The organism is Pseudomonas sp. TE3895 (assembly GCF_056278855.1).
Window position 1 is genome coordinate 4957830 of the sequence record NZ_JBWBQE010000001.1, and the last position, 115343, is coordinate 5073172.

The 115343-nt window shown below is 61.8% G+C and carries 98 protein-coding genes, 6 tRNA genes, 3 rRNA genes and 7 pseudogenes (2 of these 114 cut by a window edge); 43 read left to right on the forward strand and 71 right to left on the reverse strand.

Annotated features, from left to right (window positions below; translation table 11 throughout):
* From ACZ889_RS22445 to greB (ACZ889_RS22455), 3 genes and pseudogenes are all read left to right on the forward strand, one after another.
* A protein-coding gene (locus ACZ889_RS22445; RefSeq protein ID WP_308141684.1) for a LysR substrate-binding domain-containing protein crosses the window boundary here: on the forward strand, positions 1–389 show its 3' portion. It extends 277 nt beyond the left edge of the window; the window shows 389 of its 666 coding nt (coding positions 278–666); the start codon falls outside the window, past its left edge; it ends in the stop codon at positions 387–389.
* A 437-nt stretch (positions 390–826) separates the two neighbouring features.
* Positions 827–994 (forward strand): annotated as a pseudogene (gmtX, locus tag ACZ889_RS22450) (gamma-mobile-trio protein GmtX); the annotation flags it as partial.
* Between the two features lie 29 nt (positions 995–1023).
* Complete coding sequence (gene greB / locus ACZ889_RS22455; RefSeq protein WP_180689577.1) at positions 1024–1527, forward strand: transcription elongation factor GreB; 504 nt, start codon at positions 1024–1026, stop codon at positions 1525–1527.
* Positions 1528–1676: 149 nt separating this feature from the next.
* Here greB (ACZ889_RS22455) and greB (ACZ889_RS22460) read toward each other — a convergent pair.
* From greB (ACZ889_RS22460) to ACZ889_RS22475, 4 genes and pseudogenes are all read right to left on the reverse strand, one after another.
* Positions 1677–1823: pseudogene (greB, locus tag ACZ889_RS22460) on the reverse strand (transcription elongation factor GreB); the annotation flags it as partial.
* Positions 1824–1834: 11 nt separating this feature from the next.
* The gene (locus ACZ889_RS22465) at positions 1835–2143 is read right to left on the reverse strand and encodes a hypothetical protein (protein WP_003250272.1); all 309 of its coding nucleotides are present in this window, start codon (positions 2141–2143) and stop codon (positions 1835–1837) included.
* A 248-nt stretch (positions 2144–2391) separates the two neighbouring features.
* The gene (locus ACZ889_RS22470; protein WP_014861840.1) at positions 2392–2829 is read right to left on the reverse strand and encodes a DoxX family protein; all 438 of its coding nucleotides are present in this window, start codon (positions 2827–2829) and stop codon (positions 2392–2394) included.
* 111 nt (positions 2830–2940) lie between these two features.
* Complete coding sequence (locus tag ACZ889_RS22475) at positions 2941–4347, reverse strand: MltF family protein (protein ID WP_476257825.1); 1407 nt, start codon at positions 4345–4347, stop codon at positions 2941–2943.
* A 157-nt stretch (positions 4348–4504) separates the two neighbouring features.
* Between ACZ889_RS22475 and ACZ889_RS22480 the strand changes: the two genes are divergently transcribed.
* The 3 genes from ACZ889_RS22480 to ACZ889_RS22490 all read left to right on the forward strand — a co-directional run bounded on the left by ACZ889_RS22480 (position 4505) and on the right by ACZ889_RS22490 (position 7351).
* Complete coding sequence (locus tag ACZ889_RS22480; RefSeq protein ID WP_180689575.1) at positions 4505–5302, forward strand: TatD family hydrolase; 798 nt, start codon at positions 4505–4507, stop codon at positions 5300–5302.
* Between the two features lie 126 nt (positions 5303–5428).
* On the forward strand, positions 5429–6907 hold the full coding sequence (locus ACZ889_RS22485) for a methyl-accepting chemotaxis protein (protein WP_180689574.1): 1479 nt from the start codon (positions 5429–5431) through the stop codon (positions 6905–6907).
* Positions 6908–6982: 75 nt separating this feature from the next.
* The gene (locus ACZ889_RS22490; protein WP_180689573.1) at positions 6983–7351 is read left to right on the forward strand and encodes an Mpo1-like protein; all 369 of its coding nucleotides are present in this window, start codon (positions 6983–6985) and stop codon (positions 7349–7351) included.
* 41 nt (positions 7352–7392) lie between these two features.
* Here ACZ889_RS22490 and ACZ889_RS22495 read toward each other — a convergent pair whose 3' ends face one another.
* From ACZ889_RS22495 to ACZ889_RS22505, 3 genes are all read right to left on the reverse strand, one after another.
* Positions 7393–8190, reverse strand: coding sequence for an acyl-CoA thioesterase (locus ACZ889_RS22495; protein ID WP_180689572.1), 798 nt, complete (start codon positions 8188–8190; stop codon positions 7393–7395).
* Positions 8191–8267: 77 nt separating this feature from the next.
* Positions 8268–9047: a CHAD domain-containing protein gene (locus tag ACZ889_RS22500; protein WP_180689571.1), complete on the reverse strand. Its 780-nt coding sequence runs from the start codon at positions 9045–9047 to the stop codon at positions 8268–8270.
* A 14-nt stretch (positions 9048–9061) separates the two neighbouring features.
* Positions 9062–9340, reverse strand: a complete 279-nt coding sequence (locus ACZ889_RS22505) for a lipoprotein (protein ID WP_003250254.1) — start codon at positions 9338–9340, stop codon at positions 9062–9064.
* A 177-nt stretch (positions 9341–9517) separates the two neighbouring features.
* Here ACZ889_RS22505 and ACZ889_RS22510 point away from each other — a divergent pair, with 177 nt between their 5' ends.
* A complete protein-coding gene (locus ACZ889_RS22510; RefSeq protein WP_003250250.1) occupies positions 9518–10558 on the forward strand; it encodes a patatin-like phospholipase family protein in 1041 nt (346 codons plus the stop codon).
* A 116-nt stretch (positions 10559–10674) separates the two neighbouring features.
* On the opposite strand, the gene ACZ889_RS22515 is transcribed toward ACZ889_RS22510, so the two are convergent.
* From ACZ889_RS22515 to ACZ889_RS22565, 11 genes are all read right to left on the reverse strand, one after another.
* On the reverse strand, positions 10675–12546 hold the full coding sequence (locus ACZ889_RS22515; RefSeq protein ID WP_003250248.1) for a SurA N-terminal domain-containing protein: 1872 nt from the start codon (positions 12544–12546) through the stop codon (positions 10675–10677).
* 181 nt (positions 12547–12727) lie between these two features.
* Complete coding sequence (gene hupB, locus ACZ889_RS22520; RefSeq protein ID WP_003250246.1) at positions 12728–13000, reverse strand: nucleoid-associated protein HU-beta; 273 nt, start codon at positions 12998–13000, stop codon at positions 12728–12730.
* A gap of 152 nt (positions 13001–13152) precedes the next feature.
* Entirely contained in the window at positions 13153–15549 is a 2397-nt protein-coding gene (lon, locus tag ACZ889_RS22525) for an endopeptidase La (RefSeq protein WP_180689570.1), read from the reverse strand.
* Positions 15550–15713: 164 nt separating this feature from the next.
* A complete protein-coding gene (gene clpX, locus ACZ889_RS22530) occupies positions 15714–16997 on the reverse strand; it encodes an ATP-dependent Clp protease ATP-binding subunit ClpX (RefSeq protein ID WP_003250242.1) in 1284 nt (427 codons plus the stop codon).
* 108 nt (positions 16998–17105) lie between these two features.
* A complete protein-coding gene (gene clpP / locus ACZ889_RS22535) occupies positions 17106–17747 on the reverse strand; it encodes an ATP-dependent Clp endopeptidase proteolytic subunit ClpP (protein ID WP_003250240.1) in 642 nt (213 codons plus the stop codon).
* 91 nt (positions 17748–17838) lie between these two features.
* Positions 17839–19152 carry a trigger factor gene (tig, locus tag ACZ889_RS22540; RefSeq protein WP_014753846.1) on the reverse strand — a complete coding sequence of 438 codons (1314 nt, stop codon included), beginning with the start codon at positions 19150–19152 and terminating at the stop codon, positions 17839–17841.
* Between the two features lie 249 nt (positions 19153–19401).
* Complete coding sequence (locus tag ACZ889_RS22545) at positions 19402–19701, reverse strand: DUF6388 family protein (RefSeq protein WP_003250236.1); 300 nt, start codon at positions 19699–19701, stop codon at positions 19402–19404.
* Positions 19702–19889: 188 nt separating this feature from the next.
* Positions 19890–19965, reverse strand: a tRNA-His gene (locus tag ACZ889_RS22550).
* 36 nt (positions 19966–20001) lie between these two features.
* A tRNA-Leu gene (locus ACZ889_RS22555) sits at positions 20002–20086 on the reverse strand.
* Between the two features lie 52 nt (positions 20087–20138).
* A tRNA-His gene (locus ACZ889_RS22560) sits at positions 20139–20214 on the reverse strand.
* A gap of 41 nt (positions 20215–20255) precedes the next feature.
* Positions 20256–20332: transfer RNA gene (locus tag ACZ889_RS22565), tRNA-Arg, on the reverse strand.
* Positions 20333–20601: 269 nt separating this feature from the next.
* On the opposite strand from ACZ889_RS22565, the gene folD reads away from it, so the two are divergent.
* On the forward strand, positions 20602–21456 hold the full coding sequence (gene folD, locus ACZ889_RS22570) for a bifunctional methylenetetrahydrofolate dehydrogenase/methenyltetrahydrofolate cyclohydrolase FolD (RefSeq protein ID WP_003250234.1): 855 nt from the start codon (positions 20602–20604) through the stop codon (positions 21454–21456).
* A 142-nt stretch (positions 21457–21598) separates the two neighbouring features.
* Here folD and ACZ889_RS22575 read toward each other — a convergent pair whose 3' ends face one another.
* From ACZ889_RS22575 to ACZ889_RS22600, 6 genes are read right to left on the reverse strand one after another with little or no spacing between them, the layout of a single operon-like run.
* Complete coding sequence (locus tag ACZ889_RS22575) at positions 21599–23338, reverse strand: ABC transporter substrate-binding protein (RefSeq protein ID WP_003250232.1); 1740 nt, start codon at positions 23336–23338, stop codon at positions 21599–21601.
* A gap of 39 nt (positions 23339–23377) precedes the next feature.
* Positions 23378–23650, reverse strand: a complete 273-nt coding sequence (locus tag ACZ889_RS22580; RefSeq protein ID WP_003250230.1) for a DUF2160 domain-containing protein — start codon at positions 23648–23650, stop codon at positions 23378–23380.
* Positions 23651–23662: 12 nt separating this feature from the next.
* Positions 23663–24463 carry a carbohydrate ABC transporter permease gene (locus ACZ889_RS22585; RefSeq protein WP_003250228.1) on the reverse strand — a complete coding sequence of 267 codons (801 nt, stop codon included), beginning with the start codon at positions 24461–24463 and terminating at the stop codon, positions 23663–23665.
* A gap of 3 nt (positions 24464–24466) precedes the next feature.
* Entirely contained in the window at positions 24467–25333 is an 867-nt protein-coding gene (locus ACZ889_RS22590) for a carbohydrate ABC transporter permease (RefSeq protein WP_003250226.1), read from the reverse strand.
* Positions 25330–26427, reverse strand: a complete 1098-nt coding sequence (locus ACZ889_RS22595; protein WP_265978290.1) for an ABC transporter ATP-binding protein — start codon at positions 26425–26427, stop codon at positions 25330–25332. Before ACZ889_RS22595 ends, ACZ889_RS22590 begins: the two co-directional genes overlap by 4 nt.
* The gene (locus ACZ889_RS22600) at positions 26427–27521 is read right to left on the reverse strand and encodes an ABC transporter ATP-binding protein (protein ID WP_129933830.1); all 1095 of its coding nucleotides are present in this window, start codon (positions 27519–27521) and stop codon (positions 26427–26429) included. The genes ACZ889_RS22595 and ACZ889_RS22600 overlap by 1 nt, the downstream gene beginning before the upstream one ends.
* Before the next feature lie 223 nt (positions 27522–27744).
* On the opposite strand from ACZ889_RS22600, the gene ACZ889_RS22605 reads away from it, so the two are divergent.
* Positions 27745–29493: a sigma-54-dependent Fis family transcriptional regulator gene (locus ACZ889_RS22605; protein ID WP_265978284.1), complete on the forward strand. Its 1749-nt coding sequence runs from the start codon at positions 27745–27747 to the stop codon at positions 29491–29493.
* 106 nt (positions 29494–29599) lie between these two features.
* Here the strand turns inward: ACZ889_RS22605 and ACZ889_RS22610 are convergent, their stop codons facing one another.
* The 3 genes and pseudogenes from ACZ889_RS22610 to ACZ889_RS22620 form a co-directional block, all read right to left on the reverse strand.
* The gene (locus tag ACZ889_RS22610; RefSeq protein ID WP_003250219.1) at positions 29600–31288 is read right to left on the reverse strand and encodes a putative bifunctional diguanylate cyclase/phosphodiesterase; all 1689 of its coding nucleotides are present in this window, start codon (positions 31286–31288) and stop codon (positions 29600–29602) included.
* Between the two features lie 13 nt (positions 31289–31301).
* Positions 31302–32177 carry a methyl-accepting chemotaxis protein gene (locus tag ACZ889_RS22615; protein WP_370588368.1) on the reverse strand — a complete coding sequence of 292 codons (876 nt, stop codon included), beginning with the start codon at positions 32175–32177 and terminating at the stop codon, positions 31302–31304.
* Between the two features lie 360 nt (positions 32178–32537).
* Positions 32538–32867, reverse strand: a pseudogene (locus ACZ889_RS22620) (PAS domain-containing protein); the annotation flags it as partial.
* 266 nt (positions 32868–33133) lie between these two features.
* On the opposite strand from ACZ889_RS22620, the gene ACZ889_RS22625 reads away from it, so the two are divergent.
* The 5 genes from ACZ889_RS22625 to ACZ889_RS22645 all read left to right on the forward strand — a co-directional run bounded on the left by ACZ889_RS22625 (position 33134) and on the right by ACZ889_RS22645 (position 37621).
* Positions 33134–33448, forward strand: a complete 315-nt coding sequence (locus ACZ889_RS22625) for a helix-turn-helix domain-containing protein (RefSeq protein ID WP_003250216.1) — start codon at positions 33134–33136, stop codon at positions 33446–33448.
* A gap of 227 nt (positions 33449–33675) precedes the next feature.
* Positions 33676–34986: a C4-dicarboxylate transporter DctA gene (locus tag ACZ889_RS22630; RefSeq protein ID WP_012053078.1), complete on the forward strand. Its 1311-nt coding sequence runs from the start codon at positions 33676–33678 to the stop codon at positions 34984–34986.
* 43 nt (positions 34987–35029) lie between these two features.
* Positions 35030–35728 carry a FadR/GntR family transcriptional regulator gene (locus ACZ889_RS22635; protein ID WP_010953230.1) on the forward strand — a complete coding sequence of 233 codons (699 nt, stop codon included), beginning with the start codon at positions 35030–35032 and terminating at the stop codon, positions 35726–35728.
* A gap of 16 nt (positions 35729–35744) precedes the next feature.
* Positions 35745–36413, forward strand: coding sequence for a GntR family transcriptional regulator (locus ACZ889_RS22640; protein WP_003250210.1), 669 nt, complete (start codon positions 35745–35747; stop codon positions 36411–36413).
* 152 nt (positions 36414–36565) lie between these two features.
* Positions 36566–37621, forward strand: coding sequence for a hypothetical protein (locus tag ACZ889_RS22645; RefSeq protein ID WP_476257826.1), 1056 nt, complete (start codon positions 36566–36568; stop codon positions 37619–37621).
* 39 nt (positions 37622–37660) lie between these two features.
* On the opposite strand, the gene ACZ889_RS22650 is transcribed toward ACZ889_RS22645, so the two are convergent.
* Entirely contained in the window at positions 37661–38089 is a 429-nt protein-coding gene (locus ACZ889_RS22650; protein WP_014861849.1) for a PACE efflux transporter, read from the reverse strand.
* Positions 38090–38189: 100 nt separating this feature from the next.
* On the opposite strand from ACZ889_RS22650, the gene ACZ889_RS22655 reads away from it, so the two are divergent.
* The 3 genes and pseudogenes from ACZ889_RS22655 to mcpA (ACZ889_RS22665) all read left to right on the forward strand — a co-directional run.
* Positions 38190–39068, forward strand: coding sequence for a LysR family transcriptional regulator (locus tag ACZ889_RS22655; protein ID WP_476257827.1), 879 nt, complete (start codon positions 38190–38192; stop codon positions 39066–39068).
* A gap of 142 nt (positions 39069–39210) precedes the next feature.
* Positions 39211–40242: pseudogene (mcpA, locus tag ACZ889_RS22660) on the forward strand (methyl-accepting chemotaxis protein McpA); the annotation flags it as partial.
* Between the two features lie 258 nt (positions 40243–40500).
* Positions 40501–41097, forward strand: a pseudogene (gene mcpA, locus ACZ889_RS22665) (methyl-accepting chemotaxis protein McpA); the annotation flags it as partial.
* 53 nt (positions 41098–41150) lie between these two features.
* Here the strand turns inward: mcpA (ACZ889_RS22665) and ACZ889_RS22670 are convergent.
* The 3 genes from ACZ889_RS22670 to ACZ889_RS22680 all read right to left on the reverse strand — a co-directional run bounded on the left by ACZ889_RS22670 (position 41151) and on the right by ACZ889_RS22680 (position 43854).
* The gene (locus tag ACZ889_RS22670; protein ID WP_012053083.1) at positions 41151–42215 is read right to left on the reverse strand and encodes a YkvI family membrane protein; all 1065 of its coding nucleotides are present in this window, start codon (positions 42213–42215) and stop codon (positions 41151–41153) included.
* Positions 42216–42327: 112 nt separating this feature from the next.
* The gene (locus ACZ889_RS22675) at positions 42328–42705 is read right to left on the reverse strand and encodes a RidA family protein (protein ID WP_003250199.1); all 378 of its coding nucleotides are present in this window, start codon (positions 42703–42705) and stop codon (positions 42328–42330) included.
* A gap of 12 nt (positions 42706–42717) precedes the next feature.
* Positions 42718–43854: an NAD(P)/FAD-dependent oxidoreductase gene (locus ACZ889_RS22680; protein ID WP_180689564.1), complete on the reverse strand. Its 1137-nt coding sequence runs from the start codon at positions 43852–43854 to the stop codon at positions 42718–42720.
* 115 nt (positions 43855–43969) lie between these two features.
* Here ACZ889_RS22680 and ACZ889_RS22685 point away from each other — a divergent pair, with 115 nt between their 5' ends.
* On the forward strand, positions 43970–44563 hold the full coding sequence (locus ACZ889_RS22685) for a helix-turn-helix domain-containing protein (RefSeq protein WP_012053085.1): 594 nt from the start codon (positions 43970–43972) through the stop codon (positions 44561–44563).
* A gap of 125 nt (positions 44564–44688) precedes the next feature.
* The gene (locus ACZ889_RS22690) at positions 44689–45474 is read left to right on the forward strand and encodes a sulfite exporter TauE/SafE family protein (RefSeq protein WP_003250191.1); all 786 of its coding nucleotides are present in this window, start codon (positions 44689–44691) and stop codon (positions 45472–45474) included.
* A 3-nt stretch (positions 45475–45477) separates the two neighbouring features.
* Here ACZ889_RS22690 and ACZ889_RS22695 read toward each other — a convergent pair whose 3' ends face one another.
* The gene (locus tag ACZ889_RS22695; RefSeq protein ID WP_476257828.1) at positions 45478–46017 is read right to left on the reverse strand and encodes a histidine phosphatase family protein; all 540 of its coding nucleotides are present in this window, start codon (positions 46015–46017) and stop codon (positions 45478–45480) included.
* A gap of 126 nt (positions 46018–46143) precedes the next feature.
* Positions 46144–48378, reverse strand: coding sequence for a TonB-dependent siderophore receptor (locus ACZ889_RS22700; RefSeq protein ID WP_476257829.1), 2235 nt, complete (start codon positions 48376–48378; stop codon positions 46144–46146).
* Positions 48379–48819: 441 nt separating this feature from the next.
* Between ACZ889_RS22700 and ACZ889_RS22705 the strand changes: the two genes are divergently transcribed.
* Positions 48820–50019, forward strand: a complete 1200-nt coding sequence (locus ACZ889_RS22705) for an MFS transporter (protein WP_476257830.1) — start codon at positions 48820–48822, stop codon at positions 50017–50019.
* Positions 50020–50242: 223 nt separating this feature from the next.
* Here the strand turns inward: ACZ889_RS22705 and ACZ889_RS22710 are convergent, their stop codons facing one another.
* The 6 genes from ACZ889_RS22710 to ACZ889_RS22735 form a co-directional block, all read right to left on the reverse strand.
* Positions 50243–52051 carry an ABC transporter ATP-binding protein/permease gene (locus tag ACZ889_RS22710; RefSeq protein ID WP_476257831.1) on the reverse strand — a complete coding sequence of 603 codons (1809 nt, stop codon included), beginning with the start codon at positions 52049–52051 and terminating at the stop codon, positions 50243–50245.
* Positions 52052–52423: 372 nt separating this feature from the next.
* Positions 52424–52539: ribosomal RNA gene (rrf, locus tag ACZ889_RS22715) — 5S ribosomal RNA — on the reverse strand.
* A 130-nt stretch (positions 52540–52669) separates the two neighbouring features.
* Positions 52670–55562, reverse strand: a 23S ribosomal RNA gene (locus tag ACZ889_RS22720).
* A gap of 243 nt (positions 55563–55805) precedes the next feature.
* Positions 55806–55881 (reverse strand) — tRNA-Ala (locus tag ACZ889_RS22725).
* Between the two features lie 24 nt (positions 55882–55905).
* Positions 55906–55982, reverse strand: a tRNA-Ile gene (locus ACZ889_RS22730).
* A gap of 85 nt (positions 55983–56067) precedes the next feature.
* Positions 56068–57604, reverse strand: a 16S ribosomal RNA gene (locus ACZ889_RS22735).
* The 16S, 23S and 5S rRNA genes sit together here with 2 tRNA genes alongside, the layout of an rRNA operon.
* Positions 57605–58079: 475 nt before the next feature.
* Between ACZ889_RS22735 and rhtA the strand changes: the two genes are divergently transcribed.
* Both rhtA and ACZ889_RS22745 read left to right on the forward strand, forming a co-directional pair.
* The gene (rhtA, locus tag ACZ889_RS22740) at positions 58080–58967 is read left to right on the forward strand and encodes a threonine/homoserine exporter RhtA (RefSeq protein WP_012053090.1); all 888 of its coding nucleotides are present in this window, start codon (positions 58080–58082) and stop codon (positions 58965–58967) included.
* Positions 58968–59158: 191 nt separating this feature from the next.
* Positions 59159–59440 (forward strand): hypothetical protein, encoded by a 282-nt coding sequence (locus tag ACZ889_RS22745; RefSeq protein WP_108191639.1) that lies wholly within the window; start codon positions 59159–59161, stop codon positions 59438–59440.
* A 38-nt stretch (positions 59441–59478) separates the two neighbouring features.
* Here the strand turns inward: ACZ889_RS22745 and ACZ889_RS22750 are convergent, their stop codons facing one another.
* Entirely contained in the window at positions 59479–61287 is a 1809-nt protein-coding gene (locus tag ACZ889_RS22750; protein ID WP_180689559.1) for an aminopeptidase P family protein, read from the reverse strand.
* A gap of 220 nt (positions 61288–61507) precedes the next feature.
* On the opposite strand from ACZ889_RS22750, the gene ACZ889_RS22755 reads away from it, so the two are divergent.
* Together ACZ889_RS22755 and ACZ889_RS22760 are read left to right on the forward strand one after the other, a co-directional pair.
* Positions 61508–62626: a DUF3182 family protein gene (locus ACZ889_RS22755; protein WP_180689558.1), complete on the forward strand. Its 1119-nt coding sequence runs from the start codon at positions 61508–61510 to the stop codon at positions 62624–62626.
* Positions 62610–63380: an alpha/beta hydrolase family protein gene (locus tag ACZ889_RS22760; RefSeq protein ID WP_180689557.1), complete on the forward strand. Its 771-nt coding sequence runs from the start codon at positions 62610–62612 to the stop codon at positions 63378–63380. The genes ACZ889_RS22755 and ACZ889_RS22760 overlap by 17 nt, the downstream gene beginning before the upstream one ends.
* Here ACZ889_RS22760 and ACZ889_RS22765 read toward each other — a convergent pair.
* Entirely contained in the window at positions 63359–63739 is a 381-nt protein-coding gene (locus ACZ889_RS22765; RefSeq protein WP_476257832.1) for an antibiotic biosynthesis monooxygenase, read from the reverse strand. The two genes, ACZ889_RS22760 and ACZ889_RS22765, sit on opposite strands and share 22 nt — an antisense overlap.
* Before the next feature lie 81 nt (positions 63740–63820).
* Entirely contained in the window at positions 63821–64813 is a 993-nt protein-coding gene (locus ACZ889_RS22770) for a GlxA family transcriptional regulator (protein WP_476257833.1), read from the reverse strand.
* Between the two features lie 82 nt (positions 64814–64895).
* Here ACZ889_RS22770 and ACZ889_RS22775 point away from each other — a divergent pair, with 82 nt between their 5' ends.
* Positions 64896–65444 carry a cysteine hydrolase family protein gene (locus tag ACZ889_RS22775; RefSeq protein ID WP_180689555.1) on the forward strand — a complete coding sequence of 183 codons (549 nt, stop codon included), beginning with the start codon at positions 64896–64898 and terminating at the stop codon, positions 65442–65444.
* Between the two features lie 48 nt (positions 65445–65492).
* On the opposite strand, the gene ACZ889_RS22780 is transcribed toward ACZ889_RS22775, so the two are convergent.
* Positions 65493–66056 carry a helix-turn-helix domain-containing protein gene (locus ACZ889_RS22780; protein WP_180689554.1) on the reverse strand — a complete coding sequence of 188 codons (564 nt, stop codon included), beginning with the start codon at positions 66054–66056 and terminating at the stop codon, positions 65493–65495.
* Between the two features lie 84 nt (positions 66057–66140).
* Between ACZ889_RS22780 and ACZ889_RS22785 the strand changes: the two genes are divergently transcribed.
* The 7 genes from ACZ889_RS22785 to ACZ889_RS22815 all read left to right on the forward strand — a co-directional run bounded on the left by ACZ889_RS22785 (position 66141) and on the right by ACZ889_RS22815 (position 73299).
* On the forward strand, positions 66141–67091 hold the full coding sequence (locus tag ACZ889_RS22785) for a DMT family transporter (RefSeq protein ID WP_003250133.1): 951 nt from the start codon (positions 66141–66143) through the stop codon (positions 67089–67091).
* Between the two features lie 150 nt (positions 67092–67241).
* Positions 67242–70157 (forward strand): monovalent cation/H+ antiporter subunit A, encoded by a 2916-nt coding sequence (locus ACZ889_RS22790; protein WP_180689553.1) that lies wholly within the window; start codon positions 67242–67244, stop codon positions 70155–70157.
* Complete coding sequence (locus ACZ889_RS22795) at positions 70157–70501, forward strand: Na+/H+ antiporter subunit C (protein ID WP_003250128.1); 345 nt, start codon at positions 70157–70159, stop codon at positions 70499–70501. The genes ACZ889_RS22790 and ACZ889_RS22795 overlap by 1 nt, the downstream gene beginning before the upstream one ends.
* A complete protein-coding gene (locus ACZ889_RS22800; protein WP_476257834.1) occupies positions 70498–72177 on the forward strand; it encodes a monovalent cation/H+ antiporter subunit D in 1680 nt (559 codons plus the stop codon). The genes ACZ889_RS22795 and ACZ889_RS22800 overlap by 4 nt, the downstream gene beginning before the upstream one ends.
* Positions 72174–72662, forward strand: coding sequence for a Na+/H+ antiporter subunit E (locus ACZ889_RS22805; RefSeq protein WP_180689551.1), 489 nt, complete (start codon positions 72174–72176; stop codon positions 72660–72662). Before ACZ889_RS22800 ends, ACZ889_RS22805 begins: the two co-directional genes overlap by 4 nt.
* Positions 72659–72937, forward strand: a complete 279-nt coding sequence (locus tag ACZ889_RS22810) for a K+/H+ antiporter subunit F (RefSeq protein ID WP_003250109.1) — start codon at positions 72659–72661, stop codon at positions 72935–72937. Before ACZ889_RS22805 ends, ACZ889_RS22810 begins: the two co-directional genes overlap by 4 nt.
* Entirely contained in the window at positions 72934–73299 is a 366-nt protein-coding gene (locus ACZ889_RS22815; protein WP_003250107.1) for a Na+/H+ antiporter subunit G, read from the forward strand. The genes ACZ889_RS22810 and ACZ889_RS22815 overlap by 4 nt, the downstream gene beginning before the upstream one ends.
* A gap of 12 nt (positions 73300–73311) precedes the next feature.
* On the opposite strand, the gene ACZ889_RS22820 is transcribed toward ACZ889_RS22815, so the two are convergent.
* From ACZ889_RS22820 to ACZ889_RS22880, 13 genes and pseudogenes are all read right to left on the reverse strand, one after another.
* Entirely contained in the window at positions 73312–73524 is a 213-nt protein-coding gene (locus ACZ889_RS22820; RefSeq protein WP_476257835.1) for a hypothetical protein, read from the reverse strand.
* Positions 73521–73991: a hypothetical protein gene (locus ACZ889_RS22825; protein WP_014591718.1), complete on the reverse strand. Its 471-nt coding sequence runs from the start codon at positions 73989–73991 to the stop codon at positions 73521–73523. Before ACZ889_RS22825 ends, ACZ889_RS22820 begins: the two co-directional genes overlap by 4 nt.
* Before the next feature lie 345 nt (positions 73992–74336).
* Positions 74337–74531, reverse strand: a complete 195-nt coding sequence (locus ACZ889_RS22830; RefSeq protein ID WP_003250100.1) for a hypothetical protein — start codon at positions 74529–74531, stop codon at positions 74337–74339.
* A gap of 176 nt (positions 74532–74707) precedes the next feature.
* Complete coding sequence (locus tag ACZ889_RS22835; protein WP_003250099.1) at positions 74708–75112, reverse strand: TraR/DksA family transcriptional regulator; 405 nt, start codon at positions 75110–75112, stop codon at positions 74708–74710.
* 198 nt (positions 75113–75310) lie between these two features.
* Positions 75311–75496: pseudogene (locus tag ACZ889_RS22840) on the reverse strand (hypothetical protein).
* Positions 75497–76194: 698 nt separating this feature from the next.
* Positions 76195–76968: an enoyl-CoA hydratase gene (locus ACZ889_RS22845; RefSeq protein ID WP_003250095.1), complete on the reverse strand. Its 774-nt coding sequence runs from the start codon at positions 76966–76968 to the stop codon at positions 76195–76197.
* A 13-nt stretch (positions 76969–76981) separates the two neighbouring features.
* A complete protein-coding gene (locus ACZ889_RS22850; protein WP_180689549.1) occupies positions 76982–78109 on the reverse strand; it encodes an acyl-CoA dehydrogenase in 1128 nt (375 codons plus the stop codon).
* 8 nt (positions 78110–78117) lie between these two features.
* Positions 78118–79311, reverse strand: a complete 1194-nt coding sequence (locus ACZ889_RS22855; protein WP_180689548.1) for an acetyl-CoA C-acyltransferase — start codon at positions 79309–79311, stop codon at positions 78118–78120.
* 11 nt (positions 79312–79322) lie between these two features.
* The gene (locus tag ACZ889_RS22860; protein ID WP_003250091.1) at positions 79323–80090 is read right to left on the reverse strand and encodes an SDR family NAD(P)-dependent oxidoreductase; all 768 of its coding nucleotides are present in this window, start codon (positions 80088–80090) and stop codon (positions 79323–79325) included.
* 13 nt (positions 80091–80103) lie between these two features.
* Complete coding sequence (locus tag ACZ889_RS22865; protein ID WP_180689546.1) at positions 80104–81750, reverse strand: acyl-CoA synthetase; 1647 nt, start codon at positions 81748–81750, stop codon at positions 80104–80106.
* Positions 81751–81872: 122 nt separating this feature from the next.
* Positions 81873–86318 (reverse strand): NEL-type E3 ubiquitin ligase domain-containing protein, encoded by a 4446-nt coding sequence (locus ACZ889_RS22870; protein ID WP_476257836.1) that lies wholly within the window; start codon positions 86316–86318, stop codon positions 81873–81875.
* Positions 86319–86463: 145 nt separating this feature from the next.
* The gene (locus ACZ889_RS22875; protein ID WP_108190958.1) at positions 86464–87486 is read right to left on the reverse strand and encodes an AraC family transcriptional regulator; all 1023 of its coding nucleotides are present in this window, start codon (positions 87484–87486) and stop codon (positions 86464–86466) included.
* A gap of 200 nt (positions 87487–87686) precedes the next feature.
* The gene (locus tag ACZ889_RS22880) at positions 87687–88550 is read right to left on the reverse strand and encodes a LysR substrate-binding domain-containing protein (protein ID WP_180689544.1); all 864 of its coding nucleotides are present in this window, start codon (positions 88548–88550) and stop codon (positions 87687–87689) included.
* Between the two features lie 112 nt (positions 88551–88662).
* Between ACZ889_RS22880 and ACZ889_RS22885 the strand changes: the two genes are divergently transcribed.
* On the forward strand, positions 88663–89769 hold the full coding sequence (locus ACZ889_RS22885) for a 2-aminoethylphosphonate--pyruvate transaminase (protein WP_014753879.1): 1107 nt from the start codon (positions 88663–88665) through the stop codon (positions 89767–89769).
* Positions 89770–89803: 34 nt separating this feature from the next.
* Positions 89804–90631 carry a phosphonoacetaldehyde hydrolase gene (gene phnX / locus ACZ889_RS22890; RefSeq protein ID WP_003250077.1) on the forward strand — a complete coding sequence of 276 codons (828 nt, stop codon included), beginning with the start codon at positions 89804–89806 and terminating at the stop codon, positions 90629–90631.
* Positions 90632–91614: 983 nt separating this feature from the next.
* Here the strand turns inward: phnX and ACZ889_RS22895 are convergent.
* Positions 91615–92679, reverse strand: coding sequence for an AI-2E family transporter (locus tag ACZ889_RS22895; protein WP_004576775.1), 1065 nt, complete (start codon positions 92677–92679; stop codon positions 91615–91617).
* A 133-nt stretch (positions 92680–92812) separates the two neighbouring features.
* Here ACZ889_RS22895 and trhP point away from each other — a divergent pair, with 133 nt between their 5' ends.
* From trhP to ACZ889_RS22920, 5 genes and pseudogenes are all read left to right on the forward strand, one after another.
* Positions 92813–94147, forward strand: coding sequence for a prephenate-dependent tRNA uridine(34) hydroxylase TrhP (gene trhP, locus ACZ889_RS22900; RefSeq protein WP_047604607.1), 1335 nt, complete (start codon positions 92813–92815; stop codon positions 94145–94147).
* Between the two features lie 131 nt (positions 94148–94278).
* Positions 94279–94629: pseudogene (locus ACZ889_RS22905) on the forward strand (copper resistance protein B); the annotation flags it as partial.
* Entirely contained in the window at positions 94608–95036 is a 429-nt protein-coding gene (locus tag ACZ889_RS22910; RefSeq protein ID WP_003248913.1) for a DUF411 domain-containing protein, read from the forward strand. The pseudogene ACZ889_RS22905 and the gene ACZ889_RS22910, both read left to right, overlap by 22 nt.
* Positions 95036–95473, forward strand: a complete 438-nt coding sequence (locus ACZ889_RS22915; RefSeq protein ID WP_003248912.1) for a YqaA family protein — start codon at positions 95036–95038, stop codon at positions 95471–95473. The genes ACZ889_RS22910 and ACZ889_RS22915 overlap by 1 nt, the downstream gene beginning before the upstream one ends.
* Before the next feature lie 75 nt (positions 95474–95548).
* Positions 95549–96547, forward strand: a complete 999-nt coding sequence (locus tag ACZ889_RS22920) for an alpha/beta fold hydrolase (RefSeq protein ID WP_012053114.1) — start codon at positions 95549–95551, stop codon at positions 96545–96547.
* Positions 96548–96619: 72 nt separating this feature from the next.
* Here the strand turns inward: ACZ889_RS22920 and ACZ889_RS22925 are convergent, their stop codons facing one another.
* From ACZ889_RS22925 to ACZ889_RS22950, 6 genes are all read right to left on the reverse strand, one after another.
* Positions 96620–97201, reverse strand: coding sequence for a DinB family protein (locus ACZ889_RS22925; protein WP_012053115.1), 582 nt, complete (start codon positions 97199–97201; stop codon positions 96620–96622).
* A gap of 13 nt (positions 97202–97214) precedes the next feature.
* Positions 97215–98321, reverse strand: coding sequence for a cell division protein ZapE (gene zapE / locus ACZ889_RS22930; RefSeq protein WP_476257837.1), 1107 nt, complete (start codon positions 98319–98321; stop codon positions 97215–97217).
* 42 nt (positions 98322–98363) lie between these two features.
* Positions 98364–99509: a PQQ-dependent sugar dehydrogenase gene (locus ACZ889_RS22935; protein ID WP_047604604.1), complete on the reverse strand. Its 1146-nt coding sequence runs from the start codon at positions 99507–99509 to the stop codon at positions 98364–98366.
* A 22-nt stretch (positions 99510–99531) separates the two neighbouring features.
* Complete coding sequence (locus tag ACZ889_RS22940) at positions 99532–99849, reverse strand: hypothetical protein (protein WP_014861516.1); 318 nt, start codon at positions 99847–99849, stop codon at positions 99532–99534.
* Between the two features lie 155 nt (positions 99850–100004).
* Positions 100005–100970, reverse strand: a complete 966-nt coding sequence (speB, locus tag ACZ889_RS22945; RefSeq protein ID WP_004576768.1) for an agmatinase — start codon at positions 100968–100970, stop codon at positions 100005–100007.
* Positions 100971–100995: 25 nt separating this feature from the next.
* Positions 100996–102081, reverse strand: a complete 1086-nt coding sequence (locus ACZ889_RS22950; protein WP_476257838.1) for an extracellular solute-binding protein — start codon at positions 102079–102081, stop codon at positions 100996–100998.
* 102 nt (positions 102082–102183) lie between these two features.
* Here ACZ889_RS22950 and ACZ889_RS22955 point away from each other — a divergent pair, with 102 nt between their 5' ends.
* Positions 102184–103074 carry a LysR family transcriptional regulator gene (locus ACZ889_RS22955; RefSeq protein ID WP_476257839.1) on the forward strand — a complete coding sequence of 297 codons (891 nt, stop codon included), beginning with the start codon at positions 102184–102186 and terminating at the stop codon, positions 103072–103074.
* A gap of 128 nt (positions 103075–103202) precedes the next feature.
* Here ACZ889_RS22955 and ACZ889_RS22960 read toward each other — a convergent pair whose 3' ends face one another.
* Positions 103203–105629 (reverse strand): TonB-dependent receptor, encoded by a 2427-nt coding sequence (locus ACZ889_RS22960; protein ID WP_319006940.1) that lies wholly within the window; start codon positions 105627–105629, stop codon positions 103203–103205.
* 369 nt (positions 105630–105998) lie between these two features.
* The gene (locus tag ACZ889_RS22965) at positions 105999–107123 is read right to left on the reverse strand and encodes a sigma-70 family RNA polymerase sigma factor (RefSeq protein WP_476257840.1); all 1125 of its coding nucleotides are present in this window, start codon (positions 107121–107123) and stop codon (positions 105999–106001) included.
* Between the two features lie 131 nt (positions 107124–107254).
* On the opposite strand from ACZ889_RS22965, the gene ACZ889_RS22970 reads away from it, so the two are divergent.
* Entirely contained in the window at positions 107255–107734 is a 480-nt protein-coding gene (locus ACZ889_RS22970; protein ID WP_476257841.1) for an LEA/WHy family protein, read from the forward strand.
* A gap of 20 nt (positions 107735–107754) precedes the next feature.
* On the opposite strand, the gene ACZ889_RS22975 is transcribed toward ACZ889_RS22970, so the two are convergent.
* Entirely contained in the window at positions 107755–108018 is a 264-nt protein-coding gene (locus ACZ889_RS22975) for a hypothetical protein (RefSeq protein ID WP_003248880.1), read from the reverse strand.
* A 130-nt stretch (positions 108019–108148) separates the two neighbouring features.
* Between ACZ889_RS22975 and ACZ889_RS22980 the strand changes: the two genes are divergently transcribed.
* Positions 108149–108469 carry an ElaB/YgaM/YqjD family protein gene (locus ACZ889_RS22980; protein ID WP_003248878.1) on the forward strand — a complete coding sequence of 107 codons (321 nt, stop codon included), beginning with the start codon at positions 108149–108151 and terminating at the stop codon, positions 108467–108469.
* A gap of 22 nt (positions 108470–108491) precedes the next feature.
* Here the strand turns inward: ACZ889_RS22980 and ACZ889_RS22985 are convergent, their stop codons facing one another.
* Positions 108492–109109: a MiaE family protein gene (locus ACZ889_RS22985; RefSeq protein ID WP_003248869.1), complete on the reverse strand. Its 618-nt coding sequence runs from the start codon at positions 109107–109109 to the stop codon at positions 108492–108494.
* A gap of 154 nt (positions 109110–109263) precedes the next feature.
* On the opposite strand from ACZ889_RS22985, the gene ACZ889_RS22990 reads away from it, so the two are divergent.
* Complete coding sequence (locus ACZ889_RS22990; protein ID WP_012053126.1) at positions 109264–110127, forward strand: universal stress protein; 864 nt, start codon at positions 109264–109266, stop codon at positions 110125–110127.
* A gap of 113 nt (positions 110128–110240) precedes the next feature.
* On the opposite strand, the gene ACZ889_RS22995 is transcribed toward ACZ889_RS22990, so the two are convergent.
* The 4 genes in view from ACZ889_RS22995 to ACZ889_RS23010 are tightly spaced (each overlapping or abutting the next) and all read right to left on the reverse strand, a layout consistent with a single transcriptional unit that may run on beyond the window.
* The gene (locus tag ACZ889_RS22995; protein ID WP_012053127.1) at positions 110241–110444 is read right to left on the reverse strand and encodes a formate dehydrogenase subunit delta; all 204 of its coding nucleotides are present in this window, start codon (positions 110442–110444) and stop codon (positions 110241–110243) included.
* Positions 110441–113323, reverse strand: a complete 2883-nt coding sequence (fdhF, locus tag ACZ889_RS23000; RefSeq protein WP_476257842.1) for a formate dehydrogenase subunit alpha — start codon at positions 113321–113323, stop codon at positions 110441–110443. Before fdhF ends, ACZ889_RS22995 begins: the two co-directional genes overlap by 4 nt.
* Entirely contained in the window at positions 113320–114879 is a 1560-nt protein-coding gene (locus ACZ889_RS23005) for a formate dehydrogenase beta subunit (RefSeq protein WP_180689538.1), read from the reverse strand. The genes fdhF and ACZ889_RS23005 overlap by 4 nt, the downstream gene beginning before the upstream one ends.
* A protein-coding gene (locus ACZ889_RS23010) for a formate dehydrogenase subunit gamma (RefSeq protein WP_003248859.1) crosses the window boundary here: on the reverse strand, positions 114873–115343 show its 3' portion. The gene runs 12 nt beyond the window's last position; 471 of the gene's 483 nt are visible here — the last part of the coding sequence; its start codon lies beyond the right edge, outside the window; it ends in the stop codon at positions 114873–114875. The genes ACZ889_RS23005 and ACZ889_RS23010 overlap by 7 nt, the downstream gene beginning before the upstream one ends.

The following is a 115343-nucleotide window of genomic DNA, read 5'->3' on the forward strand; positions in this document are numbered from 1 at the left end:
GCATTTATGCCAGCGCCGACTGCTTACAACGTTATGGTGTGCCGGAAAACCTAGACGCCCTGCGCCACGGCCCACTCATAGGCCCCGACCGCCGCTCCGCCGACCTGCGTCGGTTGGTGGAATTAGGCTTTTGCAATGCCGATCAGCACTTTGCCATTGCCACAGATAACCACTTGGCGCAATTAGCAGCGCTTAAGGCAGGACTGGGATTCGGCCTGTGCCCAGGAATTATCGCGAGAGCTCATGGCCTTACTGCTATTTTGCCGGACAGTTATAGCTTCGAGGTTGGGGTATGGCTAGCCATGCACAGCGACCTGCGCAAAATCAAACGAATATCCAGAGTTTACGAGGTGCTCGGCACAGCGCTTCAGGCATGCCTAAAACGGTAATGGACCGAACTCTATCGGGAGCCAGTCCCCACCGCGCACGAAATCAGTACTGGGAGGCAACGAAAACCTGTCGGTACCTGAAGACCTCTACGAAAAATTGCTGTCCCGATCGCTTGTTCATACTGCACAATCGGCGTGGCACCGCGCTGTGCTAACTGAGATCAGATTTGGGCGGTAGGCGATGCAGCGAGACTAAAAAGACACTACTGACATTGACAGACACCTGAGGTGCTAGAAATGGCGGAAAGTTTTTACTTTTGGCCGAAACAGTGCCTAAACATTGATTACGGGCGCCACAGAAGAAAGACCGGTGCATCAGTCAAGGAGATTCCACTTTGACAATAAGCACAATAGATACAAAGATACTGTGGGGACGAGCTGGGGCCGGTGCTCCAAGCCAGGGTTGACGACCGCCCCCTTTTTCAGTCGAAAATAAATTAACAGAAATAGAACGCAGGGCTCTTCTGTATTTGACCTCGGAAGAGTTCAGGCTACAATGGGGCTACACAATGGGAAGGCATGGCGACCCGATGGACAAAAACGGCGTGAAAGTTTTTCGCCCAGGAACATTTAATGCAATAGAGAAAGCTCTCAAAGCATTGTAACCAGCGACTGATTCGAAAGCAGGCAGAGAATGGCTACCAATTTAATTACTGAAGCTGGCTATCAGTCTTTAAAAGATGAACTGGATTGGCTTTGGCGCGAAGAGAGACCAGAAATCACAAGAAAAGTGACTTGGGCTGCGTCACTGGGCGATCGAAGTGAGAATGCGGACTATCAATATAACAAAAAAAGACTGAGGGAGATAGATCGCCGTGTTAGGTATCTCCGAAAGCGGATCGAAGATCTGCGGGTAGTCCCTTACTCTCCCGCTCAAGAAGGTAAAGTTTTCTTTGGGGCTTGGGTAACTATTGTCAACGACGACGATGAGAGAAAAAAGTTTCGCATTGTGGGCGGCGATGAAATCTATGACAAAAAGGATTTTATCTCTATCGACTCCCCGATGGCACGGGCATGCATTGGCAAGAATCTAGGTGATGAAATTGTAGTACGCACACCAACTGGCGATGCCTATTGGGAAGTTTTAGAAATTGAATACAGCACGGTGGAGGTTGAACCCCGATTCTCCAAGCCCTGAAACACACGCAAACCGGCCACCGCTGCTCCTAGAACTAGATAGCAGCGATGGTTGGTATGAATAGCATGGCCTATTAGTACTGTACTATTAATAAAACTTAATAATTTCAGTAAGTTAGGTTAAATAGTAATGAAGCCGAGGGGTACTTCCTTCCAGTCCGCGTTCTCGCTGCGGTCACCCAACGAAGCGGCCCAGGCAACCTTTTGGGTGATTTCCGGACAATACACCCGCCACAGGTGGTCCAGCTCTTTCTTCAGCGCCTCATGGCCTTCTGTGGTGATGATATTGGTGCTCAATAGCGCATTCCTCAGCGGCGGGTAATCAGGCCTTGACGCGCGATGCGGGTGAGATGGCCGATGACTTCGGCGGCTTCGTCCGGTGCCGGCGCCTGGATCACAGCCAGGTCGAAACGGTCATTGCCATACTGCGCGAGGTGACAGCCACTGTCGGCGAACTGGATCAGAAAGGCACGCGCCTGCCCCTTGCGCCGTGACAGGCCTTCAAGATGACGCAAAAGGGTGGGTTGATGCCGGCCGCCGAGCAGGATGCGCGGTGTGCGGGACGCCTGGCTGGCAGGCAAAGGGCTTAAACAGACACTGGTACGTGGGCAACTCATGGAGCTTCTCTCCGCCTCGCGAATCCCGCTGGGCAGCGGTGGGAGGCGTCACCGAACCAGCGCTTTAGCGGTATTTCGGACGGCCCGGAGGTGGGGCTTTCCTGCGCCCCGCAAGTAGCTGTTTAAATCGGCGCAGGCGGTATGCTAGAGCGATGAGCCCCAAGTTGCAAGCGACAAGCCGCAAGCAAGAACACGCCGAGTATTGGCCCGCGCTTGCCTGCGGCTCGTAGCTCACAGCTTGCAGCTGATTACCGGGCGATCAGGCGGTCGAGCGAGAAGCGGCCAGCGCCTTCGATCATGACTGCAACAGTGCCGGCCAACAGCGCCAGGGCGAACTCATAGCCGTTGTTGGACATGAACAGGCCGTTGCCGATGTGCACCGAAACGATCGCCACTACCAAGGTCACCGTCAGCGCCAGGGCCGCCGGGCGAGCCAGCAGGCCGACCACCAAGGCCAGGCCGCCGAAGAATTCGGCACTGCCGGACAGCAGGGCCATCAGATAACCCGGCGCCAGGCCGATGCTTTCCATCCATTGGCCGGTGCCTTCCAGGCCGTAGCCACCGAACAGGCCGAAGAGTTTTTGCGCACCATGAGCCATGAAGATGATGCCGACCAGGATGCGGATAACGCTCAAGCCAGCGCCAGCACGTGTAGAGAACAGCGCGTTGAGGGTAGTGTTGTTCATGTCGAAGCGTCCTTGAAGTGAAGCAGTTGTGTGGGTATGGGCGCCATCATAATCAATTACACTGATATGAAAATCGCAAAAAACCCAACATAACAATCGATAAAATCGATTTTAACGCTTCGCCACGCGCTCCAGTGCCGCGCGTTCGCGGTTGAAGGCCAGGTAGTACTTGTTGATGCTGTTGACGAAATTGACCGGTCCCATCCCCACTTGCTCCATGGCGATGCGTTCGGTCTGGAAAAACCACTGGTTGCCGTTGAGCCCCCGCCGTCGAGCCTCTGCACGCATGGCCTGAACCCGCTCGGGGCCGAGGTTGTAAGCTGCCAGCACAAAGGCCATGCGCTCACGCTCGTTGATCTTGGTACTGGCAAAAAACTTGCGCCGGATAAGCGCCAGGTAACGGGCACTGGCCAGGACATTGCCATCTACCGTCGCAGTATTGCTCACTCCCACCCGCTGGGCCGCCGAAGGGGTAATCTGCATCAGGCCATGGGCACCGCCAGTACCGCGTGCAGCCGGGTTGAGCGTCGACTCCTTGAAGGCCAATGCAGCCAGGTTGAGCCAGTCGATCTGTTGCGCCTGACCATGCTTCTGCAACACCGCCCGCACCGATGCCAGACGCTGGCGGTCCTTGCTGGCCAACGGGTTGTGTACCCGGTACTGGCGGCGGTAGATGCGCTCGAACGCCGCATCCTGGTTATCTGGCGCGCGGTAACCTTGCAGAAAGTGATCGACTGCGGCCAACAATTGCGGCGCATCACGCCCTACATACCAGCGCATGGCTTGCGGCGCCCCCAGGCGCACGCGGCTGTCCAGGCGCAGGCGCGGCATAACCCGGGCCCAACGCCGGGCAATGGGCTGCTCGACCACGGTCAGGTGGTAGATGCCTGCCTGTACCATCTCCAGCACATCCTCCACCGCCAGCGTTGAATCGACCCACTCCACTTTGATCGGCGGCCGCTTGCGCAGTGCCAGTTGCTGGTTGACCTGCTGGATCAGCGGCCCCGCGGCGCTGGCACTGGTCAAGGCCACGGTACGCCCTGACAGCTGTTCGACCTTGCTGAAACTTCGCTCGCCTTTGCGCCCGACCAGCATCAGCGGCACTTGGTCGAGTATCGGCGCACTGCTGCGGACACCGCTCACCGTAATGGGGTCAAGCAGCTCGCCTGGCGCGGCCAGGTCACCCTCGCCGCGGGCCAGGGCGCCCAGCAACTGTTCCTTGGCCCGCGGGATGAGCTTTAGCTGGATCTGTTGGTCGTCGGCGGTACGAGCATTGAGGAAATGCTCCAGGGCACGCAGGCGATAATACTCGATGCCGACTGGCTCGCCCTTGACCTCACCAGAACTGTTGCGGCTCTGGTTGACCAGCACTCGCAGTACTTTGCTGGTGCGAATCTGCGCCAGGTCACGCACCTTGGCAGGCGGTATGTTTTGCTGCGGCCCCGGCGAGCGCGCCTGGGCGGGACCGGCAAAGGCCAACCCGAGCGTCAGCAGAAAAATGAGCCAGCATCGCTGCATGCGAAAACGTGTCCGTGGTCGGTGAGCGGCATCCATGGGTTGCACCGCCAAGTGATAAACGACGGTAAAAGACCACGGCAACAGCATGAAGTTCTTGGTTTTTTCAGAAAAACGCGGTTTTTGCTATGCTGGCCGCCCCGCGGCACGAGATAGCACCATGCAACTGATCGATATCGGCGTCAACCTGACCAACAGCAGTTTCCACGACCAACAGGCCGCAATCGTCGAGCGCGCACTGGAGGCCGGCGTTACGCAAATGCTGCTGACAGGCACCAGCCTGGCGGTCAGCGAACAAGCCTTGGAACTGTGCCAACAACTGGATGCAAGCGGCGCGCACCTGTTCGCCACGGCCGGCGTGCACCCTCACGATGCCAAGGCCTGGGGTGCCGACAGCGAGCGCCAGCTCCGACTGTTGCTGAGCGAACCACGCGTACGCGCGGTAGGCGAATGCGGCCTGGATTTCAACCGCGACTTCTCCCCTCGCCCGCTGCAGGAAAAAGCCCTGGAAGCCCAGCTGACACTGGCTGCGCAGCTGCGCCTGCCGGTGTTCCTGCACGAGCGCGATGCCAGCGAGCGCTTGCTGGCGATTCTCAAGGACTACCGCGACCACCTGACCGGCGCGGTGGTGCACTGCTTCACCGGTGAGCGTGAGGCGCTGTTCGCCTACCTGGACCTGGACCTGCACATCGGCATTACCGGCTGGATCTGCGACGAACGCCGCGGTACTCACCTGCACCCGCTGGTGGGCAACATCCCTCAAGGCCGGCTGATGCTGGAAAGCGACGCGCCCTACCTGCTGCCGCGCAGCTTGCGGCCCAAGCCCAAGAGCGGGCGCAACGAGCCGGCGTTCTTGCCGGAGGTACTGCGCGAGGTGGCCTTGCATCGCGGTGAATCCGCCGAGCACACGGCGGCGCATACCACGGCAACGGCGCGGGCTTTTTTCCAGCTCCCCTGAATCTCGCGTGTTTCTGCGGGGCGGGTGAGCACAGTTGATATGCATCAACACATGTCCAGGAGGACGAGGGCACAATGATGGCACCTTGCCAATATTGTTTCCGCTCAACTCAGAGAAGACCTGCCCATGGGTGCCTGGCTTAGCAATGTTTCCCTGAAGTACAAGTTCTGGGCCGTCAACGCAGTGGCCTTTGTCACCACCTTGCTGCTGGTGCTGTACGCCGTGCACCTGGAGCAACGCGCACGTGCCGAGGCGGCTCAGGGCCAGGCGGTCGCACAAGCCCAGTTGCTGGCCGCCTGGCCAGCCGGGCAAGCACTGCCACGCCCGGCCAACGTCATCAGTTGGTCAACCGGGCAAACGCCAACCTACGCCGGGGAGGCGCTCGATGCCCTGCGCAACGCCCAAGGCTGGGTAGCATTGCCGAGCGCCTGGGTCCTCGGTGAAAACCCACTGCGTGGCGCACAGGTGTTGCGCAATGGCGACCAGCAGTTGGCTGTGCTGGCCCAGTCACCCAGCCTGCGCCAGGTCTTCTTCGATCGCTTCAGCAATTACGCGGTGTGTGTGCTGATCCTGATGCTGGCCATGCTCGGCGCCTCGCAACTGCTGATCCGCTTCCTGCTCAGCCAACTCAACACCCTCAAGGACGTGATGCTGCACGTGGAAAAAACCGGCGACCTGTCGGCCCGCGTACCGCTGGCCAGTGGTGACGAGGTCGGCCAGATGGCCGGGGCCTTCAACGCCATGCAGTCCACCTATCACCGCGTGGTCAGCACCGTCGCCCACAGCGCAGCACAGCTGGACTCGGGCGCTGCACGCCTGGCCGCCAGCATGAGCAACGTACGCCATGGCATGCTCGGCCAGCAGAGTGAAACCGACCAGGCCGCCACTGCCATCAACGAAATGTCGGCGACCGTGCACCACATTGCCCAGCACGCCGGTGCCACCCGCGATTTGTCACAAACCGCCGACACCTTGGCCGGCAGCGGCCAAGCGGTGGTCAGCCGAGTGCAGGATTCGATTTCCGGGCTTTCCAGCGGCGTGCAGCAAACTGCCGAGATGATTCGACAGCTAGCCGAGGACAGCCAGAAGATCAACGGTGTAGTCAGTGTGATCCACAGTATTGCCGAACAGACCAACTTGCTGGCGCTTAATGCTGCCATCGAAGCCGCGCGCGCCGGCGACCTGGGCCGCGGCTTTGCCGTGGTGGCCGATGAAGTGCGCAACCTGGCCAAACGCGTGCAAACCTCGACGGATGAGATCACCACCATGGTTTCGGCCCTGCAGTCGGGCACCCGCGATGCGGTTGAGTTCATGCAGGAGAGCTCGTACAAGGCCGACGACTGCGTACGTCAGGCACAGGAAGCCGGTGAGGCGCTGGCTGAAATTACCGGTGCCGTGGCGCAGATGCGCGAAAGCAATACCCAGATCGCTGTAGCGGCCGAGCAGCAAAGCCAGGTAGCCGAGGAAATGAACCGCGCGGTGGTCAGCATCCGCGATGTCACCGAGCGGACCGTGCAGCAGACAGTCGGTTCGGCGACCACCAGCAGCGAACTGGCAACCCTGGCCGGCGAACTGAACAAGGCCATTGGCCAGCTCAAGCTATAGTCACCATAGCCAGGTTCGATTGGCCCCCGCTTGGGGGCCGCACTAAGCTTTGGGCATGACCGAGAGGAAATCCCCATGAGCAAACGCCTGCCCAATCTTCCCGCCTGGCAATGGCGCGGCTACCACCATAATCACCGCCACCCGGCCAACCTGGTGTTGCACCTGATCGCTGTGCCGTTGTTCATTCTGGGGACACTGCTGGTGCTGTCCGGCCTGTTCGGTTTCGACCTCGGCCAGATCGCGGTGGGTGTGATTGCCCTGGTCGCCGCGCTGGGCCTGCAGCGCCAAGGCCACCGCCTTGAAGCCCAGCAGCCCGAGCCGTTCGCCAACCGCCAGGATGCCTTGCAGCGCTTACTGACCGAGCAGTTCATCACCTTTCCGCGCTTTGTGGTGAGCGGGGCCTGGTGGAGGGCCTGGCGGGAGCGGCACAAGCACCGACACTGAGCCAGCTGCCGGAGCACTGCTTGTGAGCCGCCTGGTAAGGATCAGGCGAAAACGGTGACGGTCTGCCGGCTCAAGGCCAACAACTCGCCCTGCGCCGTCCACAACGCTGCGGCAGCATGACCATAGCCATCCCGCGCATGCTCGGTCTCCACGCAGTACCGGCACCATTCCTGGGTCGAAAGCTTCGCCGTTGGCTGGATGAACTCGATGGTCCAGGTCAGCGTACTGCCCGCAGCGGGCTGCTTGAGAAACGGCATAAGGCTGGGCGGCCACGCATCCACCAACGCCAGCAAGTGCGCCTCGTTCACCGGCTCGTCAGCCACATCCCGCAAACGCACCCAGCCGCCCATCTTGCGCGACTGATTGCCACTGAACGGCAGCCCGCCTACTGCCCAGCGCAGGGCCACATGGCGCATGAACTCCGGGGTAACGCCTTTGATATAGGGCAACTCCGGGGCCGCCTCTTCGAGCGCAGGCATTTCAATGGCCGGTAACGCCGGCACTTCGACCACCGAAGGGCGGCCCGCACCGAAATTGCCCTGCACCAAAGTCACCACCTGGCCATCCTGAACCGCGCGGCCCAACAGCGTGCTAACCGCCTTGCCTTCGCGCAAAACCTCCACCTCGAAGCGGATGGGCACATCCGCAGCCGCTGGCGCCACGAAGCTGATGGCCAATGAGCGTATCGGGCGGCTGTCGCAGAGCCTAAGGCGCATGGTTTCATACACCATGGCCGCCATCAGGCCACCAAAGGCAGCGCGCCCCTGGGCCCAGCTGGGCGGAATGCTGACGGAATCCGGGTTGGCCCGTACGGCGTCGAGGAGTTGGTTGAAATTCATTGGCCGGCTCCTGCCTGCAAAGAAAAAGGTCCGCTCATCCTAGCCAGCAAACGCCGGGCAATCAGCCCGCATATCGGTCATTTTCCGTGATAACGCCGCGCCAGCGCCTCTTGCAGGGCATCCAGCGTCACATCTGACTGGCGCTCCGCCTCATGCAACTCCTGCTCCCAACCAGCCTTGCAGGGGAGCAGGTCGGCATGATCGCGGGCTTGCAGCAGCCATTGCAGGCGGTCGTGCCAATCCCCCAGGTTGCCCTGTGCCTTTTTCAACAGACGTTGCAGTTTCTTCCCTGCGTGATCGAGTTGTGGGTAGGCCTCATCGCCATAGCGCGCACGCTTGATCAGCAAACGCAGGCGGTGGCGATCGTGAGCCGGGTACTGCAACGCTTTGTGCAACTTGCGCCACTGCTTGACCAGGCGCTTGTCGATACGCTTGCCCAGCGACTTGACCAGCCCCTCCCGGTCCGCCGCCCGCAGGAACAATGGAAAGGCGTCGAGAATCGCCAATACCCTGGCCAGCTGTGGGCTGGCAGCGACACTGGCGAAGGTCCTGTCACGCCCCTCCAGACGCCGCTGCCCGGCTGCCGCATGACCGCGCCCGATCAGCTCAGCCGCCAGCACCTCGCGATCACGCAGCGGCGTGGTAAGGGTACCCAGCGAACGTGCAGCATCCTCCAGTTGCTCCACACCCGGCAGCCCACGCAGCGGCCTCAGCAGACTGCGCAGGCGCCGCAAGGTGATACGCAAGTCGTGCAAGGCCTCGCTGTCGGTATTGGCAGCCAGGCGTTCACGACAGGCCAGCAAGCGCACCTGCAAGGTCAGTATCTGGGCAACGACATGGTCGAGCATGGCAGACATACGATGCTCCCTGTTCAGCGCCCGGCGCGAGATTCACGAATGTAGAACCGCGCCTTTTCGGCTTTGCGGGTACAGCTTTCGTAGCCTTCGAACTGCTGCTGGGTCTTGGCCCCGGTCAGCAGTGACAAGGCCTTGGAATAACTTACAGCACCGGCAAAGCCTTCGGCCTTGGCCAGGTCCAGCTCCTTCCAGGCGGCATCCAGCTGGGTCGCGCAGCTGTCACGGTAGGCCGTCTTGCCCGCGCAGCCAGCTAGGGCCAAGGCAATCAGTGGAAGGCAGATCCAGGCTTTCATCAGTAATACCTCTATGGAAAAACGGTGGCTGTTCGACGCTCCGACAGCTGGAAAGTGCCATGCCCAGCCGGCTTTGTCTGGCCAGTTTTATTACAGTAGCTCAGCACGATCTACATTGAAGCACAGGCAGCGATGGGTGCATTGTAGGACCATGATGGCACTGGCCGGGGAATGTTCATGAGTAAACGTGTGGCACTGGTACTGGGATCGGGCGGCGCCCGAGGGTATGCACACATCGGCGTGATCGAAGAAATCGAGCGCCGCGGCTACGACATAGCCTGCGTCGCAGGGTGTTCCATGGGCGCGGTGATTGGCGGTATCTATGCCGCCGGCAAGCTGGACGAGTATCGCAACTGGATCGAAAGCCTCGACTACCTGGATGTGCTGCGCCTGGTCGACGTCAGCTTTCGCCTCGGTGCGATTCGCGGCGACAAGGTGTTCGGGCAGATCCGCAAGATCGTCGGCGAGATAAACATCGAGCAACTGCGCATACCCTACACCGCAGTGGCCGCCGACCTTACCAACCAGCAGGAAATCTGGTTCCAGGAGGGTTGCCTGCATCAGGCCATGCGCGCCTCAGCGGCCATTCCCAGCCTGTTCACGCCAGTGATGCAAGGCAACCGCATGCTTGTCGACGGTGGCATCCTCAACCCGCTGCCAATCGTGCCAGTGGTGTCCAGCCATTGCGACCTGATCATCGCGGTCAACCTCAACGCCACCAACCAGAAGCAGTACCAGTTGCCGGTGATCGAGCGCCCGGCGGCATTCAAGATGCGCTTTGACGCCTTGTTGAGCTCGCTGGGTTCACGCTTGCCATTTCGGCGCAAACCGGCGGAAGAGCTGATCCGCATCGAAAAGGAAATCGTCGCCGAGGGGTTGGCACCGCCAAGCCCGTGGCTTGCCGACAGCGCCGACCCGGAAAACCAGCAACCGGCAGCGGCCCCGGAGCGCGAGGGCGCGCCGAAGTCGGCCACCGGCTCTTTCATCATCGACAACGTGGGGCCAGCCTCGCTGCTGGATTTGATCAACCAGAGCTTCGAGGTCATGCAGACTTCGTTGGCACAGTACAAGATTGCCGGCTATCCACCGGATGTGCTGATCAACGTGCCCAAGCGGGTGTGCCGGTTTTTCGAGTTCTACAAAGCGCCGGAGCTCATCGCCCTGGGGCGAGAGATTGCACGCGATACGCTGGACAGTTATGAAGGGGTGAAGCGGTAGCACCTGGTTGGCGCCGCACCTGAAGGCGGTGTGGTGCTCGACAATGACCGTGCTCGCGGCTGGCGAAAACGAAACAGGCCGCACGAGGCGGCCTGTTTCTTCATGCAACGAACACCTTAGTAACGGGTGATGTCTGCATTGGCTTCCAGCTGCTTGCGGTAAGCCGCAAAGTCCTGCTGGCCAGCACGGGACGCGAGGTAGCGGCGAATCTGCTGCTTCTCTTCGTCGGTGGCGGTAGCGCCGTCGTTCACACCCTTGAGCTGCAACACCACCAGGCTTCCGTCACGCAGCACCACACTGCCATAAACAGGCTTGTCCTTGGCTTGCGGCTTGCCCAGACGGAACAGTGCCTGCAGTTCGGCCGGGTCAATACCGTCCTCACCACGGGTGACTGCCTCATAGGCTTTCCAGCCTTGGCCTTCGTGAACGCTGCCTGCTGCGATGGAACCGTCACGCAGGCCGGCAATCAGCTTGTCCGCCTTGGCCTTGAGTTCGGCAGTCGCCTTCTCTTTGGCCAGGTGCTCCCTGATGTTCTTGGCCACAGCGTCCAGCGGCAGTTGCTCTGGTTTGCGGTGTTCCTTGACGCGCAGCACCACGGTGGTCTCAGGGTCGAGCTCGATGGCGGTGCTATTGGCACCCTCATCCAGCACTTCTTCAGAGAACGCCGCCTGCACCACCGCACGGTTGGCGGTAATGCCTTCACCGCCCTCACGGCCGAAGGCCGCGGAGGTGTGCACCTTGAGGTTCAGGTCCTGGGCCGGCTGGGCCAGGTCGGAAGCCTCGTAGGCAGCATCCTGCAGTTGCTTGCTGGCGTCGACATAACGCTGCTCGACCAGCGGCATCTTCAGATCGCGGGTCAGTTTGTCCTTCAGGCTGGCAAAGCTCGGTACTTCTGGTGCCTGGACGCCCAGCAGCTTGATCAGATGGTAGCCAAACTCGGTGCGCACCGGAGCAGATACCTGGCCATTCTGCAGCTGGTACAGCGCCTCTTCGAAGGCCGGGTCGTATACGCCCGGGCCGGCAAAGCCGAGGTCACCACCGCTGGTGGCGGAGCCTGGGTCCTGAGAGAACTCTTTGGCCAAAGCGGCAAAGTCCTCACCCTTGGCCAGACGCTGCTCGATCTCTTCGGCGCGGGCCTTGGCCTGGGCGTCGGTGACCTTGTCGTTGACCTCGATGAGGATGTGCGCGGCATGACGCTGCTCGGCCAGGTTGGCGATTTCCTTCTCGTACTGGGCCTTGAGCTCTTCGTCGGTCACTTTGACCTGATCGAAGAACGCCGACTTCTTCAGCTCGATGTAGTCGATCACGACCTGGTCGGGCGACATGAACTCCTTGGCGTGCTGGTCGTAGTGCGCCTTGACCTCTTCGTCGCTGACCTTGACTGCGGCCGGGTCGGCCTTGAACGTCAGGGAGGCGAAGTCGCGAGTCTGCTTCTCCAGGCGAGCAAAGGCATCGACCTGTTGATCGGTGACGAAGCTGCTGCCGGCCAGGCCGGTGCGCAGTTGGCCGATGAGCATTTCCTCGCCGAGCATCTCGCGGAACTGCATGCGACCGTAGCCCATCTGGCGGATCACCTGGTCGAAACGGTCAGCGCTGAACTTGCCGTCCACCTGGAACTCAGGGGTCTGCAAGATCACCTGATCCAGCGCGGCCTCGGAGAATGCGAACTTGGCATCCTCAGCACCTTGCAGCAGCAGCTTGCGGCTGATCAGCCCCTTGAGTGCCTCCTCTCGCAGCAACTTGTCATCCAACAGCGCCGGGTCGAAATCCTTGCCCAACTGTTGCATCAGTTGACGGCGCTGCATGTCGGCCGCCTGGCTCAGCTCGTTCTGGCTGATGGTCTGGCCGTTCACCTTGGCGGCGTCCTGGCTATGAGTGGCGGCCTGGAAAATGGCTTCGAAACCGGTCAATGCCATCAACACGACGATAAGGCCGATGATGGTCTTGGCAATCCAACCTTGTGAATTGTCCCTGATATTTTGCAGCATGCGTCCCCCAGAAACGGCTGTACCACTGCGTCGACAACCGCGGAGCGTGGGTAGAATCCTGATAAAAGAAAGGCGCATCCGAGGATGCGCCTTTTCTTAGCAAACGTGTCAGGCGGGAACGTTTGCGCCCCGCCATCACCGTGCTCGGACCAGGCCAGGCCGGGTCCGGCTGAAAGACGACTTAGTTGACGGCGTCTTTCAGGCCTTTGCCTGCCTTGAAACCTGGAACCTTGGCGGCTTCGATCTTGATTGCCTTGCCGGTTTGCGGGTTGCGGCCGGTACGCTCGGCGCGCTCCTTGACCGAGAAGGTACCAAAGCCAACCAGTACCACATCGTCACCTTGCTTCAGGGCGCCGGTGACGGATTCGATGACTGCGTCCAGCGCACGGCCGGCTACAGCTTTCGGGATGTCTGCAGATGCGGCGATAGCGTCAATCAGTTCCGACTTGTTCACTCTAAGTCCCCTTATTTCTCTATTGAGTTTGTTTCTAAGTATGTAATGAAAAGCTTATGAAACGTGTGCTGGGAGGCATGGCGACAATAACGTGCCGCTTTATAGCAAGGCGCCGAAAATACTGTCAAGGAAAGCCCCCCAGCCAAAAACTACTAATGCGTGCTGATTCTTTCCTTAGCATCGCCGTCGCGCTTCTCGTCTTTCGCGACAATCTCCGGAGCCACATCTGGCAAGGGCTCCGGGGCGTATTGCAGCGCAATTTGCAGGACTTCGTCAATCCATTTGACCGGTTTGATCTGAAGATCCTGTTTGATATTTTCAGGAATCTCCTTGAGATCGCGAACATTCTCCTCGGGAATGATCACCGTCTTGATCCCGCCACGGTGTGCCGCCAGCAGTTTTTCCTTCAGCCCGCCAATGGCCAATACCTGGCCACGCAAGGTGATTTCGCCGGTCATGGCCACGTCGGCACGTACCGGAATCTGCGTCAGCGCCGACACCAGTGCGGTGCACATTCCGATACCGGCACTTGGGCCGTCTTTCGGCGTGGCGCCCTCAGGCATGTGAATGTGCACGTCATGCTTCTCGTGGAAGTCGGCGGCAATCCCCAGGCTGCGGGCGCGGCTGCGTACCACGGTCTGCGCGGCGGTAATCGACTCGACCATGACATCGCCCAGCGAGCCGGTCTTGATCAACTGGCCCTTGCCGGGGATGACCACGGCCTCGATGGTCAGCAACTCGCCGCCCACCTGGGTCCAGGCCAGGCCGGTTACCTGGCCGATCTGATCCTGCTGCTCGGCCAGGCCATAGCGGAACTTGCGCACGCCCAGCAGGTGCTCCAGCTGCTCGCTGGCCACCTTGACCTTGACCTGCTTCTGCCCGGTATGTTCCTTGACCACCTTGCGGCAGACCTTGGCAATTTGCCGCTCCAGGCCCCGCACACCGGCTTCACGGGTGTAGTAGCGGATGATGTCGCGAATCGCCGAGATGTCGACGTCCAGCTCTTCCTTCTTCAAGCCGTTGGCCTTGACCTGCTTGGGCACCAGGTACTTGACCGCGATGTTGATCTTTTCGTCCTCGGTGTAGCCAGGCAGACGGATGACTTCCATCCGGTCCAGCAGCGCCGGCGGGATGTTCATCGAGTTCGAGGTGCACAGGAACATCACGTCCGAGAGGTCGTAGTCGACCTCCAGGTAGTGGTCGTTGAAGTTGTGGTTCTGTTCAGGGTCGAGCACTTCCAGCAGTGCCGAAGCGGGGTCACCGCGCATGTCGCTGCCCATCTTGTCGATCTCGTCGAGCAGGAACAACGGGTTGCGCACGCCCACCTTGGTCATCTTCTGGATCAGGCGACCCGGCATGGAGCCGATGTAGGTACGGCGGTGGCCACGGATCTCGGCCTCGTCACGCACGCCACCCAGGGCCATGCGCACGAACTTGCGGTTGGTGGCGGCAGCGATCGACTCGGCCAGCGAGGTCTTGCCGACGCCGGGCGGCCCGACCAGGCACAGCACCGGACCGCGGATCTTCTTGACGCGCTTCTGCACGGCAAGGTATTCGAGGATGCGTTCCTTGACCTCTTCCAGGCCATAGTGGTCGGCATCGAGGATTTCCTCGGCCTTGGTCAGGTCCAGACGCACCTTGCTCTGAGCCTTCCACGGCACCTGCACCAACCAGTCGAGGTACGAGCGCACCACGGTAGCTTCGGCCGACATCGGAGACATTTGCTTGAGCTTGTTCAGCTCCGCCTGAGCCTTGGCCAAGGCATCTTTAGGCAGACCTGCGGCTTCGATGCGCTTTTTCAGCTCTTCGACTTCATTGTGGCCTTCGTCACCATCGCCAAGTTCTTTCTGAATGGCCTTCATCTGCTCATTCAGGTAGTACTCGCGCTGGCTGCGCTCCATCTGCTTCTTGACCCGGCCGCGAATGCGCTTTTCGACCTGCAGGAGGTCGATTTCGGCATCCAGCAGTGCCAGCACGTGCTCGACACGGGTAGTCAAGTCGACGATTTCAAGAATTTCCTGCTTCTGCTCGATCTTCAGGGCCATGTGCGCGGCCATGGTGTCGACCAGGCGCCCTGGCTCGTCGATGCTGTTCAGCGAAGACAGCACTTCGGCAGGCACCTTCTTGCCCAGCTGAACGTATTGTTCGAACTGCGACAGCAGCGTGCGCACGAACACTTCCGACTCGCGCTCGGCAGTGTCGGTTTCGTCGATCAGGGAGACTTCGGCACGGATGTGCCCTTCAACTTCGGAGAAGCGCTCGACCGCACCCCGCTGTTCGCCTTCGACCAGCACCTTGACGGTGCCATCAGGCAGCTTCAGCAGTTGCAGCACGGTGGCAACGGTACCGACGCGGTACAGGGCGTCCTCACCCGGATCGTCGTCGGCTGGGTTCTTCTGGGCCAGCAGAAGGATCTGCTTTTCGCCCGTCATCGCCGCCTCGAGGGCTTCGATGGACTTTTCGCGCCCCACGAACAGCGGGATAACCATGTGCGGGTAAACAACGACATCGCGCAATGGCAAAAGAGGCAAGTCGAGGGTGGTCTTCATGATTTCGCCTCTACAGCGGCCTTATGGCCGGAAACCGGTGGAAATGATGCTTGGACCTAATGTGGGGGCACGCTTGAGAAATTACAAGCGCTTGCACAGGAAAAGCAGAAAGGGGCCCGTAGGCCCCCTTCTTGCTTGCAACCGAGAACCGGCCATTGCCTGAATCAGGCGTCTGGAGCGGCTTTGGCTTGCGGTTCGCTGTTTTCGTAAATCATCAGCGGCTGCGAGGTACCCTCAATGACGCTCTCGTCGATAACCACCTTGCTGACATCCTTTTTCGAAGGAATCTCATACATGGTATCGAGCAGCACGCCTTCGAGGATCGAACGCAGGCCACGAGCGCCAGTCTTGCGCTCCAGGGCCTTGCGTGCAACGGCCTTGAGCGCATCGCTGCGGAACTCGAGGTCGACGCTTTCCATCTCGAACAGCTTGGCATACTGCTTGGTCAGGGCATTCTTCGGCTCGGTGAGGATCTGCATCAACGCAGCCTCATCCAGCTCGTCAAGGGTAGCCAATACCGGCAGACGGCCGACGAACTCCGGAATCAGGCCAAACTTGACCAGATCGTCCGGCTCGACCTCACGCAGGGACTCACCAACCTTCTTGCCCTCTTCCTTGCTGCGCACTTCGGCACCAAAACCGATGCCACCTTTGGTGGAGCGGTTCTGGATGACCTTTTCCAGGCCCGAGAACGCACCACCACAGATGAACAGGATGTTGCGGGTATCAACCTGCAGGAATTCCTGTTGCGGGTGCTTGCGGCCGCCCTGCGGCGGAACCGAGGCCACGGTGCCCTCGATCAGTTTCAGCAGTGCCTGCTGCACGCCCTCGCCCGAGACATCACGGGTAATGGACGGGTTGTCCGACTTGCGCGAAATCTTGTCGATTTCGTCGATGTAGACAATGCCCATCTGGGCCTTTTCCACGTCGTAGTCGCACTTCTGCAACAGCTTCTGGATGATGTTCTCGACGTCCTCACCCACATAACCGGCCTCGGTCAGGGTGGTGGCGTCAGCAATGGTAAACGGTACGTTCAACAGGCGTGCCAGGGTTTCGGCGAGCAGGGTCTTGCCCGAGCCAGTTGGCCCGATGAGCAGGATGTTGCTCTTGCCCAGTTCGACTTCGTCACCCTTCTTGTCACGCTGGTTCAGGCGCTTGTAGTGGTTGTACACCGCTACGGCCAGCACCTTCTTCGCGCGCTCCTGACCAATCACGTACTGGTCCAGGATGCCGCTGATTTCTTTCGGCGAAGGCAATTTGTGCGCGCTGCTCTCGGCCTGGGCTTCCTGCACCTCCTCACGGATGATGTCGTTGCACAGGTCGACGCACTCGTCGCAGATAAATACCGAGGGCCCGGCAATCAGTTTGCGCACTTCGTGCTGGCTTTTGCCGCAGAAGGAGCAATAAAGCAATTTGCCGCTGTCCTCGCCGTTACGGGTGTCAGTCATTCGATCGATCCAATCCGGTAGGCTTGCAACACAAGATGAAGGCAATTGCGGGCTTTTTCAAGTCCGCAGGTAGGCGCTTTCGACGCCCACCTGCTCTGACCCCCCGGTTCAGGAGGCCAGTTGCCGCTTGTCGTAGACCGAGTCGATCAGGCCGTACTCGGCTGCGCGCGAGGCGCTCATGAAGTTGTCACGCTCGGTGTCACGCTTGATGGTCTCGAGTTCCTGGCCGGTGTGATAGGCCAGCAGCTCGTTCAGACGGGCCTTGATATTGAGGATTTCCTGGGCGTGGATCTCGATATCGGTGGCCTGACCCTGGAAGCCGCCCAGCGGCTGGTGGATCATCACGCGCGAGTTAGGCAGGCAATGACGCTTGCCCTTGGCACCTGCCGCCAGCAGGAAGGCGCCCATGCTGCAGGCCTGGCCGATGCAGATGGTCGAAACGTCCGGCTTGATGAACTGCATGGTGTCGTAGATCGACATGCCGGCGGTGACGGAACCGCCCGGCGAGTTGATGTACAGATGGATATCCTTGTCCGGGTTTTCCGCCTCAAGGAACAGCAGTTGCGCAACGACGAGGTTGGCCATGTAGTCCTCTACCGGGCCAACCAGGAAGATCACTCGCTCCTTCAACAGGCGCGAGTAGATGTCGTAAGCGCGTTCGCCACGGGCGGACTGCTCGATAACCATCGGGACCAGGCCGCCTGCGGCCTGGATGTCAGAGCTCTGCTGAATATAAGAATTGCGGGACATGTCCTGCGCTCACTCCCAAATAGTCATGGCTTGAATACGCACAAGCCAGCTCGAAGGCTGGCTTGTGGAGGTTTCCTACGAGAGAAGACCGTTACTCAGCAGCGGCAGGCGCCTCGGCTGGTTTAACGGCTTCTTCGTACGAGACCGACTTGTCGGTCACAGTCGCTTTCTGCAGAACAGTATCTACAACTTGTTCTTCCAGCACAACCGAACGCACTTCGTTCAGTTGCTGGTCGTTCTTGTAGTACCAGGCGATGACCTGCTCAGGCTCTTGGTAAGCCGAAGCCATTTCTTCGATCATCTCGCGAACCTTGGCGTCGTCCGGCTTCAGCTCGAACTGCTTGACCACTTCGGCCACGATCAGGCCCAGCACGACGCGGCGCTTGGCTTGCTCTTCGAACAGTTCGACTGGCAGCTGCTCAGGCTTGATGTTGCCACCAAACTGCTGAACAGCCTGCACGCGCAGACGGTTGACTTCGTTTTCCAGCAGGGCCTTTGGCACTTCGATCGGGTTGGCGGCCAGCAGACCGTCCATGACCTGGTTCTTGACCTTGGTCTTGATCGCCTGACGCAGCTCACGCTCCATGTTCTTGCGAACTTCGGCGCGGAAGCCTTCCAGCGTCGATTCCTTGATGCCGAACTGGGCGAAGAACTCTTCGTTCAGTTCTGGCAGTACAGGTGCCGAAACGCTGTTGACGGTGATGGTGAACTCGGCGGCTTTGCCAGCCAGGTCCAGGTTCTGGTAGTCCTCTGGGAAGGTCACGTTGACAACGCGCTCTTCGCCAGCCTTGGCGCCTACCAGACCTTCTTCGAAGCCTGGGATCATGCGGCCGGAGCCCAGCACCAGCAGGGTGCCCTTGGCCGAACCACCGGCAAACGCTTCACCGTCGACCTTGCCGACGAAGTCGATGTTGACCTGGTCGTCGTTCTGCGCAGCGCGCTCGACGGCCTCGAAGCGGGTGTTCTGCTTGCGCAGCACTTCCAGCATGTTGTCCAGGTCACTGTCAGCCACTTCGGCGCTCAGGCGCTCGACCTTGATCGACTCGAGGCCCGCAACAGTGAACTCAGGGAATACTTCGAAGATGGCGACGAATTCCAGATCCTTGCCCTTTTCGAAGGACTTGGGCTCTACAGCCGGGGCGCCAGCCGGGTTCAGCTTCTGCTCGACGATGGCTTCGTAGAAGGAAGCCTGGACCAGGTCACCGAAAGCCTCTTGACGGGCGTCCGCCTCGAAACGCTGACGGATCACGGTCATCGGTACTTTACCAGGACGGAAGCCCGCAATCTTGGCGCGCTTGGCAGTCTGCTGCAGACGCTTGTTGACTTCGTTCTCGACGCGCTCGGCCGGAACGGCGATGGTCATGCGGCGCTCGAGAGCGGAAGTGTTTTCAACAGAAACTTGCATGGATATTCCTCGTTGCACAGACGTTAGCCGGCGTTAGCCCGACTCCAGAATCAAGGGCAAACATTCTAGTGAGTCACGCAGCAGAAGTCACCCCACACGGGACGACTGAAAACAACGCCGGTCGATTAACTTTCAAGGCCCGCACGGCACAGCGCCAGGCCTGCTTCCAACAGGGGCTGCACGGCGCCGGAGGGCGGCCTGCAGCCGAAATACTTTGTCAAACAACTACCCGCAACGCATTCGCCTCCTTTATTGAGGATCAATGTCGTTGAACTGGCAGTATTCCTCCCATTCCAGCCCCAGCGCCTCGGCCACTTCACGGTGCGTTTCCAGGCGCATGGCCTGCAACTGCTCCGGGGACTCAGCAATCAATTGCAGCGCCAGCTCCCAGGGCTCAATGCCCTGCTCCTCGGCGGCATCCTCGAACGCCCACTCGATCTGCTGGGCCTGTTCGCGCGCATCCAGCTCGCGGATCTCCTCGAGCAACTGCGGATTGGCTTCGGCAAAGCGCTGCAGCGCCAGGGCCTGACGGGCTTCTTTTGCAATCATCGTGATGTCCTTTGCCGGCCGAACAGGCCGGTGTTTCAACCGGCTGAAATCTAACAGCTTTTATTGGGGTGCCACCAGAGGATTACAAGGGGCAGGAGGTGTTTTGGCTGAGGCGCGGCTCATCACCGCTACGCAGACCCAAAACAAAAAGGCGCCCGATCTCACGATCAAGGCGCCTTTCAGGAATATGGGGTGGACGATGGGAATCGAACCCACGACAACTGGAATCACAATCCAGCGCTCTACCAACTGAGCTACGCCCACCATATTGCGGTCTTGCGGTACAACCTTACAGAAGCATGGTGCGGACGAAGAGACTCGAACTCTTACAGCTTGCGCCGCTGGAACCTAAATCCAGTGTGTCTACCAATTTCACCACGTCCGCGTAACGCTTAAAACAAAGGCGCCAGATGCTATCGAGGCGCCCTTGAAAAATATGGGGTGGACGATGGGAATCGAACCCACGACAACTGGAATCACAATCCAGCGCTCTACCAACTGAGCTACGCCCACCATATTGCATTACAACCTACTTGCTTGCCAAAGCTGCCTAATGGCGCACCCGGCAGGACTCGAACCTGCGACCATCCGCTTAGAAGGCGGATGCTCTATCCAGCTGAGCTACGGGCGCTTAAGCTTGAAGCCTAACCGAACGAGACGCTAACAAGGAACTGTTAAACCACTCATTCTGCCCGACTTAGCCAACCAGTGCTAGGCTGTGCCCGACAAGTGCGGCGAATCTTATAGTCGACCCCGAAAGTCGTCAACACCTTTTTCGAAAAAATTTAAATTATTTAAGGGGTTAGGGGATTTGCCCGACCACCCGCCTTTGCCCTTGGCCCATGTCGTGCGAGAATGCACGTTCTTTATTGTTCCTTCTCGATGGTTAATCACGCGTCTATGACTGCACACCTAATCGATGGCAAGGCTATCGCCGCCAGCCTGCGCCAGCAGATCGCTCAACGTGTCGTGGAGCGTCGCCAGCAAGGCCTGCGTACGCCGGGCCTGGCAGTGATCCTGGTCGGCACCGACCCCGCCTCCCAAGTCTATGTCTCGCACAAGCGCAAGGACTGCGAAGAGGTCGGCTTCATTTCGCAGGCTTTCGACCTGCCCAGCGAGACCACGCAACAAGCCCTGACCGAGCTGATCGACCGTCTCAATGACGACCCGGCCGTCGACGGCATCCTGTTGCAACTGCCGCTGCCGGCACACCTGGACGCCTCGTTGCTGCTCGAGCGCATTCGCCCGGACAAGGATGTGGACGGCTTCCATCCGTACAACATCGGCCGCCTGGCCCAGCGTATTCCACTGCTGCGCCCGTGCACACCGAAAGGCATCATGACCCTGCTGGAAAGCACCGGCCAGGACCTGTACGGCATGAACGCGGTGATCGTCGGCGCGTCCAACATCGTTGGCCGCCCGATGGCCATGGAACTGCTGCTGGCCGGCTGCACCGTGACCGTCTGCCACCGCTTCACCAAGGACCTGGCCGGCCATGTCGGGCGTGCCGACCTGGTGGTCGTGGCTGCCGGCAAGCCGGGCCTGGTCAAAGGTGAGTGGGTCAAGGAAGGCGCCATCGTCATCGACGTGGGCATCAACCGCCAGGAAGACGGCAAGCTGGTCGGCGACGTGGTCTACGAGACTGCCCTGCCCCGCGCCGGCTGGATCACACCAGTGCCGGGCGGCGTCGGGCCGATGACCCGGGCGTGCCTGCTGGAGAACACGCTGTATGCGGCAGAAGAGCTGCACAAGTAATACTGCGTGATGCGAAAACGGCACCTTTGCAGGTGCCGTTTTTTTTGCCCGTGACGAACGACCTCTTTGCGAACGAGCCTGCTCTTGCAAGCGGTTGTCCGGCCCCAGGGTGTGGAGGGAGACCACCACGGTGTTCAGCCGATCACTTCCTGGCCGCCTCCCAGGACTTCAGCAGTTCGTTATAGCTGACTGTCTCGCCCATGGGCTTTTCGTTGGCCAGCTTGGCTTTCGGCGCACCCGGCTGGTCGAACCAGTACTGGGCGTCCTTCTCCGGATTCAACTTGGGTGCACACGTCGCCTGGGCATTGGAGCGTTGCAGGCGCTCCATCATGCGGTCCTGGTCGCGGGCCAGCCCATCCAGGGCTTCCTGCGGGGTCTTTTCGCCACTGGCGACTTCGGCGATATGGCTCCACCACAGCTGCGCCAGCCGCGGGTAGTCCGGCACGTTGGTGCCGGTCGGCGTCCACTGCACCCGCGCAGGGCTGCGATAGAACTCCACCAGCCCACCGAGCTTGGGCGCCAACTCGGTCATGGCCTGGGAGTTGATGTCCGACTCACGAATCGGCGTCAGGCCGACGATGGTCTTTTTCAGCGATACGGTCTTTGAGGTGACGAACTGGGCGTACAGCCACGCCGCCAAGCGTTGCTTCTCGGGGGTGGACTTGAAGAAGGTCCACGAGCCAGTGTCCTGGTAGCCGAGTTTCATACCCTCTTCCCAGTATGGCCCCTTCGGTGAAGGCGCCATGCGCCACTTCGGCGTGCCGTCGGCATTCACAACCGGCAAGCCGGGCTTCGTCATGTCGGCGGTGAACGCGGTGTACCAGAATATCTGCTGGGCAATGTTGCCTTGCGCCGGCACAGGGCCGGCTTCGGAGAAGGTCATGCCCTGCGCTTCCTTGGGCGCGTAGGCACGCATCCAGTCCACGTACTTCTGCGTGGCATAGACGGCGGCCGGCCCATTGGTATCGCCGCCGCGGGTCACGCTGGAACCCACCGGATGGCAGTCCTCCACGCGAATGCCCCATTCATCGACCGGCAAACCATTGGGCAGGCCCTTGTCGCCGCCGCCGGCCATCGAGAACCAGGCATCGGTGAAGCGCCAGCCCAGTGACGGGTCTTTCTTTCCGTAGTCCATGTGCCCGTAGACACGCTTGCCGTCGATCTCCTTGACGTCTTCGGTGAAGAACTTGGCAATGTCCTCGTACGCCGACCAGTTCACTGGCACCCCCAGTTCATAGCCGTACTTCTCTTTGAACCTGGCCTTCAACTCAGGCCGTTCGAACCAGTCGGCGCGGAACCAGTACAGGTTGGCGAACTGCTGGTCGGGCAGTTGGTAGACCTTGCCATCGGGCGCGGTGGTGAAGGAAATACCGATGAAGTCCTTCAGGTCGAGGGTCGGCGAGGTGTAGGCTTTGCCCTCGTTGGCCATCAGGTCGGTGATCGATTCCACTTTGCCGTAGCGAAAGTGCGTACCGATCAGGTCGGAGTCGTTGACCCAGCCGTCATAAATGTTCTTGTCCGACTGCATCTGCGTCTGCAGTTTTTCCACCACATCGCCTTCCTGCAGCAGGTCGTGGGTCAACTGGATGCCGGTGATCTCACTGAAAGCCTTGGCCAGCACCTTGGATTCGTATTCATGGGTGGTGATGGTTTCCGACACAACGTTGATCTTCATCCCGCGAAACGGCTCGGCTGCCTTGATGAACCACTGCAATTCGGCCAACTGCTGTTCGGGGGTAAGGGTCGAAGGCTTGAACTCGCTGCCGATCCATTTCTTTGCCGCCTCTTCGTACTGGTCGGCCCAGGCTGTGCCTTGCACGCTGGCCAGTACCAGCAACGCGGCCAGGGTCAAATGTCGCCTGTTGTGTTTGTTGTCGAACATTGTGATCTCCCGTTTCAGTTATCCCACAGGGCCGCTCGCTCAGCCCCAGCGCAACACCACCGCCAGCCACGCCAGCGACAGCAGCGAGGCCACCCACAATGGCCAGTCGCTGACACCGACCACCAGCAGGTGCAGGTAGGCGCTGGCCAGCAGGCCGATGAACAAACGGTCACCACGGCTGGTGACCAGCGGCAAAAAGCCCCGTCGCTCTACGCAGGGGCGACGCAGTTCAAGCAATGTCATGCCCAGCAGCAACAGGCCCACAGCGGCGAAGAACAGCGCTGTCGGCAGGGTCCAGGCCATCCACTCCATGCGTTGCCCTCCTCACACCCGGCCCAGGGCGAAGCCCTTGGCCACATGATTGCGCACGAACCAGATCACCAGCATGCCCGGCAAGATGGTCAGCACCCCCGCCGCCGCCAGCACACCCCAGTCGATGCCCGATGCCGACACCGTGCGGGTCATCACCGCGGCAATCGGCTTGGCATTCACCGAGGTCAGGGTGCGCGCCAGCAGCAGTTCGACCCAGGAGAACATGAAACAGAAAAACGCCGTGACGCCGATGCCGGAGCCAATCAGCGGTATGAAGATCTTCACGAAGAAGCGTGGAAAACTGTAGCCGTCGATGTAGGCGGTTTCGTCGATTTCCCTTGGCACGCCCGACATGAAACCCTCCAGGATCCACACCGCCAGCGGTACGTTGAACAGGCAATGGGCCAGCGCCACGGCAATGTGGGTATCGAACAGCCCGATCGACGAGTACAACTGGAAGAACGGCAGCAGGAACACCGCCGGTGGCGCCATGCGGTTGGTCAGCAGCCAGAAGAACAGGTGGCGGTCGCCGAGAAAGCGGTAGCGCGAGAACGCATAGGCCGCGGGCAACGCCACGAGCAGTGAAATCAGCGTGTTCAGGCACACGTAGTACAGCGAGTTGATGTAGCCGCTGTACCAGCTGGCGTCGGTGAAGATCACTCGGTAGTTGTCGAGCGTGAACGCCTGCGGCCACAGGGTCAGGCCGCCAAGGATCTCGGCGTTGCTCTTGAACGACATGTTCAGCAACCAGTAGATCGGCACCAGCAGGAAGAAGAAGTACAGCAGCAGGGCCATTGATTTGCGTGTGCTCATGGCCTAGTCCTTGTCGGCATGGGTCATGGCTGTGTAGAACAGCCACGACACCAGCAGGATGATCAGGAAGTACACCAGTGAAAACGCTGCCGCCGGCCCCAGGTCGAACTGCCCTACGGCCATACGCGTGAGGGTCTGGCTGAGGAACGTGGTCGCGTTGCCTGGCCCGCCGCCGGTCAGCACGAACGGCTCGGTGTAGATCATGAAACTGTCCATGAAGCGCAGCATCAACGCGATCACCAGCACGTTCTTGAGCTTGGGCAGCTGGATATGGCGAAACACCGCCCAGCCCGAGGCCCGATCGATGCGCGCGGCCTGGTAGTACACGTCGGGGATCGCACGCAGCCCCGAATAGCACAGCAAAGCCACCAACGAAGTCCAGTGCCACACATCCATCACCAGCACGGTGAGCCAGGCATCGAACGGGTCACCGGCGTAGTTGTAGCTGACCCCGAGCTTGGCCAGGGAAGCGCCGAGCAGGCCAATGTCGGCACGGCCGAAAATCTGCCAGATAGTGCCGACCACGTTCCACGGGATCAGCAACGGGATAGCCATGACGATCAGGCACACCGAGGCCATACGGCCTTTGGTTGGCATGGCCAGGGCGATGCCTATACCCAACGGAATTTCGATCAGCAGTACACAGGCCGAGTAAATGAACTGGCGCAGCAATGCATCGTGCAGCGCCGGGTCGCGCAGTACCTGGCGGTACCAGTCGGCACCGACGAAGTAGCGGCTGGACTGGTCGAAGATGTCTTGCACCGAGTAGTTGACCACCGTCATCATCGGCACCACCGCGCTGAACGCGACCAGCAGGAACACCGGCAGCACCAGCCACCAGGCCTTGTTGTTCGGCACCTTGTTGTTCATGGCCCGGTCTCCAGCAGCACATCGTCGACATACAGCATCAACCACTGCGCCGGCAGGCTGACCCAGGCCTGGTCCACAGGCAACGGGCGGTCCTCGCCCAGCCTCGCCTTGAGCGCGACACCGCCCAGTTCGAGGGTGACGATGCGATAGGTACCCAGGTCTTCGACGTCCAGCACCCGTGCCGGGTAGGCACCCTCGAACGGGCTGTCCCACAGCTGCACGAACTCCGGGCGAATGCCCAGCTGCAGCCGCCCGCCCGCCAATGCAGCCAGGCGCTCGCACAAGCCATCGGGCAGTACCAACTGGACATCGCCGAACACCACCGCGCCCGCCTCGGCACGCACGTCGATCAAGTTCATGCCCGGGCTACCGATGAAATAACCAACGAACGTATGCCGCGGTCGCTCGAACAGCTCGCGCGGCGTGCCGAACTGGACGATGCGTCCGCCGTGCATCACCGCGATCTTGTCGGCGAAGGTGGAGGCCTCCAACTGGTCGTGGGTGACGTAGATCATGGTGATATTGAACTGCTCATGAATCTGCTTCAGCTTGCGCCGCAGCTTCCACTTCAGATGCGGGTCGATCACCGTCAGCGGCTCGTCGAACAGGATCGCCGACACGTCATCGCGCACCAGGCCACGCCCCATGGAGACTTTCTGCTTTTCATCGGCGGTGAGGTTGCGTGCTTTCTTGCGCAACACGGCAGTCAGCTCGAGCACTTCGGCAATTTCTTCCACCCGGGCACGCACCCGGGCTTCATCGAGCCCCTGGTTGCGCAAGGGGAAGGCCAAGTTGTCGAACACCGTCATGGTGTCGTACACCACCGGGAACTGAAACACCTGGGCGATATTGCGCGCCTGCGGGGACAGCTGGTTGACCGGCTTGCCGTCGAACAGCACCTCGCCATGAGACGGCGTCAGCAGCCCGGAAATGATATTGAGCAAGGTCGACTTGCCGCAGCCCGACGGCCCGAGCAACGCATAGGCACCGCCCTGCTCCCACACATGTTCGAGTGCGTGCAGGGCATAGTCTGCCTCGCTGGCGGGCTGGCGGCTGTAACTATGCGCCAGCTGGCGCAGGCGGATTTCGGCCATCACCCTCTCCTCGTCTGGCGCAGCCCCGGGGCCTGCACCAACACCCCGGCGCTGTCGAAAACGAACAGCTTGTGCGTGGGGATGAACACGCGTATCGGCGTGTCCACCTGGTATTCGTGCACCCCGGGAAGGTGCAGCACCATGCGCCAGTATTCGTTGCGCACATGCAGAAATGTTTCTGACCCACTGATCTCGGCCAACTCCACCAGCACCGCCAGCTCCAGGTCATCGTCATGGGCCGGCACCAGCGCGATATGGCTGGGGCGCACGCCGAAGCGGTAGTCACCTTCGGCCAGCGGCTCCAGGTCGGCATTGCGGGCAAAGTGCACGGTCTGGGCCAGGCTCACCTCGTTACCCGTGATACGGCCAGACACCAGGTTGATCGGCGGCTCGGAAAACAGCTCGGCAGCCAGCACGCTGCTGGGGCGCTGATAGACCTCGGCGGTGGGCCCGCTCTGCACGATACGGCCTTCGTGCACAAGGGTGGTGGTGCCGCCCAGTGCCAGCGCCTCGTTGGGCTCGGTGGTGGCGTACACAGCAATGCAATGACGCGCCGCGAACAGCTCGCGCAGCTCCTGACGCAGGCCTTCGCGTAACTTGTAGTCGAGGTTGACCAATGGCTCGTCGAAGAGGATCAACGAGGCATCCTTGACCAGTGCCCTGGCCATCGCCGTGCGTTGCTGCTGACCACCGGAGAGCTCCAGTGGCAGGCGTTGCAGGTAGGTTTCGATGCGCAGCATCTCGGCAGTTTCCTGCACCCGCCGTCGGATCTGGTCCTCGGCCATGCGCGCCTGGCGCAGCGGCGAGGCGATGTTTTCGTACACGCTCAAGGTCGGGTAATTGATGAATTGCTGATACACCATCGACACATTGCGCTGACGCACCGGCACACCGGTGACGTCCTGGCCATCCATCAGCACCCGCCCCCGGTCAGGACGGTCCAGCCCGGCCATCAGGCGCATCAGGCTGGTCTTGCCGGCCAGGGTGCGACCCAGCAGCACATTGAACGAGCCGGGCTCGAAACGCAGTGACGCATCGACGATCCACGGCTGGTTGTCGACGCTACGGCTGACCTGCTCCAGCACCAGGGACATGGCGTGGCCTTTTTTTGATTGTTGTCTGCCGGGTACAGCCAGTTCCGTGCCAGTCCTTGCCCGATGCTCTGGTTCGGGGCCTGGGTGGCAGCGCTGGCAAATCGCGGGTTCGCAAGTGAACACAATCACTGCACAACTGGACACTGGCCAGTTTGACAATGAACAGCCGTGAACAACACTGAACGGCGGTCGACCCATGACAACAATCACACAGGACAGGCCCGTGGCCGCATCCACTTCGACCCACACCCAACTGATCCAGGCTTCCTGGGACCGCTGCCGCGCCCACGGCCTGCAGCCGCAGCATGCGCCAGACTTTGACTGCCTGTCCCGCGCCGAGCTCAGCGCCCTGCTGGAGCGGCGCCAAAACCTGCTGCGCCTGACCCGCGAGGAAGTGCTACCGCACTATGCGCACCTCTTGGGTAACGCCAGCTACCTGGTGATGCTGGCCGATGCCAGTGGCTGCCTGCTCGACAGCTGGGGCTCGCGTCGTTTCATCGAACCGCGCCAGCACCATGGTTTCAGCGCCGGCGCCCATTGGCACGAGCGTGGCGTCGGCACCAATGCCCTGGGCACCACACTGATTTGCGCCGAAGCGGTTCACGTCGGCCAGGACGAACACTTCCTGCGCCAGAACCGCTACATGTCCAGCGCCGCCGCCCCCCTGTTCGACGCCGCACGGCAGCTGGTCGGAGTGCTCGACGTAGCCAGCGACGGCTACCTGCCGGCCAGCCAGACGCTTGGGCTGGTGCGCATGATGGGCCAGAGCCTGGAAAACCGCCTGATCCTCGCCGAACATGCTGACCAGCATGCACAACTGATCTTCAACAGCGCCTCCGACAACCTCGACAGCCCTTGGGCCGGCCTGCTGGTGTTCGATGAGCGCGGACAGGTGTTGGCTGCCAATCACCGGGCCGATAGCCTGCTCGGCGTAAACCCGCTGCAGCAAAACATCGAGCAACTGTTCCAGTTACCCCTGCAACAGCTGCTCAGCCATCCCCGACAACAGCCCTTCGCTCTGCAGGCCACCGGGCGCAACCGCTTTCACTGCCAGTGGCACCCCCCACGCGAAACCATTCGACGCCCCGAAGCCGGCAACGCCGAGCCGCGCCTGGAAAAAGCCTTGAAACAAGCCGGCCTGCTATTGGAGAAGGACATCCCGGTGTTGGTGGAGGGCGAAACAGGCGTAGGCAAAGAAGTGTTCGTCGACACCCTGCACCGGGCCAGCAGCCGCGCCAGGCAGCCGCTGGTCGCCGTAAACTGTGCGGCGATCCCGGCCGAACTGGTGGAGTCGGAACTGTTCGGCTATGACAAAGGCGCGTTCACCGGCGCCCACCACAAGGGCAACCCAGGGCTGATCCGCAAGGCCGACCACGGCATCCTGTTTCTGGATGAGATTGGCGACATGCCACTGCCCACCCAGGCCCGCCTGCTGCGCGTACTGCAGTCGCGCAGCATCCAGCCGCTGGGCAGTGGCGAACCGGTGCCGGTGGATATCCGCGTGGTGTCGGCGAGCAATCGCAACCTGGCCGAAGAAGTGCGCGCCGGGCGCTTTCGCCAGGACCTGTACTACCGCATCGCCGGCCTGACACTGGTGCTGCCTCCCCTGCGCGAACGCGCTGACCGGCGCCAGCTGATTGAGCAGGTGCATGCCCGCTACCGCGAGCCCGGGCAACCTGCGCGGCTGCCCCCGGCCATAATCGACCTGTTCGATCAACACCCCTGGCCGGGCAACCTGCGCGAACTGGTGAGTGTGCTACAGGTCGCGTTGGCCCTGGCGGCCAACGGGCCGGTCGGCGTCGAGCACCTTCCAGCGGGTTTTCTGGCCGAGTCGAAAACACCGGTGCCGATAGCGACTGAAGAGACGGACCTGCAGAGCCTGGTCGAGCAAGCCAATGGCAACCTGTCGGCGGTGGCCCGCCAACTGGGTATCAGCCGCACCACACTGTACAAGCGGTTGCGTGAGCGATGAATCGATTGACCCTGAAGCGCGCCGCACAGCAGGTTTTCGAAGCCACCCCTGATCGACAGCAGGTGGCGCCCCCGTGCAGGTCAAGACCACGGCCCGCTGATGAGCTTCAAGGGTCACGCCACTGCACTGGCTGCCGGTAGGCCTGTGCCCAGGCTTGCACGTCACTGGCGGGCATCGGCCGGGCGATGCAGTAACCCTGCGCCAGCTCGCAGCCCAGGCCCATCAGTACCCGACCGTGCTCGACACTCTCCAGCCCCTCGGCAATCACCTCGCGGCCAAACGCCCGCGCCAGGCCGATCACCGCCTCCGTCAGCGCCAGGTCGTCCTGGTCATGAAGGATGTCACGCACGAACGACTGGTCGATCTTGATCGTCTGGGTCGGCAAGCGTTTCAGGTAACTCAAGGACGAATAACCGGTGCCGAAATCGTCCAGCGAGAAACGCACACCCAGCGCACGGCAGGCATCCAGGCAGCGGCTGACATGCTGCAGGTTGTCGATGGCCACCGACTCGACGATTTCCAGGTCCAGCAGTGCCGGGTCCACCGCCGGGTACGCTGCCAGCAGCTGCTGCAGGCGCTCGGCAAAGTCATTGCGCTGCAAATGCCGCGCGGCGATATTCACGCTCAGCGACCAGGGCTGCCCTTGGCGCTGCCAGGCCTGCAACTGGCTCAACGCCTGCCCGATCACCCACTCGCCGATTTCGACGATCAGGTCGGTCTGCTCTACCCATGGCAGGAAATCGCCAGGCGGCACCACACCACGGCCTGGCCGCTGCCAGCGCAATAAGCCCTCGAAGCCCAGTACCTTGCCACTGCGCAGGTTGACCTTGGGCTGGTAGTAAAGACACAGCTCACCGTTGCGCAGCGCCCGGCGCACGCGCGCCACGGTCTGGTGGGTGGCCTTGAGCTCCTGTTCCTGCGACACGTCGAACAGATGGTAACGGTTGCGCCCGCGCTGCTTGGCCACATACATGGCCTGGTCGGCGTGGCGCACCAGGGTGTCGGCATCTTCGTCATCCTGCGGGTACAGGGTCACGCCGATACTGGCGCTGAGCGACAGTGTATGCTCACGCACCACACAGGGCGCCGCCAAGGCACGCAACACCCGCTGCAGGGCTGCATGCAGCTGGTGCTCATCATCGACATCGCGCAGGATCAGCACGAATTCGTCGCCCGACAGCCGCGCCACGGCATCCCCACCACGCAGGATACTCTTCAGGCGCTGCGCCACTTCCACCAGCAGCAGGTCACCCACGGCATGCCCGTAGCCGTCGTTGACCGCCTTGAAACCATCCAGGTCGAGCATGCACACCGCCAGCGAGATGCCTTCGCGGCGCGAGTAGGCCAGAGCCTGGTTCAGCAGGTCGGACAGGTAGGCGCGGTTGGGCAGGCCGGTGAGCACATCGTGACCCACCCGCCACTGCAAGGTATGCAGCAGCTGGCGCTTCTCCGTGACGTCAAAGCGGATCGACACATACTTGCGCACCTGGCCTGTCAGCGGATCGACCAGTGGCACCATGGTGCTGTCGACCCAGTACAACGAACCGTCCTTGGACCGGTTGCAGATTTCGCCCTTCCACACCCGCCCGGCGACCAAAGCCCGCCACATGCCGACAAAGAACGTCGGTTCATGCAGCCCGGAATTGAGGATGCGGTGGTTGGCCCCCAACAGTTCTTCACGGCTGTAGCCCGAGATGCTGCAGAACTGCTGATTGACGTAGGTGATGTTCCCACGCAGGTCGGTTTCCGAAAAGATTGCGGCCGCGTCCACGGCCGCGCGATAGTTATCATCCATAAAGCATCCTGCCTTAGCGGTTGAAGCGCTCCACCAGGGCGCGCAATCCGGCGCACACGTGTTCCAGTTCGGTACCGCGCGAGGCGGCGGCGTTGGCGCTGTGGGCGCTGTGCTGGGCAATACCGGCTACGCCGTTGATCTGCCGCGAAACATCTTCTGCCACCGCCGACTGCTGCTGCGAGGCGGTGGCCATCTGCTGGCTCATGTCGCTGATGCGCTGTACCGCGTCACGAATGCCATGCAGCGCCTGTCGGGCTTCCTGCACCTGGGCAACGCCTTGCTCGGCACCGTCGATGCCTCGGCTGGCGATCGCCACGGCTTCCTCGGCGCCACTGCGCAGGGCATCGATGATGGCCTGGATGTGCAGGGTGGACTGGCGGGTCTTGTCGGCCAATGCCCGGACCTCGTCGGCGACCACGGCAAAGCCCCGGCCCTGCTCGCCCGCACGGGCAGCCTCGATGGCGGCGTTGAGGGCCAGCAGGTTGGTTTGCTCGGCAATGCCGCGGATCATCCCGGCGGCCTCGGCGATGGCGCCGGTCTGACCCGCCAGGTGGCTGACCGCCTGGTTGATCTGCGTCACAGTGCTGGCCAGGTTACGAATGGCCGTGCCGCTGGCATCGGCCACCTGGCTACCTTGCTCGGCCAGCAGGTGCGCCGTGTGTGCCTCAGCGGCGGTCAACTGCACGTGGTTGGCGACTTCGCCAATGGAGGCGGCCATCTGGTTCATTGCAGTGGCGCTCAGGTCGGTTTCGGCACGCTGCTCCAGCAATGCCGCCTCGGTGCTGCGCGACAACTGCCCGGCATCGCGAGCGGCCACGGCCATTTGCCCGGCCAGGTCGCTTAGCCGCGTCAATGCGGTTTTCAGGCGTGCCTCTTCGCTGATCAGCATCAGTTGCAACTGCCCGGCAGCACCCGACAGGTCGCTGTAGGTCAAGGCTGCAATCGGGTCGGCGAAGGCACCTTCGGCACCCTGCACAATCTGCTGTAGCTGCCGCCCGAGGGCATTGCGCGCCCACAGGCCGCAGGCCACGAACAGCCCCAGGGTCAGCCCCTGCCCCACCAGGCCAGGCCACAACTGATTGGCACCCACCGCCAGCAGCCCACCGGCCAGTGGCAAGGCCAAGGCCTGCGCCAGCAAGCTCAGACGGCGCGGCGCCGACAATGCCGCCTGGCCGTTGCGCAGCCGCGCATACAGGGCTTCGGCACGGGCTACTTGCTCGCGCGTAGGGCATACGCGCACAGACTCGTAACCCACGACCCGCCCACCTTCGAGGATGGGCGTGACGTAGGCATTGACCCAGTAGTAGTCGCCGTTACGGCAGCGGTTCTTGACGATACCCATCCAGCTCTTGCCGGCTTTCAGGTAGCGCCACATCAACTCGTACACCGCCGGCGGCATGTCCGGGTGGCGCACCAGGTTGTGCGGGCTGCCAATCAGTTCGGCCTCGCTGTAGCCACTGATGGCGGCAAACTCAGGGTTGCAGTAGGTGATCAGGCTGGCGGTATCGGTAGCAGAAATCAGCCGCTGATCGGGGGGAAAACGTTGCTCGACCGGGGTTACCGGCAAGTTGAGGCGCACGATGAGACTCCATTCGATGACAAGCCGGTACCCAGTTCATCGACGGCCATCGGAACCGATTCATGAGGATCCGTTCCAATGGGCAAAAGCGCTTCCTGCCGTTACGGCACGAGGCCGAACGGTACAAGGAAGGTGACGATGACTGACCGGTCAAGCCATGAATTCTACGAAATTCATCACATAAATAAAACAAAGGTGATCGATCATGGCGTTGCGCCACATTGATAGATATCGTTAAGTTCTTGATTCTAAATGGGAATTAAGCGATGACGAGATCAGCTTTGGGTATCGCCCTGCGCCGCTACCGCAAGCTGGCGGGCCTGACCCAGGCACAACTGGCTGAACGAACCGGCTTCGACCCCAAGACCATCAGCCGTTTCGAAACCAGCACCTACACCCCCAGCATCGATGCAATCATGGCGTTTGCCCAGGTGCTGGGCGTCAAGCCCAAGGACTTCTTCGCTGAACCGGACGACGAAGAGGAGCAGCGCGCCTACCTGTTCGGTGTCATCCACAACGCCCCACCCAAAGATCTTGGCAAGCTGATTGCAGCAGTGGACCAGGCACTGGCCAAGCCCTGAGCTATTTCAAGCGCCCCCTTTCACGGCACGCACCGAACTAGAGCATGGCAGGCTGGATTGCCCCACAACTGGTCAGACCGGTAAGGCCAAAAAACCTTGCAATCAGGTATTTTTCGCGCTTTTATGGCCTCGCGCTGAACAAACCGGTAAGACCACAATAATTAAGTCCTGCGCTCTTTCGCCCCGTGCGGCTACCGAAGCAAGGACACCGATCAGAGACTCCTCCCATGCTCAAATGGTGCTCGCGTTCGATTTTCCTGCAAGTCGTACTCGGCCTTGCCCTCGGCATCGCCTGCGGTCTGAGCTTCCCCGACCTCTCCCTGCAACTCAAACCCCTCGGCGACGGCTTCATCAAGCTGATCAAGATGCTCATCGGCCTGATCGTGTTCTGCGTGGTGGTCAGCGGCATTTCGGGGGCGGGTGACCTGAAAAAGGTCGGGCGCATCGGCCTGAAGTCGGTGATTTACTTCGAAGTGCTGACGACCCTGGCGCTGGTAATCGGCCTGGTGTTCGCCTTCACCAGTGGCATTGGCAGCGGTGCCAATATTCACCTGGATCAACTGTCCGCCGCCGATGCCAACGGCTTGGCCGAGCGCGGCCAGCACATCCATGGCGCCACGGCGTTCTTCATGGACCTGATCCCCACCTCGGTGATCGGTGCCTTCGCCGACAACAACATTCTTCAGGTGCTGCTGTTCTCGGTGCTGTTCGGCAGTGCGCTGAACCTGGTAGGTGACTCGGCCGCCGGCATTTCGCGACTGATCAACGAACTGAGCCATGTGATCTTCCGCATCATGGGCATGATCGTGCGCCTGGCGCCGATCGGCGTGTTCGGTGCCATCGCCTTCACCACCAGCAAGTACGGCCTGGCGTCGCTGCAGCACCTGGGCGGGCTGGTGGCGCTGTTCTACCTGACCTGTGCCGGCTTCGTGCTGATCGTGCTGGGCACCGTCATGCGCCTGTCGGGCCTGAAACTGCTGCCGTTGATCAAGTACCTGCGTGAAGAGCTGACCATCGTCCTGGGCACCGCCTCTTCCGACGCCGTGCTGCCACAGATCATGCGCAAGCTTGAGCACCTGGGCATCGGCAGTTCCACGGTCGGCCTGGTGATCCCTACCGGCTACTCGTTCAACCTCGATGGTTTTTCCATCTACCTCACCCTGGCGATCGTGTTCATCGCCAACGCCACCGGCACGCCACTGGAAATGACCGACCTGCTGACCATCCTGCTGGTGTCGTTGGTGACTTCCAAGGGGGCTCACGGCATCCCAGGCTCGGCACTGGTGATTCTTGCCGCCACCCTGACTGCGGTACCGGCGATCCCTGTGGTAGGCCTGGTACTGGTGCTGGCGGTGGACTGGTTCATGGGTATCGGCCGGGCGTTGACCAACCTGATCGGCAACTGCGTGGCCACCGTGGCCATTGCCCGTTGGGAGAAGGACATTGACCTGGAGCGTGCGCAGAACGTGCTCGACGGTAAGCCTGGCTTTGCCCCCACGCCACGCAAGCAACCCAACGCCCATCAACAGGAATTCTGAGCGAACGTGGCCGGCATGACGCCGGCCCTTCCAGGAGCGAACCGTGATCAGCTCATCAACCGTCGTCAACTCAGTGGTGGAAAAACTCCGCCAGGCCCTGGCCCGCGGCCAATGGCGCACCGGCGACATGCTGCCAGGCCAGCGCGAACTGGCCGAACAACTGGGCATCAGCCGCCCCAGCCTGCGCGAAGCGGTAACCGTGCTGGAAACACTGGGCCTGGTGCGCTCGTTACCCGGCAAGGGCGTGTTGGTGCTGGATGCCGATGCCCAGCCGTCGGGCGTGGAAACCAGCGCTGCGGCCAGCCTGGCCGACGTGCTGGAACTGCGCTACACACTCGAACCGTTCATCGTCGGCCTGGTGGCGCAGTCGGCCAACAGCCAGGACATCGGCCAGTTGCGCCTGACCCTGATGGACATGCGCGAAGCGCTGGAGGCCGATGACAGCGAGGCCGGGGTCAAAGCCTACATTGCCTTCCATGAGGCGCTGTTCGCCCTGACCACCAACCCGATTTTCCAGAGTGTGGTGCAGCAGACCGGCAATGCCCTGAAGCAAAGCGCCGACATGCTGCGCAACTCGCCAGAGCACCTGGCCGCGCGGCTGAAGGAAAACGAAGCGGTGGTGCGCGCCATTCGCGAACGCAGCAGCGCCCAGGCCAGTGCCCAGATGCGTCAGCACATCGTGGCCGAAGGGCTGCGCATGGGCATCGCGCTGAATATCCCGGACGAACATCCACATCCATGACCTCAGGAGAGTGCCCATGAACGCCGCCCCCCACTTGCCTGCCCTGCTCGCGGCCGGCGAAACCCGCCTGTCGGCCGAGCAGATTTATCCGCGGCTGTTCGACGCCATTCTCGAACAGCGCCTGCCGCCGGGCAGTCTGTTGCCCGAACAGGCGCTGGGCCATGCCTTTGGTGTCAGCCGCACGGTGATCCGCCGCGTGCTGGGGCGCCTGTCCGACCAGCAGGTAGTGGTACAGCGCCCCAGCCACACCGCACATCTGGCTGCACCCGACCCAGACCAGGCACGTCAGGTGCTCAGTGCCCGTCGCCTGGCGGAAACCACGCTGATCACCCTGGCCGCGCAACGCGCCCGGCCGGCGCAGGTACGCCAGCTACGGCAACTGGTGGAGCGCGAGCGCCAGCACCATGAGCGTGGCGAACGCTGCGCAGCGATCCGCCTGGGCGGCGAGTTCCACCTGAAACTGGCGCAGGTGGCGGCCAATGCACCACTGGCGCGATTTCTCAATGGGCTGGTGCCGATGACCTCGCTGATCATCGCTCGCTACGAAACGCCGTGCTGCGATCACTGCGCGTGGGAAGAGCATGCGGCAATCATCGATGCCGTGGAGCAAGGTGATGCCGAAGCGGCGCTGGGGTTGATGCACAGGCACCTTGACCGTCTGGAAGAAAAGCTCGACCTGGAATAACCCGACCAAACGGACGCGATCGCTCCCACGCAGGCCGCGCTCACGCAACCATCTGCATCAGAGCGGATGCGGGCGATGGGCTGCACAGCAGCCCCAATAACCCCACCCTATACTTCGAGAACCCCCCCAGCCTCTACCAGGGAGGCGGTCGCGTGAGTTCTCGAGTCCTCCTGTTGCTCTGCCTTCTGCTGGCCCTCGGCGGTTGTACCAGCAAGCGCCCCCCTGCCCCGCCGCCGCCCACAATACTCACCCCCGCGGCCTGGCAACGCATCGACCAGGAACTGATCGATGCCTCGGTCGGTGCCGCCGGCTCGGCCAACGACTATGCCCGGCGCTCCATGCGGGTGTGGAAGGAGCAGGTGCAGCAACGCACCGAAAGCGACTTCATCCCCTGGTTCACGGGTTACTGGACCCAGCAGTGGCTGACCCTCAAGGTGGCCTGGTACAAGCTCGACAGTGGCGAGGGGCGGGAACCGGCAGAAAAACGCCTGGCCCTGTACCTGCAGGAGCAGTATCACGCGCGGGTGATCGAGCCGGTAGCCGAGCAGATCAACCCCGAGGGCATCCGCGACCGCGCCTGCGAACTGTACCTGCAACTGCTCGGCCAGCAACTGCCGGCCATCATCAGCCGTTACAACGCGCCGCCCGAGCAGTTCAGCCAGCGTCTCAACCGTATCCCCGCCATCGCCCTGGGGCCACCGGATGCGCGCAATGCCAGCCTGTATCAGCTGCTGCGGGCCAAGTCACTGGACCAGCAACCGGCCTGGCAAGCCATGCGCCAGCACTTGCATCAGCAGGCCAGCAAAGGCCCTGGCAGGACCGATGTCGGGCTCAACTCGGTGGCCACCCAGGCCAGCGAAAAGCTTGGCGCCACCCTGGCCCCGCGCGGTATCGCCAGTGCCGTGGCATCGGCAGTGGGCAAGGTGGCAGGGGCGATGATTTCGATTGCTGCAGCCGGTTACGGGATGATGACCCATGACCGTGATCACCCGCAGATGGTCGAACAGCTGCGGGTGATCCTGAACGTGGCGTTGAACCAGGAATGGCAGGAGTTGATGGAGAACCGCCAGAGCGGGGCCATGGCGGGGGTCTATTACCTGTCGGGGCAGGTTGAGGACAGCTTGCTGGCCAGTGCGCCGCGGCCGGTGGAGCAGCAGGTCGAGCAGCAGCAGCAGCAGGCGCCTTTGATCATTCGCCTGCCACCTTAGTGGCGGCCTGTGCCGGCGTTTTCGCAGCGCAAGGCTGTATCAAGCTGTGGCAAGGGCAGAGCTTGGCAAGCCAAACACACGATCAAACGCCCAGTTGTAGGCAAAGGTGTAGCACGGCACCAGGATGATGAACGCCATATCCACCAGCAGCGCCTCCAGCAATGTCATGTCCAGCCACCAGGCAATCAGCGGAATCAAGTAAACCACCAGGGTCAACTGGAAGCCGATGGCATGCACAACCCGCCGCGCCACGCTTCGCCCACGCTTGGCCTGGCGGCTCTCCCAGTACTCGAACAGGGTGTTGTAGATCAGGTTCCAGAGCATCGCGATGGTGGTGATCATCACCGCCAAGGGCCCGGTATGCGACGCCTGCGTATCTGACAGGTAGGCCAGCCCGAGGGTCGACATGCACAGCCCGATCAGTTCATAGAAAGTCACGTAGACCAGCTTGCGTTTCAATCCCTGCACCCAGGTTACCTCCAAAGACAAAAAGCGACGCGGCGATCATGCTTCAATGCACTTGACAGCAAAAGTCAGCAGCTGTCAGATCAACTGACAGGAGGCTGCCATGAACTTTTCCAGCGACAACATCCAGCTGTTTCTGGCCGTGCTCGACCACGGTTCGTTTTCTTCCGCTGCACGTGCCCTTAAGCGCGTGCCTTCAGCCGTGAGCATGGCCATTGGCAACCTTGAAGCAGAACTTGGCTACAGCCTGTTCGAACGTGGCCCGCGTGAAGTTCGGCCAACCGCACAGGCCTTGGCCCTGGAGCCACACGCCAGGCTGATTGCCGAACAACTGGGACTGCTGCAGGTTCATGCCCTGGAGTTGTCCCAAGGACTGGAGAGCAGCCTGACCCTGGCGGTGGTACCCGACATCGATCACCGCCCGCTGCTGGCGGCCATCGCCAACCTCGGTGAGCGCCACCCCTTGCTGGACATTGCCCTGCTCAGCGCCCCGCAGGAAGAAGCCCTGCACTTGCTGGACAGCGGTCGTGCCGACCTCTGCATAGCCTTTGCCGGCCTGCAGGTCGATGCCCGTCGCGGCTTCCAGCACATCGGCATGGAGTCGCTGGTAGCCATCCTGTCGCCGGCCCACCCGGCCTTGCGTGAGGGGCGTATACACTACCTTGAGGACCTGACCCAGGTGCGTCAGATTCTGGTGCGCAGCCGCGATCTGCCTCTGGCTGACCCTCGCCCGCTGATCGGCGCCACACACTGGTCCACCGACAGCTTCGACCTGGCGCTGCAGATGGTTGAAGCTGGCTTGGGCTGGGGTGATCTGCCGTTGTCGCGGGTCGCGCCGCTGCTGGCCAGCGGGCGTCTGGTGCGCCTGGAGTTCCGCAATACACACAACGCGTTGCAACTGCCCGTGCATATCCTGTGGCGCAAACAACAGCCGCTGCAGCAAGCCGCACGCCTGCTGATCGAGCAGTTGGCTGCCCCGTGACTGCCGTCCGTCGAAACGCCTGTAAGAAATTTCTCTAAGCACTTCAATCTTTTACCCCTCGAGCCGATATCTCGGTCGACAGGCCCCGCATCGCGTCATGAGCGCGCTGCGCCCTCCCCTCATTGGCTCAAGGTCTCGAAACATGAACCTGAAATTTCGCCACAAGATCCTGCTCAGCGCCTGCGGCGTCGTGGTCCTGGCATTTGCCCTGTTCACGCTCTACAACGACTACCTGCAACGCAATACCATCCGCCAGAATATCGAAGCCTCGGTGCAGCAGTCCGGTGCACTGACCGCCAGCAGTGTGCAGAACTGGATGAGCGGGCGCATTCTGGTGCTGGAGAACCTGGCCCAGGACATCGGCCAGCAAGGCGCCGGCGACACCTTGGCAGGGCTGATCGAGCAGCCGTCCTACACGCGTAATTTCCTGTTCACCTACCTGGGCCAGGCCAACGGCGAATTCACCCAGCGCCCGGATGCCCAGATGCCCGCCGGTTACGACCCGCGCCAGCGCCCTTGGTATGGCGCCGCCGCCAACGCCGGGCAGACCGTGCTGACCGCCCCGTACCAGGGGGCAGTCGGTGGCCTGATGGTGACCATCGCCACGCCGGTGAAGAGCAAGCGCAATGGCGAACTGATCGGTGTGGTCGGCGGTGACGTTACCCTCGACACCCTCGTCGAGATCATCAACTCGGTCGACTTCGGCGGCATCGGTCACGCCTTCCTGGCCGACGCCAATGGCCAGGTGATCGTCAGCCCGAACAAAGACCAGGTGATGAAGAACCTCAAGGACATCTACCCAGGCAGCAACCTGCGGGTTGCCGCCGGCATGCAGGATGTCACCCTCAACGGCCAGGACCGCATCATCTCGTTCGCCCCGGTGGCCGGCCTGCCTTCGGCGCAGTGGTACATCGGGCTGTCGATCGACAGGGACAAGGCCTATGCCGCGCTCAGCCAGTTCCGCACCTCGGCGATCATTGCCATGCTGATTGCCGTGGCCGCCATCGCCGGCCTGCTCGGCCTGCTGATTCCGGTGCTGATGAGCCCGCTGACCACCATGGGCCGCGCCATGCGCGACATCGCCGAGGGTGAAGGTGACCTTACCCGCCGCCTGGCCGTGCAGAACAAGGACGAATTCGGCGAACTGGCTACCTCGTTCAACCGCTTTGTCGAACGTATCCATGCCTCGATCAGCGAAGTGTCCTCGGCCACCCGCCTGGTGCATGACCTTTCGGAGAAAGTGGTCAGCGCGTCCAATGCGTCGATCAGCGGTTCTGAAGAACAGAGCATGCGCACCAACAGCGTCGCTGCGGCCATCAACGAACTGGGCGCCGCCACCCAGGAAATCGCCCGCAACGCCGCAGATGCTTCGCAACATGCCAGCGGTGCCAGCGAACAGGCGCACGGTGGCCGTGAAGTGGTTGAAGAAGCCATCAGCGCCATGACTGCCCTGTCGCAACGGATCAGCGAGTCGTGCGCGCAGATCGAAACGCTCAACGCCAGCACCGACGAAATCGGCAAGATCCTCGACGTGATCAAGGGCATTTCCCAGCAGACCAACCTGCTGGCACTGAACGCCGCCATCGAAGCGGCCCGTGCCGGTGAGGCCGGCCGTGGCTTTGCCGTGGTGGCCGACGAGGTGCGCAACCTGGCGCACCGTACCCAGGAGTCGGCGGAAGAAATCCACCGCATGATCACCAGCCTGCAGGTGGGCTCGCGCGAAGCGGTGCATACCATGAACACCAGCCAAGTCTCCAGCGAGCAGACCGTACAGGTGGCCAACCAGGCCGGCGAACGCCTGGCCAGCGTGACCCAGCGCATTGGCGAAATCGATGGCATGAACCAGTCGGTGGCGACAGCGACCGAAGAACAGACCGCCGTGGTCGAAAGCCTCAACCTGGACATCACCCAGATCAACGCCCTGAACCAGCAAGGGGTGGAGAACCTCAACGAGACCCTGCGCCATTGCGACCAGCTGGCCCAGCAGGCTGGGCGTTTGAAGCAGTTGGTGGGCAGCTTCAGGATTTAAACGCCGGGTTCAGGCGGCAACGGCCTATGCCTGTTGTCGCCTGTACCAGCCCCTTATGCAGCCACCGCCTTCGCAGCCCTGCCCCGCCGTACCCAGGCCAGCAATACCGCCGTCATCAGCACAAAGCCCAAGTAACCGAAGAACGGGTACACCTCACCCACCAGGCTGATGAACCCCACCAGGCTACAGCCGAACGCCACCACCCCGGTCACCACCGAGCCCCAGCGGAACTTCGTCGTGCCCGCCGGTAACAGCCGCGAGAGGAAGGAAAACAGCGTGCCCACCGCGGTGTTGACGATCATGCCGAAGATGATCAGGCACATCACCAACCCCAGCAGTGGTGACACCTCGTTGGCAATCGACAGCATGGGCATCGGCTGGTCGGCCACACTGTCCAGGCGCGACAGCAGCCCGGCACTCATCACCAGCATCAGGCCGCCTAGCGCTGCACCACCGAGCAGGCCTCCCCACACCGCGGCTTTCTCGCCCTTGGCCGAACCGCCCAGAATGGCCAGGATCGGCGCACCCGCGACGATGTTATACGACACATACAAGAACGCCCCCAGCAGCCAATGGCGGGTGCCGGCCTGTTGCTGGCTGGCCACCTGATCGAGCGCAGCAAAGCTCTGCTCGCGGGTGATCACGGCATACAGCGCTATTGCCGAAGCCACCAGGATCAGCAAGGGGGTGATGGCGCCAATTGCAAGTATCATCTTGCGCACGTCCAGGCACACGATACCGACTACCACCAGCGTCACCAGCACGCTGCCGGTCAGGGCCGGGATGCCGAACTGCTGCTCCAGCAAGGCACCACCACCGGCCAGCATGACCACGGTGACGGCGAACATGAAAAAGGTGATCAACCAGTCGACGAACATGCCCAGGTGACGGCCGCAGATGGCCAGGATCACATCCTTGTGCGAGGTGGCCTGCTGGCGATTGCCCAGCCCCGCCAACGCCATGCCGAGGAAGGTGAACAAGGCGGCGCTGACCAACGCGCCAGCCAACCCCCACACGCCGAAATCGACAAAGAACAACAACAGTTCCCGCCCTGAAGCGAACCCCGCCCCCACGATCACGCCGACAAATGCGCCGGCGATCTTCAGCTGCTCTTGCATGTGAACCTCTGGATTTATTGTTGTTTTGTCATCGCCGTCGCATACCGGTTGTAGGGGCGGCCTTGCAGGCCATCGCGACACAAGGCCGCCTCTACACGGGCTCTTTGCCCTGTCAGGCGTCGCCGACGAACGCCTGCACTTCGATCTCCACATCCACGCCCAGGGCCAACGCCGAAGCCACGGTGGAACGCACCGGTAGCGCCGCGCCGAAGAACGCCTTGTACACCTCGTTGAAGCCGGCGAAATGGCGCATGTCCGACAGCCAGACCGTGGCCTTCACCACCTGGTCGAGACGTGCGCCACAGGCCTCCAGGCTTTCGGCGATACGCTCGCAGGCAGCACGGGTCTGGGTCTGGATATCACCGCGCACCACTTCGCCGCCAGCGCTCATCGGCACCTGCCCGGAGAGGAACAGAAAGCCACCGGCCTTTACGGCGCGGGAAAACGGGAACGGCAAGCTGCTGGGGAAACGCTGAATGTCATTGCTCATGGGATGCTCCTTTCAGGGTTGCTGGAAACGGGCCGGGGACAGGCGCTCGGGCGCCACGCCCTGGCTGACAAGGTCGGGACACAAGGGCTGGCCCATCAGCAAGTCGGCGGCCAGGCGCGAGGCCCCCGCTGCCGACTGGATGCCATAGCCACCCTGGGCCGCCAGCCAGAAAAACGCGGGTGCATGCGCATCGAAACCGATCACCAGGTCGCCGTCGGCAACGAATGAACGCAGCCCGGCCCAGGTGTGGCTAGGGCGGCGGATCGCCAAGGTGGTCATGGCTTCAATGTTGTAAATACCCAAGGCCACGTCGAACTCCTCGGGCACGGCATCCTGTGGCTCGACCGGGTCGGCATTGGCTGGAGACCCCAACAGTTGGCCGGCATCAGGCTTGAAGTAGAAGCTTTCATCGACGCCAATCACTGCAGGCCAGCGGGCAAAGTTTTGTTCTGCCGGGCCGGGGAAGGTGAACGCGCTACGGCGGCACGGTTGCAAGCCGATGCGCGCCACCCCGCACTGCTCGGCCACACGGTCCGCCCAGGCACCTGCAGCATTGACCAGACATCGGGCCTGCAAACGGCTGCCATCGGCCAACTCCACCTGCCACACGCCGTCCAGGTAGCAGGCCTGGATCAGCTCGGCGTTGCAGCGCAGTTCCCCGCCGGCGGTGCGATAACCCCGCAAGAAGCCTTGGTGCAAGGCATGTACATCAAGGTCCATCGCACCTGGCTCAAGCACCGCGCCGGCCAGGGTTTCGCCACGCAGGCTGGGTATCAGTGCCAAGGCCGCGTCCCGGTCCAGCAGGCTGACTTCTGTGCCATTGGCCAGGTTCTGCGCATAAGTTTGCTCAAGCAGTTCACGTTGCTCCAGGCTGGCCACATACAGACAGCCTCGCGGCTCCAGCAGCGGGTGCTCGCAGAAGCCCTGCGGTGGCGCTTCGTAGAAGGCTCGGCTGGCGCGGGTCAGTGCCTGGATCTGTGGGGTGCCGTAAGCCTCCATGAACATGGCCGCCGAACGCCCGGTGGAATGGTAGCCAGGCTGCGATTCACGCTCGACCAGCAGCACGCGCTGCTGACCGGCCAGGCGGTAGCCCAGCGAAGCGCCGGCGATGCCAGCACCGATGATCAGGGTGTCGTAGGTCGGGGTCATGCACGCTCCTGCCAGGCTAATTATCATTTATGAGAATTCTAATATATGAGAATTTAGAAATGCGCAAGGGTCCAAGGTAAGATGCCCGACCAACGCCGCATGCCGAGATCCCTGAATGCCTTCAGCTCTACCCCAGCTTGACCGTGCAGTAGTGGGCCAGCGCCTGCGCCAGGTGCGCAAGGCGCGCCAGATGACCCTCAAGCAATTGTCCGAAGCCAGTGGTGTGCCGCTGTCCACGTTGTCGAAGATGGAACTGGCGCAGGTGTCGGTCAGCTATGAAAAACTGGCCGCTGCTGCGCGGGCGCTGAATGTCGATATTGCCCAGCTGTTCCGCGCCAGCGGCACAGTCAGCGCCCCGGTGCCGGTGACCGTGGTGGTTGACTCACTGCCCGCAGCGGCGGGTTATTCGACCGGCACCTACGACTATTATCCAATTGCCGGGGATTTCCCCGCGCGACGCATGACACCGGCTTATGCCCGCATCATCGCCCGGGAACGCGGCCAGTTCGACGATTTTATCCGCCACCCCGGGCAAGAGTTCGCGCTGGTGCTGAGCGGGCGCGTGCGCATCGAGTTCGAGACCGGCGAAGCAGTCAGCATCGGGCCGCAGGAGACGGCGTATTTCGACAGCCAGGTGGGGCACATCTACCTGTCGGAAAGTGATGACGGTGGTGATGCCCATGTCATGGTGGTGATGACTGATCGTTGATCGGTCGCGCCCGCCCAAGGCAAACCCGGTTATAACCTAATAACGAACAAGTCTATTTGGCTATAAAAAAATCTATATGCTGACTGGCATCCGATAACGGGCAAAGTTGGGCAGTCGAGTAGCGTATGGATGTAGGTTCTTTCGGTTTCACCATTGCTGGCCTGGTCGTGGGCTTCATCGTCGGTATGACCGGCGTCGGTGGCGGCTCGCTGATGACCCCGATCCTGTTGTGGTTTGGTATCCACCCGGCGACCGCTGTCGGTACCGACCTGCTGTATGCAGCGATCACCAAAGCCAGTGGTGTCTGGGTGCACGCGCGCAACAAGAACATCGACTGGAAGATCACCGGCCTGCTCAGCCTGGGCAGCGTGCCCGCAGCGGCGCTGACCCTGTGGTTCCTCAGCACCCTGCACACCGATACCTCGGCGCTCAACGCCATCATCAAGCAAGGCCTGGCGGTGGTGCTGATCCTGACCGCGCTGGCCATCCTGTTCAAATCGCGCCTGCAGGCCTTCGCCAGCCGCCATGCCGGTGATCACTACCACCTCAGCGACCGTAGCCTGAACACCCTCACAGTGCTGACCGGCGTGGTGCTTGGAATCATGGTCACCCTCACCTCCATCGGTGCTGGCGCCCTGGGTACAGTGGCGCTGTTCCTGCTGTACCCGTTCCTGGTCACCCGTCGCCTGGTCGGTACCGAAATTGCCCACGCCGTGCCACTGACCTTGGTAGCAGGCCTGGGCCACGCGGGCATGGGCAACATGGATTGGTCGCTGCTGGGCTACCTGCTGCTGGGCTCGCTGCCAGGCATCTATCTGGGTAGCCACCTCACCGGGCGAATCTCCGACCGCGTGCTGCGCCCTTGCCTGGCAACGATGCTGCTGCTGATCGGTTACAAGCTGGCGTTCTGAGCCTTAGCCCAGGCGCAACCGCCACTGCCCGGTAAAGCTCAGTTGCAGACGTGACAGCGGCAGCACGTCGATTCGCTGCCCGGCACTCATCGGACACCCAAGCACCTGTACCAGCATGGCGCGTATGACCATCGGGTGGGTCACGGCCAGCCAGTCACCCGGCCTGTCAAAGGCCGCCAGCCAAGCGGCCAGGCGCTGGCATAGCGCAGCGAACGACTCGCCACCATGCACGGCACTGGCCGGATCCCGCAGCCATTCTGCCAACGCCTGCGGTTGCTCGGCTTGTAGCTGCTTCAAAGACAAACCCTGCCAACGCCCAAGGTCGCAATCGGCCAAGCCCGGCTCGACCTGTACCGCCCCCGTTAACCACGCCGCCGTCTCGCAGGCCCGCCGCTCTGGCGCACTCAGCAGTTGCACGCCTGATCGGTCGGCGTCTGCCTGTCGGGCTAGCGGCAGGATGCCATCATCCGTATGGTGCAGGCGCCCGTTCTTCTGGGCCTGGGTCAGGGCATGGCAAATCAGGGTCAGGCGTATGGCTTTCACCAGGCATTTCTCGCAGCGGGCTGGGGTGCATGGTTTAGCACGCTGCGAGACGTTTGGCTGCAACAATGTCGCCGGCCATTCGCGACCCGATTGACTTGCGATTGGGCCGCAGGGCGGCCCTTTGGATCAGAAGTTGATATTCAGCGCAGCAAACACCGCCCTGCCCGGCTGGTTATACGTGTTTGCCCCCGAGCTGCTGGCGTTGCCGCCGCGCAGGATCTGCTTGTCGAAGACGTTGTTCACGCCCACCCGCACGTCGTAGTTGGCATTGAACTTGTACCCGGCGCTCACGTCCACCAGGCCATAGGCCTCGACGTCCTGCTGGGCGGCCTTGTCGTAGTCCTGCTGGGTGCGGTAGTTGTAGGTCGGCGATTTTTGCTTGCCGAAGTAAGTACCCGCTACCTGGAATGACAGCTGCTCGGTCGCGCGCCAGTCGAGGCTGGTGTTGACGGTGTATTCCGGGATCACCGACAGCGGCTCGCCCGTTTCGCGATCATCGTTGTCGAGCATCCAGGTCAGGTTGGTGTTCCAGTCCAGGGTCGGGGCCAACTCGATGAAGAAGTTGCCTTCGACACCTTCCACCCGCGCCTTGCCGGCGTTGTCCCACTGAGTCACGCGGCTGCCGGTACCCATGGTGTAAAGCACATCGGTATCACCGATGATCTTGTTCTTGTAGTCGTTGCGGAAGTAGGTGGCACTGGTGCGCCAGGTACCCCGGTCGTACAGCAGGCCGATTTCCTTGTTGACGCTGATCTCGGGCTTGAGGTCGGCGTTGCCCTGCAGGTAGCAGCCACCATTGTTGGCCTGTTGCACACTGCAGCCATTACCGCGGCTGTACAGCAGGTAGTTGGGGTTGGACTGGTACAGGTTCGGAACCTTGTAGGCACGGGCGATGCCGCCTTTTACCGACAGCGCTTCGGTCAGCTTGTGCGACAGGTTCAGGCTGGGGCTGAAGTTGTCACCGAAGCTTTCGTGGTGGTCGAAACGCAGGCCCGGCGTAAGGGTGGTGTCGCCAACGATGATGTTGTCTTCGACAAACAGCGCATAGCTGCGTGCGGTCATCTTCGAGCTGCTGCGATCGAAGCCGACAAGGCCGTCATTGTGGGTGGGGTCGGAGCTTTGCGGGCGCAACGAACCTTGGTCGTTGAGGGTTTCGTACAGGTACTCGCCACCCAAGGTAAGCACATGTTCTGTGCTGCCCATGGCGAACGGCAGGTTCACCTCACTGCTCAGGCGTGTGTTACGCAAACGGGACATGGCCCCACCTTCGTCGCTTGGGGCACCTTCGGTGCGGCCAGCCAAGCCCTCGTTAAGGCGCCAGTTGCGTACGTATTCGTAGGCCAGTGTGGTCTTGCTGGTACCCCAGGTGAAATCACCGAGGTGGGTCAGGTCATAAGTACTGCGCTGCATCACGTTGGTTTCGTGGCCGTAGAGGCTGGAGACGAAGTCGACGTCTCCGCCGCCGTTGCTGTTCATGGTGTCGCCGGCAAAAATGTTGCCCTGACGGCTGTAGCCGGCACTGGCTTCGAGGCGGTGCTCGTCGTTCAGTTTCCAGCTGAGCAGGCCGTTGATGTCCTTGTTGCGAACGCCTTCTCGCCCCGCAACCAGGGCGCTGGTGGCATGCCCGGCGTTGATGTCCAGATCGTCGGCGTCAGTCTTGGCCAGGCCACCGTACAGGCGCAAACCCAGGTTATCGGTCAGGCCGCCACCGAGGTTGAAGTTGGCTCGCCGGCTGGCGCCTTCTGCGCTGTCTTCGGGCAGTTGCGTGTACAGGCTGACGCTCCCTTTCAGCTCGTCGGAAGGACGCTTGGTGATGATATTGACCACCCCGCCCATGGCGCCGGAGCCGTAGCGTGCGGCGGCCGGGCCACGCAGGATCTCGATGCGCTCGACCGCTTCGGCCGGCACCCAATTGGTTTCACCCCGAGTATCACGGTCACCGTTCCAGCCATAGCGCACAGCGTTGCGCGCGCTGGATGGCTTGCCGTCGATGAGGATCAACGTGTTCTCCGGGCCCATGCCGCGCAGGTCGATCTGCCGGTTGTTTCCGCGTGCGCCACTGGCACTGTTGCCGGTCAGGTTAACCCCGGGCTCGCGGCGGATGATGTCGGACAGGTCATTGGCCGGCGGGTGGCGCTTGATGTCCTCGGCCGTGATGATCGACGTGCCCAGGGCCTGTCGCGCCTCGCGCTCGGCGGTGATCAGGGTGTCCTGGATCACCAGCGCGTTGTCGGCGACGGGCACTTCCAGGACCTCACCCGCACGCCGCTCCTCGGACTCTGCCGCAGTCGCCAGCATGGACGGCGACGCCAGCGCAACGAACGCCAGGGCCAGGCTGTTGGGTGAAGTTCTGCACTGCATGGGTACATCTCCTGCGATTCATGAGCGAAAAGGCACATCCCTGTCGGAAACCGGGAGCCCTCGCCCACCGGCCCCGCACTCAGTTTGGCGGCCAACAGGGGTGGTAAATATAGAGAGTCGCAAATGCGAGTAAATCTTATTTACGAAGTTTACATGTTTGTAACTGAACTTTGCTGAACCGTGATCTTTGGCACAGCGAGGCTTGCGAGCCTCGCTGTCGGAGCAACGGTCTTGCTCAACATTTGATAAGCCTTCGCGCTCGCCTTGTAGGAGCGGGTTTACCCGCGAACACCGGCGAAGGCACCCTATGACGGAATGACCACCCTGCATTCATGGACAGTTCAGTCATGTCCGCAGGCTGTTGCTGCCATCCACCTATCCGATTTGCATCCTGTGTGCAGGCATCTACAGTTTCGACGTACAACGCTGCGGAGCGCCCAGATGCGTGGCGATGACAACAGCTGCGCAAGCACTGCCAAAAGCCTGCCGAAGATGCCCCGCAGCATCTGGGCGCTGGGCTTCGTGTCGATGTTGATGGACATTTCCTCGGAGATGATCCACGCCTTACTGCCTCTGTACATGGTCAGTGTGCTCGGCGCTTCGGTGATAGCGGTGGGGTTTATCGAAGGAATCGCCGAGTCGACCGCATCGTTCACCAAGGTGTTCTCTGGCGCCCTCAGCGACCGACTGGGTAAACGCAAGCTGCTGACAGTGATCGGCTATGGCCTGAGTGCGCTGATGAAGCCGGTATTTCCCATGGCCTCCGGACTTGAGTGGCTGACTGCGGCACGCTTCGTCGACCGTGTCGGCAAAGGCATTCGGGGGGCACCCCGCGATGCGCTGGTGGCCGATGTTACGCCGGTCGAGCTGCGCGGCGCAGCGTTCGGCCTGCGTCAGGCGCTCGATACCGTGGGCGCTATCCTCGGGCCATTGCTGGCGATCGTGTTGATGTGGCTGACAGCGAGCCATTTCCAGACCGTGTTCTGGGTAGCTATTATCCCGGCGTTCGTGGCGGTGTATATCCTAGTTGCCTTCGTTCACGAACCTGAAACCTCAGCTATGGGGCGTCCGGTACGCTCACCGTTGGCACTGCACGCGCTGCGTCGCCTGGGGCCGGTCTATTGGCGCCTGATCGGTCTGGCCACGTTGTTCACCCTCGCCCGTTTCAGCGAGGCGTTCTTGCTGCTGCGGGCTCAGAACATAGGCCTGACGCCGCTATGGGCGCCGGCGGTACTGGTATTGATGGCGATGGCCTACTCACTGTCGGCCTACCCTGCCGGCGTGTTGTCGGACCGAGTGGGGCGCCGTGGCGTGCTGATGGCCGGGCTAGGCCTGCTGATCACTGCCGACCTGCTGCTGGCCCTGTTGCCAGGATGGGTCGGGCTTGCCTTTGGGGTAACGGCCTGGGGCCTGCACCTGGGCTTCAGCCAGGGCATCTTCTCTGCCATGATTGCCGACAGCGCCCCCGCCAACTTGCGCGGTACCGCCTTCGGCCTGTTCAACCTGCTGACCGGTGCGGCACTGCTGATAGCCAGCGTGGTAGCCGGATTGCTGTGGGAGAGTGCGGGGTTCCAGGCAACCTTCCTGGTTGGTGCAGGGTTTGCCGTCACCACCCTTGCAGGGCTGACGCTGCTGCGCTGAACCTGGCTAGCCTGGCGGTTCACGGCTGCAGCGCACGCAGGTTGAACAGTTCCATCCTGTAACCCGAACGCTCCCGCCGCAGGGGTCGAACGCCTGGCCAGGGAGCACGGCCTGCCGGTGAAGGCGTTCGAGTGGTTCGGGTCACCAAGGATGTCGGCAATGCACGCAGTGAAGGGGCCAAGCTGATCGCGATGCTGGATGGCGATCTCCCCCTCAAGCCGAACTAGGCCAGCGCAGCCTCCTGCTCCAGCAACGACCAACCGCCATGCCCATCCACCTCAAGCCGGTGGGTGTGGAACGCTGCCAGCGTGCTGCGGTGGCCGACACTGACCAGCAATGCACTCGGCATTTCCGAACGCAACAACGCATACAGGGCATGCTCGAGCCCCTCATCCATCGCCGAGGTGGACTCGTCGAGAAACACCACCTCAGGCCGGTTGAACAGTACCCGGGCGAACGCCAGACGCTGCTGCTCGCCCACCGAGAGGATGTGTGACCAGTCACAGCTGACGTCCAGACGCTCGGCCAGGTGGGCCAGGTTGACCTGGCGCAGTGCCTGCTGCATGAGCAACTCATCCTTGGAATTACTGGCTGCCGGGTAGGCAATGACGGTACGCAAGTCACCCAGCGGCAGGTACGGGCGTTGCGACAGGAACAGTGCCTGATGCCCCGTTGGCCGCCTGACCTTGCCTTCGGCATACGGCCAAAGACCCGCCAGGGCACGCAGCAGCGTGGTTTTACCACTGCCCGATGGCCCTTTGATCAACAACGCCTGGCCGGCATGCAGGCTCAGGTCCAGGTCGGCGATAAGGGCATGTCCGTCCGGGCGCAGCACCTGCAAGCCCGCGATCTGCAGCGCATGCGCCTGGTCTTCGGTGGTGACGCGCGGCAACGCACTTGCCTGCTGGTTGGCATCGAGAAAGCCGGTGAGACGGTCAAGGGTCGCGCGGTACTGCGCGAACGCATCGTACGACTCACGGAAGAACGACAAAGAATCCTGCACCTGCCCAAAGGCCTGGGAAGTTTGCATGACGTCGCCCAGCTTGATCGCCCCACTGAAGAAGCGCGGCGCCTGAAGAATGAACGGAAACACAACGGCTACCTGACTGACACCCAAGTTGAAGCCACTGAACTTCAAGTTCCGGTACACCAATGCCCAGGCATTCACGATCAAGGCAGCAAAACGGCCGAGCAACGTGCCCCGCTCGACTTGCGAACCTTGGTAGAAGGCAATGTTCTCGGCGTTCTCACGCAGACGCATCAACGCGTAACGGAAGTTGGCGGTGAGTTTCTCGTTGAGGAAGTTAAGCCGGATCAGCGGGCGCCCAAGGCGGAAGGCGACCCAGGTGGCGACGATGACATACAGGTAAACGGCAAATACCATTGCCCGAGGAATCTCTACGCCGGCCACCGTCAACGGTGCCGACAGCCCCCAGAGGATGCCGGTGAACGCCACCAGCGAAACCAGCGCACTGACTGCGCCCAGGGCAAGGGTGACCGAGTTGGTGACAAAAGCGTTAACGTCCAGTTCGATACGTTGGTCAGGGTTGTCCACTGGCTCGGCAAGGAACTGGCCACGGTAATAGGCATCGCCGTGCATCCAGTCGTGGGTCAGGCGCTCGGTCAGCCAGACCCGCCACTTGATACTGAATGCCTGGCTGACATAGAAGGTGAACAGCGAGCGCAGCACATGGATGGTGGCGAGCACCGCGAAGACGCCGAGCAGGTACCAGAACGCCGCCTGGTCAAGGCCCTGCAAGGCGCTGTAGAAGCCGTTGTACCAAAACGAAAACAGCACGTTCAGGCGAACCGAAAACAGCGTCAGGATCAGCAGCAGGGCAAACACCAGCAACGGCCGCCAACTGCGCCTGAAACTGAAATAGGGCCCGGCAAGCTGCCAGAACTGGCTGCCCCAGCGCGTACAACGCACGGCCAGAGTTGCGGCTGCAGTGAAGCTGACAAGGGTGATGAACGAGGCGATTGCCAGCCAGCTTAGGCTCTCTTGCAGGGCCTGATGCCAGTTCATTTCCATGGTAAGTATCCGTGCTGAGTATTTCCGCGAGCGTAGCATTACGCCGTCATTCGTCAGGTATAAATGACGCACATTTCATGATTTGTAGGAGCGGGTTTACCCGCGAATGGGCCGGGCCTGCTACCCAATTTCCACCCGCCGTTCACTGTTGCCGCTGCTACCGTATTCGCGGGTAAACCCGCTCCTACACAGATCGGTGGTAAACACACATCGGTGGTTGGACACAGGCCGCTGTAGGAGCGGGTTTACCCGCGAACACCGGCAACGCCGGTGCCATCTCCGCTCCACAGTGATTCGAGCAAGCCCAGGCTTTTTTGCCCACAAAGACAAAACCCCTACCTGCATGCGCAGATAGGGGTTTTGCGAAATGAATCTTGACGATGACCTACTCTCACATGGGGAAACCCCACACTACCATCGGCGATGCATCGTTTCACTACTGAGTTCGGGATGGGATCAGGTGGTTCCAATGCTCTATGGTCGTCAAGAAATTCTGTTGCCAGAATGTCCAGATGGACAGCCCAGCGAATTCGGATATGCGATATTTGTGGTCTTACGAATTTTCGGGTCTTTCGTCTTCACCACCACAATCTGCGTAGCAGATTGCTTGGGTGTTATATGGTCAAGCCTCACGGGCAATTAGTATTGGTTAGCTCAACGCCTCACAGCGCTTACACACCCAACCTATCAACGTCGTAGTCTTCGACGGCCCTTTAGGGGATTCAAGATCCCAGTGAGATCTCATCTTGAGGCAAGTTTCCCGCTTAGATGCTTTCAGCGGTTATCTCTTCCGAACATAGCTACCCGGCAATGCCACTGGCGTGACAACCGGAACACCAGAGGTTCGTCCACTCCGGTCCTCTCGTACTAGGAGCAGCCCCTCTCAAATCTCAAACGTCCACGGCAGATAGGGACCGAACTGTCTCACGACGTTCTAAACCCAGCTCGCGTACCACTTTAAATGGCGAACAGCCATACCCTTGGGACCGGCTTCAGCCCCAGGATGTGATGAGCCGACATCGAGGTGCCAAACACCGCCGTCGATATGAACTCTTGGGCGGTATCAGCCTGTTATCCCCGGAGTACCTTTTATCCGTTGAGCGATGGCCCTTCCATACAGAACCACCGGATCACTAAGACCTACTTTCGTACCTGCTCGACGTGTTTGTCTCGCAGTCAAGCGCGCTTTTGCCTTTATACTCTACGACCGATTTCCGACCGGTCTGAGCGCACCTTCGTACTCCTCCGTTACTCTTTGGGAGGAGACCGCCCCAGTCAAACTACCCACCATACACTGTCCTCGATCCGGATAACGGACCTGAGTTAGAACCTCAAAGTTGCCAGGGTGGTATTTCAAGGATGGCTCCATGAGAACTGGCGTCCCCACTTCAAAGCCTCCCACCTATCCTACACAAGCAAATTCAAAGTCCAGTGCAAAGCTATAGTAAAGGTTCACGGGGTCTTTCCGTCTAGCCGCGGATACACTGCATCTTCACAGCGATTTCAATTTCACTGAGTCTCGGGTGGAGACAGCGCCGCCATCGTTACGCCATTCGTGCAGGTCGGAACTTACCCGACAAGGAATTTCGCTACCTTAGGACCGTTATAGTTACGGCCGCCGTTTACCGGGGCTTCGATCAAGAGCTTCGCTTGCGCTAACCCCATCAATTAACCTTCCGGCACCGGGCAGGCGTCACACCCTATACGTCCACTTTCGTGTTTGCAGAGTGCTGTGTTTTTAATAAACAGTCGCAGCGGCCTGGTATCTTCGACCGGCATGGGCTTACGGAGCAAGTCCTTCACCCTCGCCGGCGCACCTTCTCCCGAAGTTACGGTGCCATTTTGCCTAGTTCCTTCACCCGAGTTCTCTCAAGCGCCTTGGTATTCTCTACCTAACCACCTGTGTCGGTTTGGGGTACGGTTCCCAGTTATCTGAAGCTTAGGAGCTTTTCTTGGAAGCATGGTATCAACCACTTCGTCGCCTAAAGGCAACTCGTCATCAGCTCTCGGCCTTGAAATCCCGGATTTGCCTAAGATTTCAGCCTACCACCTTAAACCTGGACAACCAACGCCAGGCTGGCCTAACCTTCTCCGTCCCTCCATCGCAATAACTGGAAGTACAGGAATATTAACCTGTTTTCCATCGACTACGCTTTTCAGCCTCGCCTTAGGGACCGACTAACCCTGCGTCGATTAACGTTGCGCAGGAAACCTTGGTCTTTCGGCGTGCGAGTTTTTCACTCGCATTGTCGTTACTCATGTCAGCATTCGCACTTCTGATACCTCCAGCAAGCTTCTCAACTCACCTTCACAGGCTTACAGAACGCTCCTCTACCGCATCATCATAAGATGATACCCGTAGCTTCGGTGCATGGTTTGAGCCCCGTTACATCTTCCGCGCAGGCCGACTCGACTAGTGAGCTATTACGCTTTCTTTAAAGGGTGGCTGCTTCTAAGCCAACCTCCTAGCTGTCTAAGCCTTCCCACATCGTTTCCCACTTAACCATGACTTTGGGACCTTAGCTGACGGTCTGGGTTGTTTCCCTTTTCACGACGGACGTTAGCACCCGCCGTGTGTCTCCCATGCTCGGCACTTGTAGGTATTCGGAGTTTGCATCGGTTTGGTAAGTCGGGATGACCCCCTAGCCGAAACAGTGCTCTACCCCCTACAGTGATACATGAGGCGCTACCTAAATAGCTTTCGAGGAGAACCAGCTATCTCCGAGCTTGATTAGCCTTTCACTCCGATCCACAGGTCATCCGCTAACTTTTCAACGGTAGTCGGTTCGGTCCTCCAGTCAGTGTTACCTAACCTTCAACCTGCCCATGGATAGATCGCCCGGTTTCGGGTCTATACCCAGCGACTAAACGCCCTATTAAGACTCGCTTTCGCTACGCCTCCCCTATTCGGTTAAGCTCGCCACTGAATATAAGTCGCTGACCCATTATACAAAAGGTACGCAGTCACCTAAAAAAGTAGGCTCCCACTGCTTGTACGCATACGGTTTCAGGTTCTATTTCACTCCCCTCTCCGGGGTTCTTTTCGCCTTTCCCTCACGGTACTGGTTCACTATCGGTCAGTCAGTAGTATTTAGCCTTGGAGGATGGTCCCCCCATATTCAGACAAAGTTTCTCGTGCTCCGTCCTACTCGATTTCATTGATAAGAGATTTTCGTGTACGGGGCTATCACCCACTATGGCCGCACTTTCCAGAGCGTTCCACTAATCTCAAATCAACTTAAGGGCTGGTCCCCGTTCGCTCGCCACTACTAAGGGAATCTCGGTTGATTTCTTTTCCTCAGGGTACTTAGATGTTTCAGTTCCCCTGGTTCGCCTCTTGCACCTATGTATTCAGTACAAGATAACCAGCTTATGCTGGCTGGGTTCCCCCATTCAGAGATCTCTGGATCACAGTCTGTTTGCCGACTCCCCAAAGCTTATCGCAGGCTACCACGTCTTTCATCGCCTCTGACTGCCAAGGCATCCACCGTATGCGCTTCTTCACTTGACCATATAACCCCAAGCAATCTGGTTATACTGTGAAGACGACATTCGCCGAAAATTCGTACGCTGCTCTTTCGAGCAGAACTCACAAATTTTACCTTAGCCTGATCCACCAGCAGTGAAACTGGTGTTCAGTCTATATCTATCACATATCCGAATTTTTAAAGAACGATCTGACAAAAGCCAGAAATCAACATTCGAGCTGAATGTTCATTTCTAAGTTCTGACAAGTGACTGCGTACGGCGAAAGTGGTGGAGCCAAGCGGGATCGAACCGCTGACCTCCTGCGTGCAAGGCAGGCGCTCTCCCAGCTGAGCTATGGCCCCGTATTCTACGGCTGAACCATGTAATGGTAGGTCTGGGCAGATTTGAACTGCCGACCTCACCCTTATCAGGGGTGCGCTCTAACCAACTGAGCTACAGACCTATAACAGGGTCGCGTTACAGCATCGTCTTTTACAATGAATCAAGCAATTCGTGTGGGAGCTCATCAGCAGGCTGATGTCGTCGATTAAGGAGGTGATCCAGCCGCAGGTTCCCCTACGGCTACCTTGTTACGACTTCACCCCAGTCATGAATCACACCGTGGTAACCGTCCTCCCGAAGGTTAGACTAGCTACTTCTGGTGCAACCCACTCCCATGGTGTGACGGGCGGTGTGTACAAGGCCCGGGAACGTATTCACCGCGACATTCTGATTCGCGATTACTAGCGATTCCGACTTCACGCAGTCGAGTTGCAGACTGCGATCCGGACTACGATCGGTTTTGTGAGATTAGCTCCACCTCGCGGCTTGGCAACCCTCTGTACCGACCATTGTAGCACGTGTGTAGCCCAGGCCGTAAGGGCCATGATGACTTGACGTCATCCCCACCTTCCTCCGGTTTGTCACCGGCAGTCTCCTTAGAGTGCCCACCATAACGTGCTGGTAACTAAGGACAAGGGTTGCGCTCGTTACGGGACTTAACCCAACATCTCACGACACGAGCTGACGACAGCCATGCAGCACCTGTGTCAGAGTTCCCGAAGGCACCAATCCATCTCTGGAAAGTTCTCTGCATGTCAAGGCCTGGTAAGGTTCTTCGCGTTGCTTCGAATTAAACCACATGCTCCACCGCTTGTGCGGGCCCCCGTCAATTCATTTGAGTTTTAACCTTGCGGCCGTACTCCCCAGGCGGTCAACTTAATGCGTTAGCTGCGCCACTAAAATCTCAAGGATTCCAACGGCTAGTTGACATCGTTTACGGCGTGGACTACCAGGGTATCTAATCCTGTTTGCTCCCCACGCTTTCGCACCTCAGTGTCAGTATCAGTCCAGGTGGTCGCCTTCGCCACTGGTGTTCCTTCCTATATCTACGCATTTCACCGCTACACAGGAAATTCCACCACCCTCTACCGTACTCTAGCTTGCCAGTTTTGGATGCAGTTCCCAGGTTGAGCCCGGGGCTTTCACATCCAACTTAACAAACCACCTACGCGCGCTTTACGCCCAGTAATTCCGATTAACGCTTGCACCCTCTGTATTACCGCGGCTGCTGGCACAGAGTTAGCCGGTGCTTATTCTGTCGGTAACGTCAAAACAGCAAGGTATTAGCTTACTGCCCTTCCTCCCAACTTAAAGTGCTTTACAATCCGAAGACCTTCTTCACACACGCGGCATGGCTGGATCAGGCTTTCGCCCATTGTCCAATATTCCCCACTGCTGCCTCCCGTAGGAGTCTGGACCGTGTCTCAGTTCCAGTGTGACTGATCATCCTCTCAGACCAGTTACGGATCGTCGCCTTGGTGAGCCATTACCCCACCAACTAGCTAATCCGACCTAGGCTCATCTGATAGCGCAAGGCCCGAAGGTCCCCTGCTTTCTCCCGTAGGACGTATGCGGTATTAGCGTTCCTTTCGAAACGTTGTCCCCCACTACCAGGCAGATTCCTAGGCATTACTCACCCGTCCGCCGCTGAATCAAGGAGCAAGCTCCCGTCATCCGCTCGACTTGCATGTGTTAGGCCTGCCGCCAGCGTTCAATCTGAGCCATGATCAAACTCTTCAGTTCAATACTGCTTGGGTTTTTAAGAAACCCTAAACTTGGCTCAGCAATCTCAAATGACTATGTGATTTCTCGCATGGTCACTTGTGATGCTGATAATCTTTTTGACTATCAGTCCGTACTCACAAGCACCCACACGAATTGCTTGATTCAATTTGTTAAAGAGCGTTTGGTTAAGAGCTTTTCGCCTCAACCGAGGCGCGCATTCTACGCTTTCCTCAGGGCCTGTCAAGCGTTTATTTTGAAGTTTTTTTGCGAGAAACTCGTTTGGCTTCAAACACTTGACTCAACACAGTGGCTAGCTTTGCTTCGCTACCGCGTTGGAGTGGTGCGCATTATAGGGAGGCCATCGAGAAGGTCAACCTTTAATTTCAATGATTTGAAATATTTATGGCAAAACCGCTTAAGGGCTACCACCCACCCCACCAATTGCGCACTATATTGCTCAACACCTCCCTCGCCAAAGGATTGCCGCACTTAAATGAACACCCAGCCCCGCAGCCTGGCCGCCACCCTCTTCCCGATCGGCCTACTGCTTATCGCCATGGCATCGATTCAGTCCGGCGCCTCTCTGGCCAAAAGCATGTTCCCCATCATCGGCGCACAAGGCACCACCACCCTGCGCCTGATCTTCGCCAGCATCATCATGCTGCTTATACTGCGCCCGTGGCGGGTACGCATGACCGCCAACACGTTGCGCAACGTGGTCATCTACGGCATGGCGCTGGGCGGCATGAACTTCCTCTTCTATATGGCCCTGCAAACGGTACCCATCGGTATCGCCGTGGCCCTGGAATTCACCGGCCCGTTGGCCGTGGCGATCTTCTCCTCGCGCCGACCGATCGATTTCCTGTGGATTGCCCTCGCCATCGCTGGGCTGCTGCTGTTGCTGCCAGCAGGTCACAGCGGCCAGGCACTCGACCCAGTGGGCGCCGCCTATGCGCTGGGGGCGGGTGTGTGCTGGGCGCTGTACATTCTGTTCGGGCAACGTGCAGGGGCCGAGCACGGCATCCAGAGCGCGGCCCTGGGGGTGGTAGTCGCGGCCCTGTTCGTCGCCCCCATCGGTATCGCCCACGCCGGTAGCGCTCTGCTCACACCTGCCGTAATCCCCATGGCGTTGGCCGTTGCAATACTGTCCACCGCCCTGCCATACAGCCTGGAAATGGTTGCCCTCACGCGAATCCCGGCGCGCACGTTCGGCACCCTGATGAGCATCGAACCGGCATTTGGCGCATTGTCCGGCCTGCTTTTCCTCGGCGAGGTGCTGACGCTTACTCAATGGCTGGCGATTCTGGCAATCATTACCGCCTCGGTCGGCACCACCCTGTCCATGCGCAAGGCACCCAGCCCGGCCATCGCAGCAGACTGATATGAGAAATATTTTCATTTGAGAAAGGATTAGTGATTGTAGCAGCCCGTCTCGCTGATTAAGCTGTCACAGAATCATCATCTTTACGCTATCTACTGGGCCGAACACGGACGCTGGGGAAGGTTCAGGAAGAACCGAAGCGACAACGACAGGGTCGTGACAACTGATTTGCCCTGCATTTAAGGACAGGAATGAAACGAATTTTTCTCATCCTGGCCATCTTGGCTATTGCTGGATGTGCCGCCACAGCCAAGACCGAGGTCAAAAGGGGCAAGAAGGGCCTGCATATCAATTGCTCCGGCCTTTCTTCCTCGTGGGACAATTGCTACAGCAAGGCCGCAAGCTCTTGCAGCACGCGCGGCTACCGGGTTGTTGCGCGTTCGGGCGATAGCGATGAAGAAGCTGGTGACTACTTGTTCGGCATCAACCCGGCGGGTTACACCAGCCGTAGCATGATCGTCATCTGTAAATAGAGAAAAGGGCAGATCGCAAACTGCCCTTTTCATCTGCGTTACAGCGGTGCAGTACGCACCTCCAACCAGGCTAGCGCATCCCCTTGGAGCAAGGGCGCCAGGCGCTCACGTACGCGGGCGTGATAGCCGTTCAGCCACTCCACCTCTTCCTTGGTCAGCAACTCGGGCAACAGACAGCGGGTGTCGATAGGGCACAGCGTCAAGGTTTCGAACTGCAGGAAGTCACCAAAGGCACTCTTCCCCGCTTCGCGGTTGACCACCAGGTTCTCGATGCGAACGCCCCACTGCCACGGGCGGTAAGTCCCCGGCTCGATCGAGCTGATCATGCCCGCTTGCATGGCCGTCTGCGGTGCAGGTGCCGCCTGGTAGGCGATCACTTGAGGCCCCTCGTGCACGTTCATGAAGTAGCCCACCCCGTGGCCGGTACCATGGCCATAGTCGACCTGGTCAGCCCAGATCGGCGCCCGGGCAATGGCGTCGAGCAACGGCGACAGTACCCCTCGCGGGAACGTGGCACGCGACAGGGCAATCATGCCCTTGAGTACACGGGTGCAGTCCTGCTTCTGTGCCTGGCTGGGGTTACCGACCGGCACCATACGGGTAATGTCGGTAGTGCCGCCCAGGTATTGACCGCCCGAGTCGATCAGCAGCAAGCCATTACCCTCGATGAGCGCATGCGACTGCTCGGTGGCACGGTAGTGTGGCATCGCGCCATTGCCATTGAAGGCGGCAATGGTAGAAAAGCTCAGTGACACGAAATCAGGGCGTCGAGCACGCGCGGCACTCAATTGCTCGTCAACCGTCAGCTCCGTAATGACCTCCCGGCCGAGGTTCGCCTCGAACCAGGCGAAAAACTCGCACAAGGCTGCGCCGTCCTGCTCCATGACCTGGCGAATATGCACCAGGTCGTCGTCGCCCTTGCAGGACTTGCTCAGCGTGGTCGGGTTTAGCCCCTCGACAAGAACCACCTCTGCCGCCAGGTTGTCCAGCAGGCCGCAGGTGACCCGGGCCGGGTCCACCAGCAGCCGCGCCCCCGCAGGAACGGTGCCTAGCGCCTTGCCTGCTTCGCTGTAGTCGCGCACCTCGATGCCGTCGACCTCCAGCACATGACGCAGGTGCGCGTCCACTTTGTCCTGGCCCACGAACAGGATGGCCTGCTGCTGATTGATCAGGGCAAAGGCCAGGAAAACCGGATTGTAAGAGACATCGCTGCCGCGCAGGTTGAACAGCCAGGCAATGTCATCCAGGGTAGCGATGAAGTGCCAGTCGGCCCCCTTGGCCAGGATGCCTTGGCGCAATTGCGCGAGCTTTTCCGCCCGGCTCACCGTGGCGTGTGGCGGCAGGTGCTGGTACACCGGGTTACCTGGCAGCGCCGGGCGCCCGTCCCAGGCCTGACCCAGCAGGTCCATGTCTGTCACCAGCTGCGCTCCACGCGCCTTCAGCCGCTCAGCCAGCTGGCGCGCCGAAGCCAGGGCCATGACCGCACCATCCACTGCCACGCGACCGTTGGGCTCGACGTTTTCGCCCAACCATTCCAACGCCCCGGGTTTGCCCGGCAACAGTTTCATCAGTTCGATGCCGCTGCCCTTCAGCTCCTGCTCTGCCTGCTCCCAGTAGCGGCTGTCGACCCACAGCCCGGCAAAGCCGGGGGTGACCACCAGCGTACCAACCGAGCCATAGAACCCCGAAAGCCACTGGCGCCCCTGCCAGTAACCGGGCAGGTATTCGGAAAGGTGGGGATCGGCCGAGGGGACCAGCAAGGCATCGATGCCCCCTGCCGCCATGGCTTGGCGCACGTGCACCAGTCGCTGCGGCACGCTTTGCTCAAGGGTGGTCTGGACGTTCATGCGCTCTCCTGCGGGTTCATAACGGTTGATCCAATAGGCCGATAATGGAACAGCCGCCAGGACGCTGCAATCGCGACGACCAAGATACGGCATGCATTGCCCACCACGCCCTGTGCCAATAGGACGCTTCCTACAACAGGACCAGGACCACCGATCAAGTTCCCCTGAACTTCCCCAAGACACCGGCTTCACACACAGTACACTCATTGCACACAGGCAAATGACCATGCCCAGTGCCATCGAACCGAAAGCCGGTGTGGTGTTGCTTGACACCCGCGACCACACGCCCGAACACGAGCACGGCGTTCATCTAAAGCTTGTCGAAGGCCTGGCACGTTTACTGGGCTGCCCACCTATACAGCCCACGCAGCAGCCAGACACCACCGATGCCTACTATTATCTGCCAACCGAGACCCTGATCGACCCCAGGCGATATGCCGCCTTGGGTATTTGCAGCGAACAGGACCTGTTTGGCGGCATGGTGCCGCACCCCTACATGGCAACCAAGGCGATCTCTCACCCGTTACCCGCCGAGGCCAGCTTCCCGCCGGGCTGGACCGACGACTTCGCCCGACAGGCCAGCGATGCCCTGCTACGCGGCTACACCGTGTTCAGCAAAGCCGACGCTCGCACTGCCGCACAGTTGCTGCTGCTCGACGGCCCGCTGAGGGTCAAACCGGTACTGGCCTGCGCAGGACGTGGGCAACAGGTCATCACCACTGCAGGCGCCCTGGAGCCTCTGCTGGCCGGTATGGATGACCAAACGTTGGCGCTGTGGGGCCTGGTGCTCGAAGAAGACCTGAGCCAGGTGCAAACCTTCAGCGTCGGCCAGGTGCGCGTCGCCGGCTTGACCTGCAGCTACTACGGCACCCAGCAACTGACACGTGACCATCAGGGTACCGAGGTCTACGGCGGTTCTGACCTGGTGGTGGTACGTGGCGACTATCAGGCGTTGCTACAGCTCCCACTGGACGACCACCTGCGCCTTGCCATCAACCAGGCCATGGTTTACGAACAAGCCGCCGAGCAGCACTTCCCGGGCTTTGTCGCTTCACGTCGCAACTACGACATCGCCCGCGGCATCAGCCCTTCGGGCCACCTGTGCAGCGGGGTGCTCGAACAATCCTGGCGCCTGGGTGGTGCCAGCAGTGCCGAACTGTTGGCCCTGCAGGCGTTTGCCGATGACCCCGCATTGCAACGGGTCCGTGCCTCCACCCACGAAGTATTCGGCAACCCCGACCTGCCCGCTGACGCCACCCTCTTTTACCAAGGAAACGACAGTGAACTCGGACAACTCAGTAAATTTGCGCGGATTCGCGAACATGGCCATTCAGAGTGAAACCGTTGAACTGCAGGTCGAGAATGACCGCATCGCCGGCACCTTGGTCAGCCCGGGCACCAAAATGCCGGGCATTCTCTTCGTACACGGCTGGGGCGGCAGCCAGCAACGTGACCTGGCCCGCGCCCGGCATATCACCGGATTGGGATGCGTGTGCATGACCTTCGACCTGCGCGGTCACGAAAAGACCGAAAGCCAGCGCCTCACGGTCACCCGTGAACAAAACCTGCAGGACTTGCTGGTGGCTTACGATCGACTGGTCAGCCACCCAGCTGTCGACAGCAGCGCCATCGCCATTATCGGCAGCAGCTATGGCGGTTACCTGGCGACTCTACTGACCCGCCAACGGCCGGTCAGATGGCTGGCCCTGCGGGTACCTGCCATGTACTGGGATGACGAATGGGGCACCCCGAAGCAAACCCTTGACCGTCAACGCCTGAATGCCTATCGCCAACGCCACCTGGGCCCGGCCGACAACCGCGCGCTGGCCGCGTGCGCCGAATTCGGCGGGGATGTGCTGCTGGTGGAGTCAGAGCAGGATGACTACGTGCCGCACAGTACCTTGATGAACTACCGCTCGGCGTTCGTCAACGCCCACTCGCTCACCCACCGCATCGTCGACGGCGCCGACCACGCGCTGTCCAGCGAAGAGAGCCAGAAAGCGTACAGCTCGCTCCTGGCGGCATGGATCAGCGAAATGGTCATAGGTGCCCGCCTGGATCGCTACCCGCACTACGCACCATGGTATGCCTGAGGATCGCCCACCTGGCAATGCAGGACGCCATCGTCGCCGCGCACCAGGCTGCGCAGGGCCTGGTAGGCGGCGAAGTTGACGCCGCGTGCCTGATGCTGGCCCAGCAGGTCAAGAAAGGATTCCTCGATGAAGTGCACGGCCGCCGCCGCCCAGGCCTGGCGTGACTGCCATTGCAAGTACTGCAACACCCGGCTGCCATCGTCGCTGGCCTGGATGCTCACACCCTGCAGCCCTTCGCAACGCGCAGCCAACGCTTCACTACGGGCCACCAGGGCCTGAGCCAACGCTTGCTGGCACATACTGGGCACTTCGTATTCGATCATCTGGGTAAACCACAAGGCATGAGGTGATGCCAACATCGACAGTCTCCTGGCTACGTACGCATGCAGCGCGATGCCGAGCAGGGTAAAACCTCAAGCAAAGTCAAGGTCAAGTGGTTTCTATAGACCCTCGCCGGATACCGCAAACCGCCGCCGATAGTCACTCGGGGTAAGGCCAGTGACACGCTGGAACACCTTGCGAAACGCGCCCGGATCCTGATAGCCGACACCCCACGCGATCTGTTCGACGTTGCGCCGGGTAAACTCCAGCAAGCGGCATGCACGCCCCACCCTTACCTGCTGGCAATACTCGGTCGGGCGCAGCCCGGTAGCTGCACGAAAGCGCCGCAAGAAAGTGCGCGCCTCCAGCCCCGCGCAGGCCGCCATCGTGGCCAGGTCGGCATCCTGCCCGCCATTGCCCTGCAACCAGTGCTGCACCTTCAACACGGCCTCGTCGCCGTGGTCCAGGCGCGGGTTGAACACAGCGCCGGGCAGCGCCGCCGCGACCGGATCGACGGCCAGATAGCGAGCGGTCTCCTGAGCCACCGTCGCCCCCAAAAAGCGCTCCAGCAAGCGCAAGCCGAGGTCCGTCCAGGCCATCAACCCTGCCGAGGTCACGATGTCGCCGTCATCCAGCAACGGCTGCTGAGCCTCTACCCGCACCCTGGGGAAGCGCTGGGCAAGCGCCTGCACATAGTTCCAGTGCGTGCAGGCCGGGCGACCGTCGAGCAAACCGCTGGCGGCAATGAAAAATACACCGATGCATACCGACGCCAGCACCGTACCACGCCCGTGCAACAGGCACAGCGGCGCGCGGTGACGTTCGAGCAACTCGGCTTGCGGGGCCGACTCCAGGCTTGGCGGAATGATCAGGACGCGCAGCCCCGGCACGGTGACAGCTGAGTTATCCGACGCAGGCAACAACTGCCCCGTCTCATCTGCCTGCCAGCAACTGACGCGAATGTGCGGCAGCTCAACGGCCCCCAGTTCGGCCGCAACCCGGTTGGCCACCAGGAACAGGTCGGCCAGGCCATGCACAGCGGCGCGCTGCACGCCGGGGTATAGCAGCAAGCCGATATCCAGGTTAGCGCCGGTGTCAGTTTTTGCCCGCATAGTGTCGTTCGCGCCAATCCTCAGGTGAGTGAACACAGCCTATAACTAACGTCTCTCGACGACTACTGCCACAGGAGGCAGCATGAGCAAGCAGGCACTGATCATCATCGACATCCAGAACGACTACTTCCCGGGCGGCAAGTGGCCCCTCGATGGCGCCGATCAGGCGGCCGACAACGCCGCCCGCCTGCTGGCAGCCGCACGCCAGCGCGGCGACCTGGTGGTTCATGTGCGGCATGAGTTCGACACTGCCGATGCACCCTTCTTTGCCCCCGGCTCGCAGGGTGCGGCCATCCACGCCAAGGTCGAGCCATTGCCGAGCGAGCCGGTGGTGCTCAAGCACAAAGTCAACGCCTTCCTCGGTACCGATCTTGAGCACACACTGGACCGGCATGGCGTCGAGGCGCTGACCATCGTCGGCAGCATGAGCCACATGTGCATTGACGCCGCCACCCGGGCTGCAGCCGACCTGGGCTATCAAGTGACTGTGGCGCACGATGCCTGCGCAACCCTGCCACTGGCGTTCGACGGCAAGCAGGTGCCGGCGGCTCATGTGCACGATTCGGCGATGGCGGCGCTGGCGTTTGCCTATGCCGATGTGGTGAAGACCGACGAGCTGCTGAAAAACTGATCGGCTTGAGACCTTTGGGGCCGCACAGCAGCCCCAAAGCCTGCAGCCTCAAATCGCCACATTGCGCACAAACCGGACAGCCACCACGCCATCGTTACGGTAGGCATACCGGCAGTTGCTGGGGAACACATGGAACTGCCCCACCTGCAAGCGATGCTCAACCTCTTCGATGATCAGCGTCAGTTGCCCATCGACCACATAAATCTGCTCGCTCCAGCCTTCGGCATCGGCCTCACTGTAATAGCACTCCCCCGGTGCCAGGGTCCATTCCCAAAGTTCCACCTCGCGCCTTGCCGGGCTGGTGCCCAGCAACACCGCTCTGCTTTGCGGGTGTTCACCAGCCCACGCCAGCTCTTCAATACGCCCGGGGTCGCGCAGGTCTGGCGCCTGGATCAGGGTACTGAAAGCCACGCCCAAGGCTTCGGCAATCAGGTCCAATGTGGTCAGGCTGACATTCTTCTCGCCCGCCTCGATCGCGACCAGCATGCGCCGGCTGACCCCTGAACGCTCGGCCAGCGCCGCCTGACTCAAGCCGGCGGCGTTGCGCAGACTGCGCACATTGAGGCTGACATGTTGCAGCACCGATGCCCGGTGCGAAGAATCCTTGTGCACTATATTGCTCACTGGTCAAGATTGCGCAGTATACTGCCCACTTTTGCGGCGATTGTGCGCCGCCCTTTCCGAGTGTGCAAGACCATGAACCAGCCCAGCAGCAAGCCTACCCCTGCCGTCACCTTCCGCCTGAGCAAGGCCGAACTGGTGCTGGTATTCATCACCATGTTGTGGGGCGGCACTTTCCTGTTGGTGCATAACGTAATGACCGTCAGCGGCCCGATGTTCTTCGTCGGCCTGCGTTTTGCGGCAGCCGCGCTGTTCGTTGGTGTGGTCTCGGCGCGAGCGCTGCCCGGCCTGACCTTCACCGAACTGAAGGCCGGCATGCTGATCGGCGTGTCGATCATGCTCGGCTATGGCCTGCAGACCATGGGCCTGCAAACCATCAGCAGCAGCCAGTCAGCGTTCATCACTGCGCTGTACGTCCCGTTCGTGCCGCTGCTGCAGTGGCTGGTGCTGGGGCGGCGGCCTGGCCTGATGCCCAGCATGGGTATCTGCCTGGCATTCATCGGCCTGATGCTGCTGGCCGGGCCGGAAGGCGGCAGCCTGCGTTTCAGCGAGGGCGAACTGGTCACCCTGATCAGCGCCGTGGCCATCGCCGGTGAAATCATTCTGATCAGCCGCTACGCCGGTCAGGTCGATGTGCGCCGGGTTACGGTGGTACAACTTGCGACCGCATCGCTGCTGGCGTTTCTCATGATCGTGCCGACCCAGGAGCGCCTCCCCGACTTCTCCTGGCTGTTGCTTGCCAGCGCAGTGGGCCTGGGCGCAATGAGTGCGGTGATCCAAGTGGCAATGAACTGGGCACAGAAGTCGGTCTCGCCTACCCGCGCCACACTCATCTATGCCGGTGAACCGGTGTGGGCCGGCATCGTCGGGCGCCTGGCTGGCGAGCGCCTGCCTGGCGTGGCGCTACTCGGCGGCCTGCTGATCGTGGTTGCCGTGGTGGTCAGTGAACTCAAGGTGCGGCGCCCTCGCGAAACCGTCGAAACACGCGATGTGCAGAACCCTGGCGAAGGCCAGGCGGGGCTGTAAAACAGTCAACAGCGGCTATTCTTTGTAAAAAACTGTTATAAAAAAACCGCTTGTCACAGCCGGTTTGTAGGATTCTGCGACAGCTTGCGTGTTGGTGATAAACACCTCGGCACGTATGATTCTTTGCAAACTTCTCCAGAATAGGCCGCTATGTCCTTGATAGTGCTATTGCTTCTGCCGTTCGTGGGCAGTTGCCTGGCAGCTGTGCTGCCGCACAACGCACGTAACGCCGAGTCCATTCTTGCCGGGCTCGTAGCCCTGGTCGGCACCGTCCAGGTAGCACTTCTGTACCCTCAGATTGCCCATGGTGGCGTCATTCGCGAAGAGTTCCTGTGGCTACCCAGCCTGGGGCTGAACCTGGTGTTGCGCATGGACGGCTTTGCCTGGCTGTTCTCGTTGCTGGTACTGGGCATTGGCACGCTGGTATCGCTGTATGCGCGCTACTACATGTCACCGCAAGACCCGGTCCCACGCTTCTTCGCGTTCTTCCTGGCCTTCATGGGCGCCATGCTCGGCCTGGTCATCTCCGGCAACCTGATCCAACTGGTGTTCTTCTGGGAACTGACCAGCCTGTTCTCCTTCCTGCTGATCGGCTACTGGCACCACCGCGCCGACGCCCGTCGCGGCGCCTATATGGCGCTGATGGTAACCGGTGCAGGCGGCTTGTGCCTGTTGGTAGGGGCCCTGCTGCTCGGCCATGTGGTCGGCAGCTATGACCTGGACAAGGTTCTGGCTGCCGGGCATACCATCCGCCAGCATGCGCTTTACCCGGTGCTGCTGCCCCTGATACTCATCGGCGCCCTGACCAAGAGCGCACAGTTTCCCTTCCAGTTCTGGCTGCCCCACGCCATGGCAGCGCCCACACCGGTGTCGGCCTATTTGCACTCTGCAACCATGGTCAAGGCCGGGGTGTTCCTGCTGGCACGCCTGTGGCCGGTACTTTCCGGTAGCGAGGAGTGGTTCTGGATCGTCGGCGGTGCCGGCGCCCTCACCCTGCTGCTCGGCGCTTTCGCCGCCATGTTCCAAAATGACCTCAAGGGCCTGCTGGCCTATTCGACCATCAGCCACCTGGGCCTGATTACCCTGCTGCTGGGCCTTAACAGCCCGCTGGCTGCCGTCGCCGCGGTATTCCACATTCTCAACCATGCCACCTTCAAGGCCTCGCTGTTCATGGCCGCCGGCATCATCGACCACGAGAGCGGCACCCGTGACATTCGCCGCCTCAGCGGCCTGATCCGCCTGGTGCCCTACACCGCGACCCTGGCCATGGTCGCCAGCGCTTCGATGGCCGGCGTGCCGCTGATGAACGGCTTCCTGTCGAAGGAAATGTTCTTCGCCGAAACGGTATTCATCAGTTCCACCGCCTGGGTCGAGGCCACACTGCCGGTAATCGCCACCCTGGCCGGCACCTTCAGCGTGGCGTATGCCCTGCGTTTTACCGTCGATGTGTTCTTCGGGCCAACGGCCCAGGACCTGCCCCATACCCCGCACGAGCCGCCACGCTGGATGCGTGCTCCGGTGGAGCTGCTGGTGCTCACGTGCCTGGTAGTGGGCATCTTCCCCACCCAGTCGGTCGGCCCCCTGTTGGCCGCTGCGGCCCTGCCGGTGGTTGGCGGTACCCTGCCGGAATACAGCCTGGCCATCTGGCATGGCTGGAACGCGCCGATGATCATGAGCCTGGTCGCCATGAGCGGCGGCATCGTCCTGTACCTGTTGCTGAGCAAGCAACTGCGCCTGGGCCGCTTCCCCTACCCGCCCGTGATCGAGCGCTTCAATGGCAAGCGACTGTTCGAGCACGGCCAGGTTCACCTGATGCTGCTGGCGCGTCGCATCGAGCGCGTGCTCACCACCCGCCGACTGCAGTCGCAGCTGTTCATGCTGGTATTCGCCGCGTTCCTCGCGGGCCTCACGCCTATGCTGTATAGCGGCCTGAGCTGGGGTGATCGCCCGAAGATTCCCGGTTCGGGCGTGTTCGTCGCCCTGTGGCTGATCGCCATTGCCTGCGCCATCGGCGCCGCCTATCAGGCCAAGTACCACCGCCTGGCGGCACTGATCATGGTCAGCGTCTGCGGCCTGATGACCTGCATCACTTTCGTCTGGTTCTCTGCGCCCGACCTGGCACTGACCCAGTTGGTGGTAGAAGTGGTCACCACCGTACTGATCCTCCTCGGCCTGCGCTGGCTGCCACGGCGTATCGAAGGCGTGTCGCCGCTGCCTGGTAGCCTGGAGCGCGCGCGCATGCGCCGCCTGCGCGACTTGCTGCTGGCCGTGCTGGTGGGTGGCGGCATGGCCGTGCTGTCGTACGCCATGCTGACCCGACCGACGCCCAACGACATTTCCTCGTTCTATTTGAGCCGTGCATTGCCTCAGGGCGGCGGCACCAATGTGGTCAATGTCATGCTGGTCGACTTCCGCGGCTTCGATACCCTCGGTGAAATCACCGTATTGGTGGCTGTGGCATTGACCGTGTTCGCCCTGCTACGGCGCTTCCGTCCTCCGAAAGAGAGCATGCAGCTGCCGGCGCAACAACGCCAGTTGGCGCCGGACGTGGTCACCGACCTGATCAACCCGCGGCATGCCACCGATACCGCGCTGGGCTTCATGATGGTGCCTGCAGCGCTGGTGCGCCTGCTGCTGCCGATCGCCTTGCTGGTGTCGATGTACCTGTTCATGCGCGGGCACAACCAGCCCGGTGGCGGGTTTGTCGCTGGCTTGGTCATGTCGGTGGCGTTCATCCTCCAGTACATGGTGGCCGGCACACAGTGGGTCGAGGCGCAGATGAGCCTGCGGCCGCTGCGCTGGATGGGTACCGGGCTGCTGTGCGCGACCCTGACCGGGGTCGGCGCCATGCTGCTGGGTTACCCGTTCCTCACCACCCATACCGCCCACTTGCACCTGCCGTTGCTGGGTGATGTGCACGTGGCCAGCGCGCTGTTCTTCGATATTGGCGTATACACCGTCGTGGTCGGCTCGACCCTGCTGATCCTCACGGCCCTGGCGCACCAGTCGGTGCGCGCCTACCGCCCGGGCAACCCGGCAAAAACCAGCCAAGCAGGAGCCGCCTGATGGAAGAAGTGATTGCAGTCGCCATCGGCGTGCTGGCTGCCTCCGGGGTGTGGCTGATCCTGCGCCCGCGTACCTACCAGGTGATCATGGGCCTGTGCCTGCTTTCTTACGGGGTCAACCTGTTCATCTTCAGCATGGGCAGCCTGTTCATCGGCAAGGAGCCAATCATCAAGGATGGCGTTACCCAGGACCTGTTGCATTACACCGACCCGCTGCCACAGGCACTGGTGCTCACCGCCATCGTCATCAGTTTCGCCATGACCGCGCTGTTCCTGGTGGTGCTGCTGGCCTCGCGCGGCCTGACCGGTACCGACCACGTGGATGGCCGGGAGCGTGACGAATGAGTGATCTGAGTCAACTGATTGTCGCCCCCATCCTGCTGCCGTTGATTACGGCCGCGATAATGTTGCTGCTGGGTGAAAAGCACAGGCATATCAAGGCCAGGCTGAACCTGCTGTCTACCTTCTCCGGCCTGGCAATCGCGGTCTGTCTGCTGCTGTGGATGCGCACCCAGGGCCAGGCAGCGTCGATCGGCGTGTACCTGCCGGGCAACTGGCCGGCGCCATTCGGTATCGTGCTGGTGGTGGACCACCTGTCCGCGCTCTTGCTGACCCTGACCGGGGTCATCGGTTTCAGCGCGCTGCTATTTGCCCGTGCCCGCTGGGACGGTGCAGGGGCCAGCTTCCATGCGCTGTTCCAGATCCAGCTGATGGGGCTGTACGGCGCCTTCCTCACCGCCGACCTGTTCAACCTGTTCGTCTTCTTCGAAGTGCTGCTGGCCGCCTCCTATGGCTTGCTGCTGCATGGTTCGGGGCGGGCGCGGGTGCGTGCCGGCCTGCACTACATCGCTATCAACCTGTTTGCCTCGTCGCTGTTCCTGATCGGCGCAGCGATGCTGTATGGCGTGACCGGCACCCTGAACATGGCGGACCTGGCGCTGAAGATTCCACTGGTACCGGAGGCCGACCGTGGCCTGCTGCATGCCGGCGCGGCAATCCTGGCCATGGCCTTCCTGGTCAAGGCCGGTATCTGGCCGCTGAACTTCTGGCTGGTGCCAGCTTACGCGTCTGCCAGCGCGCCGGTGGCTGCACTGTTCGCCATCATGACCAAAGTCGGCCTGTACGCCGTGCTGCGCCTTTGGACATTACTGTTCTCCGGGCAGGCCGGGGCCTCGGCGCATTTCGGCGGCGAATGGCTGGTTTACGGCGGCCTGGTTACCCTGGCGGTGGCAGCGGTATCAATCCTGGCGGCACAGCGCCTGGAGCGTATGGCGGCACTCAGTATCCTGGTCTCGGCCGGCACGCTGCTGGGTGCGGTGGGTTTTGCCCAGGCGGCTCTGACCGGCGCGGCGCTGTTCTATCTGGTCAACTCGACCCTTGCGCTGTGCGCACTGTTCCTGCTCGCCGAACTGGTCGAACGCTCGCGCTCGGCCAATGAAGCGCCGCTGGACGACGAAGAAGACGCCATGCCGCCGCCACTGGAATCGCTGCACCCGCCCAAGGGCATCAACCTCGACGATGAACAGCAGGTGGTAATCGGCCAGATCATCCCGTGGACCATGGCCTTCCTCGGCCTCAGCTTCATCGCCTGTGCACTACTGATCATCGGCATGCCGCCGCTGTCGGGCTTTGTCGGCAAGCTCAACCTGATCAGTGCGCTGTTCAATCCACTGGGCCTCGGCGTACCGGCCGAGCAGCCCCTGAGTGCCGCCGGCTGGGGCCTGGTGGCGTTACTGATCCTGTCCGGCATGGCCTCGCTGATCGCCTTCGGCCGCGTCGGCATCCAGCGTTTCTGGAAGCCCGAAGAGCGCCCGTCACCGGTGCTGCGGCGCTATGAATGCCTGCCCATCGTCATCCTGCTCGGCCTGTGCCTTATCCTCAGCCTCAAGGCCGAGCCGTTGCTGCGCTACACCCAGGACACTGCCGCCAGCCTGCAGGCCCCCGATGCCTATATCGAAGCCGTGATGGCCGCCCGGCCGATTCCTGGCCCCACCTCGCGCGACGTACAGGTGCAGCCATGAACCGACTGCTCCCCGCTCCGCTGCTATCGGTCTCGCTGTTCGGCCTGTGGCTGCTGCTGAACCTCTCGGTCAGCCCCGGCAACCTGTTGCTGGGCGCCGCACTTGGCATACTGGCGCCACTGTTGATGGCGCCCCTGCGCCCGCAGCATGCACACGTACGGCGCCCCCTGGCCATCGCCCGCCTGATTGGCCGGGTCGGCATCGATGTGATCACCTCCAACCTGCTGGTGGCCCGTGGTGTGCTGCGGGCCGGCAAGCAGCCGCCACGTTCTGCGTTCGTTCACATACCACTGGCATTGCGTGACCCCCACGGCCTGGCAGCGCTGTCGATGATCACCACGGTGGTGCCTGGCACAGTCTGGTCCGAACTGGCACTGGACCGCAGTGTGCTGTTGCTGCATGTGTTTGAGCTGGACGATGAAGCGGCCTTCATACAGCACTTCAAGGACACTTACGAACGCCCGCTTATGGAGATTTTCCAATGACAGGCCTGCTCGCCAATGCCGTCCTCGCCAGCCTGTTCATCTTCGCCCTGGCCATGGGCCTGGCGTTGATTCGGCTGTTTCGTGGCCCGTCCGCCCAAGACCGCGTGCTGGCCCTGGACTACCTGTACATCCTGGCCATGCTCACCATGTTGGTGCTGGGTATACGTTATGCCAGTGACACCTACTTCGAAGGTGCCTTGCTGATTGCACTGTTTGGTTTCGTCGGCTCGTTTGCCTTGGCCAAGTTTCTGCTGCGCGGTGAGGTGATCGAATGACTGAAGCCCTGGTACTGCCGTTCTGGCTGGAGCTGGTCACCGCCGCGCTATTGCTCACCGGCAGCCTGTTCGCCCTGGTCGGTGCTATAGGCCTGGTACGCCTGAAAGACTACTTCCAGCGCATGCACCCGCCAGCGCTGGCCTCGACCCTTGGTGCCTGGTGCGTTGCACTGGCCTCGATCATCTACTTTTCGTGGCTCAAGGGCACCCCTGTGCTGCACGCTTGGCTGATTCCGATCCTGCTGTCGATTACCGTGCCGATAACCACGCTGTTGCTGGCGCGGGCGGCGCTATTCCGCAAGCGCATGTCGAAAGAGCCGGTGCCTGAAGAGGTCAGCAGCGGCCGCGACCGTGGCAATTGAAGGTTTGCCGTCTCAACCTTGGCTGAGGCGCTGCAACTCGCGCCGGACCATGGCGGCATACGGTGGCGGGCTGAGGCGATAGAGCTCAGCCGCCACCCAAGTCAACCAGGCGCCTTGCAACTTCTCACGCCCGGCCAGCAAACGTTCTGCCTCAGCCACGGCATCTGCCTGGTGCTGCCGATGAAACTCGGCCCGCGAGGCTGGTGCGACGTGACTGTCGGTCATTCACTGGCCTTGAAGGTGGTCAGTTCACCCTTGCGCCATTTGGCGACCTTGCCAGTCACTGCTTTAAGCAACTTGCCCAGGCCTTCCTGCACTTGCTGCTGCGCGGCGAATACCAGCATCACGCCATGGCCTTCACGAAATACGATGCCCTCGCCTTCCGGCACAGAAACGAAGGCGTAATCACCCACGCCATACACATTCAACTTGATGTCGCGAAAGCGCATTTCCAGCTTGCCACCTTCGCGGCTGGGCAATACGGCAGCACGAAAGTGGTCGCCGACTTTCAGTTCAAGGCGCTGCTTGTCATCGACCACCAGTGCACTCTCGGTGTCGATTTCGGCCATGTACAGGCCTTCGGGACTCTGTTCGGTGACATAGATGAAGCGGCCCTGAAACAGTTGGGCCAATTTACCGCGCAAGTCGCCCAGAGCGAACAACGCATGTGTATCAAGTGTGCTGACTGCCAATGAAGTAATCCTCAACCGGTTACAACCCGCCCTCACCCAAGCTCGGGGAGGCACGGCCATTTCTTATCGATAGGCAAAAAGAGTAATAAAGCGATATGCGAAATGTCTGTGCTCGCTGACGATGCAGCGCGCAGGAATCTTTACTCTGGTTTGCCAGAATCGCCCTCAACCGAAGGCGTTTGGCTCATTCCCGGCTTGGGAAGCGTGATGCCTGAAATCACTCGCCAGAAAACGCAACCAATGGCGTGAGCCTGCAAGAAGACAAGCCCTGGCATCCATGTGCGCATTACTGTAGGACAAATATGCCCGAAAACACCGAAACCCGTCGAGAGGCAATAAACATTTTCAGGCAGCCAGCCCTTTCTTCAGTTGCAGCTGCCAGGCAGCCTGACACTCAAGCGCTTCTTCGCGCGTGGCGAAGGCGGTGCCGCGGCGCTCGCCATTGACCAGCACTACCCAGCAAATGCGCTTGCCCAGCGCCTGCAAGGTGGCCGGCACACCCGATCCTATCATCACAGCCACATCGACTCGGCTATTCATCATTCCCTCCGGAATTTAATTAGCACCCTAACGATAAAGCCATGATACGCCTGACAGTGACGCGGAAACAGCGCATCCCGGTACATCAGTGTTTCGTAAGGCGTAACAAAAACGGATCGACGAGAAACGCAAAAAGCCCCAGGAATTGCTTCGAGGGGCTTGCACCACGCGCGGGTTTATACCTGACGCTGGTGGCGGTCGAGCTGCTCGTGGCGCTCCTGGGCTTCGATGCAGTACTTGGTGGTCGGGCTGATCAGCAAGCGCTTCAGGCCGATAGGCTCACCACTGTCATCGCACCAGCCGAAGCTTTCGTCGGCAATACGGTCCAGGGCCATTTCCAGCTGTGGCAGCAGGCGCTGGTCGCGGTCGATGGCATTTACCAGCCAGCTACGTTCTTCTTCGACCGAAGCCACGTCGGCGGGGTCTGACGGGGTGTCCAGGCCTTCGATGGTGGTGCGGCTGAGTTCGATGCGTTCATGGGTTTCGACTTTCATCGCCTGCAGCAGCTCAGTAAAGAAGGCAAGCTGGTCGGCGTTCATGTAGTCATCGGCCGACATGGCCAGCAACTGTTCCTTGGTCATCGATTTCTCTATGAAAAAATGTGCATTTGGGCGATTCATGTGCCGTCGATGCCTATGCATCGCCAGCGGAATTCTTCAAGCGCCAACCGGCACTCTTTTACAGGGGGCGGCAGTCTAAGGCGCCACGCCGCGTGGAGCAACTGCAAATGGGTGCGAATTTGCTTCCACTGCTCACAATCCGCCGGTCGGCACCCCAGCTCAGCTGCAGGGCCAGTAGTAAACTGAGATTCTGGCAGTGCCCATCCACCTGCTGTTGCTGTTGCTGTTGCTGTTGCTGTTGCTGTTGCTGTTGATCTTGATCTTGATCTAGATCTTGATCTTGATCTTGATCTTCGCGACTTCAGGAGGCCGAACGCAGGCCTTGCGGAGGCAGGTGACGGGCATGGATGCCCGTCAAGCGCTGAGGCCCCAGGATGGGGCCTTCGGCGCGGTCCTGCCGGGAGCAAGGCCGGAGTGAGGGGACCCCGGAGCGCAGCGCAGGGGCCGGATGATGGGAGCACAGCGTTTTTTGGTTACTTTTTGTCGCGTTTGACAAAAAGTGACTCGCCGTAAGGGCGAAAAGGTGAGTCAACGTCGCCATCGCAAATGGACTTGTTCGCTGAGTCAAAACAGACGAGTTCGCTTCTTGCTTCTTGCTTCTTGCTTCTTGCTTCTTGCTTCTTGCTTCTTGCTTCTTGCTTCTTGCTTCTTGCTTCTTGCTTCTTGGATGTGGGCATTCACATCAAGTAGGTATTCATTCGCGCAGGTGGCACATAGTCACCTTTCCGCCCTTACGGCGGGTCACTTTTTGTCAAACGCGACAAAAAGTAACCAAAAAACGCTGCGCTCCCATCATCCGGCCCCTACGCTACGCTCCGGGGTTCCCTCGCTACGGGCTTGCTCCCGGGAGTACGCGCTGCAGGCCCCATCCATGGGGCCTCAGCGCTTGACGGGCATCCATGCCCGTCACCTCCCTTCGCAAGCCCTACGCTCGGCCTCCTGAAGTCGCAATCTGCGTCGCCTGAACTATCGCGCACTTAGAAGCAAAAGCCACGGCAACGGCAACGGCAACGGCAACGGCAACGGCAACGAACCGAGTCTGATCAACGGTCCTTGAACTGTGCCTCGCGCTTGGCGATGAATGCGGCCATGCCTTCTTTCTGGTCTTCGGTGGAGAACGCCGCATGGAAGACCCGACGCTCAAAGCGAACCCCCTCGCTGAGGGTGACTTCAAATGCTCGGTTGACGCTCTCCTTGACCATCATGCTCACCGGAATCGACTTGCTGGCAATGGTCGCCGCCACCTTCAGCGCCTCTTCCACCAGCTCTGCCTGCGGCACGATCCGCGCCACCAAACCTGCACGCTCGGCTTCTTCCGCGCCCATCAGGCGGCCGGTCAGGCAAAGCTCCATGGCCTTGGCCTTGCCCACCGCACGCGTCAGGCGCTGGGTGCCGCCCATGCCCGGCAGCACGCCCAAGTTGATTTCCGGTTGACCAAATTTGGCATTGTCCGCAGCGAGGATAAAGTCGCACATCATTGCCAACTCACAGCCGCCGCCCAGGGCAAATCCAGACACTGCAGCAATGATCGGCTTACGGCGATTGGCAATACGGTCGGCGTCGCTGAACAGGTCGTCGACGTAAATCTGCGGGTATTGCAGCTCGGCCATTTCCTTGATGTCGGCGCCAGCGGCAAAGGCTTTGGCCGAGCCTGTCAGCACCACGCAGCCGATGTTCGGGTCGCGCTCAAGCTGGTCCAAGGCCTGGTTGATCTCGCCGACAATCTGCGCGTTCAGCGCATTGAGCGCCTGCGGGCGGTTGAGGGTGATCAGGCCGACCTTGCCGTGGATGTCCAACAGGATGGTTTCGAATGCCATGCAGTCTGCTCCTTCAAAGATTGCGCGCAATGACCATGCGCTGAATGTCGCTGGTGCCTTCGTAGATCTGGCAAACCCGAACGTCGCGGTAGATCCGCTCCAGCGGGAAGTCACTCAGATAGCCATAACCACCCAGGGTCTGCAAGGCATCCGAACAGACCTTTTCGGCCATTTCCGAGGCAAACAGCTTGGCCATCGACGCTTCAACCAGCGCCGGGCGCCCCGCATCACGAAGGGCAGCAGCGTGCAATACCATCTGCCGAGCAACGGAAATTTTCGTTGCCATGTCAGCCAGGCGAAACGCCACGGCCTGGTGCTCGATCAGCGGTTTGCCAAAGCTCTGGCGCTCGTTCGCGTAGTCGCGCGCCACTTCGAACGCCGCGCGGGCCATACCCACCGCTTGCGAGGCGATGCCGATACGGCCGCCTTCAAGGTTGGCCAGGGCGATCTTGTAGCCTTCACCCTCCGCGCCCAGCCGGTTGGCCACTGGCACGTGCACATTGTCGAAAACGATCTGGCAGGTGTCGGAGGCGTGCTGGCCGAGTTTGTCCTCGACCCGCGCAACCTGATAGCCCGGCGAATCGGTCGGCACGATGAAGGCGCTGATGCCACGCTTGCCGGCCTCCGGGTCGGTGACTGCAAACACGATCACGACGCCGGCGTTCTGCCCCGAGGTAATGAACTGCTTGCTGCCATTGAGCACGTAGTGGTCGCCTTCCAGGCGGGCGCGGGTCTTCAGGCTGCTGGCATCGGAGCCAGCCTGCGGCTCGGTCAGGGCGAAAGCACCGAGCATCGCACCTGTCGCCAGCGGGGTGAGGAACTGCTCTTTCTGCTGCTCGTTGCCGAAGCGCAGGATCGGCACGCAACCCACCGAGTTGTGCACGCTCATGATGGTCGAGCAGGCGCCATCGCCCGCGGCGATTTCCTCCAAGGCCATGGCATAGGCCACATAACCGGTGTCGCTACCGCCCCACTGCTCCGGCACCAGCATGCCGAACAGGCCCAGTTCGGCCATTTCGTCGATGGCCTCTTTCGGGAAGCGATGTTCCTTGTCCCATTGCTCGGCAAACGGTCTCAGGCGCTCCTGGGCGAAGGCGCGTACCGCGTCGGCGATCTGTTGTTGCTCGTCATTTACCAGCATGGTTCACCTCAGTACAGGCATTCAACAGCCATGGCCGTGGCCTCGCCACCGCCGATGCAGATGGCCGCCACACCCCGGTGCAGATTGTTCTGGCGCAAGGCCGACAACAGGGTGACCAGAATACGTGCGCCAGAAGCGCCGATCGGGTGGCCGAGGGCGCAAGCGCCGCCGTGGATATTGACCTTGTCGTGTGGCAGATCGAGGTGTTTCATGGCCGCCAGGGTGACCACGGCGAAGGCCTCGTTGATCTCGAACAGGTCGACTTCGGCCAGGTTCCAGCCGGTGCGTTTCATCAGTTTGTCGATAGCGCCGATCGGGGCAGTCGGGAACAGCGCCGGGGTGTCGGCAAAGGCGGCGTGGCCGTGGATGACGGCCAATGGCTTGAGGCCACGTTTGTCGGCCTCGGAGCGGCGCATCAGTACCAGCGCCGCAGCGCCGTCGGAAATCGAACTGGCGTTGGCCGCCGTCACGGTGCCGCCTTCACGAAACGCCGGTTTGAGCTGCGCAATCTTGTCCAGACGCGCCTTGGGCGGCTGCTCGTCATCCTTGATGACGCGCTTTTCCTTGCCCTCGGTGACTTCCACCGGCACGATCTCGGCGGCAAAACGGCCGCTGCTGATGGCTTCCTGCGCTCGGGTCAGCGAGGCGATGGCGAACTGGTCCTGGGCCTCGCGGCTGAAGGCATTGGCCTGGGCACAGTCCTCGGCAAAGGTACCCATCAGGCGGCCTTTGTCGTAGGCGTCTTCGAGGCCGTCCATGAACATGTGGTCGATGATCTTGCCGTGGCCCATGCGGTAGCCGCCACGGGCTTTGTCCAGCAGGTACGGCGCGTTGGTCATGCTTTCCATGCCACCCGCCACTACCACGTCTGCGGTGCCGGCCAGCAGCAGGTCATGGGCCATGATCGCGGCTTGCATACCCGAGCCGCACATCTTGTTCAGGGTGGTGCAGGTGGTGTGCTTGTCCAGCCCGGCGCCCAGCGCGGCCTGGCGTGCCGGTGCCTGGCCCTGGCCGGCCGGCAGCACGCAGCCGAACAGTACCTGCTCGACACCGGCGGCATCGATGCCGGCCCGTTCCACGGCAGCACGAATGGCGGCGCTGCCCAGTTGCGGCGCAGTCAGGCTCTTGAGGTCGCCCTGCAACCCGCCCATGGGCGTGCGCACGGCGCTGACGATAACGATGGGGTCATTGGCGAGGGTCATGTTCGCTCTCCTTACTTGGCAGCCATGCGCAGCGCACCGTCGAGGCGGATGACCTCACCGTTGAGCATGCTGTTCTCGATGATGTGGCGGGCCAGCGCGGCGTATTCCTGCGGGCGGCCCAAGCGGGGCGGGAACGGTACGCCGGCAGCCAGTGAAGCACGTACCTCATCGCTCATGCCGGCCATCATAGGGGTTTCAAAGATGCCCGGAGCGATGGTCATCACGCGGATGCCGAAGCGTGCCAGTTCGCGCGCGGCCGGCAAGGTCAGGCTGGCAATGGCCCCCTTGGAGGCAGCGTAGGCGGCCTGGCCAATCTGGCCGTCATAGGCGGCAATGGAGGCCGTGTTGATGATGACCCCACGCTCGCCGCTCTCATCGGCAGCCCCTTCGGCCATGGCCGCCGCAGCCAGACGCAACAGGTTGAAGCTGCCGATCAGGTTGACGTTGATGACCTTGGCGAAGCTGGCCAGGCCATGCGGGCCCTGCTTGCCCAGCACCTTCTCGGCACCGACGATGCCGGCACAATTGACCAACCCATGCAAGCTGCCAAAGGCGCTGACAGCTGCATCGACAGCCGACTGGGCCGCCTGCTCGTCACTGATATCAGCCACGGCGAAACGGGCGTTGTCGCCCAGCTCGCGGGCCTTGGCTTCGACAGCCTGGGCATTGAGGTCGACAAGCATGACCTTGGCGCCAGCCTCGACCAGCATCTGTGCAGTCGCGGCACCCAGCCCGGAAGCGGCGCCGCTGACGATGAAATGTTTATTGGCTATGTGCATGAGTACTTTCCTTTCAGACGCTGGCAGGGGTGGCCTGTTGCGCTTGTTGTTTGGCGACTTCCTGGTTGCGCAGGATGAAGCGTTGCAGCTTGCCGCTCGGGGTCTTGGGCAGCTCGCTGACGAATTCGATTTCCCTGGGGTAGGCATGCGCGTAGAGGCGCTGGCGCACGTGCTGGCGCAAGGTTTCTTCCAGCTCGACGCTGCCGGCGTAGCCGCTGGCCAATACCACGAACGCCTTGATCAGCTCGGTGCGCTCCGGGTCGGGCTTGCCGATCACCGCTGCCTCGATCACCGCCGGGTGCTCGATCAACGCGCTTTCCACATCGAATGGCCCCACCCGGTAACCGGAGGTGGTGATCACGTCGTCGCTACGGCCAACGAAGCTGATGCTGCCATCCGGGTTCAGCTCGACAGTGTCGCCGCTGAGGTAGTACTTGCCGACGAAGGCTTTGGTCGGCAGGCCGTGGTAACCGCCGAACCAGCACAGCGGCGACTGCTCACGGTCAACGGCGAGGATGCCTGGCTGGCCGGCTGGCAGTTCGTTGCCTTGCTCGTCCAGCACCACGATGCGGTGGCCGGGGATGGCATAGCCGGCTGAGCCCAGGTGCACCGGGTGCTGCAGGCCATGGTGGTTGCACAGCACCATGCCCAGTTCGGTCTGGCCGTAGTGATCGTGAATGGTCACACCCAGCTCGTCGGCGAACCAGCGGATCACCTCGGGGTTCAGCGGTTCGCCGGCACTGCTGACCACCCGCAGGCGGCCCTTGATCGGTGCCGAGAAATCTTTGCCCGCCGCAATCAGCAAGCGATACGCGGTGGGCGAGCCGGCCAGGTTGGTGATACCCAGCTTGTCGATCACCCGGGCGCAGCTCTCGACACTGAACGGGCCATCGTAGAACGTGGTGGCATGCCCCAGCGACAACGGACCGGTAACGGCGTAATACAAGCCGTAAGCCCAACCCGGGTCGGCCAGGTTCCAGAAGTTGTCCTCGGGCAGCAGCTCGATGGCATCACGCATGTAGCCCTGAAACGCGACGATCGCACGCAGTGGCACTTCCAGGGGTTTTGCCGGGCCAGTGGTTCCAGAAGTGAACATCAGCAGGAATGGATCGTTGCCTGAGCGCATCACCGGCTCACATACGTCCGCTGCGCGCTCCAGGCATTGCTGGAAGTCCAGCTCACCACTGCGGGCCTTGACAGTGATGATGGTCGGGCAGACGTGCACATCGTCCAGCTTGGCGCGGTTGTGGCTATCGGTGACTATCACTCGGGCATGGGATTGCTCAAGCCGGTGCTCGATGGCCTTGGGGCCGAACGCGGTGAACAAGGGCTGGTAAACCGCCCCGAGGCGCCAGGTAGCGAGGATGGTCACCAACAGTTCGGGGGTGCGCGGCATCAAGCCGGCAACCCGGTCGCCTGCGCCTACCCCCTGCGCCTTTAGCACATTGGCGAACCGGGCAGCCTGCACCTGAAGCTGATCGAAGCTATAGCGCGCGCTGTTACCATCGCGGTCTTCATGAATCAGTGCCAGCTTGCCGTCACCGGCATGGCGGTCACAGCATTCGACACAGGCATTAAGGGCTTCAAGGTTGCCGTGCAATGCCGCCACAACGGCCTGGTCATGGTCAAACGTGCGAGCGGCCTCGGCGTAATCGCGCATCATCGGACTCCTGGTTTCTTGTTTTTGGAGTTGAAGCATCGGTCCGACGATGTTCGCGCCGCTCATGCGCGGCGGCAATGGCCAAAGCTGTCAATCTGGATGACTGGTTTGGCCGCCGCCAGTCACCCCTCTGCGCGCTCGGCTGCACGCAGGTAGGACTGGGTGAGCCCTGCGACCAGGCGCTCGATGTCGAGATCCTGCTGTGCCTGCAGCCGGTGTAGTTGCTGCTCGAAGGCCGCCGGCGCCAAGACAGGACGTTGAGCCTGCAGCTCAAGCGTGCGTCGCGTGTAGTCCGCACTGAGGGCATCGAACATTTGGTCATGTTGCTGGCGCAGGTAACGTCGCCAGAACGCGCGCTGGCTCAGGCTATCGGTCAGGCCCTCGATGGTCTGCGCGCGCGTAACCCGCAGGAACGCATCCTCTATCTGGGCCTGTGTCAGCGCGACAGCTTCGGGATAGCGCATGGCATATGGCTGGTTGGGCAGCTGCAACCGGCTACGAAGTTGCACCCTGTAAGCCAGCCCCAATGCCAACTGGTCAATATGTTCACTGGCAGCCAGACGCTGCCGGCCATCCTGGTAGGCAATCCCTTCCAGTTGATCCAGCCGGAACAGTTGCCTACCCAGTTCGAGCAGCTCTCCCCTGCTTTCAGGGTTGGCTGCGGCGGCTTCTGCCTGCGCCTGCCTCACCGATACTTGCAGTGCACTGAAGTGACTGGCAACGGCGTCCGAACATGACAGCGGCCGGCCGGCCTGCTCAAAGATCCGCCGGCACAGCACCGGGTCGCCGTCCAGCGTAGCCAGCAGTGTCCATACGCCCTCAACCAGCGCATCCCGCCCTTCACCCGCTTCGCTGTAGTCCGCTGTCATATCCAGGCGAGCCAACAACCTGAACAACCCGCTGCTACCCGCTTGCTCCAGCAACCGCAGCCACACGCCCTCCCGCTCGGCCTGAACCGTCGCATCCGTATGGCCTACCCAACGCGTACGGGCCCTGACCAGGTCAACTGAACCCAACTGCTCAGGGGAGTGCCGGTGCTCTTCGATCACATCGAGTGCATACAACCCTCTTTGCTGCATGACCGACAAGGGGTTGTTTTCTATCAGAATGGCGCGTCGAAATGCATAAGGCATCAGCTGGATCTCGGTGGGCACTTCGCGGAGTTGATTGTTGCGCAGGTCAGCACACTCGAGTAGACCACAGAGCTCCAGGCGACGCGGCCAACTGCCCAGGCGACAATGACGCAGGTTCAGGCTAGTCAGCCGAGAAAGTTGATGAAAGCTCATGTCCAGCGCTTCCAGCCGGTTATGGCTGAGATCAAGATGCGCAAGGTTGGACAAACCATGCAAAACGCCGATCGCCTGGGCATCGAGGCGTATCTCGTTATGCGCCAACCGAAGCGATTGAAGATTCGGTAAATGGGCAATGCCTGTTGGTAGACGCATCAACGCGTTGTTGTTGAGGTTCAGGTGCGTCAGGGCAGTGAAGGGGCGAAGGAACTCGACCGGTATGTCAGTAATCCGGGTGTCGTTCACGCTCAGCAGGGTAATGCGATGGAAATCGATGTTCGGCGGCAGTGCCGGCAGTGTGCGCAAACTCAAACCGCTCATCGACAAGCGCTGCCCTTGTGTTTGCCCCTCGCCGGCCGAAACAGGCTCGCCCTGCAGTCGCCAGGCTCGCAGGATGCTATCGGCCGTCAACCTGCGGGCGGCGCGTCGACCCTCCTGCAACTCGGCACCGACCCAGCGATTCAGGTACAGCACCAGTTGGTCATGGGCTTCCTGCAGTTCTACCAGGCGCTCGAAGACTGGCTGCGGGCCTTGTTGCACACGCGCCAGCTCCACATCGAGCGCGGCCTCGTCCAGGCCAGGATAAAGCGACCGTAGCTGGTCACGAATGATCGCCCGCTCATCCCTGGGTGCAGCGCCAGGGCGGCCACTGAGCGGGTATCCCACGCGCCCATCGTCCATGCGACGCCCTGGATTGAGCCAGGCCTGCTCCTCTGGCCAGCCGAGCATGCGCGCGATATCCCAATGGGAAGCGGGTAACCGCGCCAGAAGCTTCTCACGCAGTTGGCTCGCCGCCGCACTGCCCACCAGTTGCATCGCTGCCCGCTGCTCTGATGTCAGTGCGGCAAAAAGCGCCTCGAAGATACATCCCGGCTCGTCAGCAATAAGCACATGTGGCACACCTGACCCGTTGTAGATCAGAAACCTGCCTTCATGCCGGACCACTATTCTTCTTGCCTCGGTTCGCCCGCCGCTACCGAGGCGCCTGATAGACCGCCCATCCAGCCCGCTGTCACGCAAGTCGAGGTCAAGTTGCTCGAGTTCGAAGCTATCCAGCAACGCAAGGGCCAACTCGCCGGTGACGTCACTGTAAGCTGAGCTCAGATACAATCCAGCCAGCCCCCGGCTCAGCCGAGCCAGACGCAAGAGCGAACGGGCGTTATTCGCGCACGGCAATGGCAGCCGCCGCTCGACCCGCGCCATTTGGTGCTCAAGCTCGTGCGCTTGCCCGGTTACTTCATTTATGTAGGCCGAAGGCAAACCCGGGAAGTCCCGTTTTACCAACATGCTCAGCGGGTCTGCTGCCAGTGACTGTTCTGTCAGGTGAGCAAACAATTGCGGCCGCAACCCGGCCTCATGCACCCGCATCTGCTCCAGTCCGGCGCCCACGCCTGGCCTTGCTTCACACCAGGCCAGCAGCTCACTGTCCGATGGCATCAACGCCTTCAGCCGAACACGCTCGAAAAACCTTTGAATGCGTGCATGCGCCTGGAAGGCGCGCAAGGTTTGGCCAAGGCTCACCGGCGCCGGGCGATTCTCCACGAGAACGCCGCGCAACAAGTCTGCATCGATACCTGCCACCCGCATTATCTGCTCGGCCTGATGCGCGTCGACAGGGGAAAGCTGTGGCCATAATGCATCCAGCATGCGAGCAGGCGCCTGCCAGCTGAGTGGTTGCTCACGCATCAGCTGCCAGCCACGCTCACCATTGTGCAACACGACCGGCCCGTAGCCGCCCTCACTCGCTACATGGCGCAGGCGATAGGGGCCATCGGCGATAGGCTGATGCACTTCGAAGTTGCGCCCATCGATACGGACCCAGCGGCGGCCCACCTCGCCATAGCGTCCCTCGTCAACCAGGTCGATAGCGCCCGGCAGTGATCGATAATTCCTGGCGTTGAACTGCCACAGGCGACCGCGCCCATTCCCAAGGCTTACCGGCTCCAGGCCCGCGACAAACGCACTGCGCACAAAACTGACACCCGCCACCGTCGCAGCGGTAGCCGCCAAGGTTTCGGCAACCCCCAGCAGATGCTGCAGCGCTTCGTGTTGGTGCCCTCTCGACCAATCCCGTGTCCCTTCGAACACTTCAGCGCACGTCTGGGCAACCACCTGACCCAGCAGCACGCCGCCCACAGCCGGGATGAACAAGCCGGCGAGGTTTACCAGGTCCAGACCTGCCGCTTTCCACTCAGCGTGTCTGGCGCTTACCGCCAGGCTATCAGCGTCGGCAGTCGGTACCAGCAGCAACCGGGCATCTTCCTTGGCCCGTTGCACTTGCCGAGTCGCCAGTTGCGTGAAGATCCCTCCTCCAGGTGTTTCACCCTCAAGCTCCAGGTCCGGCAGCTTGTCTTTCAGGCGCTTGCCAAGGGTACTGACAAAACCTGCACGGTGCTCAAGGCTGATGAGCTGTGTGAAGAACTGCCAGTAACCCGGATCTTGCAACAACATTGCCACGGTACTGTTCATGGCGGCGGCATTGTCGAAAAACCGCAATGCCTGCCGGGGATCACCAGGCAGGTAAAGCACGATGCCCCGTTCATTTCCCGCCTTGTCTTGCAGGTGAATCAGCAAGCCATCGACCACAGGTCTCCCTATTGCCCTCAACAGCATGGGTTTGCCTTCGAGGCCTTGTTGTCGCCGTTCCTGAGCGGGGTCCACCACCTCACGCAAGGCAAGCTGCACATCGACGCTTATGTTTCCCTGCAAAGCCGCAAGCTCGGTCGCCAGCTTCAACCCCGAACGTTTGTCTTCAGCCAGCACCGCCTGGGTAGCTGGCGGAAAGATCCTTTGCAACGCGTCCTGATAACGCTGACCAACGTCCAGATTGCGACAGGCCGTAATCAATCCTTCCAGCGATGCATTCAATGGTTTATCGCTGCCTGGCAAAACCAGCCCAGTGCCCTCGTAGTAGCGGGTATTCGCAGCAAAGTTGCGCATCAGCCGCAGTAACCCGTTTTCACGCGCCTGGCTGTACCCGTATGTCTGTTGCAAGGTACCTGGCAGTGTGCCGAAGCGTGGCGCCACCCGCAGCCACTCGAGCTGGGCTAATACCTGCCCGTCCGGCAACGGTGCATCCAGCAACGCCGCCAGGTGCTTCTCGGCAAACTGCTGGAGCGGCAGTAACTCAAGTGTCAGGCCACTCAAGCGTGCCTGGCTGGCGTGGTGCGCGTTCAGGCTGGTGCGCAGGGTGTTGATCTGGCCCCTGGACGCGCGTTTGAGCCACTCAGGTAATCGGGCACCGATGAATGGGTCATGGTCAGTCGCATTGATAATCATGGTGGGTTCCACAGCTATTTGACGAAGCCAACCATGTTGTTCAAATGCCGGACCAGGATGCAGAGGGAACGGGTTCGATCGGCGCCTGCTCGGTAAGCCTTCTGGGCCCGCGCGGTAATGCACTACGGCAGGAAGCGTTCGCCCTTCAGTGCCCTGCCCCTCGCGCCTGGATCAATGCCCGATAATGCCCTGGGTTGCATCCGAACCACTTGCGAAATGCCTTATAGAACGAGCTGCTGTCGGCGAACCCCAAACGCTCGGCAAGCTCGCCCATGGCCACGTCTTCCTGGCTGAGCCAGGCGATCGCCAGCTCCCGTCGTACGCTGTCCTTCAAGCCCTGGTAGTTCTGCCCCTCTTCTGCCAGGCGCCGCCGCAGGGTCGATGGCGACAGGCACAGCTGCCGGGCCAGGCGGTCAGCATCGGGCCATTGCTCAGGGGCCAGGCGCAACAGGTCGGTGCGGATACGCCGCCCGAGGCTGGCCGGGTCACGGTACTTGACCAGGATATTGCCCGGCGCTTCGGCCAGAAAACGCTGCAGCTCCTCCTCGCTGCGCCGCAGGGGCAAGTCGAGGCATTGCGAAGCAATGATCATGCGTGTGCGTGGACGCTCAAAATGCAGGTTCTCCGAAAACATGACCCGGTAGTCGTCGCAAAAGGGTGGTTCGGCACAACGCAGATCAATGCTCAAAATCGGGATGCGCCGCCCGGCCAGCCAGCAGGCCACCCCATGCACGATCATCCAGAACGTGAAATAGGTGAACGCGCGGCGCGGTTCGTCACGCGGCTCATTGATGACAATTTCGGCCAGGCCTTGCTGGCGCACCAGGCTGGGCTGCATGTCTTGAAGCATCAGCGACAGAAATGCCAGCGAGGTGTCCAGGCCTGCACCCAGGGTTGGTTGGCCCATGCTGGCACGGCACATGAATGCCAGGCTGCCACTGCGCAGACCGCGCGGGTCCATCGCGAAAAACTCGTCGTTGCAGCGCCGGGCCAGCAAGCGCCACAGGCGGGCATAGGACTCGGCACTGACCCTTGCCTCTGGCAGGTGCAATTGTTCAACGGCGATACCCGCCCTGGCCAGCAACCCGCTGTCAGGCTCACCGGCAGGGCAGGTCTGCAACAGCGCCTCGCGCACCAGCTGCATGGAAATGGTGTCTTTGTCGCTCATCGACGGTCCTGTCGGCTGATTGCCGGCCATATTAGGGTCTGTATGAAAAGCCTTGAGACGAAGGTCAGGCAAGGCGAAAACAGCCGAGGAAGCGGAGTTTACGGGTTGTAAATGAGCATTCCGAGGCTGTTTTCAACGCAGCATCACCGAGTATCAAGGCTTTTCATACAGAGCCTAGGGTGCCCCGCAGCAAACAGCCATCATAGCCCCGCTGCCAGGCTCAGGAATGCCTGAATCAGGCGCAGTTCGCGACGACGCTCCAGGCAGCCGATTACGTGTTGGTTGACAAGGCCCTCGCCGGCCAATGGTCGTGCCACCACACGGGGATCATTGGCCACTTCAGTGGAAGAAACAACGCCAATCCCCAGCTGCGAGGCCACTGCCTCGGTTACCGCCTCCCGGCTGTCCAGCTCCAGCAATACACGCGGATGCACGCCCGCCTTGATGCAGGCCTTGTCGAAGGTGCGCCGGGTGGTGGAGCTGGGTTCGCGCAGCACCATGATCTGCTGGTGCAGCTCGGCCAACGGCAAGTCCTCCCGCGCGCTGGCCCAGGCGTGCCCCACCGGTAACAACGCACACAGGCGCGACTCACAGAGATTTTGCAGATGCAGCCCCTTGCGCGGCTCTATTTCGGTCAGCACCGCCACGTCGGCATGCTCGCCGAGCAGCGCAGCCAAGGTCTCCTGAGCATTGCCCAGGCGCAAGTTGACGGTGACACCAGGGTACCGCTCACGCAGCAGCGCCAGCATCGGCATGACCCGATGCGGGCCGTCGGCGGCTACCTCCAGGCGCCCGGTCAGCAACTGGCGGTTGGCCTCGAGCATAGCCTGCGCTTCTTCGGCCAGGCCGAACATGGCGCGCGTGATGGCCGCCAGGCGCGTGCCCTCCTCGGTCAGCTCCACGCGCCGTGCAGTACGCCGCAACAAGGTGATCTGGTAGTGCTCCTCCAGGGCCTTGACGTGCCCGGTCACCGCCGGCTGGCTGATGAACAGGCGCTCGGCAGCACGGGTAAAGCTGCCCTCACGGGCCACGGCGTCGAAGGCGCGTAGCTGAAACAGGTTCATATTTATCGGCCTGACTTATAGCTGGGATAACAACAAACAATTTGATTGATGACAGTGCGAATTGCAACCTAGGCCCCGTAGTTTCAGCCCACCGCTTGTGAGGAATAACGGAATGAGCAACGCCCCTATTCTGCTGACCCCAGGTCCCCTGACCACATCAATCCGCACCCGCCAAGCCATGCTGGTGGACTGGGGCTCCTGGGACCGTGACTTCAACCAATTGACTGCCAGCGTCTGCGAACAACTGCTGGCCATCATCGACGGCGCCAGCAGCCACCACTGCGTGCCCCTGCAAGGCAGCGGCACCTTCGCCGTGGAAGCGGCCATCGGCACCTTGGTGCCACGCGATGGCAAGGTTCTGGTACTGATCAACGGCGCGTACGGCCAGCGCCTGGCGAAGATCTGCAAAGTGCTGGGTCGCACCTACAGCACCTTCGAAACGGCCGAAGACCAGCCGACCACCGCCGCCGACGTCGACCGGCTGCTGGCCGAAGACTCGGCCATCACCCATGTGGCGCTGATCCACTGTGAAACCAGCACCGGCATCCTGAACCCGCTGCCCGAAATCGCCCAGGTGATCAAACACCATGGCAAGCGCCTGATCATCGATGCCATGAGCTCGTTCGGTGCGCTGCCGATCGATGCCCGCGAAATCCCCTTCGAAGCGCTGATCGCAGCCTCCGGCAAGTGCCTGGAAGGCGTACCCGGCATGGGCTTCGTCTTCGCCGAAAAAAACGCCCTGGCGTCCGCCGAAGGCAATGCCCACTCGCTGGCCATGGACCTGCACGACCAGCACGCCTACATGGCCAAGACCGGGCAATGGCGCTTCACCCCGCCTACCCACGTGGTCGCGGCCCTGCACGAAGCACTGCAGCAATACAACGAGGAAGGTGGCCTTCCGGCCCGCCACCAGCGCTACGCAGACAACTGCAAGACGCTGCTCGACGGCATGGCAGCCATCGGCCTGCGCAGTTTCCTGCCTGCTGAGATCCAGGCGCCAATCATCGTCACCTTCCACGCCCCCACCGATGCCCGCTACCAGTTCAAGGACTTCTACGAGCGGGTCAAGGCCAAGGGTTTCATTCTCTACCCGGGCAAGTTGACCCAGGTCGAAACCTTCCGCGTCGGCTGCATCGGCGTGGTCGGGGCGGACGGCATGCAGGCCGCCGTGAATGCCGTGGCCGAGGTGCTGCGGGAAATGGAAGTGCTGGACATCTGACGCTTTGCCCACCCGAATTCAGGAGTTAGCGCACATGAACTACAACAACCCCACCCAACTGCAAGCCGCCATCCTCGACTGGGCTGGCACCGTGGTCGATTTCGGCTCATTCGCCCCCACCCAGATCTTTGTCGAGGCCTTTGCCGAGTTCGACGTGCAGGTGTCCATCGAAGAAGCCCGAGGCCCGATGGGCATGGGCAAATGGGACCATATCCGCACCCTGTGCGACGTACCGGAAATTGCCGAGCGCTACCGCAAGGTGTTCGGCCGTACCCCGACCGATGATGACGTCACCGCCATCTACAACCGCTTCATGCCGCTGCAGATCGAGAAGATCGCCGTGCACTCGGCACTGATCCCCGGTGCGCTGGACACCCTCACCGGTCTACGCCAGGACGGCCTGAAGATCGGCTCGTGCTCGGGTTACCCGAAAGTGGTGATGGACAAGGTGGTGGAACTGGCGGCGCAGAACGGCTACGTAGCCGACCATGTCGTGGCCACCGACGAAACCCCGAACGGCCGACCATGGCCGGCCCAGGCCTTGGCCAACGTGATTGCGCTGGGGATTGACGATGTAGCGGCCTGCGTGAAGGTGGACGACACCGTGCCAGGCATTCTTGAAGGCCGCCGTGCCGGCATGTGGACCGTGGCGCTGGTCTGTTCGGGCAATGCCCTGGGCCTGACCTGGGAAGGCTTCCGGGCGTTGAGTGCCGAGAAACTGGAAAGCGAGCGCCAGCGCATCCATGCACTGTTTGCCGGCTCCCGCCCGCACTACCTGATCGACACCATCAACGACCTGCCCGAAGTGATTGCCGACATCAACCGGCGCCTGGCCAAGGGCGAGATGCCGCAAGCCTTCTGACCCTCGCGTTTTCGCAGTGGTAGCGGCCCTTGTGCGACACAAGGCCGTTGCTACAGCGGCCTGCGCCCAATCACCGACCTGTGTCCACCCTCGATCAGGTGTAGGAGCGGGTTTACCCGCGAATACGGTGGCGGCAACAACGGTGAACGCCTGGTGGAAATTGGCCAGCAGGCCCGGCCCTTTCGCGGGTGAACCCGCTCCTACACGCGGCCTGTGCCCAACCACCGACCTGTGTCCACCCCCAATCCGGCGTAGGAGCGGGTTTACCCGCGAATACGGTAGCAGCGGCAACGGTGAACGGCGGGTGGAAATTGGCCAGCAGGCCCGGCCTCTTCGCGGGTGAACCCGCTCCTACACGCGGCCTGTGCCCAACCACCGACCTGTGTCCACCCCCAATCCGGCGTAGGAGCGGGTTTACCCGCGAATACGGTAGCAGCGGCAACGGTGAACGGCGGGTGGAAATTGGCCAGCAGGCCCGGCCTCTTCGCGGGTGAACCCGCTCCTACACGCGGCCTGCGCCCAACCACCGACCTGTGTCCACCCCCGATCCGGCGTAGGAGCGGGTTTACCCGCGAATACGGTAGCGGCGGCAACGGTGAACGGCGGGTGGAAATTGGCCAGCAGGCCCGGCCCTTTCGCGGGTGAACCCGCTCCTACACGCGGCCTGTGCCCAACCACCGACCTGTGTCCACCCCCGATCCGGCGTAGGAGCGGGTTTACCCGCGAATACGCTAGCGGCGGCAACGGTGAACGGCGGGTGGAGATTGGCCAGCAGGCCCGGCCCTTTCGCGGGTAAACCCGCTCCTACACGCGGCCTGTGCCCAACCACCGACCTGTGTCCACCCCCGATCCGTCGTAGGAGCGGGTTTACCCGCGAATACGCTAGCGGCGGCAACGGTGAACGGCGGGTGGAGATTGGCCAGCAGGCCCGGCCCTTTCGCGGGTAAACCCGCTCCTACGGCCGACAAACCTGAGCTAGAACGTTATTGTGGCAATTGCACCCGCGGTTTGGTCGCGGCAAAGATCGCCCAGCTGGAGACGAACAGCGCCGCGATCAACGGACCGATCACGAAGCCGTTTAGGCCGAACACCGCCAGCCCGCCAAGGGTCGACACCAGGATCAGGTAGTCCGGCATGCGCGTATCCTTGCCCACCAGGATTGGCCGCAACACATTATCCACCAGGCCGATCACCAGCACCCCGAACGCGGTAAGCACCACCCCTGGCAGTATCGCCCCGGTCAGCAGGAAATACGCCGCTACCGGCGCCCAGATAATGCCCGCGCCCACCGCCGGCAGCAGCGACAGAAACGCCATCAGCACCGCCCACACCAACGCACTCGGGATATCCAGCACCCAGAAAATAAAGCCTCCCAACGCACCTTGGGTAATGGCCACCAGCACGTTGCCCTTCACCGTCGCCCTCACCACACGATTGAACTTCAACTGCAAACGACGCTTCTGGTGCTCGGGCAGCGGGACGGCCATCCGCACCCGGCGCGCGACTTCCGGACCATCACGCAGGAAAAAGAACAGCAAGTACATCATGATGCCAAAACTGATCAGGAACTCGAATGTGCCCTGCCCAAAGCTGAACGCCTGGCTGGCCAATACCTGGCTACCCTGGGTTGCCCACTTGGCGATCTTGTCACGCAGCCCGTCGAGGTTACCCATGCCCATATTGTCCAGGCCACGCTGGGCGAATGCCGGGAGCATGTCCTTGCCGCGCTCGACGTAACCGGCGATGTCCAGTTGCCCGCTTTCGATGCGCTGGTACAGCGTGGCGCCCTCTTGAACCAGCAGGGCGCTGGTGATGATCACCGGCAGGATCGCCACAAGCAGGCACACCAGCGTGGACGTGGCCGCGGCAAGGTTACGCCGCCGACCGCAGCGGATCAGCAAGTGACGCTGCAGCGGGGCGAACAAAATGCCGAGAATCACCGCCCAGAAGATTGCGCCGTAATACGGCAGAAGAATCCAGAAGAAGGCAATGGTCACCAACGCCAAGAGTACTGCCAGGGCTTTGTTCTGTAGCGCGGTTTCGTTCATCGCAGTTCCTCAAATGGCTTATGAGTGATTAGTGCACCGCACCTGGACAAAAGTGCCGTGCTCACTTGACGCAAATCAATACGCGCCTTGTCCATCGCCCCTAGCATCCCGGCCTTTTTGCCCCGGTGCGCACATGAACCCTACTGCCAAGCCCGAACTGCTGGCCCCCGCCGGCACCCTCAAGACCATGCGCTACGCGTTTGCCTACGGCGCCGATGCGGTCTACGCCGGCCAGCCGCGTTACAGCTTGCGGGTGCGCAACAACGCGTTCGATCACGCCAACCTGGCGCTGGGGATCGAGGAGGCGCACGCCTTGGGCAAGCGCTTCTACGTGGTGGTCAACATCGCCCCGCACAATGCCAAGCTCAAAACCTTCCTCAAGGACCTGGCACCCGTGATCGAGATGGCGCCGGACGCGCTGATCATGTCCGACCCCGGGCTGATCATGCTGGTGCGCCAGCACTTCCCACAGATGCCGGTGCACCTGTCGGTGCAGGCCAACACTGTCAACTGGGCCAGCGTGCAGTTCTGGCAGCAACTTGGCCTGACCCGGGTGATCCTGTCACGGGAGCTGTCGCTGGACGAAATCGAGGAAATCCGCCAGCAGGTGCCGGGCATGGAACTGGAAGTGTTCGTGCACGGCGCCCTGTGCATGGCCTATTCCGGCCGTTGCCTGCTGTCGGGCTACCTCAACAAGCGTGACGCCAACCAGGGTAGCTGCACCAATGCCTGCCGCTGGAAGTACGACGCCACGCCGGCCACCGAGAACGCCACCGGTGACATCGTGCGCCAAGTGCAGCCCACCCTGGGCCTGGGTGCGCCCACCGACCAAGTGTTCCTGCTGCAGGAAAGCAACCGCCCCGGCACTGAAATGCCGGCGTTCGAGGATGAGCACGGCACCTACATCATGAACGCCAAGGACCTGCGCGCCATTCAGCACGTCGAGCGCCTGGCCTTGATGGGCGTGCATTCGCTGAAGATCGAAGGCCGCACCAAATCGCACTTCTACTGTGCCCGCGCGGTACAGTCGTATCGCCAGGCGATCGACGACGCGGTGGCCGGGCGACCATTCGACCGCGCCCTGATGGGCAACCTCGAATCCCTGGCGCAACGCGGTTACACCGAAGGTTTCCTGCGCCGCCACGTGCACGACGAGTACCAGAACTACCAGCGCGGCAACTCGGTGTCCGAGCGCCAACAATTCGTTGGCGAGCTGACCGGCGTGCGCGTCGACGGCCTGGCCGAGGTCAAGGTGAAGAACCGCTTCGCCGTGGGCGACCATCTGGAGCTGATGACCCCGCGTGGTAACTACCACTTCGACCTGCACCGCCTGTGCAACCGCCAGCAGCACGCCATCGAGGTAGCACCGGGCGATGGCCACGTGGTGTATCTGCCGATCCCGGAACAGGTTGCCCTCGACTACGGCCTGCTGATGCGCGACCTGCGCATCGACGAAGCAGCAAGCTGACAACACTGTAATGTGCACCTCAGCTACCTGACAGCCGGCGGCAGCGAACATCGTGGCGCTTCTGCATGAGGCCACGCCATGTTGCGCAACCCCTCGCGCCGTACGTTTGTCAAAGGCCTGGGCGCCGCCAGCACGCAGGCGGGCGGCAACAAACCGCGCTGCGCCTGGAAGCCGCTTACGCTATGCTGCTGACCAACCGCTGGATACTGGAGCCGACCCTGGAGGCCAACCTCTACGGGCGCAACGACGCCGGGCGCGAGCAAGGCGCGGGGTTGGCCGACAGCGTGGTGGGCCTGCGCCTGCGCGACGAGATCACGCACGGCTTCGCCCCCTACGTCGGGCTCAGTTTCAACCGCCTGCGCGGCTCACGAGCCAACCAGGCCCTGGAAGACGGCGAAGATCTGGGCCGGACCCGCCTTGTCGCCGGTATCCGCCTGCGTTTTTTAAGGAGTGCTTCACCATGCTGCGCAAACACCTGCTGACCCTGAGCCTGCTGGCCGTCACTGGCCTGGCCCAGGCCGCCGAGACCATCGACGTCTACCGCGACCCCAACTGCGGCTGCTGCAAGGCCTGGATCAGCCACCTGCGTGACAACGGCTTTACCGTCAACGACCACGTCGAGCCAAACATGAGCGCCGTCAAGCAACGCCTCGGCGTGGCGCCACGCCTAGCGTCGTGCCACACCGGGGTGATCGACGGCAAGTTCGTCGAAGGCCACGTGCCGGCCGAGCAGGTGCGCCTGCTGGCCAAGCGCAACGACCTCAAGGGCCTGGCGGTGCCGGGCATGCCCATGGGCTCGCCCGGCATGGAGATGGGTGACCACAAGGATGCCTACCAGGTCATCGGGGTGACCCAGGATGGCCAGGACACCGTGGTCGCCAACTACTGATGCTCAGCCTGGGGGCGCTGTTTCTCAGCGCCTTTGGTGCCGCCACCCTGCTGCCGCTGCAATCAGAGGCCGTGCTGGTCGGTCTGTTGCTGCGCCAGCCCGAGGCATGGGCGATCCTGCTGCTGGTAGCCACCCTGGGCAACGTGCTCGGCTCGGTGGTCAACTGGCTGCTGGGCCGGGCCATCGAGCACCTGCGCGACAAACGCTGGTTCCCTTTCAGCGCTGCCCAGCTGGCGCGTGCGCAGCAGCGCTACCAACGCTGGGGGCAATGGTCGCTGCTGCTCAGCTGGATGCCGGTGATCGGTGACCCGCTTACGCTGATCGCCGGGATCATGCGTGAGCCGTTCTGGCGCTTCCTGTTGCTGGTGACCCTGGCCAAGGCTGGCCGCTATGCAGTGCTTGCCATGATCACCCTGGGCTGGTTTCACGCCTGGTAACACCTTTCAGGTTTCGCGTGGTCCACTGCCTGTTACAGTCGCCCCATTCAACCTGGCCCTACACGGAGTGCCCCCATGCTGCGCGCAACCGCCCTCGCCCTGGCCTGCCTTGCCAGCAGTTCGGCCATCGCTGCCGAGTCGCCTACCTACGGCCCCCAGCTTGAAGGCTTCAGCTACCCGCACCCCCTCAAGCATTTCGACTTCAAGTCCCAGGGCCAGGCCCTGCAGATGGGCTACATGGACGTGCCCGCCCAGGGCCAGGCCAACGGCCACAACGTGGTGCTGATGCACGGCAAGAACTTCTGCGCCGCCACCTGGGAAACCACCATCGACGCCTTGAGCAAGGCCGGCTACCGGGTCATCGCGCCCGACCAGGTCGGCTTCTGTACGTCAAGCAAACCGGCGCATTACCAGTACAGCTTTCAGCAACTGGCCGACAATACCCATGCCCTGCTCGAACAGCTGGGTGTGAAACAAACCATTGTGCTCGGCCACTCCACCGGCGGCATGCTGGCCACCCGCTATGCGCTGATGTACCCCCAGCAGGTGGAACGCCTGGCAATGGTCAACCCGATCGGCCTGGAAGACTGGAAAGCGCTGGGGGTGCCCTACCGCACCGTGGACCAGTGGTATGCCCGCGAACTCAAGCTGGATGCCGAAGGCGTACGTGCATATGAGCGCAAGACCTATTACGCCGGGCGCTGGAAGCCTGAGTACGAACGCTGGGTGCAGATGCTGGTGGGCTTGAACAAAGGGCCGGGGCATGAAGCGGTGGCGTGGAACTCGGCGCTGATCTACGACATGATCTTCACCCAGCCGGTGTACCACGAATTCAAGCACCTGCAGATGCCGACCCTGCTGCTGATCGGCGACCAGGACACCACGGCCATCGGCAGCGATATCGCGCCGCCGGAGGTAAAGGCCAAGCTGGGCAACTATGCAGAGCTGGGGCCGCAGGTGGCCAAGCTGATACCCAAAGGTGAGCTGATCACGTTCGAAGGCATGGGGCACGCGCCGCAAATCGAGGAACCGGTGCGGTTCAATCGCACCCTGGTCGAATGGCTGGGCAAGTGAGCCAATGATTGGCCCCTGTGGCAGCGTACGCTTTTGTACTTTGCACAAGACCGCTGCTGCCACAGGGTGCCATTACACTTTCCAGACCTGCTCTTCTGTCCAGCCCAGCTCGGCAAAGTCGCCCGCCCGCAACTCGGCCTCTTCCTCGCAGAAAAACTCATCCAGCTGTGGTGGCCTGACCGCTGTATCACTGAGCATCGCGTGCACCTGCCCACGGTGATGCACCTGATGTTCGAACAGATGCGCCAGCAACCGCAGCCGCTGCTCGCGCTGCACCCGATCGGGCCGCACGACGCTCACATAGCGGCCAAGGTCGCCATCACTCAGCCCCCGGCAGTAGGCGATCAAACGGTGGTCAGCCTGGGCCTGCTCGGCATGCAGATCGGTGCAGGTGGCAAACGGCTGCTCCGGGTCGAAAAAGCGTTCGCCGTCGGCATCGGGCTGCTCGCCGCGCTGCTCGCACTCGAGCATATGCAGGTAAAACCAATCCACCGTCAGCAAGTGGTTGAGGGTGGCCTTGATCGACGGGAAGAAGCTGCAACGCGGGGCGACGAACTCGTCCTGGGTCAGTTGCAGGCAGGCCTTGTACAGGCGGTGGTTGGCCCAGCCATTGTTATAGGCCTGGGTCAGCAGATGATGCGATAGCGGCTGCATGGTCGGCTCCTTTTCAGGCGAAGCGTTGCAGTTGCATCTCCCGTAGCCGGCTGAGGGTGCGCTGGTACGGGAACGCCAGATACCCTTGAGTGTAGAGGGCATCGAGCGGCACCTGTGCCTCCAGGTACAACGCCACCCGACGGTCATAGCATTCGTCGACCAAGGCAATGAAGCGGCGAACCGCATCGTCCTTGGGCGACAGCGCCGGCAGTTCACGGTCACCCGCCACGACCCTCGCCGCGCCATCTTCGGTGCCTCGGGCAATACGCCCCGCCCGCTGTTCCCCGCCCAGCGCCGGAATGCCGGAGACCAGAATCGAGGGAAAACGGTCGCACAAGGCCATGAACTCCATGGCCGCCAAGGGTTGATCGCACAGATCGGTGAAACGACACCAGATAGCCTGCTCACTGCGCCGCACGACGTGAATGTGCCTTGAGCCAATAACCAAGGGCTGATCCGTGCCGGCGTCTTCGGGGCTGAGCTGGCGAAACACCTCGGCCAACTGGCTGGCCTGCCCTGCCTCGGCTACCCAATAGCGCTGCCGCGCTTCACCGGGGTGCAGGCGGTGATCCTGCTCGCCCGCTACCGGCAGGACCTGCATGTGACGACCAATGGCGGCGATGGCCGGCAGGAACCGCTCGCGGTTGAAACCATCGCGGTAGAGCTGCTCGGGTGGCTGGTTGGAAGTGGCAACAATCACCACGCCCTGGTCGAACAATACCTGGAACAGGCGGCCGAGGATGATCGCATCACCGATGTCGTTGACGAACAGTTCATCAAAGCACAGCACACGGATTTGCCGCGCCAGCTCCGCCGCCAGGGCTAATAGCGGGTCGGCGGTGCCGTTGAGCTGAAACAGGCGTTGATGCACCCAGGCCATGAAGTGGTGAAAGTGCTGGCGCCGCCCAGGTATGCGCAGACACTGGTGGAACTGGTCCATCAGCCAGGTCTTGCCGCGCCCGACCGGGCCCCAGAGGTAGAGGCCCTGGGTGGGGCGACCCTGCTCGAGGGACTGGAAGCAGGCTTGCAAGGCCTCGACGACGCGGGCCTGGGCGGGGTCAGCGACGTAGCCCCGAGTGCTCAGGGCTTGCTGGTAGAGGGTTTGGGGGTCGATGGCCATGGCCGCATTCTACCCGACTGTCACCCTCGGTGCAGGCGCGCGTCAGTCGGCCAGGCCGACCTTGAGTAGCGCGCCGTCCTTGTCATCGGTCAGTACATACAGGTAACCATCTGGCCCCATCCGCACATCACGGATACGTGCCTTCAGGTCACCGAGCAACCGCTCTTCGTGCACCACCTTGTCACCCTCCAGTTGCAAGCGGATCAATTCCTGCGTGGCCAGCGCCCCTATGAACAGATTGTGGTCCCAGGCCTTGAACGTTGGGCTGTCGTAGAACGCCATACCGCTGATACCCGGTGACTTTTCCCATACATGGTGCGGGTCGACCATGCCGTCCACATGCTCGCCCTTGGCCTCGGGGATGGGCAGCAGCGAGTAGTTGATGCCGTGGGTCGCAATCGGCCAACCATAGTTCTTGCCAGGCTTTGGGATGTTGATTTCATCCCCGCCGCGCGGGCCGTGTTCGTGGGTCCACAGCTGGCCGGTCCAGGGGTTGAGCGCGGCGCCTTGCTGATTACGGTGGCCGTACGACCAGATCTCCGGGCGCACGTTGTCCTTGCCGACGAAGGGGTTGTCTTTGGGCACTTCGCCGTCCGGCAGAATACGCACGACCTTGCCTTGCAACTTGTCCAGGTCCTGGGCAGTGGGACGTTGGTTGTTCTCGCCCAGGGCGATGAACAGGTAGCCATTGCGGTCGAACACCAGCCGCGAGCCGAAGTGGTTACCCACCGACAGCTTGGGCAGCTGGCGGAAGATCACGGTGAAATGCTCCAGCCGGGCGCGGTCCTCGGACAGCTGCCCGCGGCCGACCGCAGTACCGGCCTTGCCGTCACTGCCCTCCTCGGCGTAGGACAGGTAAACGGTGCGGTCCTTGCCGAACTCCGGTGACAGTGCCACATCCAACAAGCCGCCCTGGCCTTCGGCCCAGACCTTGGGTACACCGCTGATCGGCGGGCCGACCTTGCCTTCGGCATTGACCAGCCGCAGGTTGCCGGCGCGCTCGGTCACCAGCATGTCCTTGCCACCGGGCAGGAAGGCCAGGGCCCAGGGGTTGCGCAGGCCATCGGCAAGCGTGTCGACGATCAAGGTGCCTTCTTCGCTGGGGAACCGCTGTTCGGCCGCCGCATGCGCCCACAGTGGCAGCAGCGCGGCGGCGGTCAGGGTGACTAGCCAGGGTGCTCGAAGCATGCCGGATTCCTTTCAAGTGGGCTTAAGGCGCACGAGGGTTGTCGCGCGGTGGCCGGGTGGGTTCCAGGTTCGGGGTTTGCTGCTGACGGCGCAGGTTGTCGCCATTGCCGATGCCGCGGTTGTCCAGGGTGGGTGGGCGCTGGTACGGGTCGGTGGACGGGCCACGTACCGGAGGCGTAGCTGGCATGCTGCCTTGACGACTGTTGGGGTTGGCCCGCTGGATCGGGCTGTTGTAAGGGTTGCTGTTGCCGGCAGCATGTTGCACGGGCTGCTGCGCAGCTGCGTGCGCGGGCAGGCACAGCGCCAGGCTGAGGGCCAGGATGGGCAATGTCGGGGTCATGCTTCACCTCCTGTACGAAAATGCCGCGCCTGGTGGGTTTGATAGCCTAAGGCGCGAGGGGTTCGCGGCAAAAGTGTGAATGCGGGTGGAGTTGATTCCTGATGTTTCAGTATGGGCCGCGGAGGGCTGCTTCGCCCTCCAATGGCCGCAACCTTCTACTGGCCGTTATCCACCTTGTGCCGCGCCGCATACAGGCACAGCATCTCCATGGCCAGGGTTGCCCCGGCCAATGCAGTGATATCGGCATGGTCATAGGCTGGCGCCACTTCCACCAAGTCCATGCCTACCAGGTTGATGCCACGCAGCCCACCCAGAATCTCCAGCGCCTGCACCGTGCTCAGCCCGCCACACACCGGCGTTCCGGTACCGGGCGCGTAGGCCGGGTCGAGGCAGTCGATGTCGAAGGTCAGGTACACCGGCCGCTCGCCCACCCGCTGGCGAATCGCTGCAATCACCGCCTCTGTGCCCTGGCGGTGCACCTGCCTGGCGTCGAGAATGGCAAAGCCCTGGCTGTCGTCATTGGTCGTGCGCAGGCCAATCTGCACCGAGTGGGCCGGGTCAACCAGGCCTTCGCGGGCGGCATGCCAGAACATGGTGCCGTGGTCGATGCGCTTACCCGCCTCGTCCGGCCAGGTGTCACTGTGCGCATCGAAATGGATCAGCGCCAGCGGGCCATGGCGGCGGGCGTGAGCCTTGAGCAGCGGGTAGCTGATGAAGTGGTCGCCACCAAGGGTCAGCATGGCGCAACCCGCCTGCAGAATGTGCTCGGCATGGGCCTCGATGCTGTCCGGTACCGACTGCGGCGTGCCGCTGTCGAAGGGGCAGTCGCCATAGTCGATGACCGCCAGGTGGTCGAACGGGTCGAACGCCCACGGCCAGTGGCGGGCCCAGGCCTGCTGGACCGAGGCAGCACGGATCGCCCGCGGGCCGAAGCGCGCGCCGGGGCGGTTACTGGTGGCCGTGTCGAACGGCACACCGCTGACCACCACATCCACACCGCGCAAGTCGCGGCTGTAGCGGCGGCGGGAAAAACTGACAACACCGGCGTAGGTGCTTTCTGCGGCGGTACCATACAGGCTATCGCGGGTCATGGCCTGGTCATTGCTTGCGGCTTGGTCCACGGTCGGGCTCCTTGATTGTCATGGGCTACTGCCGGCTGCGGAAGGCGGTCCACAGACGGTTGCGTTGGCGCAGGTCGGCCAAGGCCATGCTGCGGTCGGCATACAGGCGCTGACGCACCTCGGCCGACGGATAGATATCCGGGTCGTTGCGCACCGCTTCGTCCACCAGCGGCGTGGCAGCCTGGTTGGCATTGGCGAAGAACAGCGTGTTGGTCAGCGCTGCCACCGACTCTGGCTTGAGCATGAAGGCGATGAACGCCCGTGCGGCCTCGGGGTGCGGGGCGTCCTTGGGGATGACCAGGTTGTCCTGCCATACCAGCGTGCCTTCGCGGGGGATGCGGTAGATCACCTCGAACGGCTTGCCGGCACGACGGGCCTGGTCGGCGGCCATCGCGGCATCACCGTTGTAGGTCAGCGCCAGGCACACGCTGCCATTGGCCAGGTCGTTGATCTGCCGGCCGTTGGCAACGTAGCTGACCGACGGCTGCAACTGGCTGAGCAGGTTCTGCGCGGCAGCCAGGTCATCCTTGTTCTGGCTGTAAGGGTCCTTGCCCAGGTAGTTCAGGGCTACGCCGATCACCTCCTGGGGCGAGTCAGGCAAAGCGATGCCGCAACCCTTCAGGCGGGTGGCGTACTCGGGCTTGAACAACAGGTCGAGGCTGTCCAGCGGTACATCGCCAAGGCGCTGGCGTACTGCCTCCACATTTACCCCCAGGCCCAGCGTGCCCCAGGTGTACGGCACAGCATGGCGGTTGCCGGGGTCAACCTCGGCCAGTTTGCCCAGCAGGTCCTTGTCGAGGTTGCCATAGCCAGGCATGGCCTGAGCGTTCAGCGGTTGCAGGGCATTGGCCTTGAGCGCTCGGGCCAGCACGGTGGATGACGGCACCACCACGTCGTAGCCGCTACCACCGGTCAACAGCTTGGTTTCCAGCACCTCGGGGGTGTCAAAGGTGTCGTAACGCACCTTGTAGCCCGTTTCCTGTTCGAAGCGCTGCAGGGTTTGCGGGGCGACGTAATCGGCCCAGCTGTAAAGATTGACGACCTTTTCTTCGGCCTGCAGCGGCAGGGCCAGGGCCAGAACCAGAGACAAAAGGCACAACGATCGACGCATGGCGGACACCTCGGTAAATGGGTGGATGCCGCGAGCATGCCAGCCGGGTTACATTGCACAAATGGCAAGTTTGCAAAGCTGACATTCATCAGGAGCAATGTAATGCTCGGACAAGTGCACGACCCCGACCTGCACCTGCTGCGGCTGTTCGTCACTGTAGTCGAGGCAGGTGGCTTCAGCGCCGCTCAAGGCGTGCTGGGCCTGAGCCAGCCCACCATCAGCCAGCGCATGGCGCAACTGGAGGCACGCTTGGGTTACCGCCTGTGCAGCCGCGGCAAGGGTGGTTTTCGCCTGACGGAAAAAGGTGAATTGCTATTGGAGGCGGCGCGTGGGCTGCTGCTGAACATCGAGCAGTTTCGCCAGCAGGCCAACGGCGTTGCCGGGCGGCTGCTGGGAACTGTACGCATAGGCATGGCGGAAAATCAGGACAAGGCGGTGAGCCTGAAACTGGCGGCGGCCATTGCGGCATTTCGCAGGCGAGAAGAATCGGTGCAACTGGAGCTTGTCAGTGCACCGCCGGCGGAGCTGGAACGGCTGTTGCTGGAGCAGCGACTGGACTATGCCATCAGCTACTTTTCCGGCAACCAGGCGGCCTTTGATTACCAGCCCTTGTTCGCGGAGCGCCAGCGGCTGTATTGCGGCAAGGGGCATGTGCTGTATGGCGAGACGGATGTTGGGCTTGAGCGGTTGCTGGACATGGACCAGGTGCGCCATCCGTACCGTTTTCTCAAAGGGGGCGAGCCATTCCAGAGCAGACGCAGCACGGCAGTGGCGGAGCAGATCGAAAGCGTGCTGACGTTCATTCTGTCTGGGCGGCATATTGGCTACTTGCCATGCCACTGTGCACAGGCCTGGGAGGCCGAGGGGCTGTTATGGGCGCTGGACCCTGAGCTTGATTTTGCGGTGCCGTTCACCCTGGCCCGGCACCGGGCACAGGGGGTTGGCGAGGCAGCCCATGTATTTGCGCAGGATTTGCTGGCGGCGTTTGCCTGAACCGGCCCCTTCGCGGGTAAACCCGCTCCTACGCCGGATCGAGGGTGGACACGCATCGGTGGCTGGGCACAGGCACCGTCGTGTAGGAGCGGGTTCACCCGCGAAAGGGCCGGTTCAGGCAACCACAATCAGTAAGCCATGCTCCAGCTCAGGGTGTAGGTCCGCCCGCGCCCCTGGTAGTCATACAGATACGCCGGCCCGTAGGTCGGCGAATAGAACAACGTCGCACGCTGTCCCCATACCGTGCTGTACTGCTTGTCCAGCACGTTCTGGATACCGGCACTGACGGTGCCGAAACCGGTGTCCTGGCTGCCCAGCAGGTCGAAGGTGGTGTAGCCGTCAATCTCGTGATCGGCATCGTCCTTCAGGCTGAAGGCATGGTTGGCCTGCAACCGTGCACTGCGGCCATCGCCCTTCCAGCCGACAAATGCGGTGGCCTTGGACAACGAGGCATAACGGGCATCGCGCTTGATCCAGCCGCCATCCTCGGCCTCTTCCTCGGAGCGTGTCATGTGCAATGTGCCGCCAGTTTCCCAGCCGGTCTGGAAGTGCCGGGTCAGTGCACCTTCAAAGCCAAAGTCGCGGCTTTTCTGCTCTTCCACGTCGATGGTCAGCGTTTGCGAATCGACGTTGATGATCTTGTCCGACCAGATGTAGTACAGCGCTGCCTGTGCATCCCAATCCAGGTCGGCATAGCGCCAGCCCACTTCCACCTGGCGGCTCTTGATACCGGCCAACGGGTTATCGGCCACGCTCAGGCCCGGCTTGCCGTAGTACTTGGCCGGGTCAGGCAGGTCGAAGCCTTCGCCATAGTTGCTCCACACCTGGTGGCCGTTCTTGAAGTCGTAGATGGCACCGACGTTGAACAGGTTGACCTGATAGTCGTTACTGCCGCCGGGCACGCCCTTGAAGTCGCTGACATCCACGTCCATCTGCTGGCGCCGGGCGCCACCGGACAACGTCAGGTTGTCGGTGGCATGCCAGTCCAGCTGGGCATACACCGACACACCATCCACCCGGTAGCTGGGGTAGCGTGCGGCCTTGCTGTCTTTTTCCAGCTCCAGGCCACCCGACTCGGACGAGGTCTGGGCGTTGAAGGTGGTTTGCTCGGCATTGAAGCGCTCGCGGTCCAGGTCGACGCCGTAGGTCAGCTTCAGCGTATCCCACTGTTTGGCAAACAGGCCCTTGAGGCTGGTGACTTCGAAGTTTTGCTGCGAGGCGGCAAAGTACACCCCGCGCGAGCCGGTGGGCGTGGCACGGTTGTAGTACGGGAACGGGTAGAAGTTGTCGTCTTCCTTCCGGTACGAAGCCTGCAGGTAGAAGTCCTGGCCGAGCACGTCGGTGTGGTGGTAATTGGCGTTGAGCAGCAAGCGCCGCGTACGCGGCTCCAGGTCCGATGAATAACCGCTGCGCAGTTCGGCGTCTTCCAGGTCGGATGGCGCGTTGTAGTTCAGGTTGGGGAAGTAGATACCCGTGCTGCCGTGGTTGCCCGAGTCGTAGTACTGGGCCAACAGGTCGAGGCTCTGCTGGTCGTTCAGCTGCAGGCCCAAGGTACCGAGTACGTCGATGGTGCGGTTGTACTGCAGGTCGGTCTGGGTGTTGTCGATGAAGATCTGGTCGCCAGCACCATCGTAGAAGGCTTCGTTCTGCTCACCGGAAACGCCCAACCGGGCATTGACCCGTTCGTTGCCGCCGCTGACCGACTGGGCGAAGCGAGTGGCCAGGTCGTCGCTGTTGTTGAAACCGCTGCTGGCCCCCAACTGGGTCTCGAAGCGCGCCGGGCCAGGCTCGCCCTTTTTGGTCACGATGTTGATGATGCCGCCAGTGGCGCCACCGCCGTAGATGGCGCTGGCGCCAGACAGCACTTCGACGCGCTCGACGTTGAACGGCGAAATGCTGTCGAACTGGCGCGACAGGCCGCGGGAGCTGTTCTGGCTGACCCCGTCGATCATCACCAGCACGTTGCGCCCACGCATGTTCTGGCCGTAATTGGTGCGCCCTTCCGGCGCCAGGTCAAGGCCCGGTACCAGCTTGCCAATGGCTTCCTTCAGGCTGACGCCGCTGTCGATCTGCTCGCGCAATTGCTGCTGGTCGACCACCCAGACGGTCCCAGGGATTTCGCTGATGGCAGTGCTGGTGCGCGAGGCTACGCTGACTTCGATCGGCTTGAGGTTGACCGCCTGCGGCGCGGCCTCGGCCTTGCGCAGGGTGACGGTGCGAGCCTCGCTGAACTGCCAGCTCATGCCGCTGCCGGCCAACAACTGCTGCAGGGCCTGCTCGACACTGTAGTTGCCCTGCAACGCCGGGCTGACCTGGCCGGCGACATCGCCTGTGGTGTACAGCAGGTGCAGGCCGGCTTGGTCGGCGAAGGTGGTCAGCGCCTGGTCCAGCGGCTGGGCTGGCAGGTCGAGCTGGACCTGGCGGGCCTGCATCTGGGTCTGTTCGGCAGTCGTCGCGGCCCCTGCGTGCAGGGGGCCGAGCAACAGGGCCATGGCACTGCAAGACATCAAGGCATGGTGAAAAGGACCGCGACGGCGGTGCAAGGGCTTGAGCATCAGAGGCACGAATGAGCTTCCTGACAAGTCGTAAATGAGAATGGGTTGCTGATCAGTCTCACTACGACGATCTGGCTTGCAGGAACTTGCAGTGGCAAATGGAAATATTTTTGTTCCTGTCCGGCCTCTTCGCGGGCAAGCCCACTCCTAGGCTCTGTACGAAAAGCCTTGATACTTGTTCATGCTGCGTTGAAAACCGCCTCGGAATGCTCATGTACTCCAGTACACTCCGCTTCCTCGGCTGTTTTCGCCTTGCCTGACCTGCGTCTCAAGACTTTTCGTACAGAGCCTACAACGACTGCGCCCGCCTGAAGGTTGTGCGACCTGTGCAGGAACGGGCTTGCCCGCTAAGAGGCCGGCACAGGCTGATCAATGCACCACGGCCAACCATGGCAGGTAGGTCACCTTCAGGCCATACCGCTGCTCCAACGTCCGCAACAGGGCCTCAGGTTCATCTAGGTCAAACACCCCGCTCACCTCCATCGCAGCCAGCTTGCTGTCGGACAACACAATGCGCCCATGCCGGTATCGCTCAAGCTCCGTCAGCACCTGCCCCAGCGGCTTGCCGTTGAAGATCAGCTTGCCACGCTGCCAGGCCATCTGCGTGCCGGCATCGGCCGCCACCGCCAGTTCATGTTCACCCACCTTGGCTTCACCGCGTGCCAACACGACGTGGCCATCGCGCTGCACGCTGAAGGTGGCAGCATTGCCCTGCACCCGCGCACCGGCCGTTTCGACCACAAACGGACGTGAATCATCGGCGGTCTCGAACAGCGCCTCACCCGCATCGAGTACCACACGCCGCTCATGCTCGCTGAACGCCACGCTCAAGGCACTGGCGCTGTTCAGCGTCACCCGTGTGCCATCTGCCAGAGTAATGACCTGCCGTTCGCCCACGGCGGTGTGGTAATCGGCCAGCAGTATCGGGGCTTGCTGCCAACCCGCCACGGCGGCGACCAGCAACACCACCGAAGCCGCCACACCCGCCTGCTTCAGCCGGCCGCGGCAATGGCGCAAGGCCTGGCCGATATACTTTGCCACCATGCTCTCGGAAACCCCCAGGCGTTGAGCGACCTGCTTCTGGGTCAGGCCCTCGACACGGTTGAGCAACAGCGCCTGGCGGGCATTGTCGGGCAACTGCAGCAGCGCCTGGTCAAGAATCTGCAAACGCTCGCGGGCCAGCAACGCCGCCTCGGGTGCCGGCGCCGGGCAGGCCACCTCACAGGCTCCGTCGCTGTCGTCGTGGCTGGCGGCGATGCGTTGCTCACGGCGCAAGGCGTCAATCGCCAGGTTGCCGGCCACACGGAAGATGAAACTGCGCGCGTGCACCACCGGCACCGCCTGCTCGTCGATGTTCACCAGCTTCAGGTAGGTTTCCTGCGCCACATCGGCCGCGCGCTGACGGTCGCTCATGCGCCGCGTCAGAAACTGCAGCAGGTCGTCGTAGTGCTCCTGGAAGCTTGCCAGCAGGCCCGACATGGGTGAAGTCAGCATGATTGGGGAACAGCCAGTAAGAGAGGTTATCGGGCGTTAATGAGAAACAGTATCTTTCATATGAACCGATACTTTCAACGTCGACGCGCATTTGCCACACTGCCAGCTCCACTCCGGCAAGGTCACAGCCCATGACTGCCCGTCTGTACCGCTACACCCGCCTGTTTCTGGTCCTGCTGATGGCCTTTGGCCTGGCGGCCTGTGCGCTGCTCCAGCCACGCGACCCGGTGAACATCAGCGTGATCGGCATCGAACCACTGCCCGGGCAGGAGCTGGAACTGCGCATGGCGGTGAAAATGCGGGTGCAAAACCCCAATGAGGTACCGATCGATTACAACGGCATTGCCTTGAACCTGGAAGTGAACGGCCAGCCGCTGGCCGCTGGTGTCAGTGACCAGCAGGGGCACATTGGCCGCTACGACGAAGCGGTGATCGTGGTGCCGGTAAGCATCACGGCGTTTTCCTTCCTGCGCCAGGCCTATGGGCTGGGCAAGGTAGATTCGCTGCAGGGTCTACCCTACAAGCTGCGCGGCAAACTGGCCGGCGGGCCGCTGGGGACCGTGCGTTTTACCGATGAAGGCAAGCTGGACCTGCCCAAGGGCACCTACTGATAAGCGCCGGGCGGGTGTGCTCAGCGGTTGGCGCTGGCTGCGGCCATCAGCTTGTTGACTTCGCTGCGCACCATGCTGGCGTACTCAGGCGGCGTCATGCCGTCCAGTTCGGCGCGCACCCACTCGGCCCATTTGCCCTTGCGCCGTGGCTTTTCGGCAATCAGCCGGGCGGCTTCGCCCTTGGCTTTGCCCAGGTTGTTCTGCCACATCTCGAACAACCGGGCCTTCTCTGCCTCGATCTGCGCCCGTTCCTCGAAGCTCATGTTGGCCAGATTGAAACTCATGAAGGTACCTGCAGGTTTGAAAATGGCCGCTATCTTACACCCAGGCACAGCATCACCGGAAAGCCGCCGCAACTTTCCCGACGTGGCGGCATCCATTGTTCACATCACCCCCATTGACGAGGACGAGTTCATGGCCCGGAAAAACGCCACGCTGGCGGACAGCGATCAGATCAAGGACCAGGTATTCAGCGAACTGCAATCGCTGATAGAAGAATCGGAAAAACTGCTGAACGACAGTGCCGCACTGGTCGGCGAAGAAGCAGAGACGTTGCGCGCCCAGGTGAGCCTGAAGCTGCGCCAGGCACGCCAGGCGGCGAGCAACGTGCGCAGCAAGGCGCAACCGGTGGTGGACGCCACTCAGGACTACATCGGCGGCCACCCCTGGCAGACCGTGGCCATTTCCGCCGGCCTCGGGTTGGCGGTAGGCCTGCTACTGGGTCGGCGCAGTTAAGGCCTGCGCCGCCTGGTGCACATCAGGCGGCCAAAGCCTGCGGGATGCCGCTGTGGAAGCGCAGTTCCTGGTCTGGCGACTGGATCAGCTCCATTTCCGCAGCGCGTACCAGCTCGACACGGCGGGCGATGTCCGCCTCATCACCGTAGTTGTGCGCCAGTTTCAGGTAGCCCTGGTAGTGGCGCGCTTCGCTTTTCAGCAACCCGTGGTAGAAGCGGCCCAGCTCTTCATCCAGATGTGGCACCAGCGCGGCAAAACGTTCGCAACTGCGCGCCTCGATGAACGCCCCCACCACCAGTGTATCCACCAGCTTGACCGGCTCGTGGGCGCGCACCAGTCGGCGCAACCCCGACGCGTAACGCCCCGCCGATACCGGGCGCAACGGCACCCCGCGACGCTTCATGAGGCGTAACACCTGTTCGTGATGCACCAGCTCCTCGCGGGCCAGGCGCGACATCATGTTGATCAGATCAAGGTGAGTGTTGTACTTGGCGATCAGGCTCAAGGCCGTGCTGGCGGCCTTGAACTCGCAGTTCTTGTGGTCGATCAGCAGGGTTTCCTGGTCGGCGAGCGCCGCTTCGATCCAGGCGTCTGGCGTCGGGCAGCCAAGAAAGGCGTCGATTTCGGGGATCAGGGACATAAGCGTGCAACCACACAGAACAGGCAGGGCCGGCGATTATACCGGCGGCGGCTGGCGATGCCAGTGACTATGCTTGATGTACATCAAGCGCTGGAGGGGGAAGCGCCGACTATAGTCAGGCATTGGTCGCCATCATCGAAGGGAGTTAACGCCCATGCAAGCCGTCCGCAGCATTCTCGTCGTCCTCGACCCCGCGCACGCTCACAGCCGGGCGCTTACGCGCGCCAAGCTGATTGCAGGCGTCACGGGCGCACGCCTGCACTTGCTGATGTGTGACAAGCGGCATGATCACAGTGCGCTGCTCAGCCTGCTGAGCAGCCAGTTGCATGATGACGGCTACGCCAATGTCACCCATGAAGAGGGCTGGCGCGACAGCCTGCACGACACCATCATCCATGTACAGCAGGCCGAAGGCTGCGAACTGGTGATCAAGGAACACCGCCCGGACAACCCGCTGAAAAAGGCCCTGCTCACCCCCAGCGACTGGAAGCTGCTGCGCCAATGCCCGGGTACCGTGCTGATGGTCAAGAGCGAACGGCCGTGGACCGGGGGCAAGATTTTGGCGGCGGTGGACGTGGGTAACCAGGACGAAGACCACCGCCGCCTGCATGCCAGCATCATCGACCACGGCTTCGAGATTGCCAAACTGGCCAAGGGAGAACTGCATGTCATCAGCGCCCACCCGTCGCCGATGCTGTCAGCGTCGGACCCGGCCTACCAGCTGAGCGATACGATCGAAAAACGCTACCGTGAAGCATGCAAGGCGTTCCAGGCCGAATACGGCATCAGCGATGAGTGCCTGCACGTGGCCGAAGGGCCAGCGGATGTGTTGATTCCACATACCGAAAAGAAGCTCAATGCAGTGGTGACCGTGATAGGCACGGTGTGCCGCACGGGGATTTCCGGGGCGTTGATTGGCAATACCTCGGAAGTGGTGCTGGATGCGCTGGAGGGCGATGTGCTGGTGCTCAAGAGCGAAGAAGCCATCGCCCACCTGGCGGAGCTGGCCCGCGGCTGAGTAGGCAATATGCAGGCCCCTTGTAGGAGCGGGTTCACCCGCGAATGCGTCATTGATTTCAACGCCACATTCGCAGGCAAACCCGCCCCAAGGTTCCGTTGCCGCCCGGGAATCTAGACCAACGCCTCCCGCACCTTCGGGTCAAGCCCCTCCCCCGCATGGGCCTCGCTCCATTCCGCCAGTTGCCGGCGCATGGCCGGCGTCCAGAAGCTCTGCAAATGCTGCCGCACCCCTTGCACCGCCAGCGCCGGATCAGGCTCGCTGTCGAAGTAATGGGCAATCTGGTTGGCCATCTTGACCAGGTTTTCACTGCTCATCGGCGAACCTCGGCTTTCTCCGCAGCACGGCGCTCTTTCAGCAGGCGCTGCTGTTCATCACTGAAGTCCTGGTAGCGCTTTTGCCACTGCGATGGCTGGAACACTTTCACCACTTCCACTGCCGTCACCTTGTACTCGGGGCAGTTGGTGGCCCAGTCGGAGTTGTCGGTGGTGATCACGTTGGCACCCGACTCCGGGAAGTGGAAGGTGGTGTACACCACGCCCGGCGCCACCCGCGCACTGACCTTGGCACGCAGCACAGTCTGCCCGGCGCGGCTGCCGATGCCGACCCAGTCACCGTCGTGGATGCCACGGCTTTCCGCGTCGGTCGGGTGGATCTCCAGGCGGTCGGCATCGTGCCAGGCAACGTTGGCAGTGCGCCGGGTCTGGGCGCCGACGTTGTACTGGCTGAGGATACGACCGGTAGTCAGCAGCAACGGGTAGCGGTTGTTGACCTTTTCGTCGGTGGGCACGTAGCCGGTGAGCATGAAGCGGCCCTTGCCACGCACGAACTGGTCGATGTGCATGGTCGGCGTGCCGTCTGGCGCAGCGTCGTTGCACGGCCACTGCAGGCTGCCATGGCGGTCGAGTTCAGCGTAGCTGACACGACGGAAGGTCGGCGTCAGGCGGGCGATCTCGTCCATGATCTCGGAAGGATGGCGGTAGTTCATCGGGTAGCCCAGGGCGTTGGCCAGGGCCACGGTAGCTTCCCAGTCGGCCTTGCCGGCCAGCGGCTCCATGACCTTGCGCACCCGCGAAATTCGCCGCTCGGCGTTGGTAAAGGTGCCGTCCTTTTCCAGGAACGAACTGCCCGGCAGGAACACATGGGCGAACTTGGCAGTTTCGTTGAGGAAGATGTCCTGCACCACCACGCACTCCATGGCCAGCAAGGCCGCGGTGACGTGCTGGGTGTTGGGGTCGCTCTGGGCGATGTCCTCACCCTGGCAGTACAGCGCCTTGAAGCTGCCATCCAGCGCCGCCTCGAACATGTTAGGAATGCGCAGACCCGGGTCGGGCTGCAAGGTCACGCCCCACGCCTGTTCGAACTCGGCGCGCACGCCCTCGTTGGAGACATGCCGGTAGCCGGGCAGCTCGTGGGGGAACGAGCCCATGTCGCACGAGCCCTGCACGTTGTTCTGCCCGCGCAGCGGGTTCACCCCTACCCCTTCACGCCCGATGTTGCCAGTGGCCATGGCCAGGTTGGCGATGCCCATCACGGCGGTACTGCCTTGGCTGTGCTCGGTCACCCCCAGGCCGTAGTAGATGGCCGCGTTGCCGCCGGTGGCATACAGCCGGGCCGCAGCGCGGATCTGCTCAGCAGGCACGCCACAAACCGGGCCAAGCACCTCGGGGGCGTTGTCTGGCAGGCTGACGAAGTCGCGCCAACGGGCGAAGTCTTCGGTTTCGCAGCGGGCATCGATGAAGCTTTGGGCCAGCAGGCCCTCGGTAACGATCACGTGGGCCAGGGCGTTGAGCATGGCCACGTTGGTGCCCGGGCGCAGTTGCAGGTGCAGGTCGGCGCGGGCGTGCGGCGAGTCGACCAGGTCGATGCGCCGTGGGTCGATCACGATCAGCCGCGCCCCCTGGCGCAGGCGGCGCTTGAGTTGCGAGCCGAACACCGGGTGGGCGTCGGTGGGGTTGGCGCCAATCACCAGCACAACGTCGGCCTGCATCACCGAGTCGAAGCTTTGCGTGCCGGCTGACTCACCCAGGGTCTGCTTCAGGCCATAACCGGTGGGCGAATGGCACACCCGTGCGCAGGTGTCGACGTTGTTGTTACCAAACGCCGTGCGCACCAGTTTTTGCACCAGGTAGGCTTCTTCGTTGGTACAGCGGCTGGAGGTGATGCCGCCGATGGAGTCGCGCCCGTATTTGAGCTGGATGCGGCGGAACTCGCTGGCGGCATAGGTCACGGCCTCGTCCCAGCTGACTTCCTGCCACGGGTCTTCCAGGCGCTTGCGGATCATCGGTTTGGTGATGCGGTCCGGGTGGGTGGCGTAGCCCCAGGCAAAGCGGCCCTTGACGCAGGCGTGGCCGTGGTTGGCGCCACCGTTCTTGTCCGGGACCATGCGCACCAGCTGGTCACCCTTGATTTCGGCGCGGAACGAGCAGCCAACGCCGCAGTAGGCGCAGGTGGTAATGACCGAACGCTCAGGCTGGCCAAGCTGCACCAGGCTCTTTTCCGTCAGGGTCGCGGTCGGGCAGGCCTGCACGCAGGCGCCGCACGACACGCATTCGGAAGCCAGGAAGTTTTCGCCACCCGCTGCCGCCACCCGCGATTCGAAACCACGTCCGGTAATGGTCAGGGCGAACGTACCCTGGATGTCCTCGCAGGCGCGCACACAGCGGCTGCAGACGATGCACTTGCTCGGCTCGTAGTCGAAATACGGGTTGGAAACGTCTTTTTTCTCGTCCAGGTGGTTGGCGCCGTCATAGCCGTAGCGCACCTCACGCAGGCCCACCTGGCCGGCGACGGTCTGCAGCTCGCAGTTGCCGTTGGCCGAACAGGTCAGGCAGTCCAGCGGGTGGTCGGAAATGTACAGCTCCATCACGTTGCGACGCAGGCCGGCCAGGCGCGGGGTTTCGGTGCGCACCACCATGCCTTCGCTGACTGGCGTGGTGCAGGATGCCGGGTAGCCGCGCATGCCTTCGATTTCCACCATGCACATGCGGCAGGAGCCGAAGGCTTCGAGGCTGTCGGTGGCGCACAGTTTGGGGATGCTGGTGCCCAGCATGGCGGCGGCGCGCATGACCGAGGTGCCAGCAGGCACGCTGATGGCGCGGCCGTCGATGCTCAGGCTGATCTGCACGTCGCTTTCGCGGGCCGGGGTGCCGAGGTCGCTGCTTTTATCAGAAGCGGGGTCGAAGAAATTGATCACTGTGCGGCCTCCGTGGTGGTCAGCCCAAAATCGGCGGGGAAGTACTTGAGCGCGCTGGCCACCGGATAGGCAGTCATACCGCCCATGGCGCACAGCGAACCGTACTGCAGGGTGTCGCACAGGTCGCGCAGCAACAGTGCCTGGTCATGGCGCTCGGTGATGTCGCTGCTGGCGATCAGCCGGTCGACCACTTCCATGCCCCGGGTGGAACCGATACGGCACGGGGTGCACTTGCCGCAGGACTCCTCGGCACAGAACTGCAGGGCGAAACGCGCCATGCTGGCCATGTTCAACGTATCGTCGGCCACCACCACACCGCCGTGGCCGAGCATCGCGCCCACGGCAGCAAACGCTTCATAGTCCAGTGGGGTGTCGAAATGGCTGGGGGGTACCCAGGCACCAAGCGGGCCACCGACCTGCGCGGCCTTCAGCGGCCGGCCACTGGCCGTGCCACCGCCATAGCCTTCCACCAGCTCGCGCAGGGTCAGGCCGAACGCGCGCTCGACCAGGCCACCCTGGCGAATGTTGCCGGCCAGCTGGAACGGCATGGTGCCCAGCGAGCGGCCCATGCCGAAATCGCGATAGAACGCTGCACCCTTGGCCAGAATGATGGGCACCGAAGCCAGGGTAAGCACGTTGTGCACCAGCGTCGGCAGGCCGAACAGCCCTTGCAGCGCAGGCAGCGGTGGCTTGGCGCGGACAATGCCACGCTTGCCTTCGATGGATTCGAGCAGCGCGGTTTCTTCGCCGCAAATATAGGCGCCGGCGCCCACCCGCACCTCCAGGTCGAACGCCTGGCCGCTGCCGGCTACGTCAGCACCCAGGTAGCCAGCGTCACGCGCGATGGCGAAGGCCTGGTCGAGTACCCGGATGGCATCGGGATACTCCGAGCGCACATAGATATAACCCTTGTCGGCACCCACGGCGAGGCCGGCAATGATCATGCCCTCGATCAGCAGGAAGGGGTCGCCCTCCATCAGCATGCGATCAGCGAACGTGCCCGAGTCACCCTCGTCGGCGTTGCACACCACGTACTTCTGCCCGGCGCCAGCATCACGCACAGTGCGCCACTTGATGCCGGCCGGGAACGCCGCACCACCACGGCCACGCAGGCCGGAATCGAGCACTGCGGCAACCACTTCGGCACCGTCCAGCGCCACAGCGGCCTCGAGGCCTGCGAAACCGCCATGGGCACGATAGTCGTCCAGTGACAATGGGCGGGTGATGCCCGCGCGTGCGAACAGCAAGCGTTGCTGGGTCTTGAGATAGGGTATTTCTTCGACCGGCCCCAGTGCCAGCGAGTGGCCACCGGGTTCGCCCGCCAAGGCATCAAGCAGTGACGGCACATCGTGTGGCGTAATCGGGCCGAAACCCAGGCGCCCTTGCGCACTGTCGCACTCGATCAGCGGCTCCAGCCAGTAAAGCCCGCGCGAGCTGGTGCGCTGGATGTCCAGTGGCAACTGGCGGCGCTCGGCCTCATGCAGCAGGGCATCGGCAACCTGATCGGCACCCACGGCACGGGCTACCGAATCACAGGAAATATACAGCTTCAGCATGCTGAGTCCTCCCGGCAACCGTTGACCAAGTCCCGCAGGCGCTCAGGGGTGAGGCGCGCGTGCACCTGGCCGTCCAGCTCCAGCGCTGGCGAGCAGGCACAGGCACCCAGGCAATAAACAGGGCGCAGGCTGATGGCGCCGTCGGCGCTGGTGCCGTGATCGTCCAGTGCCAACTGTTCACGCAATTGCGCGGCCAGGGCTTCGGCGCCACGGCTCTGGCACGATTCGGCACGGCACAGGCGCAGGGTGTGGCGAGCGGGCGGCGCGGTGCGGAAGTCGTGATAAAAACTGATAACCCCACGCACTTCAGCCAGGCTGAGGTTGAGGGCATGGGCGATCTCGGGAACAGAAGCGTCGGGGATGTAACCCAGCTCGTGCTGGACGGCATGCAGGATCGGCAACAGGGCACCGGGGGTGTCCTTGTCGCGGGCCAGAATGCGCTGGATTACAGGCAGGTGGAGCAA

Coding starts and splice junctions, on each gene's coding strand:
- ACZ889_RS22875 (WP_108190958.1), bottom strand. CDS start 87,486: ATGAGCGACAAAGACACCATTTCCATGCAGCTGGTGCGCGAGGCGCTG.
- ACZ889_RS22795 (WP_003250128.1), top strand. CDS start 70,157: ATGGAAGAAGTGATTGCAGTCGCCATCGGCGTGCTGGCTGCCTCCGGG.
- ACZ889_RS22920 (WP_012053114.1), top strand. CDS start 95,549: ATGCTGCGCGCAACCGCCCTCGCCCTGGCCTGCCTTGCCAGCAGTTCG.
- ACZ889_RS22960 (WP_319006940.1), bottom strand. CDS start 105,629: ATGCTCAAGCCCTTGCACCGCCGTCGCGGTCCTTTTCACCATGCCTTG.
- ACZ889_RS22910 (WP_003248913.1), top strand. CDS start 94,608: ATGCTGCGCAAACACCTGCTGACCCTGAGCCTGCTGGCCGTCACTGGC.
- ACZ889_RS22700 (WP_476257829.1), bottom strand. CDS start 48,378: ATGCAGTGCAGAACTTCACCCAACAGCCTGGCCCTGGCGTTCGTTGCG.
- ACZ889_RS22855 (WP_180689548.1), bottom strand. CDS start 79,311: ATGACCCTCGCCAATGACCCCATCGTTATCGTCAGCGCCGTGCGCACG.
- ACZ889_RS22480 (WP_180689575.1), top strand. CDS start 4,505: ATGCAACTGATCGATATCGGCGTCAACCTGACCAACAGCAGTTTCCAC.
- ACZ889_RS22865 (WP_180689546.1), bottom strand. CDS start 81,750: ATGCGCGATTACGCCGAGGCCGCTCGCACGTTTGACCATGACCAGGCC.
- ACZ889_RS22705 (WP_476257830.1), top strand. CDS start 48,820: ATGCGTGGCGATGACAACAGCTGCGCAAGCACTGCCAAAAGCCTGCCG.
- ACZ889_RS22925 (WP_012053115.1), bottom strand. CDS start 97,201: ATGCAGCCGCTATCGCATCATCTGCTGACCCAGGCCTATAACAATGGC.
- ACZ889_RS22690 (WP_003250191.1), top strand. CDS start 44,689: ATGGATGTAGGTTCTTTCGGTTTCACCATTGCTGGCCTGGTCGTGGGC.
- ACZ889_RS22500 (WP_180689571.1), bottom strand. CDS start 9,047: ATGTCTGCCATGCTCGACCATGTCGTTGCCCAGATACTGACCTTGCAG.
- ACZ889_RS22600 (WP_129933830.1), bottom strand. CDS start 27,521: ATGTCCCTGGTGCTGGAGCAGGTCAGCCGTAGCGTCGACAACCAGCCG.
- ACZ889_RS22755 (WP_180689558.1), top strand. CDS start 61,508: ATGACCATGCCCAGTGCCATCGAACCGAAAGCCGGTGTGGTGTTGCTT.
- ACZ889_RS22490 (WP_180689573.1), top strand. CDS start 6,983: ATGAGCAAACGCCTGCCCAATCTTCCCGCCTGGCAATGGCGCGGCTAC.
- ACZ889_RS22680 (WP_180689564.1), bottom strand. CDS start 43,854: ATGACCCCGACCTACGACACCCTGATCATCGGTGCTGGCATCGCCGGC.
- ACZ889_RS22545 (WP_003250236.1), bottom strand. CDS start 19,701: ATGATTGCAAAAGAAGCCCGTCAGGCCCTGGCGCTGCAGCGCTTTGCC.
- ACZ889_RS22625 (WP_003250216.1), top strand. CDS start 33,134: ATGACGAGATCAGCTTTGGGTATCGCCCTGCGCCGCTACCGCAAGCTG.
- ACZ889_RS22515 (WP_003250248.1), bottom strand. CDS start 12,546: ATGCTGCAAAATATCAGGGACAATTCACAAGGTTGGATTGCCAAGACC.
- ACZ889_RS22615 (WP_370588368.1), bottom strand. CDS start 32,177: ATGCTGATCAGCGAAGAGGCACGCCTGAAAACCGCATTGACGCGGCTA.
- ACZ889_RS22995 (WP_012053127.1), bottom strand. CDS start 110,444: ATGAGCAGTGAAAACCTGGTCAAGATGGCCAACCAGATTGCCCATTAC.
- greB (WP_180689577.1), top strand. CDS start 1,024: ATGGCTACCAATTTAATTACTGAAGCTGGCTATCAGTCTTTAAAAGAT.
- ACZ889_RS22710 (WP_476257831.1), bottom strand. CDS start 52,051: ATGGAAATGAACTGGCATCAGGCCCTGCAAGAGAGCCTAAGCTGGCTG.
- ACZ889_RS22510 (WP_003250250.1), top strand. CDS start 9,518: ATGAGTAAACGTGTGGCACTGGTACTGGGATCGGGCGGCGCCCGAGGG.
- clpP (WP_003250240.1), bottom strand. CDS start 17,747: ATGTCCCGCAATTCTTATATTCAGCAGAGCTCTGACATCCAGGCCGCA.
- ACZ889_RS22485 (WP_180689574.1), top strand. CDS start 5,429: ATGGGTGCCTGGCTTAGCAATGTTTCCCTGAAGTACAAGTTCTGGGCC.
- ACZ889_RS22770 (WP_476257833.1), bottom strand. CDS start 64,813: ATGCGGGCAAAAACTGACACCGGCGCTAACCTGGATATCGGCTTGCTG.
- ACZ889_RS22580 (WP_003250230.1), bottom strand. CDS start 23,650: ATGGAGTGGATGGCCTGGACCCTGCCGACAGCGCTGTTCTTCGCCGCT.
- ACZ889_RS22815 (WP_003250107.1), top strand. CDS start 72,934: ATGACTGAAGCCCTGGTACTGCCGTTCTGGCTGGAGCTGGTCACCGCC.
- tig (WP_014753846.1), bottom strand. CDS start 19,152: ATGCAAGTTTCTGTTGAAAACACTTCCGCTCTCGAGCGCCGCATGACC.
- ACZ889_RS22675 (WP_003250199.1), bottom strand. CDS start 42,705: ATGAGCAATGACATTCAGCGTTTCCCCAGCAGCTTGCCGTTCCCGTTT.
- ACZ889_RS22670 (WP_012053083.1), bottom strand. CDS start 42,215: ATGCAAGAGCAGCTGAAGATCGCCGGCGCATTTGTCGGCGTGATCGTG.
- ACZ889_RS22975 (WP_003248880.1), bottom strand. CDS start 108,018: ATGAGTTTCAATCTGGCCAACATGAGCTTCGAGGAACGGGCGCAGATC.
- ACZ889_RS22640 (WP_003250210.1), top strand. CDS start 35,745: ATGAACGCCGCCCCCCACTTGCCTGCCCTGCTCGCGGCCGGCGAAACC.
- ACZ889_RS22805 (WP_180689551.1), top strand. CDS start 72,174: ATGAACCGACTGCTCCCCGCTCCGCTGCTATCGGTCTCGCTGTTCGGC.
- ACZ889_RS22470 (WP_014861840.1), bottom strand. CDS start 2,829: ATGAACAACACTACCCTCAACGCGCTGTTCTCTACACGTGCTGGCGCT.
- ACZ889_RS23005 (WP_180689538.1), bottom strand. CDS start 114,879: ATGCTGAAGCTGTATATTTCCTGTGATTCGGTAGCCCGTGCCGTGGGT.
- zapE (WP_476257837.1), bottom strand. CDS start 98,321: ATGGCCATCGACCCCCAAACCCTCTACCAGCAAGCCCTGAGCACTCGG.
- ACZ889_RS22630 (WP_012053078.1), top strand. CDS start 33,676: ATGCTCAAATGGTGCTCGCGTTCGATTTTCCTGCAAGTCGTACTCGGC.
- ACZ889_RS22950 (WP_476257838.1), bottom strand. CDS start 102,081: ATGCGTCGATCGTTGTGCCTTTTGTCTCTGGTTCTGGCCCTGGCCCTG.
- ACZ889_RS22475 (WP_476257825.1), bottom strand. CDS start 4,347: ATGCAGCGATGCTGGCTCATTTTTCTGCTGACGCTCGGGTTGGCCTTT.
- ACZ889_RS22820 (WP_476257835.1), bottom strand. CDS start 73,524: ATGACCGACAGTCACGTCGCACCAGCCTCGCGGGCCGAGTTTCATCGG.
- ACZ889_RS22765 (WP_476257832.1), bottom strand. CDS start 63,739: ATGTTGGCATCACCTCATGCCTTGTGGTTTACCCAGATGATCGAATAC.
- ACZ889_RS22845 (WP_003250095.1), bottom strand. CDS start 76,968: ATGGCATTCGAAACCATCCTGTTGGACATCCACGGCAAGGTCGGCCTG.
- rhtA (WP_012053090.1), top strand. CDS start 58,080: ATGAACACCCAGCCCCGCAGCCTGGCCGCCACCCTCTTCCCGATCGGC.
- ACZ889_RS22790 (WP_180689553.1), top strand. CDS start 67,242: ATGTCCTTGATAGTGCTATTGCTTCTGCCGTTCGTGGGCAGTTGCCTG.
- ACZ889_RS22585 (WP_003250228.1), bottom strand. CDS start 24,463: ATGAGCACACGCAAATCAATGGCCCTGCTGCTGTACTTCTTCTTCCTG.
- ACZ889_RS22785 (WP_003250133.1), top strand. CDS start 66,141: ATGAACCAGCCCAGCAGCAAGCCTACCCCTGCCGTCACCTTCCGCCTG.
- ACZ889_RS22970 (WP_476257841.1), top strand. CDS start 107,255: ATGACTGCCCGTCTGTACCGCTACACCCGCCTGTTTCTGGTCCTGCTG.
- trhP (WP_047604607.1), top strand. CDS start 92,813: ATGAACCCTACTGCCAAGCCCGAACTGCTGGCCCCCGCCGGCACCCTC.
- clpX (WP_003250242.1), bottom strand. CDS start 16,997: ATGACTGACACCCGTAACGGCGAGGACAGCGGCAAATTGCTTTATTGC.
- ACZ889_RS22990 (WP_012053126.1), top strand. CDS start 109,264: ATGCAAGCCGTCCGCAGCATTCTCGTCGTCCTCGACCCCGCGCACGCT.
- ACZ889_RS22745 (WP_108191639.1), top strand. CDS start 59,159: ATGAAACGAATTTTTCTCATCCTGGCCATCTTGGCTATTGCTGGATGT.
- folD (WP_003250234.1), top strand. CDS start 20,602: ATGACTGCACACCTAATCGATGGCAAGGCTATCGCCGCCAGCCTGCGC.
- ACZ889_RS22870 (WP_476257836.1), bottom strand. CDS start 86,318: ATGATTATCAATGCGACTGACCATGACCCATTCATCGGTGCCCGATTA.
- ACZ889_RS22850 (WP_180689549.1), bottom strand. CDS start 78,109: ATGCTGGTAAATGACGAGCAACAACAGATCGCCGACGCGGTACGCGCC.
- ACZ889_RS22775 (WP_180689555.1), top strand. CDS start 64,896: ATGAGCAAGCAGGCACTGATCATCATCGACATCCAGAACGACTACTTC.
- ACZ889_RS22495 (WP_180689572.1), bottom strand. CDS start 8,190: ATGAATTTCAACCAACTCCTCGACGCCGTACGGGCCAACCCGGATTCC.
- ACZ889_RS22505 (WP_003250254.1), bottom strand. CDS start 9,340: ATGAAAGCCTGGATCTGCCTTCCACTGATTGCCTTGGCCCTAGCTGGC.
- ACZ889_RS22610 (WP_003250219.1), bottom strand. CDS start 31,288: ATGGATGATAACTATCGCGCGGCCGTGGACGCGGCCGCAATCTTTTCG.
- ACZ889_RS22965 (WP_476257840.1), bottom strand. CDS start 107,123: ATGCTGACTTCACCCATGTCGGGCCTGCTGGCAAGCTTCCAGGAGCAC.
- ACZ889_RS22880 (WP_180689544.1), bottom strand. CDS start 88,550: ATGAACCTGTTTCAGCTACGCGCCTTCGACGCCGTGGCCCGTGAGGGC.
- ACZ889_RS22980 (WP_003248878.1), top strand. CDS start 108,149: ATGGCCCGGAAAAACGCCACGCTGGCGGACAGCGATCAGATCAAGGAC.
- ACZ889_RS22575 (WP_003250232.1), bottom strand. CDS start 23,338: ATGTTCGACAACAAACACAACAGGCGACATTTGACCCTGGCCGCGTTG.
- ACZ889_RS22590 (WP_003250226.1), bottom strand. CDS start 25,333: ATGAACAACAAGGTGCCGAACAACAAGGCCTGGTGGCTGGTGCTGCCG.
- ACZ889_RS22465 (WP_003250272.1), bottom strand. CDS start 2,143: ATGAGTTGCCCACGTACCAGTGTCTGTTTAAGCCCTTTGCCTGCCAGC.
- ACZ889_RS22915 (WP_003248912.1), top strand. CDS start 95,036: ATGCTCAGCCTGGGGGCGCTGTTTCTCAGCGCCTTTGGTGCCGCCACC.
- ACZ889_RS22885 (WP_014753879.1), top strand. CDS start 88,663: ATGAGCAACGCCCCTATTCTGCTGACCCCAGGTCCCCTGACCACATCA.
- ACZ889_RS22860 (WP_003250091.1), bottom strand. CDS start 80,090: ATGCACATAGCCAATAAACATTTCATCGTCAGCGGCGCCGCTTCCGGG.
- lon (WP_180689570.1), bottom strand. CDS start 15,549: ATGAAGACCACCCTCGACTTGCCTCTTTTGCCATTGCGCGATGTCGTT.
- ACZ889_RS22940 (WP_014861516.1), bottom strand. CDS start 99,849: ATGACCCCGACATTGCCCATCCTGGCCCTCAGCCTGGCGCTGTGCCTG.
- ACZ889_RS22800 (WP_476257834.1), top strand. CDS start 70,498: ATGAGTGATCTGAGTCAACTGATTGTCGCCCCCATCCTGCTGCCGTTG.
- phnX (WP_003250077.1), top strand. CDS start 89,804: ATGAACTACAACAACCCCACCCAACTGCAAGCCGCCATCCTCGACTGG.
- ACZ889_RS22985 (WP_003248869.1), bottom strand. CDS start 109,109: ATGTCCCTGATCCCCGAAATCGACGCCTTTCTTGGCTGCCCGACGCCA.
- ACZ889_RS22810 (WP_003250109.1), top strand. CDS start 72,659: ATGACAGGCCTGCTCGCCAATGCCGTCCTCGCCAGCCTGTTCATCTTC.
- ACZ889_RS22685 (WP_012053085.1), top strand. CDS start 43,970: ATGCCTTCAGCTCTACCCCAGCTTGACCGTGCAGTAGTGGGCCAGCGC.
- ACZ889_RS22955 (WP_476257839.1), top strand. CDS start 102,184: ATGCTCGGACAAGTGCACGACCCCGACCTGCACCTGCTGCGGCTGTTC.
- ACZ889_RS22750 (WP_180689559.1), bottom strand. CDS start 61,287: ATGAACGTCCAGACCACCCTTGAGCAAAGCGTGCCGCAGCGACTGGTG.
- ACZ889_RS22895 (WP_004576775.1), bottom strand. CDS start 92,679: ATGAACGAAACCGCGCTACAGAACAAAGCCCTGGCAGTACTCTTGGCG.
- ACZ889_RS22595 (WP_265978290.1), bottom strand. CDS start 26,427: ATGGCCGAAATCCGCCTGCGCCAGCTGGCGCATAGTTACAGCCGCCAG.
- ACZ889_RS22830 (WP_003250100.1), bottom strand. CDS start 74,531: ATGAATAGCCGAGTCGATGTGGCTGTGATGATAGGATCGGGTGTGCCG.
- ACZ889_RS22935 (WP_047604604.1), bottom strand. CDS start 99,509: ATGCTTCGAGCACCCTGGCTAGTCACCCTGACCGCCGCCGCGCTGCTG.
- ACZ889_RS22760 (WP_180689557.1), top strand. CDS start 62,610: ATGGCCATTCAGAGTGAAACCGTTGAACTGCAGGTCGAGAATGACCGC.
- ACZ889_RS22835 (WP_003250099.1), bottom strand. CDS start 75,112: ATGACCAAGGAACAGTTGCTGGCCATGTCGGCCGATGACTACATGAAC.
- ACZ889_RS22655 (WP_476257827.1), top strand. CDS start 38,190: ATGAACTTTTCCAGCGACAACATCCAGCTGTTTCTGGCCGTGCTCGAC.